Below are 84,969 nucleotides of genomic sequence, written 5' to 3'. Positions count from 1 at the left end.
AGCCCTAGTGGGACAACAAAAACCCTCGTTTTTACGAGGGTTTTTTTTGTTGGACTACTTTGGGGCGAGAAGTTTATGCCGCCGCAGGGCGGTAAGCCCTAGTGGGACAACAAAAACCCTCGTTTTTACGAGGGTTTTTTTTGTTGGACTACTTTGGGGCGAGAAGTTTATGCCGCCGCAGGGCGGTAAGCCCTAGTGGGACAACAAAAACCCTCGTTTTTACGAGGGTTTTTGTTGTTGGACTACTTTGGGGCGAGAAGTTTATGCCGCCGCAGGGCGGTAAGCCTTAGTGGGACAACAGAATCCTCAGTTTTCACAGGGGATTTTTGTGCCCTGATGCGAGAATTTTATGCCGCTGTTAAGCGGAGAGTCGAAACCTTAGTGATAATTCTAAAGCATTTAAATTTCATTCAAGTGAGAATCAGAATATCAGAATAATCATCAGTGGAATGCTCAAAAAAGAAAATGAAATAGCACTTAGGCATGATATACTCCTTGCACCCCAATGTCATTAAGTTGAGGTTTTTATAGTTTAAAAGCGCTAAAATGGCCTAGCTCTTAAAGTGGCGTAAACTCAAAGTCTTATAATAAACAGCGATGCCGTTAAGGCCTGAAAGGCTGACATTCAATAGCCCAGGGTGCAGCGCAGCGTAGCCCTGGGTTATTGAATGTCAGGAATTTAGGTTTTGGCGACATTTTTGCCTTTTCGCAAAAATGATGTCAAAACCGAGTCTAAATGTATATGGTTCGTTTTTACCGCAGCATCTCAGATGACAGCGGAGCGTGACGCGTGCCAGCGAGTTTTCTTTAACTTAATGACATTGCTTTGCACCCGTATGGATTAGAAGAGTCATACTAAAAGCGTTATGATTAAGTTTTTTCAAATACCGGATCACGAGAAAAAGAATATCTATCGAGATATTTCTAATAAGCTTGGTTTACCTCCTCAATCTATTGAAAAGGATTTTTGGGTAGCATTGATGATAGGATTTAAACATCATCTTCGTGAAGATTAATTAATTATCTCCTTTTCTTTTGTAACCAATTGATTTCCTTGGTGGATTGGGATCATTCAGCAATTTCTTCAAATACTTAAATATTACCTGAATATCTTAATCATGTTCTGTTGCCTTCTTTTCTATTTTTTCAAACTTTAGAAGCATGTCCTTATCATTTAGTAGAACTTCTCTAATTTTTGTGAAAACTCTAATAATTTGAATATTTACATCAATTGCAGTATCACTATTCAATACACTCGATAACATAGCAACTCCTTGCTCAGTAAAAGCATAAGGCTCTGTTCTTCGCCCAACTTGTGGTCACAATTTGTGACTTCAAGTTTTTCCATTCTTCAGATGTTAGTTGAAACATGAAATCTTCTGGCAATCTCTTGCTATTCCTTTTGACAGCTTGATTTAAAGCTTTTGTCTGAACTTGATAGAGTTCTGAAAGGTCTTGATCTAACATTACCTTTTCTCCCCGAACAATGAAGATTTTGTTCCTTATAACCACATCTTTTAGTTTTAACTCCTGCATCTTGCTCCTAAAATTTTTTTCGGTTCAACTTAATATACCGTGTATTTAATCTTGCTTTAAACTGCCGCATATTAATACTAAAAGAAAAGTTCTGCGAAATACGGCTTGTAAAGAATAGCATAACCCAAATTTAGCAATTAGTATTTGATCAACATACCCTCAGAAACCTCAAACTCCATCACGAAATCGTCATAAACAAAACCATTAGGCCCCGGAATATCTTCTGACCTAATAATTTTAAAGCCTAATTTTTTATAGAAGGAAATAGCCGGGGCATTACGACGATTAACGTTTAGCTGAATTGAGTCCAGAGATTGCTCACGTGCCTGTCTCACGATTTCATCAAAAATCCATTTTCCGATACCCTGGCCCTGAAGTTTTGGAGAAACATAAATCTTATCGAGTTTTAAATAGGTTGGTTTTATAGCAGTCGCGAAATACCCAACCGGTTTTTGAGCAGTATTTTCTACAATGTGTAATGCGTAATGGGGATTTTGTAAATCGGCTGTGATTCTATCGGTATTGTACATTCCTGAAAACAGACTGTTTAGTTCCGTTTCGGAGAAGTAAACCGCAAATGTGGGAAGCCAAATTTCTTTGGCGAGGTCAATAAGTTGTGGAATATCCGCAACAAAGGCTTTTCTAAATGTGAGGTTTACCAGGTGTCCCATCCATCTAAATCTCGGCGCTCTTTTTTGGTTGGACGTCCTGCACCTTTCTCTCGATCATACCCGGGCATAAGCTTCATCATTTCAAGCTTTTCCAGTTCTTCGGGAGCAGTGCAATCTTCAATGTATTGATCTACAAGCTTTGCACCCACTCTATTTTTGAGCAGCTCTTTAATTTTGTAGGTACGCCAAATGGGATTGCGCTTAATCTTTAAAACGTCTCCAGGTTTAACGGTTTGAGCCGCCTTTACAGGAGAATCATTGAGTAATACCTGACCGGTTTTTACGGCCTCGGCACCAATAGAGCGCGTTTTGTACAAACGTACAGCCCACACAAATTTGTCAATTCTAATATCGCTTATCACAGAAGCGAAGGTATAAAACAGGATTCTGAAAAACTAAATCCGGCTGGTATTCATCAGGCTTAATTCTCGGCGCATTTGCTGAAGGTGAATAAGCGATTGAAAATATCCGGTTAAGTCGCCGCGCTTCATTTGATTGTTTGCGCGAGTTTGTAATGTTTGGTATACGATTTCAATAGTCATCATAATCGGTTTTAATTAGTTCGGATAAGCCGAAATCAAAACCTGTGCCAAACGAAAAATTTCTCTGTAGGAGCCGAGATATTCTGAATTGTGAAAAACTCTATTTTTTGTAAAAATTCATCTCTGTAACGTACTTATAAACAGGTTCTGTGAGGAGATAGCGCACATCGTGTCCGGCTTTTATCGAGTTTCTGATAAAACTTGCCGAGAGTTTCATTACAGGAGCATCTACTTTTTTTATGTTGGGGTGATTTGCCAACAATTGATTGGTGCGGTATGGCTTTAAATCCTCTTTTTCTTGAATGGTAAGTACACGCGGATACACATATACGGTATGGTCATGAAGAATCTGCTCTGAGTTTTTCCACTTGTGGAGCGAGCGCAAATTGTCTTCACCCATAATGAGCGAAAACTTTGTACTCGGATGGGCTTCCTTGAGATAAGCGAGGGTATTAATGGTATATGAAGGTTTTGGAAGTTTAAACTCCACATCGCTTACGCGAACTTTTAGATTGTCTTCTATTGCACGGCGAACCAAATCTAGACGCTGATAATCAGGGAGGAGACTGCTTTTTTCTTTGAACGGATTTTGAGGGGTCACTATCAGCCATACTTCGTCGAGTTCGGTATAATCGGCCATGTGATTGGCAATAATAAGGTGGCCAACATGAATGGGGTTAAAAGTCCCGAAGTAAAGCCCTACTCTCTTCATGATTCTATAAATTCTTTCACCATTTCGCAGGCATCGGCGCAGGCCTTGTCTAGGTTGTCGTTAATCAATATTTTATCAAAATGCTTGCTAAACGTCATTTCGTGTTCTGCTTTTGAGAGACGCGCCAATAGAGTTTCTTCTGTCTCGGTAGAGCGCTTTCGAAGCCGATCTTCTAGTACTTCTATACTGGGGGGCTGTACGAAAATAGCAAGGGCTTTGTCGCCGAAATATCTTTTCAGGTTTACTCCTCCCACCACATCAACATCAAAAATAACATGCTTTCCTGAGTTCCAAATGCGCTTCATTTCGCTCTTAAGCGTACCGTAATACTGATCGGTATAAACTTCTTCCCACTCCAAAAAAGAATCCTCTTCTACTTTTTTTCGAAATGCATCAGCGCTCATGAAGTAATAATGCAAGCCATCGGCTTCATAGCTTCTACGATCGCGAGAAGTTGCTGATACTGAAAATGATAATTTGTCAAACTTGCTTAGCAAGAAGCGCACAATTGTGGTTTTGCCCGCTCCGGAGGGCGCCGAAAAAATGATACACTTGCCTCCGTTGTTTTCCATTAGGCAATATTGAGAAGTTGCTCTTTTATTTTTTCAAGCTCGTCTTTCATTTCCACCACCAGCTTTTGAATGGCTACATGATTGGCTTTAGCTCCCATGGTATTAATCTCTCTCCCCATTTCCTGCGATATAAAAGCGAGTTTTTTGCCCACCATTCCCGGATCCTTCATGGTTTCGAGAAAATAAGTGCAATGACCTTTTAGTCGAGTATGTTCTTCCGTAATATCCAGTTTTTCAAGGTAGTAGATTATTTCCTGCTCTAACCGGTTTTTATCGCTCTGATCTTGATTTACTAAATCGCTAAGATTTTTCTCAATACGTTCACGCACGCTAGCCAATCTTTGAGGAAGGTGTTGCTCCACTTCTACACGTAAATTTTCAATCGTTTTTACTCTCTCGGCAATGTCCTCGGCTAGTCTCGCACCCTCATTTTCTCTGAATTGCATTAGCGAATTGGCTGCCTCTTCAATCACTTCAAGCACTGCTTTCCACTCGTTTTCGTCAAGCTCATTTTTCTCAGACTGCATTACATCAGGCATGTTGAGCAGCGTGCTAAGAATATCTGGTGTGGTCTGAAGCCCGCTCACCTCAGCAAGGTGGTTTATTTCGGTAAGGTAAGCCAGAGCCAGCGATTGATTAATAGTAACCCTTTTTTGACCTTCGGTGTCTTCTACGTAAATATTTAAATCAACTTTCCCGCGTCCGAGTTTTTCGGAAAGCAAACCACGCAAGTCGAGTTCCTTTTCGCGGTAAACGCCGGGAATTTTTACAGTTAGATCAAACTGTTTGCTGTTTAGCGATTTAATCTCGGCAATGATGTTTTTACTGGCAAAGCTTCCATTTGCTTTACCAAATCCGGTCATGGAAATTAGCATAGTGTGGTGTTTGGGGTGGGCAAAAGTAGTTAATTCTCATTCATGATGCAGAACTTCAACCCGATGCTTTCTGAAAATACATAATCCTAAGCGGTTAGGGTGAGCGTTTCATATAGGTTCATTCATAACTTATAACCCAGCCAGAATTAAAAAACTTTCCAAAACCGGAAAAAGGAAATCTTATTTCAAGGCCTCGCGCATGATGTCAGTTGCTATTTTACTGTTTCCCGATATTGCTGTTGCTGAAGTTTCCAAAACCGGTCTTTTCAGAAAAGTATAGTCGCTCAATAGGTATTTTTTGAAATCGGCTTCCGCTAATTTTTGGGTGTTAAGGCCTAATTCGCGGTATTTACGAGCACGTTTGCTAAAAATAGCTTCGTAGCTCCCTGCTTTTTTTCCTAGAGAGTCAATTTCAGTTTCCGTTGGTGGGCTCGATTTTATTTCGCGTAAAGTAACATTTCCCGAAAGGGGAAGTTCTTTCATGATCCGCTTGCAAGTGTCGCAAGTATCGAGATAATAGAATTTATTCATTCAACTCATGTTTTAATTTAAATTTGTGTTTTCCTTTTCAGAAAAAACAGCGAATATAGCAGATAACGGATAATTGAGCACTGACGAAAAAGACATAGTTAATAAACTGAGCCCGCGCAAAATGATTTTGCCCGTTGCGCTGGGTCTAGCGGTCGCTGCTTTTTTGCTTTATTTAAACCTTACCGACACTCGTTTTGAAGAAGTAACCGGCTCGCAATGTGGCGAATATGGATGGGTTGATGCCAATGAAGACGGGGTGGTGAATAGCGGTGACGAAGAAGAATTTGTAAAAGTAGAAAACTGTGCAGGCCAGTACAGACTAAGAACGTATCAGGACACACTTGGCGATATAGACTGGACATGGACGAGTACAATGTGGATTCTCATGGCCCTGCTGGGAATGGTCGTTCGCGATGTGGCATATATGTACCGCATTAGGGTGCTTACAGATGATGAGCTCTCCTGGAAGCAAAGCTTTCGGGTAATAATGCTCTGGGAATTTGCCTCGGCGCTGACGCCGAGCGTTGTCGGGGGATCTGGAATTGCTATGTTTATTCTTAATAGAGAAAAGATCAATCTGGGAAAAAGTACCGCCATTGTTCTGGTTTCGGCATTGCTCGATGAGCTGTTTTACATTACCATGGTGGCTATTGTGCTGATTGCTATTGGTACCTCAAACCTCTTTCCGATCAATCTTCAAAAAACGATTTTCGGAACCACCTATGGTACACAAGGGCTGTTTTGGATAGGTTACGGATTTATATGTCTTCTTACAACGGCAATCATGATAGGTGTTTTCTTCATTCCTCGAACATTAAAATACCTGCTGCTGCAAATTTTTAGATTGCCCATTTTGCGCAGGTGGCGATACAATGTCATTCAGATTGGAGACGATATTATTACTACGAGTAAAGAATTAAAAGGGAAACCGGTTATTTACTGGGTAAAAGCTTTTGGGGCAACTTATGTGTCGTGGACTGCACGCTACCTGGTTGTTAACTTCCTGATCCTTGCATTTGTAAGCCATGAAAGCAAGATTATTAGCGGTTTCATGGAGCATTTACTGATATATGCCCGGCAGCTCGTAATGTGGGTTATCATGCTTATTAGCCCTACTCCGGGCAGTTCAGGGGTTGCGGAATTTGCGTTTTCAGGATTTTTTAAGGAGTTTATTCCCCTAGGTCTCGTTGGTGCCCTTGCGCTTCTCTGGCGACTTATTTCTTATTACCCTTACCTTTTTATCGGTGCAATAATTTTGCCGCGTTGGTTAAGAGCTACGTCTAAGGCTTCCGCCGATGTAAAAAAGAAAACGGCCTAAGCCACTACTTCTGATGCATTCAAAACCGAAATTTCAAATTCTATGAAGTTTAACACAAAAACAATTCACGCAGGTTTAGAACCAGATTCAGCGACTGGAGCTATCATGACACCAATTTACCAAACCAGTACTTTTGTTCAGGAATCGGTGGGGGTAAACAAAGGATTTGAATACGCGCGATCGCATAATCCTACGAGGTCGGCACTGGAAGCCAATCTGGCTCAACTTGAGAACGGAAAATTTGGAGCCTGTTTTGGTAGTGGTCTTGCCGCTATTGATTGTGTTTTGAAAATGTTGTCGCCCGGCGATGAGGTAATTAGTACAAGCGATTTATACGGTGGTTCATACCGCCTTTTCAACACAATTTTTGCCAAATACGGAATCAAATTCCATTATACAGCTATGGACGATGCTTCTAAAGTTAAGGCATTGATTAATGAAAACACCAAACTGGTATGGGTTGAAACACCTACAAACCCGATGCTGAATATCATTGACATAGAGGCAATAGCAAATGTTGTGAAGGGTTCAAAAGCAATGCTTGCCGTTGACAATACATTCTCTACGCCTTATATTCAGCGACCACTCGAGCTTGGTGCCGATATTGTAATGCATTCGGTTACAAAATACCTGGGCGGACATAGCGATGTAGTAATGGGCGCTCTAGTGACCTCTGACGAAAAAATTGCTAAAGAAATGTACCGCATTCAAAACTCTTCGGGAGCTGTATGTGGTCCACAAGATGCGTTTTTGGTGTTGAGAGGAGTTAAAACACTGCATTTGCGCATGCAAAGACATTCTGAAAACGGAGAAAAAGTTGCCAATTGGTTAACCAAGAATCCCGCAGTCGACAAGGTTTATTATCCGGGTTTACCAAACCATAAAAACCACGCCGTTGCCAAAAAGCAAATGAGCGCATTCTCCGGGATGGTATCCTTTACACTAAAAACAGATACCACCCAGGCTGCTCATGCTGTGCTGAGTAAATGCAAGCTTTTTGCTTTGGCAGAATCGCTTGGTGGAGTAGAATCTTTAATTGGTCATCCTGCTACTATGACACATGCTTCCATACCGGCCGATGCTAGGCGAGAATCTGGCGTTGTTGATTCGCTTATCAGATTAAGCGTGGGTGTTGAAGATATTGAAGATTTGATCGCAGATTTAGATGCGGCCTTGAAATAATCTCATTTTTAGATTTTTTCAGCCTTCCAAGTTTATTCATTCAGATTCCCTGCATCGTATAGGGAATTTGAGGAATGATTTGTATAAAGAGCATCCAAGTGGTTCTGTTATTTAGCATAGCGATAAAACCTGCTTGATTGTTTATTTTTGTGCTTTACCAATTTTTGTTGACTCTCAATATATGAAGTATCTATCCTTTATTGCCATTCTCCTATTTGCAAATAGTTCATTTGCTCAAGATTCTGATCATTCAGACCATTATTCATGTGGTATTACAGAGCAAACTGAAGCCTTCTTTAATGCTTATCCCGGACAACGGGCTATAGCTGCGCAGGCAAGTGCAGAGCTGGAAGAATTTACACGCAATTATCAGGAATCGCCTTACAGAGATGATGTTCTTAAAATCATTCCGGTGGTTTTTCATGTGATACATGCAAATGGAGAAGAGAATATCAGCAATGCTCAAATAGAATCGGCCATACAAGTAATGAATGACGACTACAAGGCGCTTAATAGTGGAGTAAACTTTGTTGTATCTGCTTTTCAGGGCATAATCGGAAATGTAAATTTTGAATTTCGGCTTGCGCGCTTAGATCCTGATGGAAATTGTACAAATGGAATTGTACGAATTATAGATGATGAGACTTATACGGGTGGCGAGAACTTAAAAGCAATTTCACCCAGCTGGGGCAGAGATAGTTATTTGAATATTTGGGTTTGTAGTTCTATTGAAAGCGGAGCTGCAGGCTATACTTACACTCCGGCCAATGTTAACGGCTCTTTCGGTGCGCTTGCCGATGGAATCGTAATTAACCACGACTATGTGGGCGATATGGGAACTTCGAATCTCAATAAATCTCATGCTCTGACCCATGAAGTTGGCCACTGGGCAAATTTGCCACATACCTGGGGTGCAGGAAATAGCCCTGGCTTGCCAGGCAATTGCTCGGGAGATGATGGTGTTTCGGATACGCCACTTACCATCGGCTGGACTACATGTAATTTGCAGGGAGAGTCATGCGGATCACTTGATAACGTTGAGAATTTCATGGAGTATTCTTATTGCTCCAAAATGTTTACCAATGGTCAGAAAAACAGAATGCGTGCAGCAATGAATTCTTCAATCAGCCAAAGAAATCAGCTCAATACACCAGCAAATCTTGCAGAAACGGGGGTGCTCGGAGAAAACGTGATTTGCGAAGCTAATTTTACCACCAGCGATGAAAGATTGGTTTGCCCGGGACAAGAAATTTCTTTTGAGGATTTGTCCTTTAATGGCGTCACCGAATGGTCATGGTCATTTCCGGGAGGTACCCCGGCTACTTCAAATGAGCCTTTTCCGGTTGTAACGTATGACACCCCTGGAAATCATGACGTTATACTCACTGTCAGCAATTCGACCGGTAGCCAAACGGTTACCAAAACAAGCTATATTCGGGTTATGCCTTCAGGCGATAATGCGGTTCCGTATTCTGAAGGATTCGAGTCTTTTAATAACTTTTCTTCCAATACAGAAAATTGGTCGGTTGTAAATCCCGTCGGTTCTAGTAGTAACATCCAATGGGAAATTACTTCGTCAGCAGCTTATGAGGGCTCGAAATCAGCCTATGTAAAGGGATTTTTTAATACATCGGGTAGTTCAGAATATCTGCAAAGCCCAACTTACAATTTGAGCGAACTTGGAGAAAACGTGGTTTTAAAATTTAGATATGCCCATGCCCGACGCAACCAAAATACCAACGATCAGTTACGGATAATGATATCGAGAAACTGTGGTTTGAATTGGATTCAGCGTCTCGTAATAGAGGGGCCTGACTTGCCTACGGTATCCGGAAATTTTGGTGGTGAATTTGTTCCCAATTCACCCTCAGACTGGACAGAGGTAGAAATTACAAATATTAACCCAGTATTCTTTACCGAAGACTTTAGATTGCGCTTTGAGTTTACCTCAAATTACAGCAACAATATTTATCTAGATAATATTAATCTTTACGATCCTGCTACTGTTGGCCTGGAAGGTGTCGATTTTGTGAAGTCTGTTGAAGTCTTCCCAAATCCAGCCACATACAAACTAAACTTCCATTATAATTTGAATAATGGAGGAAACACCTCTGTAGATATACTTGATATTACGGGCAGGCTCATTGTGCCGGTTTTTAAAGGATATAAGCCTGCGGGCAAACAAATTGTAAATGCGGATGTGTCAACCCTTTCTCCCGGAATTTATTTTATTCGTCTCCGGGTTGGAGAAGGACAAATTGTAAAAAGATTTGCAGTTCAGCACTAATTAAAGTAGTTACAGCTCGGCATACTAATAATTTAGTTAATCAGATTTTATGAAAAAATATTTATTCTCTATAGGCATCTTGTTTTCAGTTGTATCTGCTGTTCATTCCCAAGAAATAGATGATGACGGTACAGAGTTGTTGGTAAAATGCCATACATACGAAATGATGGATAAATTGCTGGAAGAGCATCCTGAACTAAAGCAAAGCACAGAGCATAGCGCTGCACAGCAAGCCGAATTCCGGACTTTATTCGCCAAAAATTATGAGAAAAAGGATGAGGAGGTTTATATTATTCCTGTCGTATTTCATATTGTTCACAACAATGGTGTAGAAAATCTTGCGCCTGAGCAAATTGAGAATGCTATAGAGGTAATGAACCAGGATTTTTCTGCGCAGACCCAGGGAATAGGGTATGTAAATTCGGCTTTTACAAATCTGGTTTCAAACACCGCCATCCAGTTTGCGTTGGCAAAACGAGACCCTGATGGAAATTGCACAAACGGAATTGTAAGAACAGAAAGTCAATTGACCTATGCCGGAGACGACAATCTTAAAATGCTATCTCCCGTATGGGACAGATCAAAATATTTGAATATTTGGGTTTGTAGTGCAATAGAAAGCGGTGCTGCCGGGTATTCGCGGTATCCCTCGTCAGTAAACACCCCCTATGGAGCTACGATAGATGGTATTGTGGTGAAATACGATTATGTGGGGAGCATAGGCACATCTTCTCAGTACAGATCGCATACACTTACCCATGAAGTTGGCCATTGGCTTGACCTTCCGCATTTGTGGGGAAGTACAAACGATCCTGAAGTAGAAGAAAATTGCAATACAGATGATGGAGTGGCCGACACACCAAATACCATTGGCTGGACCAACTGCAATATTACCGGCGAAAGCTGTGGAAGTCTTGATAATGTGCAGAATTTTATGGAATATTCATACTGTTCAAAAATGTACACTCATGGCCAGTCGCAGCGTATGGCTGCTGCATTAAACAGCTACGTAGCTGAACGCAATGAGTTGTGGCAGGAAAGCAATCTTATTGCTACAGGAGTGTATGAAGATCCGGTGATTTGTGCAGTTGAATTTACATCGGGCAGAAGAACAATTTGTGTGGGCGATAGTGTACAATTTGAAGATTACTCGTATGGTGGCGTTACCAGTAGAATGTGGAATTTTGAGGGTGGAAGCCCTTCTTCTTCTGATGAGGCTGAACCGAGTATAACTTATAATAATCCGGGAATCTATTATGTAATTCTTTCTGCGGGCGATAGTTTCGAAACTTTGTCAACTTTAGAAGACGATTATGTGCGGGTACTCGATACTTCCTTGGTTGTACTTCCTTTTTCGGAGGGTTTTGAGGATGTTAATTCCTTTGAAAATGGACAATCACCGATTTGGTACACCGAAAATGTGAATGGAATGAATAGTTGGGAAGTTACAGACCAGGCAGCCTATACCGGAAGCCAATCGGCAATTATTAATGGGTTGCAAAGCTCATCCGGAGAAAAAGCGAGTCTGTTGTCGCAAACTTTTGATATGAGCTATTTTGATTCAACAAACGCGCGTTTAGATTTTAAATATTCGTGTAAACGAAAGAACTCAAGTAGCGCCGATAAACTGATTGTTTATGTATCACGAAATTGTGGTGAAAACTGGATAGCGCGCCGAACTTTGGTTGGCGATGAATTATATACAGTATCCGGTTTGCAATCTACTCCGTTTATACCGAACGATTTAAGCCAATGGGTAGAGGTGGAAATTAATAACCTTGTTCCAGTTTTCTTCACGTCTCAATTCAGAATTAAATTTGAGTTTATAAGTGAAAACGGGAATAATATTTTCCTGGATGACATTAACCTTTCGAATGCTCTTACGGTTTCTGTAAATGCTATTGAGGCCATTCAAAATGCTGTTCAGATATATCCAAACCCCGCCAGAGATGTTGTGAAAATTGAAATGGATATGCCTGCCGGAATATCAAATTTAGAGATTAACCTGCACGATGTTTCCGGCCGACTTATTCGCAGTATTTATTCCGGAAAAAGTATCGGTGGTAAAAAGGTAATTGATTTAGATGTAAACCAGTTGCCCAACGGGCTTTACTTTTTGCACTTCAATACTTCTGAAGGTCGCTTTGCACAGAAATTTGTCGTAAGTAAATAAGCCCTATTAAGGGCTTATCAGTTTATTTCTTTTCCGGTGAAGTGATCGTTTGACCCACCGTATGTCTTGAATGAATGTTTTTAGAGATTAGATCTCAATTTTGAATTAATCTTCCAATCAGAATGGCTACACAACCCTGAGGGTTTAGCGCTGATTTATTGTCGGGGCTCACTTTTAGGACTATGGTAAGTTCTTGCGTTCCCAAAAGTGAAAAGTCGAAGTGATCTGACTGATTGTCTTCCGTATTGTTGTAGAGCGTAACTCCATCTTTGTCCAGCACCTGGAAATCTACATTCCCAATCATTGGATGACTGCAAATCAGCAAGCGATATTTTTCACCGGCGTAAAAGGTCATTTTCACTTCTGCCATATCGCCGGGCGATAATTTAGCGCCGTTAAAGTTTTCGCTTGGGATGTATTCTCCCATTGCTTCAGCGCACGATGTTTTAACAAATGTTCTGCACTGACTATACGCTGAACTAAATATAAGTAAGCCAGCGAGACTTAATATTAGTTGAATTTTTTTCATCATCTTAGGGGAAATTTAACTTACGTAGCGTGTACGGATTTCATTAACTACTTTGGTGATTTCTTCTAAGGTTTCTCTGCTCATATCGGTTTTAGTCTCACCACCTATTACAGTGGTTCCATCTGCTTTTTTACCTACGGTAGATTTTTCTTTTTTCATCTGCACCTTATCAAATGCTGCACGAACTCTTTCCAGATCTTTGGCTATATCGTCGAGTTGATTTCCCTTATTGTAGGCTTTTACAAGTTCCTCAAGATTATTTAGCGAAAGTTTTTGTTCAGCAATACGACGCAGCAAAAGTGGATCTGGATTTACATCGGCAGAAGCAATGGTTGTTGCCAGGTATAAACCTTCTATCCAACCGGCCGCTATTACCATTGCAGAAATATGGTCTCGGCCATTTTCTTTCAGATAAGCGTCTAACATATAATAGGTTTCAGAAATGATGTTGAGAAGCGAATCCCGATTTTCAACATTGGCTTCCATACGTTCTATTGTACTGTCGTCAAAAGCTTTTGTAACCCCCAGATTGTCGGCTAGTTTTTTGGTACACGACAAGTAAATAATCGCTTCCTGGTTTTGATTGAAGATACTTGCGTAGCTTAAATCGGCACCATAAATACCTAGATTAAGAGCTCTGCTGCTCGCAGAAGTATATCCACTTACATTTTTCACCTCGTTTAGTAGAGACATATCGTAGTCTGCCCCAGATTTTTTCAAGATAGATGCCATCTCCATGGGCGATGGTACTGAGTAGAAAATCTCCTGCACTTTTTGGGCGTTTTTTATTGACAGCTCGTCCAGAAATCCTGCGTTAACGCTACTTTCTATTATAGCGGAATCAGATGACTGCGTACTATCGCAGCTATAAAGCAACACCACTGCGGCCAGAGGCAGCAAGCGTATAAAGGATTTTTTCCGTTTCATATTCTTTAAAAATAGGGGCTTCATTGTAAAATGAATCTCGTGTTTAATATTCTGTTTTCTTGAATCAAACTCTCGCATATCGAAGCGTAAGCGTCACATTTAAGGAGACTTTGTTCGTGTGCTTTTACTTTAGTAGGTCTCAAAAGGTTTCAATAAGAAATAATTTTTTTGAGATGTGTATTGAGCCCCATAAGTAGTCCGTACAAAATGATTTTACGTAAATAGTTTGTCAAGGTTGGAAAGATCAATATCCAACCGGGCGGGTTTAATGCCGGAATAAGGCAGTTTAATAAAACAAACGACTGGCTTGTTAGCGCTCAGATTTTAATGTGCTTCCAGCCAGTTATCTCCTGTATCCATATCTACTTTTATGGGAACTTTGAGCTGTGGTATAGCCTGACGCATTTCTCTTTCTACGATAACGCGTATTTTATCGAGTTCAGATTTCTCGGCGTCAAAAACGAGCTCATCGTGCACCTGAAGGATCATGTTTGATTTGATTCCTTCTTTTTTGAATAGCTCATCAACTTTTATCATCGCCACTTTTATCATATCGGCAGCCGATCCCTGAATGGGGGCATTAATTGCATTTCGCTCTGCAAATCCGCGCACGGTAGCATTCCGACTATTGATATCGCTGAGGTAGCGGCGGCGCTTTAAAATGGTTTCTACATATCCGTTTTTACGCGCACGCTCTATACTTTCGTCCATATAAGCTTTAATGCCGGGATACTGAATGAAGTAATTTTCTATCAATTCTGAGGCTTCAGTTCGCGATATGCCAAGGCGCTGCGCCAGTCCAAAGGCAGATATTCCATAGATAATCCCAAAGTTTACCATTTTAGCTTTGCTACGCATTTCGCGATCCACATCTTTAGAATCAACATTAAAAACCTTCGCTGCAGTTGCCGCGTGAATATCTTCCCCACTGGTAAAGGCTTCTAGCATAGCTATATCGCCGCTCATTTCGGCCATTAGCCTAAGCTCTATTTGCGAATAGTCAGCTGCGAATATTACCCGGTCGGCAGAAGAGGGGATAAAAGCCTTTCTAACTTCACGTCCTCGCTCGGTGCGGATGGGAATATTTTGCAAATTAGGATTTTGTGAGCTAAGCCTACCCGTAGCAGCCACCGCCTGCATATACGTAGTGTGAATCCGCTGATCTCGCGGGTTAACCAATTCTGGCAAGGCATCGACGTAAGTGCTTTTTAGCTTCATTATCTGTCTAAAGTCCAGAATTTTTCCAACTATCGGATGGTCGTCGGCGTGCTTTAAAAGGGTTTCTTCATTGGTAGAATATTGGCCTGTTTTGGTTTTCTTGGGCTTGTCAGCAATTTTCAAATCCTCAAAGAGTACAATACCCAGCTGTTTTGGGCTTGCCAGGTTAAAGTTGGTCCCCGCGATTTCATAAATTTCCTCTTCGAGCTTTAGTGCTTCAATCTCTAGATTCTTTGATATTTCAGCCAGCGAATCAGTATCTATTTTCACACCGCAAAACTCCATGCGCGCAAGCACGGGCATAAGGGGCATTTCAATTTCATAAAAAAGCTTTTTTAAACCCGGTTCTTTTTCAATTTCGGGAGCGAATTTTTCGTAGAGTCTGTAGGTAATATCTGCATCTTCGCAGGCGTAAGGTGCTGCCTCTTCTACTGGCACATCGCGCATGCTACCCTGATTTTTACCTTTTTTGCCAATGAGGGTTTCAATGCTGATAGGTCTGTAACTTAAATACGTTTCGGCCAGCTCATTCATATTGTGCTTCATATCGGGCTGAATGAGATAATGAGCAAGCATGGTGTCAAACATTTTTCCCTTTACCTCTATGCCGTACCAGGCCAGAACAGTAATATCGTACTTAAGATTATGACCTATTTTCAAGATGTTTTCGGCGGCAAAGAAATCGTTAAAATCTTTGAGAATAAACTTTGATCCATTTTCATTTTCCGGAAGAGGGATATAATAAGCCTCCCCACTTTTCCAGGAAAATGACATGCCAACAAGCTCGGCTGAATTTGCATCTACAGAAGTGGTTTCCGTATCAAAGCATACCACCTTTTGTTTCATCAGGTCTCTAATAAAGGTTGTGCGCTTATCCTTGGTTTCAATGGTATTGTACTTTACTGCTGATGCATCAAAATCAGACATTGAAGCAGGTTCTGCATCAGTATCAGAATTCTCTACCGAAGAGAACAAATCCATTTGATCGCCAGCTGCGGTATTGGCTTGGATTTTTTCTCCGAGCAGGCGCTCTGAGATGGTTCTGAATTCTAAAATTGAAAACAGCTCACGAAGCACCTCTTTATTTGGCTCTTCCAGTTCGAGTTCTTTTGGGTTAAAGTCTACAGGTGCATCGAGAATGATGGTGGCGAGCTTTTTAGATAAGAGTCCTTGCTCGGCAAACTTGATTACATTTTCTTTTTGCTTGCCTTTTAGTTTGTCAGCATTGGCAATCAGGCCTTCTACGCTGTCGTATTCGGCAAGTAACTTTTTGGCTGTCTTTTCGCCTATTCCCGGTATTCCGGGAATGTTATCGACAGCGTCGCCCCAGAGACCGAGCATATCAATAACCTGCTCGGGGCGCTTTACGCCAAACTTTTCACAGACTTCTTTTATGCCCATTACTTCGCTGCCATTTCCCATGCGGGCAGGTTTTAAAATCTTGATGTGTTCGGTTACGAGCTGCCCGAAATCTTTATCGGGGGTAACCATAAATACTTCAAAACCTTCTATCTCCGCTTTCTTGGCGATGGTTCCTATTATATCATCGGCTTCAAACCCTTCTTTTTCAAGAATAGGTATATTAAACCCCTCTATAATTTGTCTGATATAGGGAATGGCAATTTTTATATCGTCAGGAGTTTCTTCGCGATTGGCTTTATACGCAGGATAGTCATCATTTCTAAACGTAGGTCCTGAAATGTCAAATCCAACGGCAATATGTGTCGGCTTGTGATTATTGATAATATCTGCCAGAGCATTTGTAAATCCAAACATGGCAGAGGTATTCAAACCGGCAGAATTTACGCGTGGCGCTCTGATAAAAGCGTAATATGCTCTGTAAATCAATGCGTAGGCGTCAAGAAGATATAAGGTTTTTTTATCGGTGCTCATGAAGTTTATTTAGAAACTTCGAATATACACAAAGGGTAAATTTTATTTGGAGATTTTTTGGGCTTATGTGATTTGGTAGCTACAAATGGACGAATGATTTTTTGCTGCTGCGCAGTGAATCTCTCCGCGCGCCCCGTCCCTATAGGGTGCCGCCGCACACTTCTAATAAAAGATCGAATTTTTCTTTTGTAATGACTTTTGTAATTAGAGTCTTGTAAATTAAATTTGTATTGGAACAAATGAAGCGTGCGCAGGGATCGTCCCTTTCGACCAAAGAGAGTCCGTATGGAAGGGGTTTGGGGTGCGCGAAAGGGTTGGTTTTGAATCCGTTTACTGCTTTATTTCCGTAGTGATAACTTGAAAAAATTTCAAAGATAAACTCAGAATTCAGCTCTAACCAATTATAAAATCCGTTCCGTCAGGATTATCTTTAAGTGTAACGCCTATTTTGGTGAGTTCTTCGCGAATTTGATCTGCAGTAGTAAAGTCTTTGTTGAGCTTTGCCGCTTTTCGCAGACTAATTGCTAGCTCAATGAGCGATGCTGTTAAATCACTTCCTGCACCTGATTGTTCGTCTTCTTTTCGGAAGCCGAGCACATCAAAAATAAAGTCGTGGAAGAGTTCTTTTAATTCTTTTAAATCACCTTCAGAGGCTTTTTCGGCTCCCGTTTTTATAAGATTGATTGTCTTTACACCGTCAAAGAGTTTAGAAATAAGAATTGGCGTACTGAAATCGTCGTTCATTGCATCGATGCAAGCTTCTTTTAGAGCAGCCACATCTATAGTAGATTCACCGGAAGGCGTAAGACTTTGAAGAGTTTCGTAACCATCCATCAAGCGTTTGTACCCTTTTTCTGCACCGCGCAGTGCATCGTTTGAAAAATCAAGCGTGCTTCCGTAATGAGACTGAAGCATAAAGAAGCGCACCGTCATTGGGCTATAGCCTTGGTCAAGGAGTTTGTGATTTCCGGTAATCAATTCTTCCGGTGTAAACCCATTACCTTCAGATTTGGCCATCTTGCGCCCCTGCACGGTTAGCATATTTCCGTGCATCCATATTCTAGGGCCGTTCTTCCCGTTTGCGCCAATATTTTGGGCTATTTCACATTCGTGGTGAGGGAATTTCAAGTCCATACCACCTCCGTGAATGTCAAATTCATTGCCGAGATATTTGGTGCTCATGGCCGAGCATTCCAGGTGCCAACCAGGAAATCCTTCACCCCAAGGCGATGGCCAGAACATAATATGGCCTTGCTCGGCTTTTTTCCAGATAGCAAAATCGAGCGGGTCGAGCTTTTGATCCTGGCCGTCGAGCGCGCGGGTATTAGAAAGCAAGTCATCGATATTTCTACCCGAAAGCTCTCCGTAATTATGGTCTTCATTGTATTTTCTTACATCAAAATATACCGACCCATCTACTTCATATCCATAGCCAGCCGCAATAATGCGTTTTACCATTTCCATTTGTTCAATAAGGTGGCCTGTGGCTGTGGGCTCTATAGATGGAGGTAGAATATTGAAAATGCGCATTACATCGTGAAAACCATTGGTGTATTTTTGTACGATTTCCATTGGTTCTAACTCTTCAAGACGGGCTTTTTTTGCGATTTTGTCCTCGCCCTCGTCAGCGTCGTTTACCAAATGGCCTACATCTGTAATATTGCGCACGTAGCGCACTTTATACCCGAGGTAGCTTAAGTATCTGAAAACGATATCGAAACTTAAAAACGAACGCACATTTCCCAAATGCACATCGCTGTACACGGTAGGTCCGCAAACGTAAAGACCCACGTGGGGTGGGTTTAGGGGTTTAAACTCTTCTTTTTTCCGCGAAAGCGTATTGGTAATGAAAAGGGTACTGCTCATGAATGGTTATAAAAAGATGCATTTCCGGCCAAATTTACTCATTTGTTTGAATCGTCAATGATTCCGTAGCCAATGAATCTGCCTTCTTTATAAACTTCCACCCGTCGCAAGATTCCGTTTTCATCGTATTTATACCATTTTCCATTCCAGAGGCGGCCTTCCAAAAAGTGGCCTACCTGGGTTATTTGCTTATTTCTATTGTAAAGCGTGTTTGATCCGGTAGCTTTAAATTCTGCCAAATTCGGACGGTCAGATTTATTCGGAGTCGTTTCTTCTGCAGATAATTTAGGGACTGTAATTTCGCCTTTTGGAGCTTTATCCAAAGTGAAGGTTTTTACGCTTTCTTTCTCCACTTCGCCGTTGGTAATTCTCTTTTCTTCGCGCAATTCACCGTTTGGATAGTAGAGCATATACATTCCGTGAGCCACGCCATTATCTATCTCTACCGTACATTGCAAGGTTCCGTCAGCATAGTAGTACTTCTGCTCACCATCTCTTTTACCGTGTGAATTAAAATTAAAGTCCTGAGCGAGTTTTCCATTTTCATGAAAGCGTTTAAAATCGCCTGTGTTTTTATTCGCAGTCCAATACCCTGATTCTTCTACCCGATTGTTAGGATAGTAAGTGGTGTAATGGCCGTAAGGATGATTTTCCAAATAGTTTATTTCGCTTTGCAAACTTCCGGTTGGGTAGTATTTTTTCCAAACTCCTGTCCGCTTATTGTCAAGATATTCTCCTTCTTCAACTTTTTGATTGGCGTTGTAACCATCATCAGAGCTCAAAGACCCAAGAATGATCCAGTATCCTTGTCGGCGCCCTTGATTGTCGGTATAATTTTGTTTTATAGCACTTTGCCCATATACCGCGTCGGCACCCGCAGGATAGCTGAGAAAAATGAGCGTCAGGAAAAATAAGAAAGTGAGCGGAAAGCGTTTCATCAAAGTATAAACTTTTGGAATTTATACGCGCTTAAAATAAAAAAGGTTCGGTTTTCGGAGCCTAAATTAAGGCTTTTTCTCTAGTGCGATAAGTAGCCTGATAAGCAAGTGTTAAACGGCCTTTTCGCGTAAATGCTCGAGCATGTCTGATACGATTCTTTCAAGCGAATAGTCCGGTTTCCAGCCCCAATCTTCGCGTGCCATAGAATCATCAATGCTACTCGGCCAGCTTTTAGCTATTCCGTCGCGATAATCAGGATTGTACGAAATTGTAAAGTCGGGAATATGTTGCTTTATGGCTTCTGCCAATACATCGGGTGTAAAAGATACACCGGAAATATTATAGCTCGTACGCAACTTGATTTGGTCTGACGGAGCATTCATTATTTCAAGGGTTGCCTTAATTGCATCAGGCATATACATCATAGGCAGGGCGGCTTGTTCGCTCAAAAAGCACTCATAAGTTCCGTTTTTAATGGCTTCATGAAAAATGTGAACAGCGTAATCTGTAGTTCCCCCACCCGGATTGCTTTTGTAGCCCACTATTCCGGGATACCTCACGCTTCGTACATCTGTGCCATAACGCTTGTTATAGTATTCGCACCAGCTTTCACCAGCCACTTTTGTGATTCCGTAAACCGTAGTTGGCTCCATAATAGTACGCTGCGGGGTTTTCACTTTGGGAGTATGCGGCCCAAAAACAGCTATTGAGCTCGGCCAGAAAATTCGTTTAATATGCCCGTCGCGGGCAAGGTCAAGCACGTTTGATAATCCATTCATGTTTAAATCCCAACCCAACGCGGGTTTCTGTTCGGCAGTAGCCGATAAGAGGGCTGCAAGCTGATAAATCTCTGTTATTTTATAAGATTTTACTACTTCAAGCAATCTATGCTTATCCAATACATTGATAGATTCGTAAGGGCCATTAGCAAGTGCATCAATTGGTTTTGGATTTAAATCAGAGGCCACAACCCTATCTGAGCCGTACTGCTCACGAAGTGCGATAACGAGTTCTGTTCCAATCTGTCCGGCGGCACCTACCACCAATATATTTGTAGAAGACATAAAATCTAAATTCAAAAATTCACGCAAATTTACGGATTTACGAGTTTCTAAGCGCATAAATATTTTAATGGTCTGTTAAGAATCGACAAGACTTTGAGTTCCTAATGGCATCTCACGGGTAGAATGATCTTTAAAAAAGAAACGATGCGATTGTATATATTTGTAGAAATACATTACCCTAAACAATAATTATATGCCTATATATCATACACTTGGAAAAATTCCACATAAAAGACATACAGCCTTTAAAAAAGCAGATGGTTCTCTGTATTATGAGCAGCTATTTGGAACAGAGGGTTTTAGTGGTATGTCGTCGCTTCTATACCACATGCACAGACCTACGCAGGTGAAGGAAATTGGAGAGACGCTTGATATAAAACCCGAAATAGCTTTAGATCACAACATGAAGGCTTACCGCTTTCGCGGATTTGAGGTGAAGCCAAAAGACGATTATCTCGACAGCCGTACGCCGGTGCTTGTTAATAGGGATTGCTATATTGAACTTGCTGCACCGCGTGAATCGATGAAAGACTACTACTATAAGAATGTAGATGCTGATGAGGTTATTTTCATCCACGAAGGCGAGGGAACTATGCATACGCTCATGGGCGATCTTGACTTTTCTTATGGTGATTATCTCGTAGTGCCTCGCGGTATGATTTACCAAATGGAATTTAAAGCTTCAAAAAATCGACTGCTTATCGTTCAATCGTTTAGCCCCATCTACACACCAAAGCGTTACAGAAATAATTTTGGGCAATTAATGGAGCATTCTCCATTTTGCGAACGTGATATTCGCCGACCGGAATATTTGGAGCCTACCGACGAGAAAGGTGAGTTTTTAGTAAAAATCAAAAAAGAAGATAAGCTCTATCATTTTACCTATGCCACTCATCCATTTGATGTGGTTGGCTGGGATGGCTTCAATTATCCCTACGCTTTTTCTATTCACGATTTTGAACCCATTACCGGAAGGGTGCACATGCCGCCGCCAATACACCAGACTTTTGAGGCTGCCGGTTTTGTAATTTGCTCATTTGTTCCGCGCATGTACGACTACCATCCTCAATCGATTCCGGCGCCATACAATCACAGCAATATAGATTCTGACGAAGTGCTATATTATGTTGACGGCGACTTTATGAGCCGGAATAATATTGAGAAAGGAAATATTACGATTCATCCCGCAGGAGCGGTTCACGGGCCGCACCCCGGGGCAGCCGAGCGCAGTATTGGTAAAAAAGAAACTGAAGAGCTGGCCGTTATGGTAGACACTTTTAAGCCATTGAAAATGACGAAGCAGGCTATGGCTATTGCCGATGAAGAGTATTGGAAATCGTGGTTGGAGTAAATTAAATAGCCTTGAAATTATGATTTGAAAAGCCATTGCGAATTAATCGTGATGGCTTTTGGCTTTTTAGTAGGAATGGACTCTTTGCGGTCGCATTTCGCAACCTCAAGATTTCCCCTTGTTCATTTAATACAATTAAAAAAGCCGTTACTCAATTTGCGTAACGGCTTTTTTGATTTGATAAGGGTCTTTTAATTCTTAATAAACTTGGATGTATTGCCCACTCCATCTATGGAAATGATATACAAACCTGATCTTAAACTCGAAACATTTATGCTGGTTTTAGTCTGTAATTTACCTGTATGTATTTCTTTACCTGTAATGTCCATAATGCGGTAAGTAGCGTTGTCAACCTTTACATCTTTCACCCAAATTTCACTTTTAGCTATAGTAGGGTAAATACTAAATTCTGGCAGATTAACATCATCAACCCCAGTCTCGATGGACGGAGTAAGGCGATATACCCGACCAGATGCAGGCGTAACATTTAAACTATTAGTCCCTTGTACATAAGTAGCCCCCAAATCTGTATATTCGAAAAGGGAAGGATTAATAGGATCGCCCTTTACTGTTGCGCCATAATCAACAGTTTCAGAATTATACAAATAGTTTAAGCCACAGGCTATTGTTGGGCCCGAATTTTGAAAATAAGCCAAATCCATATCTGGGATATTCGATTCCCCGAAATGAATTTCCATAATGCCATTCGCTTCATAAAACCACAATTGAAAGTTGGTTAGATTTTCTACAGCGGGCTCATCGGCATTTATCGCATCGTAAAATCCGGCATTGGTATACTCAATTTTTGCGATTTTATTGCCAGGCTCGCCATCAATCACATAGTTAATAAGAGAAGGTTCTTGGCCTTCAATTTCAGCCAGGTCGGCTATATCGTCATAGATTCCAAATACTTGAAATTGATCAGTTTCAATATTTGCAATATCACCAAAGGCCATAAAAGCACCATAATCTATTTGAAAGGCCGAATTATATGTTTCACCGCCAATTTCAAAGTCAAACCCGAATGGTATTACAAAATTCGGATCGTCCCATGGTTCACCACCTTCATCGCTCAAATCGGCGGGCGTTGAGTCTATCAAGTTAGAATACTCTGAGGTGTAAGTAGTTAGTGTGTAACTGTTTTGTGCGAATGCCGCTACACCAAAAAGCATTGCAACTAAAAGTAAAGGTTTTTTCATTTCTCTAAAGGTTCATTGTTTGAGTGGATAATATTGCGATTATAAATCAAAATGAATGAGCAAATAAAAAAGCAGATACACATTTAGGGTATCATCTTTTTTGATTTGAAAAAGGTTTGGTTATTTCTTGATAAATTTAGCTGCATTGCCCATTCCGTCTATTGAAATAAGATAAATGCCTGAATTCAGATTTAAAACATTAATCGAACTTTGACTTTGCGTTTTTCCGGCCTTCACTTCTTTACCGGTGATGTCCAAAATGCGGTAAGCGGCGCTCAGTTGTGGCGCATTTTTTATCCAAATTTCGTTTTGAGCTATTGTTGGGTAAATGCTAAATGCTGGTGCTTTGGCATTAAAAACCGCATTGGGACTTGCCGGCGCTAAGCGATGCACCTGACCAGAAATTGGCATTGAATCTAAGGATGTTTGAAATTCCTCATCCGGAACAATTGTAAAAGTAAACAAAGTAGGATCTACAGGGTTTCCAATAATTGCTGCACCATAGTCTATAGTCTCTGAATCTAGATTATAGTTAACAGCCAAAACACCTGATGGCCCCATATTTTCAAAAAAAGCAAGGTCTGGGTTTGGGATATTTGAACTGCCATAGTGCACTTCCATAATGCCATTTTGCTCGTAAAACCATAACTGAAAGTCCATTCTGTTTTCAGCAGCAGCTTCTGGACTTGCTATTTCCTCATAAAAAGCAGCATTTTCATATTGAACTTTTGCAATTCTATCGCCCACACTTCCCACTATTTGGTAAGAAATAATTGATGAATCAAGCCCTTCAATAGTAGACCCATCAACAAAATCATCAGTTAATCCAAAAAATGTTATGACGCTAAGGTTCGGATTTAAAAAATTTCCAAAACCCATCATTGCACCACCTCCGAACTGAGTTGATGAATTAAACGTTTCACCCCCTATCTGAAAATCAAATCCAAATGGGATTATGAAAAAAGGATTATCCCAATGCCCATCTTCGTCAAACAGAAATTCAACTGGAATAGGGGTGGTGAGCTCTTCATAAGCCGAAGTATAAGAAGATAGCGTGTAAGAAGTTTGCGCAAATGATGCCACAGAAATAAGTATTGCGACTAAGAATAAAGATTTTTTCATTTTAACGGGCTTTTTAGATTTCTATGTCAAAAATAGCTATCGTTTTCGATTAATTTGTTAATTAGGGGTAAGAATCTATATAGCCGCTACCAACCATTTTTCGTATATTTGAAAAATACTATGGTATAATACTGAAACCGGGAGGTTTGGGTAGATTTGGGATGAATCAAGCGAGTCGATTATATAACTACAATTTGCTATATATCCGCTACTTGCGCCATTTCCCGAAAGGAAAATTTTAAAACATAAATTATGACATCAACAACAGGCGAAGCCTTAAATTTGGAGAAAGTAATACCGAATGCAGAAGATTTTCTGCCGCTTAACGGAACGGACTATGTGGAGCTTTATGTAGGAAATGCAAAACAGGCTGCCCATTATTATAAAACAGCATTCGGATTTCAATCAGTGGCATTTTCGGGTTTAGAAACTGGAAATAAAGATCAGGTGAGCTATGTGCTTCAGCAAGATAAAATAAGATTGGTTCTTACCTCTCCGCTTACGCCAGACAGCCCAATTAATGAACATATTGTGAAGCACGGAGATGGTGTAAAAGTGGTGGCGCTTTGGGTAGATGATGCTACAAAATCTTGGGAAGAAACTACTAAACGCGGAGCAAAATCATATATGAAGCCACAACGTATGGAAGATGACCATGGTCATATTATCCGTTCGGGAATTCATACCTATGGTGAGACTGTTCACATTTTTATAGAGCGAAAAAATTACGACGGACCATTTATGCCAGGATTTAGAAAGTGGGAAAGCGACTACAACCCAGCTCCGACAGGTTTACGTTACGTAGATCACATGGTTGGAAATGTTGGCTGGGGCGAAATGAACAAGTGGGTTGAATTTTATGCACGAGTTATGGGTTTTGCCCAGCTTATGTCTTTTGACGATAAAGATATTTCTACTGAATACACTGCCTTGATGAGTAAGGTAATGAGCAATGGAAATGGAAGGATTAAATTTCCGATTAATGAACCCGCAGAAGGAAAGAAAAAATCACAGATTGAGGAGTATATCGATTTCTATCACGATTCTGGCGTTCAGCATATTGCGGTAGCAACCAATAATATTATTGAAACAGTAATAGATTTAAGAAACCGCGGAGTTGAGTTTTTGCGTGTTCCGGATATCTATTACGATACCGTTCTTGACAGGGTTGGTGAAATAGACGAAGAACTGGAGCCGCTTAAAGAACTTGGAATCTTGATAGATCGCGACGACGAAGGATATTTATTGCAAATATTCACCAAACCGGTAGTCGATAGGCCTACTATGTTCTTTGAGATTATTCAGCGAAAAGGAGCGAAAAGCTTCGGGAAAGGAAACTTTAAAGCACTTTTTGAAGCCATTGAAAGAGAGCAGGAGAGTCGCGGAACGCTTTAAGCGAATACATATTCTGAAAGCCGCGGTGTGTATCGCGGCTTTCTTTTTTTTGAGCGGAGCCATTGCCCAAAGCTATAAATCGGCAGTGGGGTCGCGGGCTTCGTATGGCGGGCTTCTTACGTATAAGCATCAACTTAACGCGCAGTATTTTGCCGAAGGTATTGTAGCAATAAGATGGGGTGGCGTTGAATTTACTGCGCTTATAGAAAAATCGCAGAAGGCGTTTCACAATGAAAATACCTTCTGGTATATCGGTGGTGGAATGCATTTAGGCTTTCATGGCAGAGACAATACCATAAATCCACCTGAAGCAAAAAACACAACGACTTACATCAATCTCGGAGCCGATTTGATTGGAGGGATTGAATACTGCTTTCCAGATTTTCCAATCAATGTTTCTATTGACTATAAACCTTCATTTCATTTTACCGGTGATCGGTGGTTTGTGGGAGAGGGCATTGGCTTAAGTGTAAGGTATGTATTAAAATAAGGTTCATTCCTAGTGGGTTAGCACGCCATCTCCAGCAATGGATAACCAGTTCATAATCCATTTTCCATATTCAGGCAATTTATACCTTTACCAAAAAATATTTAAGATGATAACAGGACTACTTCATTTACATAATTTTCTGCGCTGGTTTGCACTCATAGCAATCGTTATTGCGCTGATAAGAAGTTTTGGTGGAATGAGTAACAAAAAACCATTTACCAAACCTGATAACCTCTGGTCGCTGCTTACCCTTATCGCTTTCCACCTGCAATTGGTTTTGGGGTTTGCTTTGTATTTTTTAAAAGGCTGGCATAGTCAACTGGGAGAAATGTCTGATAAACTCATTCGTTTTTACAGCATTGAGCATAGTTTGGGAATGTTAATCGCTATTGTACTTGTTACTGTTGGACGGGTAAGCTCTAAGAAAATGGAGAATGATACGGCCAAGCATAAAAAGATATTTTGGTACTTTCTTATTGCGTTCATTATCACGCTTGTAAGTATTCCCTGGCCATTTCGAGAGATCGTTGGGCGGCCTTGGTTTCCCGGGATGTAGGCGGGTTATATTATTCCGTAGTGTTTCGCGTTCGCGAAATTTGCGTCTTGGATAGATCTTTTTGATTCTATTGCATTGGTATTTATGTACATTAATATCAACTGCTTATCTTTACAGTAAATTAAAATATTGAATGGCAGAAAATATTGAAACTTCCACCATACAGGAAAGGGCAGTTCTTATAGGGTTAATTACACGCGATGAAACTGTAGACCAGGTAGATGATTATCTTGACGAGTTGGCATTTCTTGCTGAAACCGCCGGAATTGCTTCAGTAAAATCGTTTACCCAAAAAATGGATTTGCCTGATGGCAAAACCTTTATCGGAAAAGGTAAAGCCGAAGAGATTCTCAATTATGTAAAGGATAATGAAATAGACGTACTTATTTTTGATGACGATCTGTCGCCTTCGCAAATGCGAAATCTGGAGAAACTTTTTGATCGAAAAATTTACGACAGGAGCTTATTAATTCTCGACATATTTTTACTGCGCGCACGTTCGGCTCAGGCCAGAACGCAGGTGGAGCTGGCTCGCTCGCAATATTTGCTTCCGCGGCTTACACGTATGTGGACTCACCTTGAGCGCCAGCGCGGTGGAACGGGAACACGTGGTGGAGCGGGTGAAAAAGAGATTGAAACTGACCGTAGGATGATCCGCAATAAAATCAGCAAGCTAAAAGAAAAGCTAAAGCAGATTGACAAGCAAATGCATACCCAGCGATCTAATCGTGGTGCCATGGTGCGGGTAGCCCTGGTGGGATATACCAATGCAGGAAAATCGACCATTATGAATCTGCTCAGCAAATCGGAAGTATTTGCCGAGGACAGGCTGTTTGCAACCCTCGACACAACAGTGCGTAAAGTAGTTTTTGGAAATCTCCCATTCTTATTGAGCGATACTGTTGGCTTTATCAGAAAGCTGCCGCCGCAACTCGTAGAGTCTTTTAAAAGCACCCTTGATGAGGTGCGGGAGGCAGACATCCTTATGCATATTGTGGATATTTCTCATCCCAATTTTGAAGATCATTACGAAACCGTAAATGCGACACTCGCCGAAATAGATTCTAAAGATAAACCTACCATTGTGGTTTTTAATAAGGTAGATGCTTACAAGCCAGAGCCTGTAGATCCGCAGGATATTGATCCTGACGTATTCACAGATCCTTTGGAACAGCTAAAGCGCACGTGGATGTCGCGAATAGACGCTGCCGATGTGGTGTTTATATCTGCCACCAAAAAAATGAATATCGAAGAACTGCGGGATAATATTTACACCCATGTGAAAGAGATTCACGAGGTGCGGTATCCCTACAATAATTTTCTCTATTAAAATTTTAGCCCTATGTCTTCTATCCGACAAGAAAAAGTCGCCAAACTTATTCAACAAGAATTAGCCCTAATTTTTCAGCAGAATGCCAAGGTTCACTTTGGTGGAGCCTTTATTACCGTTACGGTTGTTCGTATGAGCCCAGATTTGGGAGCGGCACGCGCTTATCTCAGCTATTTTGCCAATAGTGGGAGCGATAAAAAGGAATTTATTGAAATGATTCGCTCTAAAACTTCTAAAATCCGCGGCTTGTTGGGCAATGTCGTTGGGAAGCAATTGCGCATCGTTCCAGAGCTATATTTCTATCTCGACGACAGCCTCGACTACGCCGAGGAAATTGACAATTTACTTAAAGAATAACCGGTTGAACGTTAGTTACTTCATTGCCAGAAGGTATCTTCTTTCGAAAAATACCCTTTCAATTATCTCCATAATGAGCATGATTTGCATGCTTGTAGTGGCACTGGTTACCATGGCAATGGTTGTAATTCTATCTGCTTTTAATGGAATAGATACTTTGATAGATGAGCGGTACAGCTATTTTGATGCCGATATCTCCATTCTCCCACTTACAGATAAAGTAATAAAAGCCGATAGTATTAACTGTGCTTCAATTGAATCAATCGTCGGTGTAAAATCCTGTTCGCGGGTAATTGAAGAAAGGGTCTTTGCCCAATACGACGGCAAGCAGCGCATTGTAAAGTTAAAAGGAGTGGAGCCCGGATTTTTGATAGAAGCTGGTATGGACTCTATGGTGATAGATGGTGTAGCAAGTCTCGAAATTGAAAATACAGCTGCTGCGCTTATTGGCGTCGGCGTGAAGTATGACTTGAATCTCCGAATGTTTGAGCAGATTTTTAATCCTCTACAACTTTCAGCTGTGATTCGCGGTATGAACCTGCGCCAAAATATGGAGAGTGCGCTCAACCGCCGGAGTATTCCTGTTGCCGGAATTTTCTCAATTAATATTGATTTTGATTCAGATTATGTAATCGTTCCCTTCAATTATGCCAGCGATCTTTTAAGATACAACAATGAATACTCGACATTAGAGTTACGGCTATTGCCAAATGCCAATGCTGATAAGGTGCAGGACGAATTACAGGCTCTGCTTGGTGCAAATTACAGAGTGGAAACCCGGCAGCAGAAAAATGGTCTGGTTTACAAGACAAACCGTACTGAAAAATGGGCTACTTTTCTGATAATGGGCTTTATCATGCTCATCGCCACATTTAATATTATCGCAGCACTCACCTTGCTCATTAATGAAAAACGAAATGATATCGGCATCCTTTCGGGGATGGGTGCCTCAACTGGATTAATCAAGCAGATATTTTTTATAGAAGGGGCTTTAATAAACCTTGTAGGAGCATCCTTTGGCATCGGCCTCGGGTTTTTGTTCGTTTATCTACAGCGAAATTATGGCCTTATAAGGCTTGAAGGAGGGCTTGTGGAATATTATCCGGTTGAGATTAATTCTCCCGATCTACTTGCCATTTTTGCGCTTGTGCTTGTTTGCGGATTGATCTCTTCTCTTGTTCCTGTTCAAGTTTTTACGCGACGGTATTCGAATGTTTAGTTTGAATAATAGCCACTAATGCACGAATATTTTTTCGGGCTAAGCTCGGCGACCATTCATATTCCATCGCCAAACCTTTGGCCTGGAGATGTTTTTTTCGTTTTCTCGTCACATTGTAATTAAGCTCAGTTTCTTCACTACGAAAACAGACTCATGTAAGCTTTGCAGGGTATCGACCCTGCGAGAACGAATTACATCTTTAGATAAATAAGTCACAAAAAGTGTAAATAATTGATATGTAATTATTTAAAATAACTTTCGTTTGAAAGTTTAGCCGCAGGGTTGATACCCTGCGGAGCGTGGGCATTTTTTTCCGGTTTCTCGTCACATTGTCATTAAGCTCGGTTTCTTCACTACGAAAACAGACTTATGTAAGCTTTGCAGGGTATCGACCCTGCGAGAACGTGTTGCATCTATAGATAAGTCACAAACGTGTAATTATCTGATTTAAATGTTACCTGCAATATGAAAAATGTAAAACCATTAGACGAAGTGGATTCTCCTGTGTTGTTTTCAGAACATGAAGATGTCTTTCTGTTTAATAATGCGAATCAAGGGTTGGATATGAGCAATTCCGTGTTGATATAAACACTTGAAAATCAGTTAAATAGATGGTAAAAAATTAGTTAAACACCCTGAAAATCAATACCTTGTATGATTATAACCACATATTCACAAGGCATGATCCCCAAGGCAAAATGTTTGAAACTGATAGAAATTTACTTTTATGTCTGCGCAAGGTATGACGAAGAACTCAAATACCAATGCGAGAGGTTCAGCAACAACAAGTACTCTAAGCTCACCGACCAAGAGATCATGACTATTTACATGTTCACAGCTTTGGAAGAACAACGGACAAAGCTCAAGCACAGGTTCGCCCACGACTACCTGCGCGACTGGTTTCCTGATCTCGGTTCGTACGCCGCTTTCAACAACAGGATCAACAGCCTCAGCGGCGCCTTTAGGCGGCTGGGCGAAACGCTGATCACCGAGTTCAGGCCTTCAGACTGTTCCACACGGCAAAGCCTGCTGGACTCCATGCCCATCGTCGTCTGCTCGGGCAAGCGTGGCAGCCGCGTCGCTGCGGGGCTGGTGGACAAAAGCTACTGCTCTACCAAACGGATGTGGTACCACGGCCTGAAGCTCCACGCCCTTGGCTTCAGGAGGGAAGGCAAGATGCCCTTCCCGGAACAGGTGCTCTTGACCCCCGCATCCGAGAACGACCTGAACGTGTTCAAGCAGGCATGGGCGGGCATTGAAGGCAGGTGTTTCTTCGGGGACAAAATATACACGGACAAACCTTTTTTCTCGTCGCTCGAAAACGACAGGGACTCCACGATGCGGACACCGGTAAGGTATAAAAGGGCAGACCGAGTGGGAAAGGATGTTTGGCAAGGCCGCGGACGACCTGTACTCCCGAGCCGTCTCGGAGGTTCGTCAGCCCATAGAGTCGTTTTTTAATTGGCTTATCGAAAAAACCGACATCCAAAGGGCCAGCAAAGTAAGGTCAACCAAAGGCCTGCTTGTTCAAGTGTTCGGAAAGTTGGCGGCAGTTTTTATTTCGCTTATTTTCAACCCTTGATTCGCATTAATAAGACATAAGTAAAGAAGTTTGGAGAACATCGATGCATGACAATCCAACTTTTGGTCTATTGGGTTTAATTAATGATTGGGCTGTTTTGATGGAGAATATCTAACAATATGAATTAACGACGAACTCAAGAAAATTATAAATTCAGATTTAAAATAGATTCACGATTTAAGGCATTCTGGAGATGGTGATATTGAAATCTTCATAGATCCATGCTACAGTGACATCTTTTATTTAAAATCCAAAATTTTTGTCTACCGCCACCACGCTGTCTCCGCTTAGGACAATCGATGTCAAAAAATCACCAATGATACGATAGCGGGTTATTCTATTGCTACTATCAATATACACTTGATTTTTGTTTTCAATGATTTTTCCAACAGTATGGATTTTTGCGGTTTTCGAATCAGTAATGATCGCATATTTTGTTAAATATCCTATTTTGTTGATTTCTGCCAGCTTACTTTCCAAACATCCTACGCAACCCATGCTTGAAATAACAATAACCGTATCAATATCAGCGCTTATTCTCAAGCTGTCTCGGAAGAACCGACCTAAGGGAACGATCCCCTCCTTCTTTATAAAATCTTTTGGGCTCGTGACTTTCTACATGCATTATGGCGACAAGATAAAACGTTGGAAAGGTTTTAGGCTGCTTGCTGTTGATGGGTCTACGGTGAGACTTATGAATGTTGGAGACGTGGGGAAAGAGTTTGGACTGCAAGGCAACGATAAGGCACAGATTCCCATGGCCAGAGTCATGCAAATACATGATGTGCTCAATGATATTGCTGTGTGGGGAGATATTTTTCCAATCATAAAATCGGAAAAAGCTATCCTGGCTGAACGCGTAGAGCAAATTTATAAAGACAGTCTGACACTTTTTGACCGGGGTTACCCAAGCTTTGGCTTGATGTATCTCTTTATAAATCAAGAGGGACCCCGCAACTTTGTAATGCGCTGTACTGTAGGATTCAATAGTGAAGTAAAACAATTTGTGAAAAGCAAAGCGAAAAGCCAAACAGCTGAAATAGCCGCAACAGCAAGAGCAATACGCATGCTAAGAGAAAAGGGTTTGGTCGTTACTTCCCAGACAAGAATCAAAGTGAGAATGGTCAAGGTTATACTTACCACAGGATAGACCGAGGTGCTTTTGACTAGTCTCTATGATGAAAGTATCTATCACAAAGAATTTGGACAGCTGTACTTACTTCGCTGGGGAATCGAAATTTCTTTTGGTATGCAGAAAAGCCAACAGCAAATGGAGCAATTTAGTGGGCACAGAGCACTCTGTATTCGCCAAGACTACTATGCAGGGCTTTTTACACTAAACCTGCAAACCCTCATTGAAAACCAATGTCAGAGTTATCTTTAAAATAATTTTTGTTTAAAAGTTTAGCCGCAGGGTTGATACCCTGCGGAGCGCGGGCGTCTCGTCAAATTGTCATTAAATTCAGTCTCTCCACTACGAAAACAGACTCATGTAAGAATCGCGTAGCGGGGTTTGTGTGTGCCATCGCTCGTGTCTCGCGAGGGGCCGCTTCATCCGGCGTCCCGCCGGGCTTCTTTGGCTGCGAAAAGTTTTAATATCAATTTTTCAGGGTTTTGCTCATTAAACTATTTTCTGTCAAGTTGAGCCTAGCCCCGATTGCTTCGGGATTAATAACAAGACGACAGAGAAGGCCACCCTCGCGAGACGCGAGCGTGTGCGTGCGGCTATGTTTTGCCCGCAACTGGACAAATATCTAAGTCAATTAGCTAAAAACATGCTCTGAATAAGTCTCGCGTATTTCTTCAAGAAGCTGAATAATCGTTTCGGGATCTTCCTCGGTTACCAATCTTATACGATGTTCTTTAAAGCCATGCATTCCGCGGAAGTAGTTGGCGTAGTGGCGGCGCATTTCTACGACACCAAGGTGTTGGCCTTTCCATTCGAGTCCCATTTTTAAATGTTGTAGCGCTGCATCTACACGCTCAGTTAGCTGCGGAGGAGGCAAGGTCTCACCGGTGGCTAAAAAGTGTTTTATCTCTCTGAATATCCATGGGTAGCCAATGCTGGCTCTACCAACCATTACACCATCCACACCGTATTTGGTTTTATATTCCAATGCTTTTTGTGGTGTGGTAATATCGCCATTGCCAAAAACTGGAATGTTGATACGCGGATTTTCTTTCACTTCGCGAATCAATGTCCAATCTGCTTCGCCCTTATACATTTGTGCACGGGTGCGCCCATGAATTGAGATAGCTTGAATACCAACATCTTGCAATCTTTCGGCGACTTCTACAATGTACTTTGTATCGTCGTTCCAGCCCAACCGGGTTTTTACAGTTACAGGCAGCTTGGTGGCTTTGACCACAGCTTCAGTAAGACGCACCATCTTGGGAATATCCTGCAGTATTCCGGCACCTGCGCCCTTGCAGGCCACCTTCTTTACCGGGCAGCCGAAATTAATATCAAGTATATCAGGATTTGTAGCTTCTACTATTTCAGCCGATTGAATCATTGGCTCCAGATCGCTGCCAAAGATTTGGATCCCAATCGGTCGTTCGTATTCGTATATGTCCAGCTTCTGCATGCTCTTGGCAGCATCGCGAATAAGCCCTTCAGACGAGATAAACTCGGTGTACATCAGGTCGGCACCATGCTGTTTGCATAGCGCTCTGAAGGGTGGGTCGCTTACATCTTCCATCGGCGCGAGCAACAACGGAAAATCACCAAGATCAATATTACCTATCTTTGCCATTTTTATTTTCGAAAGTTTTTTACTGAGTGTTCATTGAGCTCAGTCGAAATGCTTTTCGAAGTGTGCAAATTTACAAAATCGAAATTCATGGCTCAAAGGCCTTTTGCGAAAGCTGACCCTTTTCTGCAAGTTATTATTCTCTTTCTCCTTAGTTTTATGGGGATTGCCGTGTTTTTATTTATGGCAAATGGTCTTGTAAATGCGGTTTGGGGCATAAGTTTTTTTTCTGATCCTGCGGCAATTCAAGATTATGCTAATCCGCAGATAGTGCAGGTTAACAGAGTGTTGCTCATGTTTCAACACCTTGGAATGTTTGTGGTTCCGTCTATTGTTTTTGCGGCCTTGGTTTCTACCAATTGGCGGAATTATTTGGGCTTCATACCCGTAAAACCACTTTTTGCGATAGGAGCTATTATTGTTATGGTATCGTCATTACCTGCAATAAATGCGCTATCCTGGCTCAATATGCAATTGCAATTTCCCGATTTTATGTCGGGTGTCGAAGATGTTTTTGGCGGAATGGAAGAGGGCGCCGCCGAGCTCACCAAAGCAATTACTCAAACCGATAACCCTTGGATTTTCATATTCAACATCGTTGTGGTTGCCATGCTCCCGGCCATTGGCGAAGAGATGATTTTTCGCGGAGCGCTGATGCCGATTTTAATCAAATGGACGGGAAAAAAGCACACCGGAGTTTGGATCTCTGCCGCTCTTTTTAGTGCTATGCACATGCAATTTTATGGTTTCTTGCCGCGCATGATGCTCGGTGCTCTACTGGGGTATCTTTTTCTTTGGAGTCGATCGCTTTGGACTCCGATTATTGCGCACTTCACCAATAATGCCCTTGCAGTTTTTCTTTTGTACATGATGAGCAAGGGAGAGATTAGTGAGGATATTGATACATTTACGCCAAGCGGGTCAGATTTAATTTTGCTCATGCTGTCGGTCGTTTTGGTAACTGGAATATTATATGGTTTAAACCGTATTAAGAGTAATGAGCCATTACCGGCTTTGATCCCTGATGATGAGGAAAGGCTTCCGCCTGAATAGTTTCTAGATTTTTTAAATAAAGTTGACAGTGTGGACTGTTCATTCGAGTACTCTGTGGTCGTGCAAACGACTACCGCTGGTCGTACGTTTGGTTAAATTCAGACCCCAAAGGTTTACTTGCTACGCTGCGTGAGAACGCTCCGCTTAGTTCAAAAACCTTTCGGATCTCTCAAATCTAGAGAGCTTCGGTTGAAGAAGACCCATCGCTGCCGATTTTACTTTCTTCTCTGTAATAAAAATCAAGTTTTCTATGGCTCCAAAGCAACCGGTTCCGCTTCAGATATTCGTCTGGGAAAGGCCATTCGAATAGCACGAATCTTTAATCGATCTTCCGGATTGTTTTCATCCAATTCGCCGTAAGGCATCCCAAAATGTTTCTCTGAACATTCATTTCTCAATGCATTGAGACCGGCATTTAATTCATTTTGAACGAGGATATAGGTTGCGTAAGACGTACTTCTATCGTTTTGCAATGAGATTACTGCATTTTTCGGAAGTTCCTTGAAAGGCCCGATTAGTTCTGTTGACTCCAGTCTAGTTTTCCATGCATTCCAGCTTTTTGAAGAGTTGAGATGTGCATTCGAAGTTTTACCAAGATTTTCTTTACACAGCGCGGGGGTTATTAGTTTTAATCTTGGAAGGTCGCTGCGCTCGTCCGGGTTGGTGTAAAAATTTCGGACCTCTGACTTAATATCGGCGAAATTTTTTCTTTCTCCTTCTATCATCAGCTCGTCGGCACCATTTATCAAAATTTCGAGCACATTTTGGTCGCCGCGAGGCGAAGGGTTTGCCTCTGGATTAATTGGAGGTAAAACGGTTTTAATGCCCAAGTCCTGATCTAAAGTAGTGGTAACAAGGAAAAAGACTAGTAGTAAAAACGCGATATCAGCCATTGAGCCGGCGTTTATGGAAGGTATTGCTCTGTGATACACGGCTCGTGAGTTTTAGTGGGGTTATCACATTTATAACGCAAGAATCGCTCCGGTATGTTAAAATTTGCCTATCAGTTTACCATCGGCGGGATATGGAGGTTAAAGCGGAAAAAGCAGACGCTTATCGGCATAAAAAAGCCGCCTGACTCGATGAATCAGGCGGCTTATTTGTTTTATTCAGTAAGGTTAATTGTCTATTGCAGACCCTTTATTAACCGAGTAATTAATTTTTAGTGCATTTGCTTCACGCAATTCTTGCTTTATATCTGTAACAATTCCCATTCTGGTGTCTTTATCAACCTTAAGCGAAGTTGTAATTGCCGGCTTCTCTGCTTCGTCGCGGCGCTCTCTGTTGTCTTCAATCCATTGGCGAATATCCGATAAATCGGCAAATGAATCATCGAGTTGAATCAAAGGCTCGGTGCCGAGTATCTTATTTACAGGTGGACCAACATTGATATAATCTACAAGAGACTTCTTCTCCAGTTTTTCAGTTTCCGTAGCATTCGGCTTCGATATCTTCACCTTAGGATCGTCTTCGCGCATTACAGTTACAACCATAAAGAAAAACAGAAGCATAAAGATAATATCAGGCAACGATGCCGTAGAGATCTCCGGGTTCTTTTTCTTTCCTTTTCTACCAAATTTGCTCATAGTAATTCTATTTTAGTTGGTACCCAAATCTTTTGGTTCAGCTTCTGATATACGTTGTGGATACACAGCTCGAATTGCCTTAATTTTAGGCTTATCATTGTCATCAGATGTATTTAAAGCGCTGTAAGGCACTCCAAATTTCTCTTCAGACAGCGTGTTTCTCAATTCATTCACTCCGGCACTCAGTTCGTTTTGTACGCTGATGTACATATCATAAGAAGTACCACGGTCGTTTTGAAGAGAGATAAGAGCTGATGAAGGCAACTCGCTGTAATCACCTATTAGTTCAATGGCAATGAGCTTATCTTCCCAGGTTTCAATCTTATCTTTTATCTCCTTGTTTTCAGGATCTTCAGAAAGGGCCTGTCTCAATTTGTTGAGATTGTCTTGCACCACAGTCCTAGAAACACGGGTAAGTTGTGGAAGGTCAGGGCTTTGACTCGGGTTGGTGTAGAACTCAATTGCACCGGCTTTCAAATCGCGAATGTCCATTCGTTGCCCTTCTACAAGCAATTGGTCATTACTGTTTACGAGTACTTCATAAACATTTCGCTGTTTTACCTCCGGTGGTTTTTCCATATCATCAGGTACCGGCGGCGGCAGCTGTCTTAATATACCTATGTCCTGGTCCATTGTAGTGGTTACCAGAAAGAATATAAGCAGCAAGAATGCAATATCGGCCATAGAGCCGGCATTGATTTCCTGTAATCCTCTTCTTGCCATGATTTAACTCCTTTTTTATTTAAAAATTCGCGTTATTTCACCTACAATTGCGGCGCCTGCGGCTACTACCACAAGCACATACATTATTAAAAGGCCGGCTCCGCTAAGTTTAGATTCTGATTCTGTAATTCCCGGGTCATAAGATTGCAGCACAGTATCTGATGCCAGCGTATAACATACAATTGCGAGAATCACAAAAACCACAATACCTATCAGCATTGGAATATTGCGCTTGATATTCGTAAGAAAATGGAATAATCCGAATAGAATAGCCACCGCAGCAGCTACACCCATTACGACCATAGACAAGGTGATAGCCGGACCTACTACACTTTCATTTCCTCTCATAATCATGATTCCCATAATTAGACCGATTATACCTATTATAAAGGCACCAATCGTTAAGGCGCTATCTAGTGTTTTATTTTCCATACCGGATCTTAGTTTTTAAGGGTTCTGTGACGCAATAACATATCAATCAAAGAGATTGATGCATCTTCCATATCGTTTACAATACCATCTACTTTAGAAACGATATAATTATAAAAGACCTGAAGAATAATTGCTACAACAAGACCAGAAACCGTTGTAATCAAGGCTACTTTAATACCACCGGCAACAACCCCTGGAGAGATATTATTCTCTACTTCAATCGCGTTGAAGGCATCAATCATACCAATTACCGTACCCATGAACCCAAGCATAGGGGCCAGTGCGATAAAAAGTGAAATCCAGGAAAGTCCTTTTTCCAAAAGACCCATTTGAACACCACCATAAGATACAACTGATTTTTCAACCATATCGATACCTTCGTCATAGCGCTCTAATCCTTGATAGAAAATAGATGCAATAGGGCCGCGTGTATTGCGACATACATCTTTTGCAGCTTCTATACCACCAGTGGCAAGGGCGTCTTCTACATTCTTTAATAACTTTGTTTTGTTGGTAGTCGCCATATTTAGGTATATAATACGCTCAATACAGAGTGCAAGACCCAATATCAAACATATTAATACGAATGACATGAAGAAGGGACCACCATCGATAAATGTGTCTTTAATTTGCTGATGAAAGCTTTCAGAAGTTTCTACGGCTGCGCTTTCGTCAGTCGGGGCATCACCTTCAGTCTGCGGCGCGTTGTAGGCGAGTAGCTCAAGAGAAGGTGTGTCAGCGGCATCAAATGCGTAACCATTCGAAGTTATCCCCAGGCTAAGAACAGAACAAAGGGCTAGTACGGACAGTATTTTTTTCATGGTTTAGAAGTTGGTTTTACTGAATTTTTAAGTCGGATTTGTTTTTATTTAGGATTCAAAGTTAAACTAATATTTGAAAGTTGCATGGCGGAGATGAGGGGATTCGAACCCTTGATCCCCTCACGGGGAAACACGCTTTCCAGGCGTGCGCCTTAAACCACTCGGCCACATCTCCAATACCCCGAAATCGTTATTCCCGTAGGGCAACAAGCCGCCAAAGTACAAAAAAATGTAATAGTCAAAAAAATTTTTTCTAACCAAATCGTTATTCGGTTCAGATGGGTTCTTAAACGGTAAGCTCTCCGCGTATATTTTTAGTGAATTCCTGTGCGAAATCTGCCCCTGATAAACCCTTGCCTATCAGGTGCATACCTTTGGTTAAAGCGGCTTCAATTTGCATGTCGCCGCCGCTTATAACACCCATTTTTTCTAATTGAGAACTGGTTTCGTAGCGACCTTGCGATACACCTCCACCCTGACATTGTGAAACGTTTACGATCATTAAACCATTTATTATTGCTTGCTGTAGCGAGCGAATAAACCAGGGATAAGTCATTGCGTTTCCACTTCCGAAAGTTCTTATTACAAGCAATTCATTGCGCGGAATGTTCATGGCAGCTTCAATAATATGTTCAGAAATTCCTGGAAATAACGACAAAACTGCAACATGATTGTTCATACGCGTATCAATCGAAAATTCACCATCACCTTCAATTTTGTGAATACTCTCTCGGTTGTACTTTATGTGTACGCCTGCCTCTGCCAATGGCGGATAATTTGGCGAGCGGAAAGCTTCAAAATGCTCAGCATTGTATTTATAAGTGCGGTTACCGCGGTAAAGTTGATATTCAAAATAGATGCACACCTCCGGCACCATTGGTTTTCCGTCGCGATAGTCTGATGCAATTTCTATGGAAGTAATAAAATTCTCTTTACCATCAGTACGCACCATTCCTATTGGCAATTGCGAACCGGTGAGAATAACCGGCTTTGCCAAATTTTGAAACATAAAGCTAAGCGCCGATGCGGTATAGGCCATGGTATCACTTCCGTGAAGGATCACAAAGCCATCATAATCGTGGTAATTGTCGCGCACCATTTCGGCCAGCTGTGTCCAATGTTCCAAGCCCATATTGCTTGAGTCAATAGGTTTTTCAAAAGATATGGTGCTCACTTTCGCAGAGATCTGGCTTATTTCGGGGATTTGCAATTGCAACTGGTCAAAATTAAAAGGCGCCAATATTCCTGTGTGGGCATCCTTTATCATACCAATCGTTCCGCCGGTATATATTACAAGTACGTTACGTTCAGATTCCATTCAGCTTAAATAATTTCTTGGCATTGGCAGTGGTGATTTCTGCTAGTTCTTCAACGCTTACTTCAAATATCTCTGCCAGCTTTTGAGCCACCAGTTTTGTATAGGCAGTTTGGTTGCGCTTTCCGCGAAAGGGGTGAGGTGATAGATAGGGCGCATCGGTTTCCAGCACCAGCCTGCGTTGGTCAACTCTGGATATGACTTTGTCGAGGCCACTGTTTTTAAACGTCAGAACTCCGCCCAGTCCGAGATAAAAATTATCGTAGCTCAAGGCTTTTTCCGCTTCGGCTTCATTTCCTGTAAAGCAATGAAACACTCCCGAAAGGTCATTATCGTATTCGGTGTCAAGCACATCAAATATTTCCTGAAAAGAGTCTCTCGCGTGAATAACTATCGGTAGCGATTTTTCTTTGGCCCAGCGTATTTGAGTTTTAAACGAGTCAACCTGATGGTCAAAATATGTTTTGTCCCAATATAGGTCAATTCCTGTTTCGCCCACAGCGTGATATCTTCCGGTATCAAGCTCCGTTTTTATTGTGGCGAGCTGTTGCTTATAATCTTCTTTTACCGAGCAGGGGTGAAGGCCCATCATGCCAATGGTTTGATCGGGATACGCCCGCATCAAATTCTGAACCCGTTCAATACTTTCCACGTCAATATTTGGAAGTGCAGTGAGGTATACCCCATCTTCAAGCGCTTGCGCCATGCACTCATCCAGATCAGAATCAAATTCTTTCGCATACATGTGCGAGTGTGTGTCAAATATTTTCAAAATGAAGAGTTGTTTTTTTAACCGCAAAGACGCAGAGGTTCTACGCAAAGCTCGCAGAGGGTCAAAAGTGCCTTAGCGGTTAATTTTTATAATCCCGTCACAAATGACGCAATTCGCATCGATTCTAAGAAATCTACTTCATTTTTATCTTTCCTCCTTTATCATTCACTTTCGTAAATTCGCCGCAGCTTTAATAGTTAAAAAGATTTGACAAAAGTCCTCATCATACGATTCAGCTCAATTGGCGATATGGTTCTCACCACCCCTGTGGTGCGCAACCTCAAAAACCAAATGTACGAAGGGGTAGAAATTCACTACCTCACCAAGAATAAATTTCGCAGCATTGTAGATTCCAATCCGCATATTTCGAAGGTATATGGTATTGATAAGAGTACAAATGAAGTAATTGAAGAGCTAAAAGCAGAACAATACCATTATATAATAGATCTACAACGCAATTTGCGATCGGCCAGGGTAAAGCGTGCGCTTAAAGAGCTCTCGTTTACTTTCGAAAAATACAATTGGGAAAAGTGGCTTCTTGTGAATTTTGGAATTAACAAAATGCCGAAAGTGCATATTGTTGATCGGTACATGGCAACGATTACCCGTTTTGATATTCAAAACGACAACGAGGGTCTCGATTTTTTTATCCCGGAAGGGAAGGAATTGACCGCAGATCGTGTTCCGGAATCGCACCAAAACGGTTTTATTGCTCTGGGAATAGGTGCCGCGCATTGGCGCAAAAAACCGAGAAAGGAGCAGTACATTACTCTTTGTAAACAATTACATTATCCCATTGCACTGGTTGGCGGGCCTGCCGAAAAAGAGCTTGGTGAAGAAATTGCCTTCACTTCAGAAACTCATGTATGGAATACTGCCGGTATGCTTTCGCTAAACGAGTCGGCCAGCCTGGTAAAGCAGTGCAAGCTTATCATTACGCCAGATACGGGCATAATGCACATTGCAGCGGCCTTCAAAAAGCCGATTATTTCTCTTTGGGGAGCGACTGTTCCTGATTTTGGAATGTATCCCTATCAAAACGATGCGCTTAATGAAATGATTCAGGCTGATCATCTGAATAAAAGACCTTGCTCAAAGTTGGGTACGAAGTGTAAGTATAAGGAATGTAGGTGTATTGATGAGTTGCCGCTTGAGAAGGTTGTGGTTGTAGCTGAAAGGGAAATGGAAGATAAATCACCATAGTAAAATTCAATGACTAGGGGCTGCTAGTAGGTTGTTATATAATTAGTGTCTGTCAATAATGTCCGCTATCTGCGTTGCACTTGTTCTAAAAACAGTCATCCCGCCCCAGCGGGACTCCTTGATTTAACTACGCGCGCCTTGCTATCGAGCATTTTGATCCAGCCACTCGACTCTATTGACAGGCACTAAGTAGTTGCTAATTCTCGCACCGTCATACGAGAATCTGTATTTTTGATTTCCCTCATAAGCGTGCGAGAATTTAAAGTCGGCAAATTGCGACGTAAAACCAAGCCAATCAATAAGAAATAAAATTCAACCTGTAACAAATCAAAAACTTGATCGTCTAATAAGATAATAGCCATCTTATGGATTCAAAAACAACCAAGCTTAAAGACTTTCAAATAAACATAAAATTAAAGCTCGCAGCCTTATGGACTGCCGCCACATTCTGCTATTTGTATGGTGATTATTTTGAACTCTACACTCCAGATAAAGTGAATAGCTTAACAAGTGGAGACAATGTATTGAATAGTCCATCGGCTCTATTAATTGCTTCTTTGGTTATGGCTATTCCTCCATTAATGATTGTCTTTTCGCTCCTTTTAAAGCCAAGAATAAACAAGTGGTTAAATATTCTGACTGGCCTAGTATTCACCTTAATGATGGTGCTCATCGCTGTGTTAAGCCTCACTCCTTGGTACAGTTTTTATGTCTTTTTAGCTATTTTGGAATCCGTACTGACTTCAATAATTGTTTGGAGCGCTGTTAATTGGCCAAGAGAATAATGTATTAGATTTTTAACTATGACACCAAGAAATAAAACAGCTCGTGTAGCCGGTTTGCTTTACCTGATTATGATAATAGGTGGGCTAATTAGCCTTGCCTATATTCCATCGCAGTTAATAGTTTGGGAAAGTGCATCAGAAACACTTGAGAACATCAGGAATTCCGAATCTTTGTTTCGATTTGGAATTGCTGCTGGCATTATCACTTTTCTTATTTTCACACTATTACCCTTGGCTTTGTACAAACTCTTACACGAAGTAAGTAAATTTTACGCTAGCCTTATGGTGATTTTCACATTGGTAAGTGTGCCACTATTTTTTGTAAATATCCTGAATAAATTTACCGTTTTAACCCTAATTAATAAGGCTGACTACTTGCAGAAAATGGGAGAGACCGAACTTCAAACACAAGTGATGTTTTACCTTGATAGTTATAGGAATGGACTAGAAATTTCGCAAATATTTTGGGGACTTTGGCTATTCCCTTTTGGGTATTTGGTTTATAATTCTGGTTTCCTTCCTAAAATTCTAGGGATATTTTTAATGGCCGGATGCTTTGGTTATTTGATAACTTTCTTTGGTGGTTTCTTATATCCAGATTTCTATAAAAGTATTTTATCTGATATTGTTGGATTTCCAGCTCCTATTGGAGAAATCGGAATCTGTTTGTGGCTTTTAATAATGGGGACGAATAAGTTGAAAATCAAATGATAAACTGGAGTAAAATAAAAGATCGTGAATACTATTCACAACCTTTTATTTGATAAAAAATTCCATACGATAAATGAAAGTAATACAAATAGGAAGGAAGTTAATAGACTATGATTTTTCGTTGATATTTATCTCCTGTCGAATTTGAAATTGTAGCGAAATAAATACCAGATCTAAAAGTGCTAGTCTCTAAAATCGTAATTCCATTTGATAACTTTTCACCGTGTACAACTTTGCCTAGAACATCGATGATCGTTAAATGAAAAACATCATTGGTTTCAACTTCAATATGTAATGCCGCTCCTTTATTTATTGGGTTCGGATATACTTTGACCTCAAGCGTTAGTTCTTCTTCTAATACAGCTGTAGGTGATCCGCAAAAAGTATTTTGACAAGTAGTAACAGTTGATGCGATAGCTCCCAAGTTAAAGTCGCATGGAATACCACCGCTACCCGCTGGCGTTTGATCACAAATATCGAGACTGCCATTAATATTTCCATTGTTTAAGAAGCAATCTTCAATGCAAATTGCCCCTGTTCCCGTTATGTTTTCATTATGAATCCACGATTCAGTAGAGATAAGCCCGTTGTTTTCTATAGATGAACTTGCTGTAATCAACTCTATGCAATCAATCGTACCCATGGAGCTATTTACAAAAGCTTCTGTGATAAAAATCGAGTCTGTGGAAATCACATCGAAGTTGGAATTCAAATCATTGGTGGTAATAAATGTTTCTGCCTCAATATAACCGTAGTTAGAAAAATCTGCTCCATCTCCTACCACAAGTCTATCTGCTTCAATTCCTCCATCTACCCGTAAATCTCCGTGCAAAGCAAAGGTTTCGTAGGCTATTAAAAATCCGTCTTCTTGAATCCAAAGTGTAGTTTCAATATCTAAATTTTCTGAGACACTTACCTCATGATTAATTATAATTGAGTCAGATTGAGAAGCCGGTACTCCAACAGGAGACCACGTTTGAGGGTTAGACCAACCTCCATCTGCGACAGATGTTTTAATTTGTGCCATGCTAATTACAGGAATTAGACATGCAATTATTAGTATAGTATTCTTCATAATTTCTATTGTTTAATTCCTGAAAATGTTTCGTCATTCAAGCCTTCAAAAGACAATTGATACGGGGTGGTAGATATATCTATTTCTACTACCGATGATTCTCCATCAATGGTTACCACCTGATTTTGAAGATATTCAACGTTTACCTCAAAGGTGGTTATGGGAGTACTCCCTACGCCGCTAACTCTTAGTCTATTAGTAGAAATGCTCTCTAGCTTTACATTACCATTTAAAAATGGGCTATCGTCTGCATCCGTTCCCACACCTGTGTACTGTCCTTCAATATTAACTGTTGGTTTTGGCTTTGGATCTCCATTATCGTCATCCTTTTTACATGCTGTAAATGCACAAATTGATATCGAAAGGAATAAAAGGCCGAAGCCATTTGCTATTCTTGTTTTACTTGTTTTCATATTCTTTCTTTTATAGATTTATTGTAATTTTTCCCTTGCGAGCTTGTCGCTTTTTACTGTTTATTTTTTCTTATTCATTGAGAATATTTAAGGCAAAACTACAGCCACCATGTTGGTGTACAACCATATAAATTGATAGTTCTATAAACTATACAATTGTGTAGTATGAAAGAATTGGGTTATAGTAGATCTAGCTCGGCAGCCTTTCTCACGAGGCCTGCAACACTTTTAACTTCAAGTAAAAGCATCAATTTGCGCTTGTGATAAACGACCGTATTGGGACTAATAAATAGCTTTTCGGCTATCTCCGATTGCGTAAACTCATCTGCAATCATTACGAGTATTTGCTTTTCTCGAGCAGTTAGGCTTTCTCTAACCTCATTAATTGTAATCTGTTTCCTATTTGGAATAATATTATCCAAAAGCGCTTTTTGAATTTGTGGACCAAAAAACTGCTCACCGGTGGCAATTTTATCAATAGCATGAAGTAGTTCATCTTTCGATGAATTCTTAAACAAATAGCTATCTGCCCCTCCTTCAATTAATTTAGTAATCGCCTTGCCACTATCATCCATGGTGAGTAAAATGACTTTGATATGCGGGTACTCTTTCTTAGTATGAAGTAACAATTCCTCTCCATTCATAAGTGGCATAGAGATATCGCTTATCAGAATGTCCACCTCAGTTTCCTTCAATAAGTTCATTGCCTCAATTCCATTTTTAGCAGCCCCAACAATTTGAATATTTGAGTCTTGAGCGAGAATTTCTATTAATCCATCTAAAAACATTTGATGATCGTCAACAAGCAAAATCCTTTTCTTCATATCTCAATTATTGAAATGGAAACCTTATAGAAACTGTTGTTCCACGATTAATTACAGAATCTACAGTAAGCTCTCCCTTAATTTTCTCAACCCTACTTTTAATATTCTTCCAACCTATCCCATCTGATTGTATATTTTCAGGATCAAATCCAATGCCATTATCCTCCACCATTAATATTACATCTTTCTCGTCTAAAATTAGGCCTAATAATAAAGAGGTAGCTTGCGCATGCTTAATTGTATTGTTAGATAGTTCTTGAATAATTCTATAGCAATGATGCTTTAATTCTTCCGATAATTGATTTAGCTCTTCTTTGGGTAGGAAATCAAGATTCATTTCCAGTCCCGTGCTCATCTTTATATCTCCTATCAAATTAGTTAAAAGGCTGAAAAAATCTATATTCGAAATGTAAAATGAATTTAGGCTATGTGAGACATTCCGAACTTCCTGACAGGCGTTGTCTAAATCATTTAAGACTACTTTCAGCTCTTGATTTTCGTTCTCATTTAGTTGATTGCTCAGTCTCATTTTAATGCTTGCCAAGGTGCCACCTAGCCCATCATGCAATTCGCGAGAGAGTCTATTGCGCTCTTCTTTCTGGGCGTTTAGCTCGGCATCTTGCTTGGTTATGGCAATTTGCTTTTCTGCTAATTCACGAAGCACCTCTCTCCTTTTTTTCTGAACTCTGATATTCCATACAAAGGCTAAGACGAGAATTAAGGCAGCAAATATCAAAAGAAATGTAACCAAACGCTGTTGCTCTATTTTTTGCTCGTAAACTATTGATTCTAATTTTCTTTGTCTCTTTTCAAATAACACCTCCTGTTCTTTCTTCTCTGTTTCATATTTGGCCGTCATTTCTGCAATGGCAGTTGCATTTTGGTTATTTATAGATGATTCTAGTTCAATAACAAACTGGGCGTAATATTTATAGGCTTCTTTGTAATCACCTTCTTTACTATACAAGCGCGCTAAGGCTCTGTTAAACCTTTTTATTAAATCATGATCTTCATTCAATTCTGCGAATTCGAGACCCTCTAAATAATACTTCGCAGCAATTTCTGAGTTGCCTCGCAAAAACTCATTTCTAGCTATTTGAGCTAATAGAAGTATTTTAAAGTAATCATTTTTCAGTCCCGAATTTAATATCTGAGCCTGTTCTAAAATAGCAATCGCCTCTTCATATTGCTCATTGTATCCATAAGCTGTGCTTAGGTTTACATAAGTTTCTATCAATCGCACAGAGTCGGTGGCTTGAATTAATTCAATGGCTTTTTTGTAATAAGCTATAGATGGTTCATAGTTCTCCTTTCTGCGTTCTGAGACACCAAGCGACGTGTATAGAATTACCTTCAGGTTATCATTTCCGCTTTTTCCAGCAATTATTTTAGCTTGCTCTAAATATTCGTCAGATTTATCTTCATTAGATAAATCCGAAAAACAACGCGCAATTTTTAATAATCCACGAAATTTGAGGCTGTCTGTATCTTTTCTAAAATCAACTAAACGAATGGACTTGAGATAAGCATCAAGGGCTTTTTTAAGATTGCTTGAGCGCGATTGATTTTCTCCAATAAACATTAAATCCTCAGCCATCTTAACCGTGTCTGCTTCCTCAGAACTGATTTCAAAAGCTTTCTCTAAAAATGGCTGAGCTGAGGCATATAATCCTTTTTCAAAATAAACTTTGGCGCTATCTAAAAGCTGGGTGCGATTTATTTGTCCCACAGCTGTTTGAACACCTAAAAGAAATATTAATACTAAGAGATATCTCATAAAAAAATAACGTAAAGCTACGGTAGTCTTTTGATGAATGCCTAAAAGTAAACATCCAAAGTAGATAACACCAAAAAAAATCTGAGATAAAATAACCAAAATTTATCTGTCTTTTAGCCAAATTAGTGGTTTTGTTGATATCAATCAATTTTTGATCGGTGCGGCAATTGGCGGTCTATGAAAAAGCGAAATTATATTGATAATCTATACATTAAAAAATAAAACTTCAAGAGTAGATGATTTTGCTATTCTTATTAAATGCAGCAATCAGCCAATGAATCGTGGATTTTTTAAAATTCTTGCAACTCAATCTTTGTTTCTGGTTCTCTGCTCTTTCTTCAACCAAAGGACTTAAAATTTTTCCACACCTTCAAATCTGTAAACTTAGGTTGATTTACTTTTTCTGAATCTAACGTCTTTGCAAATAAGCTGATTTCTTTTTCGCCATTCAGGTTTCCATAATCAGACAAGTCCAAATTAATAATTCCAATATCTCCGAAAAAACCTGAACCACTATAAAATCGCATTGTAATTTTGCTTTTGCCTGGATACCTCGTGTTCGTTTGGTCATAAAACGCAACTGACATTGCTAGAGTTTCTCCCCAAGTCATTTTCTCCATAAAACCGAGTTCTTTGGCTTCAACCAATTCGTTCTTATTCCAGATTTCGATACGTGAAATCAAGTTGTTTGTAACCCCAATTAATATTCGGTCAAGCTTAGGGTTGTCATGTATTCGAATTTCTTGTCCGTAGAATTCTTTTTCTAAAGCATTGGAGTTTCGCTGATTGAAATTCACAGATGATTTAAAATTCCCAATTTTTGAATTTTCGGTTGCTAAGTTAGTTATAGAAAGATGATCAAAATCGGTTAGATCATTTTTCAAATAGTCAGGACTTGGGTCCTTAATAATGAATGCCGTAATTGCAATTAGAATAAGAAGCGCTGATAAAATTTTAAGTAAGACTCTGGCTATTTTTTTCATTTGGCTGGTTTGATATTATCAAACTCTTAATTGTCGGTTTTATTTCCTTTAATGATTGCTACTGTATAGAAGGAATATCTAAAGAGTGCAGGTTTCAACTTATCATATCTGGATAAAAAGCAATTATCAGTGAACGTATTCACCAAAAATAGCTATATTTGGTGAATACGTTCACCAAAAAGATAGTTTTCAATGTATAATCGCGCACTTTTTGACACAATATCTGCTAAGCTAGGAAAGGGAAAAGCAATCATTTTACTTGGGTCGCGCCAGGTTGGTAAAACCACTCTGATAAATCAAATACTTGATGGAAGGCCACATTTATTTCTCGATGCAGATGATCCTTCAACGCGTCTTGCTCTAACTGAACCAACCACTGCGCAGCTCAGGGCAATACTAGGAAGTAATGATACCGTGTTTATTGACGAAGCACAACGCATTCCAAAAATTGGTATTACGTTAAAGCTGATAACAGATCAATTCAAAAATGTTCAGCTTTTGGTTAGCGGTTCATCTTCATTCGATTTGACCAATGAAATTCAAGAACCATTAACTGGACGATCCTGGCCTTATGAACTCTACCCTATTTCATGGACAGAGTATGAAAACAAGGTTGGATATATTCAAGCCGAGCAAGATTTGGTAAACAGAATGCAATTTGGATTTTATCCGGATGTGCTAAACTCAACTGGCGATGAAATAGAAGTTTTGCAGAATCTGGTAAACAGTTATTTGTACAAGGATATTCTAGCTTTTGGGAACATCAGAAAACCAGCAATACTCGAAAAGCTGGTACGCGCTCTGGCGTTTCAGATTGGGAATGAAGTAAGTTATAATGAGCTAGCTCAACTTGTTGGCGTGGATAAAAACACAATCTCAAATTATATCAATCTTCTCGAAAAAGCCTTTGTAGTGTTTCGCTTAGGTAGTTATAGCGGGAACTTGAGAAATGAAATTAAGCGAACTCAAAAAATCTACTTTTACGATACGGGCGTTCGCAATATGGTAATAGGCAATTTTCAACCTTTAGAATTGCGGACAGACGTTGGTGCTTTGTGGGAGAATTTTTTGATGGCTGAGCGTTTGAAATATCATGCTTATTCAAAAAATGATTATACCAAAATGTACTTTTGGCGCACCGTATCTCAACAAGAAATAGACTTGGTAGAAGAAAAAGACGGCACTTTAACTGCTTTTGAATTTAAATGGAAAGCAAAGAAAACGGTCAAAACGCCCACTGCTTTTAAGAATGCTTATGATGTCGATATAAAAATTATTGACCGCAGTAATTTTAGGGAACTATTGGATTGACTTCCAAGAAATTTTTATTTCTCAAAAAAGACACATACTAATCAAATCATCAACTTTGCTCCGATGGATATTCCAAAATCATATTGCCAAGCCATAAGAAATGGTGAGCTATCGCAAGTGCATATCGACTACCACGATAGAGCTTACGGTTTCCCGATAGAAGATGACAACGAACTTTTTGGTCGCCTGATTCTTGAAATTAATCAAGCTGGACTTTCGTGGGACACCATTCTTAAAAAGCGAGATAATTTCCGGAAGGCGTACGCTGATTTTGATATTGATAAAATAGCTGCATTTGATGAAAGCGATCGCGAAAGGCTTTTAGCCGATGCCGGCATAATTCGCAATAAGCTGAAAGTAAACGCTGCGATTCACAACGCTCAAAAAATTGTGGAGTTGCAAAAAGAGCACGGGTCGTTCAAAGCTTGGCTTGATAAAAACCATCCGCTAAAGCGGGAGGAATGGGTAAAGCTTTTCAAGAAAACATTCAAATTTACGGGTGGCGAAATTACAAATGAGTTTTTGATGAGTACCGGGTTTTTATCTGGTACACATGATAGTAATTGCCCTGTTTTTATGGAAATTGAAGGATTGAAGCCTAAGTGGATGGATTGAAAATAACAGCTACAGGATAATTACATTCCAATAGGAATATTTTTTCCTTTAATGCAAAGCTGTCTATAAATAGGCTCTCCCATGGCTCTGCCGTATTCGAAACTCAATTTTGTATTATCTGACGAAAAGTCGAGATAACTGAACCCATAAATCATACTTTCAAGGTAAGTGAGACCGGTATTATAAAGTTGTGACTGACCCTGAATAGAACTTGCATCCACTAAATTATAAAAAACTGAAATTCTAGTTTCAGTCGATTCACCCTTGTAACCATAGATGTCAACTTTATTTGAAGGGAATTCAGGTATCACATATTTGGCACTATCAAAATACAGAATTTCTTCTCCAAAGTTAAAAACCACAGCCATTTGACCGTCTTCCAACTCTGGAAAACTCATGTAGTCGACAGTCTGAAAATGCAGTTCAAGGTCAACTTCTTCTTTAGTTTTAATCCAACCTGACACTGTACTTTCAGATTCATTCAATTCAGTAATATTTACTTTTGAATTCGCCGTACCAGAAGATAAGGTAGAAGGTGACAAACCTGAAGAACTTTCTCCATAGTCAATGGAATGGATATATTCATCTTTGAACCTGAAATGGGAAAAAAACATCTTATCTGTTATCATTATTTTCGACGTACTTATGTCAGCTTCTTCACCTTGATAGATTACATAATTACCATCAGAACCATTATGAAAAAGTGGGATATTAGTAAACTCTCCACTTTCAATAGAACCATTGGGTATATTTATGCTTTCATTTATTCCCCAGACTTCAAAAGTCCCAGATATTAAAGTGTAATTTGAAAACTGATGGTATTGTGTAATATGAAGACTTATATCAGAAGAATACATCGCAGTGGTATCACCATTTTCAATTACTTTTAGATATTTATCTACGAAAAAAGGATTGGCATAAAGACCAGTGTCAATAACTTGGGGCAGAAAGAAAAGCAATTCATAAGAATCATTTGAGCCTATAAACGAAAGACCACCTTGAGATGTGAGTCTACCAGTTACATCACTCATCATAAAACTATCTATCACAGTTTGATTGCAGCATTTGTACACTCCACTTATCATACCACCTTCAGGAATAACAGTAGCCGGTGCTTCACCTGTTGGTTCTGGCACATCTTTTTTACAGGATAAAAAGGTTAAGGCAGCTAAAAGAAATAAAAATGAGAATTTCAAAACACTATTTTTCATGATACTGGCTGTTTCTTGCTGCTAAAATACGAAAATCCATAAACTCATGGTTGAAAGGGTAACTATTCCGTTTCATTATTGTTTTCGCACAGTATATTGGTAAATTTGCAACATTAAAAGACTAAGACTAAAAAAGCCTTTTTTAAGATAAAACAACCTTAGACATAAAACAATGAAAAACTTAATTTCTCTTATTAGTTTAGTGACCTTCATAATTATCGCAGCAGCATCTTGCTCAAGCCCAGAGCCAGATTCTATCACTTCACGCACGTATGACATTTCAGATTTTAAGAGTTTAAATTTGGAAGTGATTGGAGATATTGTCTATGAACAAACCGATAGTTTTTATCTGAATGCTGCCGGTAGCTCAACCTTAATTGATGCGCTAAACGTATCGAATAATAATGGTAAACTTTCTATTGTGTTGAATGATAAGGACAAGTTTTCGAAGAGCAAAAAAGAACTGGTCATAAAGGTAGGTTCACCAAGTTTAGAGTCGATAAACCTTGAGAGCATTGGCAAGCTGCACTTGAAGAATTCTGTGCAAGGCAATAAATTAGAAATTACCAATAAAGGTATTGGAGAAATAAAAATAGATGATTGCCATGTGAATACGTTTATGCTTACATCCAAATCTGTGGGTTCGATAGAAGTTAAAGGTAGTGCCAATGACATAAATATTAACATGGAAGGTGTTGGGAAGATCGATTGCTCAGAATTCAAAGCTAAAAATGCAGAAGTTGTAAGCAAAGGAACGGGCTCGGTGTCTGTTTTTGCTCAAGAGCGTATCGACATTACGCTTGAAGGTGTTGGGAGTGTAAAATATTATGGTAATCCGGCAGATGTAAAAACCGATATTTCGGGAATAGGGAAAGTTGAAAGAATGGATTAGTTGTTGACTAACTTTTGAGTGACTAAAATTCGACCTAGTTGGAAAGTTTTAAATCTCAACTGCCTAAGAACTAGTCTATCACGACGAATTTTTTGGAAAAAAGCCGATTATTCATTTTGATTTCTGCCAGAATAAATTGATTATTTCCAGTATCGAGATTGATGTATTGGGTATTACCTAAATTTTCTGCTTGAGTAATAAGCTTGCCACTAATATTCCAAACATTGATACTTTCAACATTCGCAGGGAGATGAAAATTTCCCTGTCCCGCATAGTAAAATGCGCGATCCAATTCAACTTCTTCGACTGCCAGGGGAGATCCGGAAGTAATCACAATATCGAATACCATTTTGGTTGAATCTGCCGGATTGCTGAGCGAATGAATATTGTAAACAAGCTCCCCATGACCAGGCACTCCGTTGTGATTCATTCCGAATATCATTTTCTCCGGGTATAGTGGATCAATTCCTTCGCTTAGCGTAAAATTTGCTGAGCTGCCTTCTGTAACTTCAGTATATGAATTTGTGGGATCGTCAAGAAAAATCTGCCATTCATCTGGAATGTTTTCAAAACGAGCAGTGTAGCTCATTGAAATATCTATATCATCAATATTGTAAACGTTGCCATACGTGTGAATTTGAATATGATTTGTGGTTTTGACGATGTTTATCAACGTATCGCAATTCCAATTTTGGGCATTCGCCGAAAGGCAAATAAAACATATCGACGCCAGAGTTATGATCGTTTTCATTCTGAATAGTTTTATAAAGCTAAAAATGATTTTTAAAGATAAGCATATATTCCTTCTTATTCAGAGTTAGTTTGCTGATATTTAAGTGCAAAAAGAGAATCTGAATAAGATACTTGAAGTTATCAAATCCCCTTACTCCTAAATGTGGAATTTTAATGAATTCAATTTCTGATAATCTTTTGACTGTGTCAATAAAGCCGGCACCTCACTAATAATTTAAATATTTCGGAGATGCCGGCTGTAATCTGATTTTATCATATCAGATAGAATAGTGTCGTCTTACAATTAAAGTTTTACAACCTTTTTAGACGTCGATCCTCGGGCATAATTTACTCTAAGTGTATAAATACCTGATTCCAAGTCAGTCATATTCATTTCGACTTTTGATTGATTCGTTCGCATTTCCTTCACTAATTTTCCTTGCATGTCAAATAATTGCAGGAGTGCGTTTTGATCCAGATTAATTATTTGAATCATGTCGCTAGTAGGATTTGGAAAGATAATAGGATCAGTAATTTCGATATTATTTGCCGAAAGGGCAGAATCATCTACTCTAAAAACAGTATTTGAGTTGTAGTCAACGCCCCATATTTTCCCATCCGGGCCTATTTTAATTCCTTGCAAACTGCTAAAACCAGTTTCGATGCGGTGGAGTTCAAGCGCAGGCATTACGCTGATATCGTAAATGACTATTTCGCCTGTTTCAAATTCTGAAACAATCATTCTATCTTCTATCACATCAATCCCAGCTGGTCGTGAAAGGTTTCCGGAAGCCACTACGGTTTCTTGGGTATAACCAGTTACCATAGTATATTCTTCATAAAGCTCGTTGGCCGGATATGGCGGTGTGCCACCTACAATTCCTGTATTTATATCTATGCGGATAACGCGATCATTGCCGTGATCTACAACGTATAACCATTCATTTTCTCCGTCGAGCACAAGGTGGCTCACCACTTCGTTATTTGGGTCGCGGAGCACTTCATCATCGGCGTATCGGCGTATTCTGGCATCAGAATGGTCGTCATTTCCCGGACCATGGTCATCAACAAAATCGTTTCTCACAATGTCATTGCTATATCCATCAAAAACCCAAAAAGCATTGTCTTTTTCAGCTGCAATACCTTGTGAATAAGGTGATTGATGCAACATGTCAAGGTGGCTTCCGTTTCCGCCTGAAGGCTCTGCGTATATGTCCATATCGCTTGACCAAAGGGCAGGACCTGTAAATGCATCTCCGCCATTGTGATTGGCGTCATAAACTCCAGGCGAATTCGCGAAATTACCGTTTTGGCTAAATGCGATTCCGGTAGGTAGCGACATAAAATGCCACGCATTTCCATCTCTTTTCCAAAGCTCTGTTTGGTTCGACTCGCCGGCATTGTAAATTGTAACCGTGCTTCCACCTGAGTTTTCGGTGTCTTTGTTTATTACCCAAAGTTCTTTGTTGCTCAATACCGGATGAAAATCGAGATCTGTGGGATTGTTCACGTCATCAGACCCATTGGCAATAGCCGTAATTAATGGAAGTGCATTAATGTAATTGTCGATAATATTTGGTGTTCCTGGGCCTGCTTCAACCGTAAGGTTTAAGGTGTCGTTTGCCGGATTTTCATCGACATTGCCATTCAAATTATCCGTCCAGATTGACACTTCATAAACACCATTTTCAGAAATAATCCATGGTGTATCATGCTCCACTTCCATATCCTGGTAATTCGCCAAATTCGCATCTGTTACTGCAAAAGTTTGGGTTTCGCCGCCATCAATTGCATAATTGAAATCAAAAGAATTTATAGTTTCTGTACCAAAATTAAAAACATGTCCGTGGATGTCAAATGATCCAATATTCACATACTGGTATAGATTTGATGCAGACACCCCCATATCGTAAGTTGGCGGTTCAGCAGCGGTAAAAGTAAAAGTGGCTCCAAGCCCAATTCCGTCAAAACTCTCAATTGAATAACCGTTTACATATACATCGAAGGAAAAACCACCATCGCCCCAATCATCAATGTAAATTAAATCGAAATCTGCACCTTCAGCCAAACACCACGGGCCTTCAGTAATTTCAAGGTTGTCGCCATAACCACCAGGCGTTTGATTTTGGTCGCCTGCTCCATTGCATCCCACAGCGGTATTTCCGCCAGAGGCAATTGTGCCGTCGTTACATGCATTTCCATTTGGCACTAGCTGCCAGTAGGCTTCATAGCCGTAAGCATCTGTGTGTACCACGATTTCTACTTCTACTTCACCATCCGCGCATTGCGAGAAGCTTGGAGTAGAAAATAGAATGATTCCTAAAAGAGTAAATAATGCGTAAAAGTTTTTCATAAGATATTAGGGTTTTAAAAGGGTGATGCGTATTCCGGATTTTCCAGATACGTTTCATCGGTAAGCGTTTTTAAAAAGTTTATCAAATCGGTTTTATCTTCTGTTGTTAAAAACAAACCTGTTTCGGCTGTAGCCAATAGTGCTTGATCGATGGTAGGCGAAGGGTGAATTCCTTCATTGTAATGATCTACTACTTCTTCGAGCGTAGCGAACCTTCCATCGTGCATATACGGAGGCGTTACAGCAATATTTCTAAGCGAAGGCACTTTAAACTTAGCGCGATCTGCCGGGTTTTCTGTTGCATTTTCGCGTCCGAAATCAAGAAAATCAGCTTCTATGTCCAGTCCATTATTCATGTAAAGATCATTCTCAAAGTTTGGTCCGCCGTGGCAATGCTGACAATCTGCACCAGAAAATTCGGGAAAGAAAGGGTTGTATTCTGCTTCGAATAGTTCGAGACCGCGTAGTTCACTTTCAGAAAGCTCTGCTAAGCCTGCCTTGTATTTATCATACTTTGAATTGGCAGAAATAATTGTGAGAATAAATTGCTCAAGCGCAAGAGAAATACGCTCCGGATTTACATCTTCGGTTCCAAAAGCGCGCATAAACTGATCGCGATAAAGTTGAGTTCCACTGAGCTTTGCCACCACATTTTCAAGCGTTTCGTTCATTTCGAGTGGATCCTGAATGGGCATCAAAACCTGATCTCTAAGTAAGTCTGCTCGCCCATCCCAAAAGAATTGGTTGGTATGCCATGCCATATTGAAAATAGCCATTGACTGCCGTTTTCCCGGAAGGCCTTCTACACCAATAGAAAACTTTGCGGTATCTGAAAAAGATGATGGCTGGCTATGGCACGTCGCACAGGTTTGTACGCCGTTTCTGGAAAGCATCGGCTCGTAAAACAGCATTTTGCCAAGCTGAACGCTTTGTTTGGTAAGCTGATTATCTGCGGGTAAGTTTGGTGCCGGTAGTCCGTAATAGTTCAACTCATAAGCTGTGGCATCGTAAACAGCCGGTTGCGGTTTTGGCTGCTCACTTTCATCATCGGCGCAAGCCTGCCACAATGCAGCAGAAACCAATAAACAGATGAGTACTTTATATTTTTTCATGTTGTATTAATTGGGATAATGGTTTGGGTTTTCCAAAAATTCATAATCTGTAAGCGATCCTAAGAAAGCTACAAGATCATTTTTCTCTGTATTGGTTAACCCCAATGGTTTTACTTCTTCATTTTTATTCGCATGTGCGTAGCCACCTGAATTATAATGCTCTACAACATCTTGAAGGGTTTGCAACGAACCATCGAACATATATGGTGCAGTTAATTCCACATTTCGCAATGATGGCACTTTAAAACGTGCTCTATCCGTTTCTAATCCCGTTAAACGCATTCGACCTTCGTCAATGTAATCTTCGTATAGACCGTTGTTTTCGAAGGTGTAATTGGTAAAATTAAAACCCGAATGGCAGGAGCTACAAGCAAGCTCGTCGCTAAAAAAAAGATTCATTCCGCGTAGTTCTGCAGCGTTCAAAGCATTGGGTATACCTTGAAAAGCATAGCGATCATAAGCACTGTTGCCGCTTATAAGTGTGCGCTGAAAATTTGCCAAAGCGCGCGTAATTACAAACGCATCCGGCTCGCGCTCGTAAGCCGATTGAGCCATTGCCACGTACTGCTCACTCTTTTTTAATCGGTCAGCAATAAGCACTATGTTAAAGTCAAACTCATTGTGTTCTTGAATAGGCACCAAAACGTGCATTTCTAAGGTTGGCACGCCACCTTCGCGCGTAAAATAGGGATGGTAGCCAATATTTGTAAGACTCGGCACATTTCGCTTGCCCGGCGCATCGTCAACTCCGCTTGTCAAAGCAATCCTATCGCTAAAAGCGAGAGATGGCTGGTGGCAAGAGCCGCAGCTAATGGATGAATCGCGAGAAAGAATAGGGTCAAAGAATAATTTCTTACCCAAATCATAACTCGCCTTCGTAAACGGATTGTCTTCAGGAAAGGCAACTTCTGGAAACCCTTCGGGAATAACAAGCAACGGCCTTTGCGGCAGCGGCTTATCATTCGCAGAATCTTTAGCACAACCGCTTAAAAAAGCGGAAGTGACTAAAAGAAAAAAGATGGGTTTGATCCAGTTAAACATCAGAGCTTATTGAGAAATAATCTTTTTGGTGGCAACGGTTTCGCCATTTACAGAAAGGTTCAATAAATACAAACCAGAAGCAGGGAGCTGTAGATTGATATTGGCTGTATTACCAACATTAGATCGCGTTGCAACCGTTTTTCCAAGGATGTCTAGTACTGTAATGTCGTAGCCATAAGATTTATCCGAGTTAAAATCAATCGTCACATTTCCGCCAACAGCCGGGTTTGGAAATGCATTTAAAGTAAAGTCTGACCCTAACTCTGGCACTGAAACTGTTCCACTTGATGCTTCAAAAACAAGATCGCGCATGTTTTCAAGTGCTCGCTTTGCCATTCCTACTTCGCCGTGCACTATTAGGCCGCCAGAAATGTTTATATTTTCATAAATTCTTTCGTAGTTGGCATCAACGTTAATCAGCATTTCGCTGCCAGTAACATCTTGGTTAATTGGAATTATTACTTCGAAGTAATTCGCATCACCAAGGGCATGGATTTGTACTTCCTGATTGCTACCCAGCTCGGTACCTTCTATTGCCAGAAAGCGGAAACCTGCAGACCATCCCCAATGCATTGAGGGAAATCTTGGCGCTAAAGGATGTGGTGAAGTCCACGATGACGGATCACTGTGATTGTCTTCTTCATCTACTCCAACATAAAACGAAAGCGATTCTATCGTGTTCGCATCTATCTCTCCGAGATCGAGAATAGCTTCAGAACCTGCATCTATTATCGCATAATCTTGTAGAATGGTATATGTTCCACCGTCGTGAACAATGCTAATCTGAGATAAATAGTACTCAAGTCGATCAGCATTAAAATCCTGATCCAAATCATTCGTTCCCGTTTCATTAAATGCAAAATCATTCCCATTTAGTTTGTGATGAATCTGCACTGAAACTGCGGTTTGAGCATAGCTTATTGTTGCAATAGCTAAGGTGAGAATACTGGTAAGTAAAAGTCTTTTCATGATAGTTGAGTTAAAAAATGGTTTGATTTAATTTGATAATTTCTGGATTGCTAACCTTGGTCTTCTACCGAAAGCAATCAAGGAAAAATTATGAAAATGGTAAGATTCTGACGAATGGATATTTTCAGCGGTCTTTGTGAGCAGAAACACCATGAAATGTAGCGTGTCTTATACGAAGCAGACCAGTAAATTTTATCAAAGTCTAAATACCTGATATAGAATAAACACAGCCTGTTTAGGCAATGGCGGTTTATATGTCTGGAATAAAGCTTTGGGAAAAGTTTGTACAATTGAACTGACTTGCAGTGAAAAGTCTTTGACAATCGCAAAAGGAATAAAGCCAAAATCTATCGCTCCAAGATTTTGATATCTATCATTAATTTTGAAAAAGCTATGCTGATTTTCGCAACAAGGTGTTGCTTGAATTTTATTAAAATTCCAATCCAAATCGTTGCAGCTTTCCATATCAGCCATTCCGCAATCCAGATCGTAATTGCCAATTGAAAATTCACTTTTTACTGCCTTTCCCCCGCAAAAATGGGTGCTAAGGGCAATACTAAGATTTGAACTTAGTATTAACAGGGCAAGTAATATGGCAGAGACTTTTTTCAAGACCATGAATGTAGCAAAAACTGATCGATTAAAATTTATATTTTCAGTTTTAGTATTGTAATCCCAAGGAAGGAATTTGTTATTTTTCGTTCTCAAGTCTTTCAATAATTCGCTCCATTTGAGCAATCTCCCGTTTCTGTGCTTCAATGATTTCCTTGGCTAATTTTGCAGTTTCTGGATCTTCGAATGTTGCATTTTCACTTACAAGGATAGCTATGGAGTGATGCGGAATCATAGCTTTCATATATTGCACGTCCTTAACTGTGGTTTGAGTTCTAAGCAGAAATACTGCGCCAAGACCTACCACTATTCCACCAACAATTATCAACGTGTTGATTTTCTTGTTGGTGTACATTCCAAGCATAAACAGGAGCATAATAACGGCCATGGGAGCCACCATGTAAAATGCCATAAAAGTTCTGGATTCACTGATATAAATATGATCAAGTTCATTCACATTAAAGAACATGGCTGCGTACATAAATACGAATGAACACGCCATCATTAGGGCAAATTTTAAGTAGTTGTTTTTCATGATATTAGATTTTATAGGGTTAAAACTTGATAGACAAACCACCACCAACTCCAAACCGATTATCGTAGCTCGCCATCAGCGAAAAATTTCGCGAAAGAAAATACTCTGCGCCAACTTGCCAGACTAATTCATCGGTATAATTAATTTCTTTTCCGGTGTTTTCGGCATTGAGGTCGTTTACCCAGCCGACGTCAAACAGGTATTCAAACTCACCGAAGAGAACTGTTTTAGGAAAGATCATAATCTCACGGCTCAAGCCAATTTGTGGGCGCAACTCATTGTCGATTCGGAAATCCAGATTAAACATATAAGGCGTAAAAAATCGAATTCCAAGAATAGCCGTCGGGTTAATCTGGTCATATGAATCTTCTGTTTCGTTCTCAATATTTATCCCACCAAAAACGCGGAAATAATCGTATAAAAACCGCTCGTAGGTGAGCTCGCCTTCCAGATTTTGATTCCACCCGTATTCCATGCGCAATCCAAACATGTTGCGTGTATTTGAGCTTACCAGATTGAGTTCGCTCATGTGGGAAGCCACATCAATCATTCCCCAGTTGTAATAATGATTGCCTTCGTTTAATAGTTTTTTGAGCGGATAGGGTTTCATACGTGCGTCTCGAATTGTGTCATAACTAACCACGCGAGCCATCCCGCCCATCATGTGATAGAGTACGTGGCAATGAAAAAACCAGTCGCTCTCTTCTTTAGCGTCAAACTCAATGACCACCTTTTGCATCGGTGCAACATTCACGGTGTGTTTCAGCGGCGAGTAATCACCATTTTCATTTACCACCCTAAAAAAATGGCCGTGCAGGTGCATAGGGTGGTGCATCATGGTGAGATTATTCAGCGTAAAGCGTACCACTTCTCCTTTTTTGATTTTTATTTTGTCGGCTTCCGCCAATGGCACTCCGTTCATACTCCAGATATAGCGCCACATATTTCCCGTAAGGTTTAGCAAGACATCTCTTCTTGGCCGGTCTTCGTCAAAATCTGTTTTTTCGAGTGCTTTTAAATAATTGTAGTTGTACTCGGCAAACATGTTCATCCCGTCCATTTCCATGCCTTCCATTTTCATGTTGTCATGATTGTCCATTGTGCTGTTTTCCATTTTCATGGAATCGGATTTTGCCATGTCCATTTCATTGTTTTTGGAATGATTCATATTGCTGTGATCCATCTTTTTGCCGTGATTCATTTTAGAATGATCCATTCCTTTCATGGCATCCATTTGCATACCCCATTTATTCATCATCTTTTCCGGCTCGGGATTATTTGGAGTCCACTGTGTAGCTGGCGCACCCATCCGCATATCCATTTTTGCCATTTTCTTCATCATTTCAATCTTGTCGGGCCTTGCCACAACAGGTGCGTGAAGGGTGTCTCCACTTCCGAAATAGGCATATGTGATCCCAGATCCGTCTTGAGCCATGGAGCGCATTTCTATCATGCCCTTTTGGGGAATGGTGATAATGAAGTCATAAGTTTCCGCAATAGCGATAAAAGTTTTATTGTGCTTTACCGGCTGTACGTTTAGGCCATCGGCTGCAATAAGTATTGGGTCAGCGCCACCAAAAGTCATCCAAAATTGCGAGGAAGCTGATCCGTTAATAATGCGCAGCCGGATCTTTTCACCTGGTTTGTAGTGGGAATAATCTACTTTTTGCTCTCCATTTGTCAAAAAAGCATCGTAATAAATATCGGCGATATCTGCCCCTTCCATGCGCTGTTTCCAGAAATTGAGCTGGGCGCCTAAACCACCACGGCTTATCACCATGCTCAATGGCGTAGAAGTTCCTTTTTTAATCCCGTACCACTCATTTCCACGCTTCAAATTGCGCATCACATTCATTGGCTTCTGATTCGTCCAATCAGAAAGCACTAAGATTTGGTCATGATCGTATTCCAGAGTCTTTTCTACAGGGTTTATTTGAATGCTACCATAAACGCCACTTTGCTCTTGCAGCATTGTATGGCTATGATACCAATAAGTGCCAGACTGGTTTATTTCAAATTCATATTTAAAGATTGTTCCAGGCTTTATGGGCGGCGTAGTGAGATAGGGAACACCATCGTAAAAATTGGGGAGCAACAAGCCGTGCCAGTGCACCGAAGTTTCTACATCCATTTTATTTTCCACATAAATTACGGCGTAATCGCCTTCAGTGAAATTGAGCGTCGGACCGGGAATAGTGCCATTTACTGTCATGCCCCAGATGTCCTTTCCGGCTTTGTTTACCTTTTGGTTTTCAATAGTGAGATGATGCACGGTTGTATCGCGCACATTTTGGGCGAAAGCCGAAAAAGCGAAAGTTAAAAGGAGAAACGTGAGAATATAGAATTTTGTCAAAACGCGAGTTGGTTTTTTGGTAATTAGGGTTGTTTGCAGGAAGAGAAAAAACATGCGGAAATTCTGATCGGTCCGCTTAGTTTTCCCCTTTTTTTAAGCCGCTTTACAAGCCTTTTCGCATTCACGACAAGCTTTTGCACAATCCTGGCAATGTTGCATATCGTGTTGTTCGCATTCGTCAGCGCATTTTCTGCAAATGTCAGCGCAGACTTTCAGCATCGCTCTCGCGTTATCAGAATTCCTTGCCACCAATCTGTAAGTTGTGTTGCAAATATCTGCGCAGTCGCGATCTGTTTTAATGCAGCTTATCATTTCTTTTACCATGTCTTCTTCCAGACAGGCGTTGGCACAATTTTCACATGCGGCTATGCAATCAGCTAATTTTTGAAGTAAGTCTTTTGAGTCTTTCATTTCTATTTTTTTTGGTGTTTAAAACAGGTTGCCAAAATAATTCCAAACTCCCATTTGCACTATTGTCATATTTCTGATGAAACTTATCAAAAATATAATACCTTGTATCACATATCATTAAGAAGTTTCCGCGTAGATGGTTTTTGCTTACGAAACACGGAAGGACTATGACCTACGGCTAATTTGAAAGCTTTGCTAAAAGATTGTAGAGAATTATACCCAACCTTTTGGGCAATTTCTGTAACTGTATGATCTTCATAGCTCAACCATTCTTTTGCCTTTTCCATTCGCAAAGACTGCCAATCAGCTATAAAACAGACTTAGTGAAGTCTATCCAAATGATATTTGAAAGGCTGTTGATAGGATGATAGCTTTAGGTAATTTAAATCTGGCGGGTGCAATCAGAAATTGTAGATATTGTTTTCAAAAGAAAATAAACGGAAAATAAAATATAAAATAAAAACACATAGAAAGCTCTACATCAGTTGATAGCTTTATTTTTGATTAATGTTTGTAAAAAATAAAATCATCTAAACCCCGAAAAATAGTACGATAAATTATTTCGATACAACTATACATTCATGGTAAGTTCATCCAACTTTGCATTTGTAATCAGATCAATCAAAACCAGCTTTATCTTCTTGCAAATGATTTCACCCGAAAATATTATCTTAATACCCTAAAAAGCCTTTTCAGTAGAATCTCTTATTCGATTTCGAAAACGATAACTTAAACCGAATGAAATTGTCAGCGAATTTAATCCAACACGGCTTGCAGTTATTGTTTCTTGATTGGAATAATGAATGATTGTTTCATTTGAAAAGGGCTTGAAATGTGCTAAATAGCCAGCTTTCAAAAAATAGTCGAAATTACCCTTCGAACGCATTCCGATAGTGAAAACAGATTCAAATCCAAAATTCCATCTACTTTCTACTCTTACAACTCCCCAAGTAGAATCTCCGGTCGCTGTAAGAACTGGTTGAGAAGGGTCGTAATAAACCGTTCCAAACCCACTCACCACCCCAACATCTCTAGATATTATCGTGTTAAAACCAAGACCTACACCCCCGTAAAAGCGTTTATAAATTTTAAATTCCTTTCCAACGTAAAGCGGTATCCTGTAATTTTCAATACCGTCTGAAGCAGAGAAAGATTTTGATGGTTTCCAAGTGTCATAATTTATTTCCGCAAATGGATGATAGGGCTTGCTGCGATAGATTCCGGTCTGATAATAAAACCCATTCTTTCTTTTACCAAAATGTACGCCAACTATGGTTCCTACAGAGCCTTGAGAAAGTGAATACCCTTTTTCATTGGTATAGTGAAACCTGCCTGATAATACGCCCATTTCTACGCCGGCATAAAACCCATTTTGTCCAAAAACCCCTTGACCAAGAAATAAAGTCAAAACTATCAGGATAGATTTCTTGTAGTTTGTTAGTGATGAGATATTCATTGTCGGTTTTTAATAATAGTCTTTAATGCGATTCTCGGGCTTTTTAAAGGCGATACTAAACATAAGCGACACGTTATTGCCTGATAAAGCGTAAGTGCCTGTTGAGCTACCCGAAACACTCAAATTTGCAAATGCATATTCGCCTCTGTAAGTGTCTTGAAAGTTAAGGGTATAAAGCAGGTTGGTTTTTATCAAAAAACTATTAAACAATGTTGTTATCCCGGCACCAAATAAAAAACTACCGAAGTAGAATTTCTCCGTGTTTTCCATTGTTAGACGAAAAAGTTCCCGAGTGCCTGACATATCGTCTTGATATGTTAGACTGTATAGGATATCGGCGGACGGGAAAATTTTTACTTTGCCACCAGTTCGGAACTCTAAAAATTGACTTTCGCTTAGAGGAAGTTTATAAGTTATTAGAAGAGGAAGCGACAATGTCGGCACATATGAATCACGGGCTTTATCAATTAAATCAGATGTTCGTGAAGGGATATCTTCTTGTTTTATATTCAACCTAATATGATAAGATGGTTCCTTGGCGAAAATCATTCCGGTAACAAAAGACCATTGTCGTTCGGGTCTAATATCAACTTCAAATCCACCCGAAATTCCCCAAATTGGTAAATTCTCCGGTGCCATTGTGCCGGATGTTATTCGGCTTTCAGCCGAATGATACAAAGTTGGCCCAATCATTAGGCTGAACTTTCGGTAATCTCCCAATTTCTCAAACAAGTCTGATTCTTGCGCAAGCGATGAAAAAGAAGAAGCAATGCCAATTAAGATAATTAGCATTGCTTTTTGTAAGGCTTTAAAATTTACCATCAGATCAAAATTAGCTTGTGAGAATGAAATTATGTCACTACCTAAAAGTAGATAAGTTGTATCAAAATGTCATACATCAATTCGTTTATAAATATACTTCAAAAAGCAATCATTGATTCTTTTCTCGCATTAAAAAGTTAGTGGACTTGTTTTTTACAATTCACATTTTTGATGACTAAAAAAACGCAGTTAGAGTAACCTTTTCTACTGGGAGATTCCAAATAATAGAATATAGTCCAAAACGATAATTGGCGCATTACATCCAAAATTCACCCAAAACTGTGAGGAAGTATAGCCGTTGGTAATTCTACGCCTATTTAACATCAACTTATTTTACCTTCATTTTTCGATCGTAAGGTGAAGTAAGATATTATCGCGTCAATTTTTTTGGGGAAAGCCCAAAAAGAGTGTCACCTTGCACTAATTACGATTCACAGAATTACAGATCATTAAGAAGCTTTCGCGTTGATGGTTTTTGCTTACGAAACACGGAAGGACTATGACCAACGGCTAATTTGAAAGCTTTGCTAAAAGATTGTAGAGAATTATACCCAACCTTTTGGGCAATTTCTGTAACTGTATGATCTTCATAGCTCAACCATTCTTTTGCTTTTTCCATGCGGAGCGCTTGCCAGTAACTGTCTACAGAATGATTACAAGTCTTTTTAAAATAAGTGGCCGCAGTTGAATAAGGCATTTCAACTTTCGCAGAGATGTAATCAGATATATTCATGCTAAGCTCATCCAAATTCGCATTGGTAATGAGATCAATCAAAACGAGTTTTACCTTTTCGCAAATGATTTCATTATTGGAGACCAATCGCTCAAAACCTTCTTCTTTAAGCCTTTTATCAAGTTCTATAAACGAGCGAATACTTGCATTTTCAATATAGCCAAGCTTAACTACGGCATCTGAATAGCCTAAACCTGAAACAATGGATTCCACCGTTTTAATGCACCGCGGACAAACCATGCTTTTAATATAAATTGTCTCCATTGCTCTTAGTCTTTGGTGGGGTTTATATTTTCAGGTTTTGCATATATTCTATCACCAATGCCTGCGCTTCAGAATCAAGACGGGCTTCCTTGTGAAGTACTTTATAAGAGAATAGCGGCATTTCGCCATCTTTAATCTGACCTGCGATAGACTTTATTCTGCTCCGCTTTTTCCGATCGCTTAATTGCCCAAATTCACTAAAATTCAAATGCTCCTTGGCTTCATTAATATGTCCTTCCAAAAACCAACTCACCGGCTGCACCTTATTGTACCAAGGGTAAGCTGTATTATTGCTATGGCAATCGTAACAGGCATTTTGCAATATGTTCGCCACATTTTCGGGTGGGTCGTACATTTTTATAAAGTCGGTTTCGGGTACTTCATTTGATATATTCCTTTCTGTGGGAATAAATTGTATTCCGGCAAAGATGATTATGGCGATTATTAAGATGATTTTTAGCTTTTTCATATTGGTGAATTTTGACTTGGAGTAGTGGTAGAAGATTCAACTTTTGAATCTTCTACCACCTTATTTCAAAGTATTATTATCAAAGCCCACACGCGCCCCCAGCCCCTATAGGGGAGCGCCCACCGCACAGTTCATCGTTCCATTTGAAACCTTTGATTTAATGATCCAAGTACATGGTGGCGGCCTTGCTCTCCATGATGTGAGTTGCTCTTATGCATGAAGCGCGCGTTGGCGCCCTTCTGCATCCGACGAGGCCTTTCGCCGAGAGGAATGCACAGGGCGCGGGTAGGAAGTTGATTAGCAGATTTTCACAATGCTGAATCTTCTCCACCACATTCCCTTATCTCCAGACATTTGATCGACAAATGCGCAAATTTTCGTCTTGGTTGAAATCTGACAATTACTTTCTGCGCGCATGTGATCCACTAAGCTCACTCAAGTGTCTGAGCAAGAAAGTCCGATAGCAAGGCGCACGCATTTTTGAAAATCAAGGAGTTGACCCTTGTCAATGACTGTTTTCGAAAAAAGTGCAACGCCGATAGCGGGCTTTATGGACAGACACTATTTTAAAGTGATTTCCGCCTGAACCTTACCGCACTTCAGCATCTTGCTTCCATAAAAAGGATTGCGTATTTCGCTATTGTCGCTGAGCCACATTCCACCTTGGCCATCATTGTACATTGGGCAATATTCCTGATAGAGTTCCCGGTCTGCCCCAGCTATGGCAATCAGATCTTTCATATCGATACTCAACGTCTCAAAATGCTCGCGCTGGTGTCCAATATTTCCGTCATTAGCAGAAATATGCTCGGCGTGCTCTTTTGCATCTGCCAAAATTTCGACAACTTCATCTTTTTGACCGTTTGCATTTGCTTCCACATCAAAGCTTTCAATTGCCTTGTAAAGTTTTTTGCCTTCGCTCGCCGCTTTTGATGATTCATCATTTACAAGCGCATCTTTCATATCAAGATATGCCGAAAGCAAAGGTGCAGTAGCATCAGATTTTTTGATTTGCATTGATTCGGTATTGGCCATCTTTTTGTCAGATTTTTGGTCGTGATCACCGTCATGTTCATCATGCATCATTTCATCGCTATGCGATTCTGTTCCGTGTTCTTCTTTACCTGTCTGGCTGTTGCAGGCTGTTACTGTCATTGCCGCTAAGGCAAACATAAAAATTGACTTTTTCATTTTATTTGGTTTTTGTGTCCGTTTATCAGACGTTATTAAAGATTAAATATTTGTATGATAGTCAGGCTGATTATTATGAGAATCACAATTCCCCAAACAATCCGGCTGGTAATTTTTTTAAAAGTTGAAGGGGCTTTTTCGTCGCCCGTTTTACAACATTCTTTCATTTATTTTTTAAGATCAATTATTTTAGCTTTAATGCAGAATACAGACGATATGCTTATTGTGTTCCATAAATTCCGCAAGGCGCATGCCCATACATACGCACTCCTTCCAGTCGGCGGAGCGCATATTATTTTTCAATTGTCTCATGTATTTCTCCGCACCCCAACATTGCACTTCCAAAATATGGATTCTCGATTTCTTCTTCGGTACTGAGCCATATTGCGCCCTGGTTGTCATTTGCCATGGGGCAGAAATCCACGTAAATCGTTCGCCCAGAATAGTTGGTTGCCTTTAGTAATTTCAGGATACCTTCAGAAACTGTTTCTAATTGACCCCTGGCCGAATCTATATCGGTCATCTTTTTTAAAGCACCTTGAATCTCGACCTGTTCTTGCATCCAGACATCATGCGATTTGCCTTTGAAGCTTTTCATAGAAGTATTTGTCATTTGCTTGTCTAATTTTTCTACGGCGGTTTTCGCTTTGGCAAAATCATCATTTACAAGAGCGGTTTTTAGTTGCAGGTACCCATCAACGATTTTGTCTAACGCAGCAACCGTTTCGGGATCGGCTTTTTCCTTTACGGTTTTATCACTTTCGTTTGCTGTCGTCGTGCTCCCATGGTTGTGGCCGGTCGTTGCAGCACCACCATCGGGCGACATCATGCTTGGCTTGCCGGCAAGTTGTGCGGCCGCGTCTATGCTAAATGTTCCGTTTACCGCAATTTCTTCACCGGCTTTAAGGCCATCGGTTATTAAATAGCTGTCGCCAAGTGCAGCTCCTAAAGTCACTTCGCGCATTTGAAAGGTCGTGGAAGTTTCTGTTTGCTGCATTACGTAAACAACAGATCGTTTTCCAGTCCACATTACTGCTGTTTTGGGTACGGCAATTTCAGTATTTCCAGAAAGTTGGGATTTAATTTCACCGCTTACAAACATCTCCGGATTTAACTGGTTGTCGGGATTTTTTATAGAAACCCTTGCCTTCGCCACTCGGGTTTCTGAATTAATTATTGGATCGATAAAATCAATGGTTCCCGAAAATGTTTTCCCCGGAAGGGAAGCCACAGTAAAATCTACCTTATCACCTTTTTTAACCCATTGCATTTCAGATTCGTATACATCAAACATAACCCATACTTCAGACAGGTTTGCTATTTTGTAAAGTGGCTGGCCTTGGCCGATATAATCACCAAGATTTACCAGTTTTTCAGTAACATATCCCGAGATACCGGCAGTAATTGGCAAGTTTTCCTGAATATTTTCGGCACTCATAATATTCTGAATAGTGCTTTCGCCAATTTTCCAATTTTTGAGCTTTTGCATAGCTGCATTGTACAGGGCGGGCTGGGTATCTTTAATTTTTCGGGCTTCGAAAAGTTCTTGTTGCGCGGTAACCAAATCGGGAGAATAGATGCGCCCTATAACTTCTCCTTTGGAAACGTACTCGCCTGTAAAGTTTATTTTCAAGTCTTCTATCCTTCCGGGAATGTGGCTGGATTGAACATAAACCAGGCGCTCATCTTCGGTTATTTTCCCGTTTAATTTAAGCGTTTTTTCATTTGCAGATCCACCGCCTACAATTTGCGTTTCAACTCTGGCAAGCTTCATGGCGGCTGGCGTCATGGCAATGGCATCTGGATCCATACCGCTATTGCCATCACTTTCCAGAAGGATTAAATCCATGCCGCATATTGGGCAATCTCCCGGTTCGGGCTGTCGTATTTGTGGGTGCATAGAACATGTCCATACTTCGTCCTGCACTTCTACAGTTGCGTTCACACCATCGCTATCAGCTACTGTTTCAGTATTTCCAGATGAACTGAAAAAAGAACCAATGCCAATCCCCACAATCAAAGCAATACTTATTGCTATTGCGACTTTTATATTTTGTGTTTTTTTCATGATCTAAAATTTAATTGTTGCGAGACATTATGTAGTCCATTTCTGCAAAGGATATATTGTATTGTACCAAAGCGTTTACTAACGTTCGCTGATATTTCAAGAGCTGTTTCTGAATGTTTAATACGTCTTCAAAATCATTCCCGCTATTGGCGTAAGCCGATAAAAGCAGGTTCATAGTTTGCTGCGTTGTTACAACCTGCCGGCGATAGAGCGCGATAAGATCCGTTTGTTTTTTTAAGTCAAATTGAACTTTGTGAAACGACGAAAGCAGAGAATTTGAATAGTCTTGTTTTTTTAATTCAAACGACTCCTGTAATAATTCTGCTTCGCGAATGGCTCCCTTATACTTTCCCCGAAAAATCGGAATGCTCATCGTAACCATGGGCATCAAAACATTTTGACCGTTTTTGGGCATGTCCATGTCTGTGCGTTTATCGACCAAAACATAATCTATCCCAACGCCAAAAGCAGGCAACCCCTGTTTTTGAGCAGCTATTTGTTGCGCTTCGGCGGCTTGTGCCTGAAGCGAAAGTGAAGCCAAAGATGGATTGCGAGAGAGTATCGAATCTGGCTGAAACACGATGGGTGCATTCTGAACCGTTAGCGTGTCTGATATTTCAATGGCAGCATTGTACGGTCGGTTCAACAGCTTGTTAAATGCAGCGTGCATTCCATTTTCCTTTTCTTGCAAAATTGCAAGTTCCACAATTGCATCTTGAAGGGTTATATCCGCGCGCAGTGCATCGGCCAGGCTGCCACTTCCATTTTCAAATTTGCTTGTGGCAATTGTTTTGAAAGATTCGAGAATTCGGATATTTCCAACTTCAATTTCCTGCAATTCGCGCAATTCATAAAGCGGATAATAGATTGCAGAAACTTGATAGTAAAGCGCATTTCGGGCATCCAGAAAAGCCTGATATTTGGCTTCTGCATTCAGCGTAGCAACATCGCCACGAGCACTTAGTGTACCAAACCACGGAAACATCTGCGAAAGCGAAAACTTAGCTCTCTGTGGCCCTACGCGTGTTTCTACCGGTGAGAGAAAATAGCCAAAAGAAAACGTAGGATCGGGCAGGGAATTTACCTGCACAACGCGCTCCAGCGATGCTTCAAAATCGGTGTACTTGGCCTTTAAACCGGGATTGTCTTCTGCCGCTATTCGGTAATAATCTTCCAGAGTCTGAGCACTTAACTGCGCTGAAAAGAAGACTGTTAATGCGAATAGGAAGCCTTTTAAAGTCATCATTTTATAAAAATTAAACCTGCTCATCGATATGCGTGTTGATTTTAGTCCTTTGTAGATCATATCAATTCAATTTTAGGTTTTGTGTTTCGGCATTCAAACTTCTGCGTTCTTGTTTTCGGATGACCGTTTCGCGCCAGTAAGACTGTAAAACGGGAACCACAAACATGGTCATGATCTGAATGGTCATCCCACCAAAAGTGGGTATCGCCATAGGAATCATGATGTCTGCACCTTTTCCTGTTGATGTGAGTATGGGCAGTAGCGCAATAATCGTCACAGCAGTCGTCATCATTGCCGGTCGAACCCTTTTTTGGCCTGCTTCGAGCACCGAATCGCGAACTTCTGTAATGGTGTCGGGTTTTCTCTTTTCAAATACCTGATGGATGTATGTTCCCATAATCACCCCATCATCGGTAGCTATCCCGAAAAGGGCTATAAAACCTACCCAAACTGCCACACTTAAATTAATAGTATGCATTTGAAACAGCTCACGCATGTTTATATCTGCAATAGAAAAATCCATAAACCAACCTTGGCCGTAGAGCCAGAGCATTATGAACCCCCCAGCGAACGCAACAAAAACTCCCGAAAAGTGAATAGACGATGCGATAACGGTTTTGAACTGGAAGAAAAGCAGCAAGAAAATGACGAGCAAACTTATTGGAATCACAATTGAAAGGCGCTTAACTGCCCGAATTTGATTCTCGTAAGTTCCTGAAAATTTATAGCTTATCCCCGCAGGAACGGTAAGCTCACCGGTATCAATTTTATTTTGAATGGCCGCTTGAGCGCTGTTTACTACATCAATTTCAGCAAAATCTTCCCGCTTGTCAAAAAGTACATATCCCGTTAAAAAAGTGTTTTCGCTTTTAATGGCTTGTGGGCCGCGTTTGTACTCAAAATCAACCAGCTGACCCATTGGAATCTGTGCACCTGTGGGAGTAGCAACCATTATTTTCTTGAGTGCTTCCGGATCGTCGCGGAGTTCACGCGGATAGCGCACCCGTATCGGAAAGCGCTCCCTGCCTTCTACTGTCGAACCTATTTTCATACCACCAATTGCAGTTTCAATAGTTTGCTGTACATCGGCCACATTCAAACCGTATCTGGAAATCTCTTCGCGGTTTATATTTAAATGCAAATAGGGTTTTCCTACAATCCGATCCGCAAAAACGGCTTCGGCTTTTACCGAAGGCACTTCTTTTAAGATCGTTTCAAGTTCGCGACCAAAAGCTTCAATTGTTTCCAGTTTTGGGCCGTAGACTTTTATTCCCATGGGTGCACGCATTCCCGTTTGAAGCATCACAAGCCGAGTTTCAATAGGTTGTAATTTTGGGGCGGATGTTACTCCGGGTATTTTAGTCACGCGGACTATCTCGTCCCAGATATCATCAGGCGATTTAATTTCGGGACGCCAGTTTCGAAAATATTCTCCTTGTTCGTCGGGAATAAGATCGACGTCTGTCAAATCTGCTTTCAGCGCATTTTCATTGGTTAGGCTGTCGCCGGATGTCGTTATGTACCTATTCTGATTATCCACTTTAAACCTTCGACGATGTCCATCTTGGTCAAGCATATATTCGGGCTTGTAATTAATTACATTTTCGAACATCGAGATTGGTGCCGGATCGAGCGCAGACTCAACACGCCCAAGTTTTCCCACCACCATATCTACTTCGGGTATGGCGCTGACGAGCATATCAATTTGCCCCAACACTTCTCTGTTGTACTCCATTCCCGAGTGGGGCATGGATGTGGGCATCAGCAAAAAGCTACCTTCATTTAGCGAAGGCATAAACTCTGAACCTATTCCCGGAAAGAAATCCGAAGATGTTTCCCAAAATCCGGTGTCGCGTATATTCCACCCTATTTTTTCGCCGCCTTTGGCCACAAAACCAAAAGACTTGTCAAAACCTTTCCAAGCCAAAATACCCAGCAGTAAAGTGAACAAAGGGATTAGCATAAACTTGCCCTTATTGGCCAAACACCACTTAAGAACAGGCGCGTAAAAACGGACGATAGAGAGCAAGGCCGCCAAGATAATTCCGATTAGAAAAAGCACAAAAATATAGTTGACAAGCAGGCTATTTACAACGCCAAGGGGCATCCATTCTTTGGTAAGAAAAAACGAAGCCACAAAAACCGTAAGTGCGAGATTTATATAATTTGGAAACTTTTCATACCGCTCCGGCCATTTTTTCTCGAGCAATCCGTTTATACCGATTAAACAAAGTGCCAGCGGCAAAAGTGTTCCAAAATAGATGGCCACAACAAGTCCGGAAGCAATCAACAGGCTACTCCAAAAGCGACGCACTTTTTTCTTGTCGTAGTTAATTCCAAAAAGGATATGCGCCAATGCCGGAAGCACCACCAGACCGAGTACAAGAGCCCCGAGCAATGCAAAGGTTTTGGTGAAAGCCAAAGGTTTAAACAGCTTTCCTTCTGCCGCTTCCATCGCAAAAACGGGAATAAAACTCACAATAGTAGTGGCGAGAGCGGTGATAATAGCCGATGCTACTTCTGTGGTTCCTTCATAAATTACTTCGAGAAGTTCCCTACCGCGCACGCCTTTGTTTTCGGGCATGTCCAGGTGGCGCAGAATGTTTTCTATAAACACAATGGCCACATCTACCATGACTCCTATCGCAATGGCTATCCCCGAAAGGGCAACCACATTGGCATCTACCCCCGAATATTGCATAACTATAAACGTCATCAATACGCCTACCGGCAGCAGACCTGAAATAATGATGGATGCACGCAGATTTAAAACCAAAATAAGCACAACGATTATGCTGATAAGTATCTCGTGCGAAAGGGCAGTTTCGAGCGTGCCAATCGTTTCTTGAATGAGTTCCGTCCGGTCGTAAAAAGGAATGATGGTAAGCTGGCTTTCCACACCATTTGGTAAAATCTTTTTGGGCAGTCCGGGAGCAATTTCTGCAATTTTGCCTTTCACATTATTAATTACTTCCAGCGGATTGGAGCCGTAACGGGCAACTACCACACCACCTACTACTTCGGCGCCACCTTTATCGAGCAAGCCCCTACGAGCTGCTGGCCCAAGGCTAACCTTGCCAATGTCTTTTATTCGCACAGGTACATTGTCCTGCACGGCCACTACTGCTTTTTCAATATCTTCTATGTTTTTTACATACCCGAGTCCGCGTACCAGGTATTCGGCTTTGTTGATTTCGATGGTTTTGGCGCCTACATCTTTATTGGATTTTTGCACCGCCATCATCACTTTTTCAAGCGGTATTTTATAGGCGAGCAGAGCATCCGGGTTTACATCTATCTGATATTCCTGCACAAATCCACCAATGGAAGCCACTTCCGAAACACCTTCAGTGGCGTTGAGTCCGTACTTCACGTAAAAATCCTGGACGGTGCGAATTTCGTGGAGATCCCAGCCACCCGTAGTGTTGCCATCTTTATCGCGTCCTTCAATAGTGTACCAATATACCTGCCCCAGTGCGGTTGCATCTGGACCCAGTGTTGGATTAACCGCATCGGGCAAGAGTCCTGCGGGAATAGAACTTAGCTTTTCCAGAATTCGGGAACGCGACCAATAGAATTCCACATCTTCCGAAAAGATGATATAGATACTCGAAAATCCAAATATGGAAGAGCTTCTGATCGTTTTCACTCCCGGAATACCCAATAAATAAGTGGTGAGCGGATACGAAATTTGATCTTCAATGTCTTGTGGCGAACGCCCGGGCCATTGGGTAAAAACAATTTGTTGGTTTTCACCAATGTCGGGAATGGCATCTACTGGTACAGGGTCTTTCGGTAAAAAACCGGTATCCCAGTTGAAAGGAGAAACCACAATTCCCCAGGTTACAATAGCTATCAGAATAAGAATGGTAACCAGCTTATTCTCTAAAAAATAGCGAATGATTTTATTCAGCATGAAAATATGATTTGATGAAATAAAATAATGAAGCAAAAGCGATGGAATATCGGCTTATTGCGAAACACTAATTAATCATCAAATCAGATACGGAAAACCTGAAAAAGAATAGTAATATCGGGTTGTGTGACCGGGGGCAGGTAAGTGAAAAAATCGTCCCTTAGAGATTCGCGGGCGAATGTGAAATCAATAAAAGTGGCTACAAAGGCCTGAATAAAAATGGCGTTTGGAATAGGACTAAGGCTTGTTGCGGTAAAACCATCCTTGATACTTGCGGTCGTGTAGTGATTTTCACAACATGGAATGGACTGAACCGTATTGGCAGCATCGTCATTCGCGCAAGTTGTGTCCATATCTGGCATTCCACAATCCAGATTTTTTGCGCCAATCATAAACTGCGACTCCACCACTTTTCCGCCACAATAGTGGCTTGCAAGCGTTAACCCCACATTGCTGAGCAACAGGATAAACGAAAGTGATATGGCGATGGCTTTGCGCATTGGTACAAATATACGTTTTGTAAATTAAAGGGGTGTTATATGATTATGTGTGTTTGTTGTTGAATTATGTAATCATCAAGCATTCTACAGCTTTCAATTATTCAGAATTACAAGTTTCATTGTTTTAGGCGTTGTTGCTGCTTGAATTTTTATAAAATAAATTCCTTGTTCAAACCCTTCCGTTGAGATGGTGATATTGTGGTTTCCCTGGGTCATATTCTGGTCATTTAATGAGCGCATTAATTGCCCTTGTAGATTATAGACTCCGATGGTTACCTTACTTTTCTGCGCAAGCGAATATTCCAGAGTAGCCTTGTTTGTGGCAGGGTTTGGATAAAGTTTAAGATTAGATATATCATTTGGTACTTCATTTATATGGGTAGCGAAATTAGTGCCCCCGACCACATTTATATTGTCAATATACAGGTTGTTTCCCCCATCAGTAACATTTACAATTTTAAGCTGTACGTAAGGTTCATCGCGGTAACTATTGAGCGAGATATGCGCATTTTTCCATTGGGAAGAATCGGGAACAAACGGCGTTGTTTGGACGGGCCCAGTTGTTAATCCATTTTGAGTTCTGTAAAATATCTGACTGTAATTAACACCACAATCTACAGAGAGCAAAACCAGCATTTCATCCGAAAAAGTTGGATCGGATTTAGCGTAAGCCCATTTATAATTCATATAAACGTTTGAATCAGGATTAGCGGTAGTTAGATCTAAGTAAGGCAATACAAGTTCGTCTGTAGAGCCATAATTCGTATTAATGAGATTGTTGATTTTGATGGAATAATTTCCTGAAACCGATGCCATCGAATCCAACTCCCAGGTTATGCCACCATCCAGATTATTAATAATCAGGTTGGAAGGGGGATATATACCGCTGTCAAAATTTTCTTCAAATCCAAGAGCGTCGCCTGTACCTGGTACACTTACCGTGATGTAACCCGTTGTCTCAAGACTATCGCTGCTGATTCCATCAGAAACGACCAGTTTTACAGCAAAAGTACCAACAGAATTGTATGTAACAGTTGGGTTTTGTTCCGTTGAACTTTCCGGTTCGCCACCTGTAAAGGTCCATTGCCAGCTCGTTGGGTTATTAAGCGACTTATCCATAAAATACACACTATTTCCATTGCATATATCTGTGTTGAGCGTAACAAAATCAGCCGCAATAGGACAATTTTCGGGGGCAACATAATTACTATCACACCCCGTAGCCACAAGGTTTGTTGCGAGCCAAATTTCTGTACGAATGGTGTCGAGTGTAGCATGTATTCGTTCCGACTGTCCGGCAGTAAACATACTCTGACACGCATCCGGTGTGTAATTCAAATAGTTTTCTTTCAAATCATTTAAATCTGGCATATCATTGGAGCAGGTGTTTTGGTTAACACAAGTGTAACTCGGCCCGGCCTGTGGTGGTGTATCACATACGTAGTCTCCATCTGTACAAGGGTCTGTACCACAACCATTATTGAAAGTGTGATAAAGTCCAAACCAATGACCAACTTCGTGGCTTGTTGTGCGTCCAAGGCCAGCAGATGCTGTTCCCATATTTCCAAATAAGTTATGTCTCACAACTATTCCATCTTCATCTGGCGGGCCACCTGGAAATGAAGAATAACCACCAACATTACCGTTGATGCTCTTTACAATGTAAATATTTAAATAGCGGGTATTATCCCAAAAGCTAAGTGCTTTGAGCAATGGGCGCTGATAAGCTTGATGGTTGCTAAGCGGAGATTTTACCCTTACTATTCCATTTGTGCAGTTGCCATCAGGATCTATTTTTGCCATACAGAAGCGTACTTCTGTATCTACGCCGCTGCCATCACCGTTTGTGCCAGCAATTTTCCCGAAGTCTTCGTTAAGGACTTGAATCTGACTTTGCACTTGAGCTTCAGAAATATTTTCTATACCGCCATTATGGATAATGTGTACAACCACAGGAATCGTTCGAATACTATCTGATGAAGATCTCTCATTTCCGGAGATTAATCGCTGATTTATTTTCGCCTGAATTTGACGTTCAGATTCCAATAAGGATTTTTTATTCGTTACCTGGTCAAAATAGCAAGGCTCACTATCCTGAGAGAATAGCGACAAGCTGCTTGCCGTTATAATGAGTAAACATATAATTGTTTTCATAATCTCGTTATTGTTTGATTTCATTTACTCAAATCTTCTTGCAATGTAAGGAATTGCAAGGAATGTCGTTTTTTCACTTGTCTAATTGCATGACATATTCACACAAACATATTTTGAAAATATTTTTCTACTTAACCTGACGTCGTTTTCAAGATGTCAGAATCCCATCCATCACTTTTCAAGATATCCTTAAAGAGTGCTTTTCGAATATCCTTATCGGCAAGCTTGTCATTCTCATTTTCGGATAACGTACCCACCGTTTTTACGAAAGTGCCATTCACCGTATGTAGGTAGCTGTTCATAGAGTGGTATAGTGGGTGCAGGGTATTACTATCAACATTGTTTTTAAGCGCATCTACCAATAGCTGATCTATGCGCGCCAGGTTAGGTGCAAGAGATGTAGTTTCGTCTGTACTATAGAAATAATGTACAATAGGATAGGCTAGATGATTTTGATTGTGTTTATTGATCATGTTTCGAAGCTGATCTCCATTTCTAATGACAGCCTGAACCTTATCGCCTTCATCTTTCACATACAGCAGGTTGGCTATAAATAAAGCCAGTGACCTTTTGTGTAATACAGCTGATGATACTGAAATAAGATAAGTCATACCTGTAGTAATAAAAATGAAACCCGAAAAAGAGAATATCGCTGTCATTACCTTCCAGCCCGATGATCCAGGTACAAAATCACCATTCCCTAATGTAGAAAGCATATAGCCACTAAAATAAAATTTATCTATCGTTGGAGCTGCTGTTGCACTACTGGCATCCATGACTGCAGTATGGTCAGATAATAGTGACAAGAAAAATCCAATCCAAAGTGCACCAAGCCACCAACATATTAAAGCAAGTATTATGGCAACACCCGAAAATCGTAAAATGGTTCTGTTAACAGCTTTGGTGTTCATCCAAAGAAAGCATCTGGCTATTCCTTTAGAGATCATGGACGTTATAAGACCTGCTCCGTTAATAGAAATAACGGTAAAGAAAAAATCATAAGCCACAATTATTAAAAGACAAATGGCTATGTATAAATAAATTTCCATAGGTTAGTTTTAAGTTTCATCCTTTTTATTTTCCTGACTTTTAGTGTTTGCAGGATTTTGTATAGACAAATTTAGCAGTTCCACACAGAGTGTTCATTTCGATTGTTTCAATGTGTCGAATTTCACAATCTTTTTCGTGAGAAAAAATATGATGGTGGGAAGCAGGGTGAACTGTAGCACCGGTAAAAGCCCGGCATCCACCCACGGAAGTAAGGGCATCGCATCCGCATAAGCCCAGTTGCCTGCTGAAGTATGGCGTATCTCCGCCAGGATTGCTCCCAGCCATCCCGCCAGCATCAACCACAAAACACCTCGTATGGTTAGTTTTTTGATCCAAAATACATCCTTGTATATGAGGCCAAAACCAAACAATAGTGCATACACCATGAGCATATCGGCAACAGAGGCCAGTCCGCAAAAACTGATGTGTGCCAGATCAAACTTAAACCCTGCATAGAGTGGACCTTGAGTTACTTCCCATGCCCAATTAAAGAAAAAGGCAAGGCTGCCTACCAGTATCAAATATTTGTGATAAGCCGGGTGGCTTTCTACCCTTTTTCTAGAATAAAAATACGCTAATAGCACGAGGCCGAGCGCGATAACCGGAGTGATAAATAGGTTCAAATTAAAATTCATGTCTAACTTCTATTTATGCTTTTCTTGATCAACTGCGCATTCAACGCGAATATCGCTATATGATCAACACGCTTTATCTTCATTACAGGCTCGGTTGCTCATTCCTTTCTCAGTGCTTTTTTAGCCTCAGTTCTATCAGCTTGTTTTGGCGGAAGCGTGGATATTTTATTAGCTCAATCATTAAGCGGTCATTTTAAGTTTTTGAATCATTGCTTCATTGAGGCTGCTACTGTATACCCCATAAGCATCAACCAATATGCCTTTAGTGCCATTGTTACCGGTGATGGCATACACAATGCTATTATCATCAGCGTTACTCATTCCTTCAAACCGATAAAAAGCATCCACTTCAAAATCTTCCGGGTGCAATTGTAGTTTGGAAGTGAGGCATTCCAGGCAGTCAGGTTTCAGATTGAGGTCTTCTACATATCCTTCCTTTATTAATGCGTTAGTAGCTTCGCTCAATGTGTCGTAAGATGCCTTGCTATTTGCTTTAGTCATACTTTCTATTTTTTATTCTTTTTCATCTGATTTCCATTGTAAAAACCACCTTTCTCCAACAAATACTAAAAACATCAGTATTACGGAAACCACTATTACTAAAATGTCGGTGGAAGCTTTGATCCAGAGAAATGCGCCTAATACTAGTAGGTCAAGTAGAATGGCAGCAATAACGATTGCGCCATTAATTTTTACTTTTTTTCTAAGATTTTTTAGTACACCCCACTGGAGTATTATGTCCATGGTTAAGTAAAAAATAGCTCCCAGAGAAGCGATACGGGTTAAGTCGAAAAATGCCGTGAGGGTAATGGCAATAATTACAGTATAAACCAGCATGTGCTTTTGCAATCCACCTGGCATTCCGAAATGTTTGTGTGGGATTAGTTTTATTTCAGTGAGCATTGCAGTCATCCTCGAAACGGCAAATATGCTGGCAATGACCCCTGAAATAGTAGCTACAATGGCAATACCCACAGTAAACCATAAGCCGTATTTTCCAAATGCAGGTTTAGAAGCTTCTGCCAGTGAAAAATCTTTGGCGGCTTTAATCTCCGGGATTGTCAAATTTGCTGATACTGCCAAAGCCACGAGTAAATACACCAACGTGCAAATAAAGAGCGAAATGATAATGGCACGACCCACATTTTTATTTGGCTTTTCAATCTCACCCCCGCTATTTGTAATAGTGGTAAAGCCTTTATAAGCCAGAATGGTAAAAGCCAAAGCCGCTATATAACTGGTTGCCGTATGGTCACCAGAGATAGATGAAGGCAAGGCTTCAGAAAACGAGAAGCCTGCTGCCCACAGGCCACCAATGGCGAAAATGGCCAGACCTCCTATTTTGATAACTGCCAATATCAGAGAAGAGCGGCCAATCACCTTATTACCAGAAATATTAACCAAAAAGGCAACGACTAATAGTAATACACCCAAAATAGGTATCCAAACACTATTTTTCTGTACATCAAAAAGCTGTAAAGTATATGTTCCAAATGTGCGCGCTACCAAACTTTCACCAATCACCATTGAAAAAGCCATTAATAGCGATCCCGCGGCAGTGATTGTACCCGGACCATAGGCCTTTTTTAGGTACATGGCAATGCCACCGGCTGATGGAAAAGCATTGGACATTTTGATATAAGTATAGGCACTAAAAGCAGAGATGACGGCTCCTACCAAAAAAGCTAAGGGAAACAAAGCTCCGGAAAGCTCAGCCACCTGACCGAGCAAAGCAAAAATACCAGCACCTATCATCACTCCAGTACCAAGCGCCACTGCTCCGGTTAAACTTAAACTATTCTTTTTGTAAGTATCCATAACTTCTGTTTAGCAAAATTTAGTCATCAGTATTCGCCACCATAACTCATAGTAAAATAAGCTCCAGTATCCTCTGTGAATTTCTGTTGTTGTAAACCATAATCTTCTGTAAGATACTCTTCTATCTCAAAATTGATCGTTTTGATCTTAATGCCCATCAAATAAGCTTCAACTACAGCATTGCTGCTGATATTTATCTGTCCGTTTTCTTTTTTCTCGTTTCTATTTTTAATCGTAATTAGACTTTTTGATCCAAAAAAGCTTAGCACTCCTGACTCTATGCTCATCTTCAAATGAATGTCTTTTAAGTCACCCCCACGTCGTAAATCATACATATCCTTAAAATCTTCAGAGGTTACCTCCACTTTTATCTTCTCATCATCCGGATCACTAAATGGAAATACGTTCAATAATACATCTAGCTCTTTGGGATTGCAGCGGTAAGTGGTGGTGTATTTTTCATTTAGTTGGCTCTTTTCATTGTACAACTCTGTAACCACATCTACTTTATACGTTTCCCCATCGTGCTTCAAATCTCCTATTATGAAAATTTGTTTGCCTAAAAGCTGTTCGTTCTTGTCAAAGTTTTCACGTTCTATTTTTTTTCCTGCAATTTGTTCAATAAACATTTCTTTCGCCTGACCATGCATTATTACAGAGACAAGTTGAAGGCATGTTATTATGACGAGCAAGGCATTACGCATGATGGTTGATTAACTTTTGTGTGTAATTAAAAATTCCCCAATAATATTCACTAACAAATCCTTTTTACACCACATATTTATCCCAAAGGCCATATTTTTCTTTGATTTTTCCTTTTGAAAAGGAAAGTGCCATTATGATAAGTCCGGCCAGACTACTGCTTATCGTATGTATCATATTGCTATCTTCTACTAACCACGGCATCACAACCAGTGCCAAGCCTAATAAAACGTTGAAATAACGAAAGACTCTAAGTACTTCAGCCATAGCTACTACCGCAAAACGATCGCGAGTGCTCCACCCAAATGGTTTAGATTGGCACCGGATGTTTCAATTCCCATCTTGAAAACGAACGGAGAAATCATCAACCAAAACCCAATAAATACAGAAATTGTTAACTGCCAAGGCGCCGTCATTCCCCATAATGATGATTTGGAAACTTTCCACGGGCTATCAACAAATGTTGCCAATTCAGGAGAACGTTGATCGTTTTCAGTAGAAAGTGCATCGCCACCTTTCCAAAACACTTTCCATAACGAATCCCCTTTTTGTTTTCGTTGCACCATGTGTTGCCACATAGCTATTACTTCATCAATTTGTAAGGGAATCATGGGAAGCATAATAATGGCGGAAAAAAGGCAAAGGGCACACCAGGCGCCAACCGTAAGCGGCTGGGAAATCACTAAGAATATACTCACCAAACCTAGTGGAATGACCAAAAAACCAAAAAAGGTGACCATCCACGGCATAGTTCGCCATCGGGAAGCTCCCCCCATAAATCCCATTAAAAATTCCAGCGTGTAGGCGAGTGTGCCGAGTGCCGCATCTGAAATGGGCCAGCTATGCGACATATCGGAGTTCAAAACATTTAAGGTGCCGTCGCCAAAAAAGGGATCCCAGGCAATATCTACATAGCCTAATTGAAATGCCCCCAAATAGCGGGATGCCAGCCACCCGATAAATGCCAGGCCAATCATAATAGCACGCTGCGGCCAGCTTGAAGGATTGTAACTCCAACCGGTTGGCACATTGCCTCCCATTTTCATAAACGTAATCATGTTGGGCATGCCGGGTATGAGAATAGATAAAGCAATAATTAAGGCTCCGACCATGGTTCCGTTATAATAAGCTACAGCGGTTGGTGCCCAAAACAACAGCGGTGCCATACTGATCCAGATCCCGATAAAACAAATGATCCAAACGCTATAAGGTCGGTTAGGCTTAAGTGACCGCCAACCAAAAACAACCAGTAAGAATCCACTGATGATATCACTCCAATACATGGCTGCAATGCGATCACTAAGTGACAACCATACAGGCCTTCCGCCGGCAGGTGATACTACATTTTTTCCATAATCAAAAGTGAGCGGGGAAGTGATCATCCAAAGACCCAACAATACAATGACCCAGTACACCCAGAGCGTTTGTTTGTGGTGTTCTTTCAGCATTGTCATGCGATCATCTGTACTCATTTTCATGGCACTCATATCCATGTGCTCATTGCCTTCCGTGTCCATCATCGGTCGGGTAACACCTCGTGAACCCATACCTTCCATTTTATGCTGTTGATCTGCCATCATTTTTCAGGGCTTTCCCCTAGTTTATTGTCTTTGTAAAATTTTTCTGGATTGGCCTTTAATTTCTCAATCATTTTGGGCAGGGTATCTCGCAAACCGTGTTTGGGTTGCCAGCCCAACAACTTTTTAGCTTTGGAACTGTCCATTTCAAAGTGATCGTTGGCCAAGTCGATCATCCAGGGTTTTATGAAGGTTTTTCCAAATAGGTTTTGCATAAATGCCCCAGCTTTGGCAAACCATTTAGGTATATGAATAATGTTAGATTTCTTCCCATTAATTTCCGTACTTATTATGTCCTGCAATTCCTGATAAGTCAGGGTTTCGTCATCGCCAATATTCAATATGACTTCCTTTGGAACGTCATTCCTTTTTTCAATGGCCAGTGCAATGGCATTGATTACATCATCACGGTGCACATAAGTGCTGCCATGCGCTGTGTTGGCAGGATAGAGCCGTGCTGAAATTTGCTTTTCATAAATACGCTGCACCTGATTTGTGATGGGAATTGAACTGCCTTCTTCACTATACACCCCCGCTATGCGCATTAGCATTATTGGAATTTCACCCCGTTTTTCATGCATTACTTTTTCGGTGGTGACTTTAGATTTCGGATAGTCCCATTTGGGTTCCAAAGGTGATGCTTCAGTGATGAGAACTCCGGGGGACGAAGGTTTATACACCAACATACTGCTTGAAAAAATGAATTGCTCAACTTCAAAATCCTGCAAGTATTTCAGCATCCGCTCCGTACCTTTCACAGTCACCTTATCATACAGATCAGAGGGTTCACCTAAGAAATCATAATAAGCGGCCAGATGCACAACCGATGCTATTTTGTTACCATAGGCGTAGCGAATTCTTTTGAATGCAAAGTCCATTCGGTCATCGCTGGTGAGATCCACACATACACATTCTGCTTCCACGGGCGGAAAAGGATAGCCGTCCTGGTCAAATCCAACAACATGGTATTTTTCAGCTAGCTTATGAATTAAGGTCGAGCCTATCATTCCACTGCTTCCCGTCACAATTACTACTTCGGTTTTATCTTTCATTTGTTTATTTTTTATCCACTACTATCCTTACTTAATCATTGGTACTTTTTGTTAAAAGAGATATTGTAAACCGCTGCTATCAGCGCTCCAAATAGCCAACCCAGAATAAACGTTTCTACCAAGCCTATTAATGCTTCAGTCCAGGGTATGTTCATTCTAACGATAGAGCTGATATCAAGTCCGTGAAGCAAACTGTTGAAAAACCAGATGGTACCTTCATGGCCTATTGTGACCATCAGTATAATGCAGCCCAGGTAGAATATAACTCCTGCCACTCCCCAGGCCAATGCAAATTTTTTAATGCTGATGTATTGCATGATCGTTTTCGTTCTTAGATTGATTTTCTTGATTACTGTCTGGCTCGTAATGGTCTCCGTGGCTGTCCCGACCCCCTATAAATTAGACTACAGTTAAAGTTTGAGATTTGTTGAATAATTGTCTTTAGGTTTTTTTTAGGCATTGGCAAGTCAAGTAATCCTACCTGACTTGCTTACCCATTTTACTTTC

General features: G+C 40.5%; 81 protein-coding genes and 1 tRNA gene. 21 read left to right on the top strand and 61 right to left on the bottom strand.

Translation table 11 applies throughout. The features are described 5' to 3' along the window. Window positions 1-1,278: 1,278 nt before the first annotated feature. The 8 genes from G3O08_RS21175 to G3O08_RS10245 all read right to left on the bottom strand — a co-directional run bounded on the left by G3O08_RS21175 (window position 1,279) and on the right by G3O08_RS10245 (window position 5,439). Complete coding sequence (locus G3O08_RS21175) at window positions 1,279-1,467, bottom strand: ORF6N domain-containing protein (RefSeq protein WP_239541133.1); 189 nt, start codon at window positions 1,465-1,467, stop codon at window positions 1,279-1,281. Window positions 1,468-1,673: 206 nt separating this feature from the next. Further along, entirely contained in the window at window positions 1,674-2,207 is a 534-nt protein-coding gene (locus G3O08_RS10275; RefSeq protein ID WP_163285277.1) for a GNAT family N-acetyltransferase, read from the bottom strand. After that, a complete protein-coding gene (locus tag G3O08_RS10270; protein WP_317164056.1) occupies window positions 2,192-2,569 on the bottom strand; it encodes an RNA-binding S4 domain-containing protein in 378 nt (125 codons plus the stop codon). The genes G3O08_RS10275 and G3O08_RS10270 overlap by 16 nt, the downstream gene beginning before the upstream one ends. A 33-nt stretch (window positions 2,570-2,602) precedes the next feature. Continuing rightward, window positions 2,603-2,752 carry a hypothetical protein gene (locus G3O08_RS10265; protein ID WP_163285276.1) on the bottom strand — a complete coding sequence of 50 codons (150 nt, stop codon included), beginning with the start codon at window positions 2,750-2,752 and terminating at the stop codon, window positions 2,603-2,605. A gap of 97 nt (window positions 2,753-2,849) precedes the next feature. Continuing rightward, on the bottom strand, window positions 2,850-3,461 hold the full coding sequence (gene nadD, locus G3O08_RS10260; RefSeq protein WP_163285275.1) for a nicotinate (nicotinamide) nucleotide adenylyltransferase: 612 nt from the start codon (window positions 3,459-3,461) through the stop codon (window positions 2,850-2,852). Beyond that, a complete protein-coding gene (gmk, locus tag G3O08_RS10255; RefSeq protein ID WP_163285274.1) occupies window positions 3,458-4,033 on the bottom strand; it encodes a guanylate kinase in 576 nt (191 codons plus the stop codon). The genes nadD and gmk overlap by 4 nt, the downstream gene beginning before the upstream one ends. Continuing rightward, entirely contained in the window at window positions 4,033-4,908 is an 876-nt protein-coding gene (locus tag G3O08_RS10250; protein WP_163285273.1) for a YicC/YloC family endoribonuclease, read from the bottom strand. The genes gmk and G3O08_RS10250 overlap by 1 nt, the downstream gene beginning before the upstream one ends. A gap of 180 nt (window positions 4,909-5,088) precedes the next feature. Further along, window positions 5,089-5,439 (bottom strand): arsenate reductase family protein, encoded by a 351-nt coding sequence (locus tag G3O08_RS10245; protein WP_163285272.1) that lies wholly within the window; start codon window positions 5,437-5,439, stop codon window positions 5,089-5,091. Window positions 5,440-5,512: 73 nt separating this feature from the next. Between G3O08_RS10245 and G3O08_RS10240 the strand changes: the two genes are divergently transcribed. From G3O08_RS10240 to G3O08_RS10225, 4 genes are all read left to right on the top strand, one after another. Then, window positions 5,513-6,757 (top strand): lysylphosphatidylglycerol synthase transmembrane domain-containing protein, encoded by a 1,245-nt coding sequence (locus G3O08_RS10240; RefSeq protein WP_163285271.1) that lies wholly within the window; start codon window positions 5,513-5,515, stop codon window positions 6,755-6,757. Between the two features lie 42 nt (window positions 6,758-6,799). Beyond that, entirely contained in the window at window positions 6,800-7,939 is a 1,140-nt protein-coding gene (locus G3O08_RS10235; RefSeq protein WP_163285270.1) for a cystathionine gamma-synthase, read from the top strand. Between the two features lie 181 nt (window positions 7,940-8,120). Next, window positions 8,121-10,226, top strand: coding sequence for a M43 family zinc metalloprotease (locus G3O08_RS10230; protein WP_163285269.1), 2,106 nt, complete (start codon window positions 8,121-8,123; stop codon window positions 10,224-10,226). 49 nt (window positions 10,227-10,275) lie between these two features. Beyond that, entirely contained in the window at window positions 10,276-12,399 is a 2,124-nt protein-coding gene (locus G3O08_RS10225) for a M43 family zinc metalloprotease (protein ID WP_163285268.1), read from the top strand. Window positions 12,400-12,493: 94 nt separating this feature from the next. On the opposite strand, the gene G3O08_RS10220 is transcribed toward G3O08_RS10225, so the two are convergent. The 6 genes from G3O08_RS10220 to G3O08_RS10195 all read right to left on the bottom strand — a co-directional run bounded on the left by G3O08_RS10220 (window position 12,494) and on the right by G3O08_RS10195 (window position 20,835). Beyond that, entirely contained in the window at window positions 12,494-12,931 is a 438-nt protein-coding gene (locus tag G3O08_RS10220; protein WP_163285267.1) for a hypothetical protein, read from the bottom strand. Window positions 12,932-12,943: 12 nt separating this feature from the next. Next, complete coding sequence (locus tag G3O08_RS10215) at window positions 12,944-13,855, bottom strand: hypothetical protein (RefSeq protein ID WP_163285266.1); 912 nt, start codon at window positions 13,853-13,855, stop codon at window positions 12,944-12,946. 324 nt (window positions 13,856-14,179) lie between these two features. Continuing rightward, complete coding sequence (gene polA, locus G3O08_RS10210; RefSeq protein WP_163285265.1) at window positions 14,180-16,966, bottom strand: DNA polymerase I; 2,787 nt, start codon at window positions 16,964-16,966, stop codon at window positions 14,180-14,182. Window positions 16,967-17,359: 393 nt separating this feature from the next. Then, complete coding sequence (gene cysS / locus G3O08_RS10205) at window positions 17,360-18,832, bottom strand: cysteine--tRNA ligase (protein WP_163285264.1); 1,473 nt, start codon at window positions 18,830-18,832, stop codon at window positions 17,360-17,362. Window positions 18,833-18,870: 38 nt separating this feature from the next. Continuing rightward, window positions 18,871-19,770: a toxin-antitoxin system YwqK family antitoxin gene (locus G3O08_RS10200; RefSeq protein WP_163285263.1), complete on the bottom strand. Its 900-nt coding sequence runs from the start codon at window positions 19,768-19,770 to the stop codon at window positions 18,871-18,873. Between the two features lie 111 nt (window positions 19,771-19,881). After that, window positions 19,882-20,835, bottom strand: a complete 954-nt coding sequence (locus G3O08_RS10195) for an NAD-dependent epimerase/dehydratase family protein (RefSeq protein WP_163285262.1) — start codon at window positions 20,833-20,835, stop codon at window positions 19,882-19,884. Between the two features lie 193 nt (window positions 20,836-21,028). Between G3O08_RS10195 and G3O08_RS10190 the strand changes: the two genes are divergently transcribed. Next, window positions 21,029-22,186: a homogentisate 1,2-dioxygenase gene (locus G3O08_RS10190; RefSeq protein ID WP_163285261.1), complete on the top strand. Its 1,158-nt coding sequence runs from the start codon at window positions 21,029-21,031 to the stop codon at window positions 22,184-22,186. A gap of 191 nt (window positions 22,187-22,377) precedes the next feature. Here the strand turns inward: G3O08_RS10190 and G3O08_RS10185 are convergent, their stop codons facing one another. Together G3O08_RS10185 and G3O08_RS10180 are read right to left on the bottom strand one after the other, a co-directional pair. Then, window positions 22,378-23,385: a T9SS type A sorting domain-containing protein gene (locus tag G3O08_RS10185; RefSeq protein ID WP_163285260.1), complete on the bottom strand. Its 1,008-nt coding sequence runs from the start codon at window positions 23,383-23,385 to the stop codon at window positions 22,378-22,380. A 120-nt stretch (window positions 23,386-23,505) separates the two neighbouring features. Continuing rightward, on the bottom strand, window positions 23,506-24,507 hold the full coding sequence (locus tag G3O08_RS10180; protein WP_163285259.1) for a T9SS type A sorting domain-containing protein: 1,002 nt from the start codon (window positions 24,505-24,507) through the stop codon (window positions 23,506-23,508). Between the two features lie 252 nt (window positions 24,508-24,759). Here G3O08_RS10180 and hppD point away from each other — a divergent pair, with 252 nt between their 5' ends. From hppD to G3O08_RS10145, 7 genes are all read left to right on the top strand, one after another. Beyond that, window positions 24,760-25,902, top strand: coding sequence for a 4-hydroxyphenylpyruvate dioxygenase (gene hppD, locus G3O08_RS10175; protein ID WP_163285258.1), 1,143 nt, complete (start codon window positions 24,760-24,762; stop codon window positions 25,900-25,902). Then, window positions 25,859-26,392 (top strand): hypothetical protein, encoded by a 534-nt coding sequence (locus G3O08_RS10170; protein ID WP_163285257.1) that lies wholly within the window; start codon window positions 25,859-25,861, stop codon window positions 26,390-26,392. Before hppD ends, G3O08_RS10170 begins: the two co-directional genes overlap by 44 nt. A gap of 106 nt (window positions 26,393-26,498) precedes the next feature. Then, a complete protein-coding gene (locus tag G3O08_RS10165) occupies window positions 26,499-26,948 on the top strand; it encodes a hypothetical protein (RefSeq protein WP_163285256.1) in 450 nt (149 codons plus the stop codon). Between the two features lie 133 nt (window positions 26,949-27,081). Continuing rightward, window positions 27,082-28,278 carry a GTPase HflX gene (gene hflX, locus G3O08_RS10160; RefSeq protein ID WP_163285255.1) on the top strand — a complete coding sequence of 399 codons (1,197 nt, stop codon included), beginning with the start codon at window positions 27,082-27,084 and terminating at the stop codon, window positions 28,276-28,278. Window positions 28,279-28,290: 12 nt separating this feature from the next. After that, a complete protein-coding gene (rbfA, locus tag G3O08_RS10155) occupies window positions 28,291-28,635 on the top strand; it encodes a 30S ribosome-binding factor RbfA (protein ID WP_163285254.1) in 345 nt (114 codons plus the stop codon). A gap of 4 nt (window positions 28,636-28,639) precedes the next feature. Next, window positions 28,640-29,854: an ABC transporter permease gene (locus tag G3O08_RS10150; protein WP_163285253.1), complete on the top strand. Its 1,215-nt coding sequence runs from the start codon at window positions 28,640-28,642 to the stop codon at window positions 29,852-29,854. 654 nt (window positions 29,855-30,508) lie between these two features. Continuing rightward, window positions 30,509-31,315: a transposase gene (locus tag G3O08_RS10145; RefSeq protein WP_204336842.1), complete on the top strand. Its 807-nt coding sequence runs from the start codon at window positions 30,509-30,511 to the stop codon at window positions 31,313-31,315. Window positions 31,316-31,679: 364 nt separating this feature from the next. On the opposite strand, the gene G3O08_RS10140 is transcribed toward G3O08_RS10145, so the two are convergent. Further along, the gene (locus G3O08_RS10140; protein ID WP_163285252.1) at window positions 31,680-31,934 is read right to left on the bottom strand and encodes a hypothetical protein; all 255 of its coding nucleotides are present in this window, start codon (window positions 31,932-31,934) and stop codon (window positions 31,680-31,682) included. On the opposite strand from G3O08_RS10140, the gene G3O08_RS10135 reads away from it, so the two are divergent. Together G3O08_RS10135 and G3O08_RS10130 are read left to right on the top strand one after the other, a co-directional pair. Continuing rightward, window positions 31,933-32,586 (top strand): hypothetical protein, encoded by a 654-nt coding sequence (locus G3O08_RS10135; RefSeq protein WP_163285251.1) that lies wholly within the window; start codon window positions 31,933-31,935, stop codon window positions 32,584-32,586. The genes G3O08_RS10140 and G3O08_RS10135 overlap by 2 nt on opposite strands. 12 nt (window positions 32,587-32,598) lie before the next feature. Next, on the top strand, window positions 32,599-32,820 hold the full coding sequence (locus tag G3O08_RS10130; protein ID WP_163285250.1) for a hypothetical protein: 222 nt from the start codon (window positions 32,599-32,601) through the stop codon (window positions 32,818-32,820). Between the two features lie 379 nt (window positions 32,821-33,199). Here G3O08_RS10130 and dusB read toward each other — a convergent pair whose 3' ends face one another. Then, complete coding sequence (dusB, locus tag G3O08_RS10125; protein WP_163285249.1) at window positions 33,200-34,192, bottom strand: tRNA dihydrouridine synthase DusB; 993 nt, start codon at window positions 34,190-34,192, stop codon at window positions 33,200-33,202. Window positions 34,193-34,279: 87 nt separating this feature from the next. Between dusB and G3O08_RS10120 the strand changes: the two genes are divergently transcribed. After that, window positions 34,280-35,242: a CPBP family intramembrane glutamic endopeptidase gene (locus G3O08_RS10120; protein ID WP_163285248.1), complete on the top strand. Its 963-nt coding sequence runs from the start codon at window positions 34,280-34,282 to the stop codon at window positions 35,240-35,242. A gap of 248 nt (window positions 35,243-35,490) precedes the next feature. Here the strand turns inward: G3O08_RS10120 and G3O08_RS10115 are convergent, their stop codons facing one another. The 8 genes from G3O08_RS10115 to G3O08_RS10080 all read right to left on the bottom strand — a co-directional run bounded on the left by G3O08_RS10115 (window position 35,491) and on the right by G3O08_RS10080 (window position 40,891). Further along, a complete protein-coding gene (locus G3O08_RS10115) occupies window positions 35,491-36,174 on the bottom strand; it encodes an ExbD/TolR family protein (RefSeq protein WP_163285247.1) in 684 nt (227 codons plus the stop codon). Window positions 36,175-36,360: 186 nt separating this feature from the next. Then, the gene (locus G3O08_RS10110; protein ID WP_163285246.1) at window positions 36,361-36,828 is read right to left on the bottom strand and encodes an ExbD/TolR family protein; all 468 of its coding nucleotides are present in this window, start codon (window positions 36,826-36,828) and stop codon (window positions 36,361-36,363) included. A gap of 12 nt (window positions 36,829-36,840) precedes the next feature. After that, complete coding sequence (locus tag G3O08_RS10105; RefSeq protein WP_163285245.1) at window positions 36,841-37,551, bottom strand: ExbD/TolR family protein; 711 nt, start codon at window positions 37,549-37,551, stop codon at window positions 36,841-36,843. 15 nt (window positions 37,552-37,566) lie between these two features. Continuing rightward, window positions 37,567-37,983, bottom strand: a complete 417-nt coding sequence (locus tag G3O08_RS10100) for a hypothetical protein (protein WP_163285244.1) — start codon at window positions 37,981-37,983, stop codon at window positions 37,567-37,569. Window positions 37,984-37,991: 8 nt separating this feature from the next. Further along, complete coding sequence (locus G3O08_RS10095; RefSeq protein ID WP_163285243.1) at window positions 37,992-38,804, bottom strand: MotA/TolQ/ExbB proton channel family protein; 813 nt, start codon at window positions 38,802-38,804, stop codon at window positions 37,992-37,994. An 85-nt stretch (window positions 38,805-38,889) separates the two neighbouring features. Then, window positions 38,890-38,979, bottom strand: a tRNA-Ser gene (locus G3O08_RS10090). Between the two features lie 111 nt (window positions 38,980-39,090). Beyond that, entirely contained in the window at window positions 39,091-40,122 is a 1,032-nt protein-coding gene (locus G3O08_RS10085; protein ID WP_163285242.1) for an asparaginase, read from the bottom strand. Further along, window positions 40,112-40,891 (bottom strand): TatD family hydrolase, encoded by a 780-nt coding sequence (locus tag G3O08_RS10080; protein WP_239541125.1) that lies wholly within the window; start codon window positions 40,889-40,891, stop codon window positions 40,112-40,114. The genes G3O08_RS10085 and G3O08_RS10080 overlap by 11 nt, the downstream gene beginning before the upstream one ends. A gap of 207 nt (window positions 40,892-41,098) precedes the next feature. Here G3O08_RS10080 and G3O08_RS10075 point away from each other — a divergent pair, with 207 nt between their 5' ends. The 3 genes from G3O08_RS10075 to G3O08_RS10065 all read left to right on the top strand — a co-directional run bounded on the left by G3O08_RS10075 (window position 41,099) and on the right by G3O08_RS10065 (window position 43,590). Then, complete coding sequence (locus G3O08_RS10075) at window positions 41,099-42,094, top strand: glycosyltransferase family 9 protein (protein WP_204336841.1); 996 nt, start codon at window positions 41,099-41,101, stop codon at window positions 42,092-42,094. Window positions 42,095-42,459: 365 nt separating this feature from the next. Beyond that, on the top strand, window positions 42,460-42,879 hold the full coding sequence (locus G3O08_RS10070) for a DUF6326 family protein (protein WP_163285241.1): 420 nt from the start codon (window positions 42,460-42,462) through the stop codon (window positions 42,877-42,879). A gap of 18 nt (window positions 42,880-42,897) precedes the next feature. After that, entirely contained in the window at window positions 42,898-43,590 is a 693-nt protein-coding gene (locus G3O08_RS10065; protein WP_163285240.1) for a DUF4386 domain-containing protein, read from the top strand. A gap of 100 nt (window positions 43,591-43,690) precedes the next feature. Here the strand turns inward: G3O08_RS10065 and G3O08_RS10060 are convergent, their stop codons facing one another. From G3O08_RS10060 to G3O08_RS10040, 5 genes are all read right to left on the bottom strand, one after another. Continuing rightward, window positions 43,691-44,665, bottom strand: a complete 975-nt coding sequence (locus tag G3O08_RS10060; protein ID WP_163285239.1) for a T9SS type A sorting domain-containing protein — start codon at window positions 44,663-44,665, stop codon at window positions 43,691-43,693. A 5-nt stretch (window positions 44,666-44,670) separates the two neighbouring features. Then, window positions 44,671-45,078, bottom strand: coding sequence for a hypothetical protein (locus G3O08_RS10055; protein ID WP_163285238.1), 408 nt, complete (start codon window positions 45,076-45,078; stop codon window positions 44,671-44,673). A gap of 179 nt (window positions 45,079-45,257) precedes the next feature. Continuing rightward, a complete protein-coding gene (locus G3O08_RS10050; RefSeq protein WP_163285237.1) occupies window positions 45,258-45,902 on the bottom strand; it encodes a response regulator in 645 nt (214 codons plus the stop codon). Window positions 45,903-45,909: 7 nt separating this feature from the next. Further along, on the bottom strand, window positions 45,910-47,778 hold the full coding sequence (locus G3O08_RS10045; RefSeq protein WP_163285236.1) for a tetratricopeptide repeat-containing sensor histidine kinase: 1,869 nt from the start codon (window positions 47,776-47,778) through the stop codon (window positions 45,910-45,912). A gap of 239 nt (window positions 47,779-48,017) precedes the next feature. Further along, entirely contained in the window at window positions 48,018-48,662 is a 645-nt protein-coding gene (locus tag G3O08_RS10040; RefSeq protein ID WP_163285235.1) for a hypothetical protein, read from the bottom strand. A gap of 192 nt (window positions 48,663-48,854) precedes the next feature. On the opposite strand from G3O08_RS10040, the gene G3O08_RS10035 reads away from it, so the two are divergent. After that, on the top strand, window positions 48,855-49,973 hold the full coding sequence (locus tag G3O08_RS10035) for an ATP-binding protein (protein WP_163285234.1): 1,119 nt from the start codon (window positions 48,855-48,857) through the stop codon (window positions 49,971-49,973). Between the two features lie 63 nt (window positions 49,974-50,036). After that, window positions 50,037-50,588 carry a DNA-3-methyladenine glycosylase I gene (locus G3O08_RS10030; RefSeq protein ID WP_163285233.1) on the top strand — a complete coding sequence of 184 codons (552 nt, stop codon included), beginning with the start codon at window positions 50,037-50,039 and terminating at the stop codon, window positions 50,586-50,588. A 20-nt stretch (window positions 50,589-50,608) separates the two neighbouring features. On the opposite strand, the gene G3O08_RS10025 is transcribed toward G3O08_RS10030, so the two are convergent. Next, on the bottom strand, window positions 50,609-51,799 hold the full coding sequence (locus G3O08_RS10025) for a hypothetical protein (protein WP_163285232.1): 1,191 nt from the start codon (window positions 51,797-51,799) through the stop codon (window positions 50,609-50,611). 172 nt (window positions 51,800-51,971) lie between these two features. On the opposite strand from G3O08_RS10025, the gene G3O08_RS10020 reads away from it, so the two are divergent. Next, window positions 51,972-52,691 carry a GIN domain-containing protein gene (locus G3O08_RS10020; RefSeq protein WP_163285231.1) on the top strand — a complete coding sequence of 240 codons (720 nt, stop codon included), beginning with the start codon at window positions 51,972-51,974 and terminating at the stop codon, window positions 52,689-52,691. A gap of 70 nt (window positions 52,692-52,761) precedes the next feature. Here the strand turns inward: G3O08_RS10020 and G3O08_RS10015 are convergent, their stop codons facing one another. The 29 genes from G3O08_RS10015 to G3O08_RS09880 form a co-directional block, all read right to left on the bottom strand. Next, on the bottom strand, window positions 52,762-53,442 hold the full coding sequence (locus G3O08_RS10015; RefSeq protein ID WP_163285230.1) for a hypothetical protein: 681 nt from the start codon (window positions 53,440-53,442) through the stop codon (window positions 52,762-52,764). A 285-nt stretch (window positions 53,443-53,727) separates the two neighbouring features. Beyond that, window positions 53,728-55,776 carry a T9SS type A sorting domain-containing protein gene (locus tag G3O08_RS10010; protein WP_163285229.1) on the bottom strand — a complete coding sequence of 683 codons (2,049 nt, stop codon included), beginning with the start codon at window positions 55,774-55,776 and terminating at the stop codon, window positions 53,728-53,730. Window positions 55,777-55,790: 14 nt separating this feature from the next. Then, window positions 55,791-56,888 carry a cytochrome-c peroxidase gene (locus G3O08_RS10005; protein ID WP_163285228.1) on the bottom strand — a complete coding sequence of 366 codons (1,098 nt, stop codon included), beginning with the start codon at window positions 56,886-56,888 and terminating at the stop codon, window positions 55,791-55,793. A gap of 6 nt (window positions 56,889-56,894) precedes the next feature. Beyond that, window positions 56,895-57,929: a cytochrome-c peroxidase gene (locus G3O08_RS10000; RefSeq protein ID WP_163285227.1), complete on the bottom strand. Its 1,035-nt coding sequence runs from the start codon at window positions 57,927-57,929 to the stop codon at window positions 56,895-56,897. Between the two features lie 6 nt (window positions 57,930-57,935). Beyond that, entirely contained in the window at window positions 57,936-58,898 is a 963-nt protein-coding gene (locus G3O08_RS09995) for an MbnP family protein (RefSeq protein ID WP_163285226.1), read from the bottom strand. Window positions 58,899-59,093: 195 nt separating this feature from the next. Then, window positions 59,094-59,510 (bottom strand): HYC_CC_PP family protein, encoded by a 417-nt coding sequence (locus G3O08_RS09990; protein ID WP_163285225.1) that lies wholly within the window; start codon window positions 59,508-59,510, stop codon window positions 59,094-59,096. Between the two features lie 79 nt (window positions 59,511-59,589). Then, complete coding sequence (locus G3O08_RS09985) at window positions 59,590-60,045, bottom strand: DUF305 domain-containing protein (RefSeq protein ID WP_204336840.1); 456 nt, start codon at window positions 60,043-60,045, stop codon at window positions 59,590-59,592. A 19-nt stretch (window positions 60,046-60,064) separates the two neighbouring features. Next, on the bottom strand, window positions 60,065-62,452 hold the full coding sequence (locus G3O08_RS09980; RefSeq protein WP_163285224.1) for a multicopper oxidase domain-containing protein: 2,388 nt from the start codon (window positions 62,450-62,452) through the stop codon (window positions 60,065-60,067). 39 nt (window positions 62,453-62,491) lie between these two features. After that, window positions 62,492-62,809: a four-helix bundle copper-binding protein gene (locus G3O08_RS09975; protein WP_163285223.1), complete on the bottom strand. Its 318-nt coding sequence runs from the start codon at window positions 62,807-62,809 to the stop codon at window positions 62,492-62,494. 107 nt (window positions 62,810-62,916) lie between these two features. Next, window positions 62,917-63,096: a helix-turn-helix domain-containing protein gene (locus G3O08_RS21865; protein ID WP_163285222.1), complete on the bottom strand. Its 180-nt coding sequence runs from the start codon at window positions 63,094-63,096 to the stop codon at window positions 62,917-62,919. Between the two features lie 392 nt (window positions 63,097-63,488). Continuing rightward, a complete protein-coding gene (locus G3O08_RS09965; protein ID WP_163285221.1) occupies window positions 63,489-64,265 on the bottom strand; it encodes a hypothetical protein in 777 nt (258 codons plus the stop codon). Between the two features lie 9 nt (window positions 64,266-64,274). After that, a complete protein-coding gene (locus tag G3O08_RS09960) occupies window positions 64,275-65,057 on the bottom strand; it encodes a hypothetical protein (protein ID WP_163285220.1) in 783 nt (260 codons plus the stop codon). Window positions 65,058-65,526: 469 nt separating this feature from the next. Continuing rightward, window positions 65,527-66,084, bottom strand: a complete 558-nt coding sequence (locus G3O08_RS09955) for a helix-turn-helix domain-containing protein (protein ID WP_163285219.1) — start codon at window positions 66,082-66,084, stop codon at window positions 65,527-65,529. Between the two features lie 22 nt (window positions 66,085-66,106). Continuing rightward, window positions 66,107-66,553 carry a heme-binding domain-containing protein gene (locus G3O08_RS09950; RefSeq protein ID WP_163285218.1) on the bottom strand — a complete coding sequence of 149 codons (447 nt, stop codon included), beginning with the start codon at window positions 66,551-66,553 and terminating at the stop codon, window positions 66,107-66,109. Between the two features lie 561 nt (window positions 66,554-67,114). After that, a complete protein-coding gene (locus G3O08_RS09945) occupies window positions 67,115-67,744 on the bottom strand; it encodes a DUF3347 domain-containing protein (protein ID WP_163285217.1) in 630 nt (209 codons plus the stop codon). A gap of 292 nt (window positions 67,745-68,036) precedes the next feature. Further along, complete coding sequence (locus G3O08_RS09940; RefSeq protein WP_163285216.1) at window positions 68,037-69,812, bottom strand: efflux RND transporter periplasmic adaptor subunit; 1,776 nt, start codon at window positions 69,810-69,812, stop codon at window positions 68,037-68,039. A 10-nt stretch (window positions 69,813-69,822) separates the two neighbouring features. Then, window positions 69,823-71,118 (bottom strand): TolC family protein, encoded by a 1,296-nt coding sequence (locus G3O08_RS09935; RefSeq protein ID WP_239541120.1) that lies wholly within the window; start codon window positions 71,116-71,118, stop codon window positions 69,823-69,825. A 1-nt stretch (window position 71,119) separates the two neighbouring features. Beyond that, entirely contained in the window at window positions 71,120-74,974 is a 3,855-nt protein-coding gene (locus tag G3O08_RS09930) for an efflux RND transporter permease subunit (protein ID WP_163285215.1), read from the bottom strand. Window positions 74,975-75,057: 83 nt separating this feature from the next. Further along, window positions 75,058-75,474, bottom strand: a complete 417-nt coding sequence (locus G3O08_RS09925; RefSeq protein WP_163285214.1) for an HYC_CC_PP family protein — start codon at window positions 75,472-75,474, stop codon at window positions 75,058-75,060. A 93-nt stretch (window positions 75,475-75,567) separates the two neighbouring features. Further along, complete coding sequence (locus G3O08_RS09920; protein ID WP_163285213.1) at window positions 75,568-77,628, bottom strand: M43 family zinc metalloprotease; 2,061 nt, start codon at window positions 77,626-77,628, stop codon at window positions 75,568-75,570. A 131-nt stretch (window positions 77,629-77,759) separates the two neighbouring features. Further along, window positions 77,760-78,677: a potassium channel family protein gene (locus G3O08_RS09915; RefSeq protein WP_163285212.1), complete on the bottom strand. Its 918-nt coding sequence runs from the start codon at window positions 78,675-78,677 to the stop codon at window positions 77,760-77,762. A gap of 93 nt (window positions 78,678-78,770) precedes the next feature. Then, a complete protein-coding gene (locus G3O08_RS09910) occupies window positions 78,771-79,313 on the bottom strand; it encodes a hypothetical protein (RefSeq protein WP_163285211.1) in 543 nt (180 codons plus the stop codon). 180 nt (window positions 79,314-79,493) lie between these two features. Further along, window positions 79,494-79,814, bottom strand: coding sequence for a phosphoribosylpyrophosphate synthetase (locus G3O08_RS09905; protein ID WP_163285210.1), 321 nt, complete (start codon window positions 79,812-79,814; stop codon window positions 79,494-79,496). Between the two features lie 12 nt (window positions 79,815-79,826). Next, on the bottom strand, window positions 79,827-81,131 hold the full coding sequence (locus G3O08_RS09900) for an APC family permease (protein ID WP_163285209.1): 1,305 nt from the start codon (window positions 81,129-81,131) through the stop codon (window positions 79,827-79,829). A gap of 26 nt (window positions 81,132-81,157) precedes the next feature. Continuing rightward, window positions 81,158-81,835: a protein kinase family protein gene (locus tag G3O08_RS09895; RefSeq protein WP_163285208.1), complete on the bottom strand. Its 678-nt coding sequence runs from the start codon at window positions 81,833-81,835 to the stop codon at window positions 81,158-81,160. Window positions 81,836-81,899: 64 nt separating this feature from the next. Continuing rightward, window positions 81,900-82,100, bottom strand: a complete 201-nt coding sequence (locus tag G3O08_RS20905) for a hypothetical protein (protein ID WP_204336839.1) — start codon at window positions 82,098-82,100, stop codon at window positions 81,900-81,902. Between the two features lie 5 nt (window positions 82,101-82,105). Further along, window positions 82,106-83,413, bottom strand: a complete 1,308-nt coding sequence (locus G3O08_RS09890; RefSeq protein WP_204336838.1) for a vitamin K epoxide reductase family protein — start codon at window positions 83,411-83,413, stop codon at window positions 82,106-82,108. Next, on the bottom strand, window positions 83,410-84,462 hold the full coding sequence (locus G3O08_RS09885) for an NAD-dependent epimerase/dehydratase family protein (protein ID WP_163285207.1): 1,053 nt from the start codon (window positions 84,460-84,462) through the stop codon (window positions 83,410-83,412). The genes G3O08_RS09890 and G3O08_RS09885 overlap by 4 nt, the downstream gene beginning before the upstream one ends. A 35-nt stretch (window positions 84,463-84,497) precedes the next feature. Further along, window positions 84,498-84,779 (bottom strand): DUF5676 family membrane protein, encoded by a 282-nt coding sequence (locus tag G3O08_RS09880; protein ID WP_163285206.1) that lies wholly within the window; start codon window positions 84,777-84,779, stop codon window positions 84,498-84,500. Window positions 84,780-84,969: the final 190 nt, after the last annotated feature.

Source organism: Cryomorpha ignava (assembly GCF_010686655.1).
GTDB lineage: Bacteria > Bacteroidota > Bacteroidia > Flavobacteriales_D > Cryomorphaceae > Cryomorpha > Cryomorpha ignava.
This window is presented reverse-complemented; position numbering and strand designations above follow the sequence as displayed.

Coding starts and splice junctions, on each gene's coding strand:
- dusB (WP_163285249.1), bottom strand. CDS start 34,192: ATGGCAAAGATAGGTAATATTGATCTTGGTGATTTTCCGTTGTTGCTC.
- G3O08_RS09960 (WP_163285220.1), bottom strand. CDS start 65,057: ATGCTAATTATCTTAATTGGCATTGCTTCTTCTTTTTCATCGCTTGCG.
- G3O08_RS09920 (WP_163285213.1), bottom strand. CDS start 77,628: ATGAAAACAATTATATGTTTACTCATTATAACGGCAAGCAGCTTGTCG.
- G3O08_RS10145 (WP_204336842.1), top strand. CDS start 30,509: ATGATTATAACCACATATTCACAAGGCATGATCCCCAAGGCAAAATGT.
- G3O08_RS10105 (WP_163285245.1), bottom strand. CDS start 37,551: ATGGCAAGAAGAGGATTACAGGAAATCAATGCCGGCTCTATGGCCGAT.
- G3O08_RS09955 (WP_163285219.1), bottom strand. CDS start 66,084: ATGGAGACAATTTATATTAAAAGCATGGTTTGTCCGCGGTGCATTAAA.
- G3O08_RS09985 (WP_204336840.1), bottom strand. CDS start 60,045: ATGAAAAACAACTACTTAAAATTTGCCCTAATGATGGCGTGTTCATTC.
- G3O08_RS10200 (WP_163285263.1), bottom strand. CDS start 19,770: ATGAAACGCTTTCCGCTCACTTTCTTATTTTTCCTGACGCTCATTTTT.
- G3O08_RS10230 (WP_163285269.1), top strand. CDS start 8,121: ATGAAGTATCTATCCTTTATTGCCATTCTCCTATTTGCAAATAGTTCA.
- G3O08_RS09880 (WP_163285206.1), bottom strand. CDS start 84,779: ATGCAATACATCAGCATTAAAAAATTTGCATTGGCCTGGGGAGTGGCA.
- G3O08_RS09900 (WP_163285209.1), bottom strand. CDS start 81,131: ATGGATACTTACAAAAAGAATAGTTTAAGTTTAACCGGAGCAGTGGCG.
- gmk (WP_163285274.1), bottom strand. CDS start 4,033: ATGGAAAACAACGGAGGCAAGTGTATCATTTTTTCGGCGCCCTCCGGA.
- G3O08_RS10190 (WP_163285261.1), top strand. CDS start 21,029: ATGCCTATATATCATACACTTGGAAAAATTCCACATAAAAGACATACA.
- G3O08_RS10110 (WP_163285246.1), bottom strand. CDS start 36,828: ATGAGCAAATTTGGTAGAAAAGGAAAGAAAAAGAACCCGGAGATCTCT.
- G3O08_RS09925 (WP_163285214.1), bottom strand. CDS start 75,474: ATGCGCAAAGCCATCGCCATATCACTTTCGTTTATCCTGTTGCTCAGC.
- G3O08_RS09995 (WP_163285226.1), bottom strand. CDS start 58,898: ATGAAAAGACTTTTACTTACCAGTATTCTCACCTTAGCTATTGCAACA.
- G3O08_RS09930 (WP_163285215.1), bottom strand. CDS start 74,974: ATGCTGAATAAAATCATTCGCTATTTTTTAGAGAATAAGCTGGTTACC.
- G3O08_RS10030 (WP_163285233.1), top strand. CDS start 50,037: ATGGATATTCCAAAATCATATTGCCAAGCCATAAGAAATGGTGAGCTA.
- G3O08_RS21175 (WP_239541133.1), bottom strand. CDS start 1,467: ATGTTAGATCAAGACCTTTCAGAACTCTATCAAGTTCAGACAAAAGCT.
- G3O08_RS10010 (WP_163285229.1), bottom strand. CDS start 55,776: ATGAAAAACTTTTACGCATTATTTACTCTTTTAGGAATCATTCTATTT.
- G3O08_RS10015 (WP_163285230.1), bottom strand. CDS start 53,442: ATGAAAACGATCATAACTCTGGCGTCGATATGTTTTATTTGCCTTTCG.
- G3O08_RS10095 (WP_163285243.1), bottom strand. CDS start 38,804: ATGAAAAAAATACTGTCCGTACTAGCCCTTTGTTCTGTTCTTAGCCTG.
- G3O08_RS10065 (WP_163285240.1), top strand. CDS start 42,898: ATGACACCAAGAAATAAAACAGCTCGTGTAGCCGGTTTGCTTTACCTG.
- G3O08_RS10195 (WP_163285262.1), bottom strand. CDS start 20,835: ATGTCTTCTACAAATATATTGGTGGTAGGTGCCGCCGGACAGATTGGA.
- hflX (WP_163285255.1), top strand. CDS start 27,082: ATGGCAGAAAATATTGAAACTTCCACCATACAGGAAAGGGCAGTTCTT.
- G3O08_RS09935 (WP_239541120.1), bottom strand. CDS start 71,118: ATGATCTACAAAGGACTAAAATCAACACGCATATCGATGAGCAGGTTT.
- G3O08_RS10025 (WP_163285232.1), bottom strand. CDS start 51,799: ATGAAAAATAGTGTTTTGAAATTCTCATTTTTATTTCTTTTAGCTGCC.
- G3O08_RS09975 (WP_163285223.1), bottom strand. CDS start 62,809: ATGAAAGACTCAAAAGACTTACTTCAAAAATTAGCTGATTGCATAGCC.
- G3O08_RS09965 (WP_163285221.1), bottom strand. CDS start 64,265: ATGAATATCTCATCACTAACAAACTACAAGAAATCTATCCTGATAGTT.
- nadD (WP_163285275.1), bottom strand. CDS start 3,461: ATGAAGAGAGTAGGGCTTTACTTCGGGACTTTTAACCCCATTCATGTT.
- G3O08_RS10265 (WP_163285276.1), bottom strand. CDS start 2,752: ATGATGACTATTGAAATCGTATACCAAACATTACAAACTCGCGCAAAC.
- cysS (WP_163285264.1), bottom strand. CDS start 18,832: ATGAGCAGTACCCTTTTCATTACCAATACGCTTTCGCGGAAAAAAGAA.
- G3O08_RS10060 (WP_163285239.1), bottom strand. CDS start 44,665: ATGAAGAATACTATACTAATAATTGCATGTCTAATTCCTGTAATTAGC.
- G3O08_RS09945 (WP_163285217.1), bottom strand. CDS start 67,744: ATGAAAAAGTCAATTTTTATGTTTGCCTTAGCGGCAATGACAGTAACA.
- G3O08_RS10275 (WP_163285277.1), bottom strand. CDS start 2,207: ATGGGACACCTGGTAAACCTCACATTTAGAAAAGCCTTTGTTGCGGAT.
- G3O08_RS10220 (WP_163285267.1), bottom strand. CDS start 12,931: ATGATGAAAAAAATTCAACTAATATTAAGTCTCGCTGGCTTACTTATA.
- hppD (WP_163285258.1), top strand. CDS start 24,760: ATGACATCAACAACAGGCGAAGCCTTAAATTTGGAGAAAGTAATACCG.
- G3O08_RS10245 (WP_163285272.1), bottom strand. CDS start 5,439: ATGAATAAATTCTATTATCTCGATACTTGCGACACTTGCAAGCGGATC.
- G3O08_RS10020 (WP_163285231.1), top strand. CDS start 51,972: ATGAAAAACTTAATTTCTCTTATTAGTTTAGTGACCTTCATAATTATC.
- G3O08_RS09885 (WP_163285207.1), bottom strand. CDS start 84,462: ATGAAAGATAAAACCGAAGTAGTAATTGTGACGGGAAGCAGTGGAATG.
- G3O08_RS09905 (WP_163285210.1), bottom strand. CDS start 79,814: ATGACTAAAGCAAATAGCAAGGCATCTTACGACACATTGAGCGAAGCT.
- G3O08_RS10235 (WP_163285270.1), top strand. CDS start 6,800: ATGAAGTTTAACACAAAAACAATTCACGCAGGTTTAGAACCAGATTCA.
- polA (WP_163285265.1), bottom strand. CDS start 16,966: ATGAGCACCGATAAAAAAACCTTATATCTTCTTGACGCCTACGCATTG.
- G3O08_RS09890 (WP_204336838.1), bottom strand. CDS start 83,413: ATGATGGCAGATCAACAGCATAAAATGGAAGGTATGGGTTCACGAGGT.
- G3O08_RS10100 (WP_163285244.1), bottom strand. CDS start 37,983: ATGGAAAATAAAACACTAGATAGCGCCTTAACGATTGGTGCCTTTATA.
- G3O08_RS10000 (WP_163285227.1), bottom strand. CDS start 57,929: ATGTTTAACTGGATCAAACCCATCTTTTTTCTTTTAGTCACTTCCGCT.
- G3O08_RS09940 (WP_163285216.1), bottom strand. CDS start 69,812: ATGAAAAAAACACAAAATATAAAAGTCGCAATAGCAATAAGTATTGCT.
- G3O08_RS10070 (WP_163285241.1), top strand. CDS start 42,460: ATGGATTCAAAAACAACCAAGCTTAAAGACTTTCAAATAAACATAAAA.
- G3O08_RS10040 (WP_163285235.1), bottom strand. CDS start 48,662: ATGAAAAAAATAGCCAGAGTCTTACTTAAAATTTTATCAGCGCTTCTT.
- G3O08_RS09895 (WP_163285208.1), bottom strand. CDS start 81,835: ATGCGTAATGCCTTGCTCGTCATAATAACATGCCTTCAACTTGTCTCT.
- G3O08_RS10185 (WP_163285260.1), bottom strand. CDS start 23,385: ATGAAAAAACCTTTACTTTTAGTTGCAATGCTTTTTGGTGTAGCGGCA.
- G3O08_RS10120 (WP_163285248.1), top strand. CDS start 34,280: ATGGCTCAAAGGCCTTTTGCGAAAGCTGACCCTTTTCTGCAAGTTATT.
- G3O08_RS10215 (WP_163285266.1), bottom strand. CDS start 13,855: ATGAAACGGAAAAAATCCTTTATACGCTTGCTGCCTCTGGCCGCAGTG.
- G3O08_RS10055 (WP_163285238.1), bottom strand. CDS start 45,078: ATGAAAACAAGTAAAACAAGAATAGCAAATGGCTTCGGCCTTTTATTC.
- G3O08_RS10050 (WP_163285237.1), bottom strand. CDS start 45,902: ATGAAGAAAAGGATTTTGCTTGTTGACGATCATCAAATGTTTTTAGAT.
- G3O08_RS09980 (WP_163285224.1), bottom strand. CDS start 62,452: ATGTTTTTTCTCTTCCTGCAAACAACCCTAATTACCAAAAAACCAACT.
- G3O08_RS10035 (WP_163285234.1), top strand. CDS start 48,855: ATGTATAATCGCGCACTTTTTGACACAATATCTGCTAAGCTAGGAAAG.
- G3O08_RS10225 (WP_163285268.1), top strand. CDS start 10,276: ATGAAAAAATATTTATTCTCTATAGGCATCTTGTTTTCAGTTGTATCT.
- G3O08_RS20905 (WP_204336839.1), bottom strand. CDS start 82,100: ATGGCTGAAGTACTTAGAGTCTTTCGTTATTTCAACGTTTTATTAGGC.
- rbfA (WP_163285254.1), top strand. CDS start 28,291: ATGTCTTCTATCCGACAAGAAAAAGTCGCCAAACTTATTCAACAAGAA.
- G3O08_RS10180 (WP_163285259.1), bottom strand. CDS start 24,507: ATGAAAAAATCTTTATTCTTAGTCGCAATACTTATTTCTGTGGCATCA.
- G3O08_RS10085 (WP_163285242.1), bottom strand. CDS start 40,122: ATGGAATCTGAACGTAACGTACTTGTAATATATACCGGCGGAACGATT.
- G3O08_RS10250 (WP_163285273.1), bottom strand. CDS start 4,908: ATGCTAATTTCCATGACCGGATTTGGTAAAGCAAATGGAAGCTTTGCC.
- G3O08_RS10135 (WP_163285251.1), top strand. CDS start 31,933: ATGCTTGAAATAACAATAACCGTATCAATATCAGCGCTTATTCTCAAG.
- G3O08_RS10140 (WP_163285252.1), bottom strand. CDS start 31,934: ATGGGTTGCGTAGGATGTTTGGAAAGTAAGCTGGCAGAAATCAACAAA.
- G3O08_RS10165 (WP_163285256.1), top strand. CDS start 26,499: ATGATAACAGGACTACTTCATTTACATAATTTTCTGCGCTGGTTTGCA.
- G3O08_RS09915 (WP_163285212.1), bottom strand. CDS start 78,677: ATGGAAATTTATTTATACATAGCCATTTGTCTTTTAATAATTGTGGCT.
- G3O08_RS09950 (WP_163285218.1), bottom strand. CDS start 66,553: ATGAAAAAGCTAAAAATCATCTTAATAATCGCCATAATCATCTTTGCC.
- G3O08_RS09910 (WP_163285211.1), bottom strand. CDS start 79,313: ATGAATTTTAATTTGAACCTATTTATCACTCCGGTTATCGCGCTCGGC.
- G3O08_RS21865 (WP_163285222.1), bottom strand. CDS start 63,096: ATGGAAAAGGCAAAAGAATGGTTGAGCTATGAAGATCATACAGTTACA.
- G3O08_RS10005 (WP_163285228.1), bottom strand. CDS start 56,888: ATGAAAAAATATAAAGTACTCATCTGTTTATTGGTTTCTGCTGCATTG.